The 81,829-nt window shown below is 47.7% G+C and carries 85 protein-coding genes, 1 tRNA gene and 1 pseudogene (1 of these 87 only partly in view); 32 read left to right on the forward strand and 55 right to left on the reverse strand.

Annotation, left to right across the window (positions count from 1 at the left end; all coding sequences use genetic code 11):
* A protein-coding gene (gene nifL, locus ACYQ1O_RS12990) for a nitrogen fixation negative regulator NifL (protein WP_459992248.1) crosses the window boundary here: on the reverse strand, nt 1-1,047 show its 5' portion. The gene continues 639 nt to the left of window position 1, outside the view; only the first 1,047 of its 1,686 coding nucleotides appear in the window; it begins with the start codon at nt 1,045-1,047; the stop codon falls past the left edge of the window.
* Nucleotides 1,048-1,382: 335 nt separating this feature from the next.
* Between nifL and rsxA the strand changes: the two genes are divergently transcribed.
* From rsxA to ACYQ1O_RS13025, 7 genes are all read left to right on the forward strand, one after another.
* Complete coding sequence (gene rsxA / locus ACYQ1O_RS12995) at nt 1,383-1,964, forward strand: electron transport complex subunit RsxA (protein WP_459992249.1); 582 nt, start codon at nt 1,383-1,385, stop codon at nt 1,962-1,964.
* 227 nt (nt 1,965-2,191) lie between these two features.
* Nucleotides 2,192-2,746 carry an RnfABCDGE type electron transport complex subunit B gene (locus tag ACYQ1O_RS13000; protein WP_459992251.1) on the forward strand — a complete coding sequence of 185 codons (555 nt, stop codon included), beginning with the start codon at nt 2,192-2,194 and terminating at the stop codon, nt 2,744-2,746.
* Entirely contained in the window at nt 2,740-4,233 is a 1,494-nt protein-coding gene (gene rsxC / locus ACYQ1O_RS13005) for an electron transport complex subunit RsxC (protein ID WP_459992253.1), read from the forward strand. Before ACYQ1O_RS13000 ends, rsxC begins: the two co-directional genes overlap by 7 nt.
* 114 nt (nt 4,234-4,347) lie before the next feature.
* The gene (locus ACYQ1O_RS13010; RefSeq protein WP_459992254.1) at nt 4,348-5,421 is read left to right on the forward strand and encodes an RnfABCDGE type electron transport complex subunit D; all 1,074 of its coding nucleotides are present in this window, start codon (nt 4,348-4,350) and stop codon (nt 5,419-5,421) included.
* Nucleotides 5,422-5,517: 96 nt separating this feature from the next.
* Nucleotides 5,518-6,219, forward strand: coding sequence for an electron transport complex subunit RsxG (gene rsxG / locus ACYQ1O_RS13015; RefSeq protein ID WP_459992256.1), 702 nt, complete (start codon nt 5,518-5,520; stop codon nt 6,217-6,219).
* 40 nt (nt 6,220-6,259) lie between these two features.
* Entirely contained in the window at nt 6,260-6,943 is a 684-nt protein-coding gene (locus ACYQ1O_RS13020; RefSeq protein ID WP_459992257.1) for an electron transport complex subunit E, read from the forward strand.
* Between the two features lie 124 nt (nt 6,944-7,067).
* Nucleotides 7,068-7,328, forward strand: a complete 261-nt coding sequence (locus tag ACYQ1O_RS13025; protein WP_459992258.1) for an RnfH family protein — start codon at nt 7,068-7,070, stop codon at nt 7,326-7,328.
* A gap of 179 nt (nt 7,329-7,507) precedes the next feature.
* Here the strand turns inward: ACYQ1O_RS13025 and ACYQ1O_RS13035 are convergent, their stop codons facing one another.
* From ACYQ1O_RS13035 to ACYQ1O_RS13045, 3 genes and pseudogenes are all read right to left on the reverse strand, one after another.
* Entirely contained in the window at nt 7,508-8,209 is a 702-nt protein-coding gene (locus ACYQ1O_RS13035; protein ID WP_459992259.1) for a retropepsin-like aspartic protease family protein, read from the reverse strand.
* Nucleotides 8,210-8,297: 88 nt separating this feature from the next.
* Nucleotides 8,298-8,672, reverse strand: coding sequence for an MAPEG family protein (locus ACYQ1O_RS13040; RefSeq protein WP_459992261.1), 375 nt, complete (start codon nt 8,670-8,672; stop codon nt 8,298-8,300).
* 229 nt (nt 8,673-8,901) lie between these two features.
* A pseudogene (locus ACYQ1O_RS13045) lies at nt 8,902-9,050 on the reverse strand (IS256 family transposase); the annotation flags it as partial.
* A 17-nt stretch (nt 9,051-9,067) separates the two neighbouring features.
* On the opposite strand from ACYQ1O_RS13045, the gene ACYQ1O_RS13050 reads away from it, so the two are divergent.
* Nucleotides 9,068-9,637 carry a tyrosine-type recombinase/integrase gene (locus ACYQ1O_RS13050; RefSeq protein WP_459992373.1) on the forward strand — a complete coding sequence of 190 codons (570 nt, stop codon included), beginning with the start codon at nt 9,068-9,070 and terminating at the stop codon, nt 9,635-9,637.
* Between the two features lie 135 nt (nt 9,638-9,772).
* Here ACYQ1O_RS13050 and ACYQ1O_RS13055 read toward each other — a convergent pair.
* From ACYQ1O_RS13055 to rpmE, 24 genes are all read right to left on the reverse strand, one after another.
* Nucleotides 9,773-9,848: transfer RNA gene (locus ACYQ1O_RS13055), tRNA-Lys, on the reverse strand.
* Between the two features lie 52 nt (nt 9,849-9,900).
* Nucleotides 9,901-10,578, reverse strand: a complete 678-nt coding sequence (gene queC / locus ACYQ1O_RS13060; protein WP_459992263.1) for a 7-cyano-7-deazaguanine synthase QueC — start codon at nt 10,576-10,578, stop codon at nt 9,901-9,903.
* A gap of 5 nt (nt 10,579-10,583) precedes the next feature.
* Nucleotides 10,584-11,228, reverse strand: a complete 645-nt coding sequence (queE, locus tag ACYQ1O_RS13065) for a 7-carboxy-7-deazaguanine synthase QueE (protein WP_459992264.1) — start codon at nt 11,226-11,228, stop codon at nt 10,584-10,586.
* The gene (gene ybgF, locus ACYQ1O_RS13070; protein WP_459992265.1) at nt 11,228-12,124 is read right to left on the reverse strand and encodes a tol-pal system protein YbgF; all 897 of its coding nucleotides are present in this window, start codon (nt 12,122-12,124) and stop codon (nt 11,228-11,230) included. Before ybgF ends, queE begins: the two co-directional genes overlap by 1 nt.
* The gene (gene pal / locus ACYQ1O_RS13075) at nt 12,125-12,721 is read right to left on the reverse strand and encodes a peptidoglycan-associated lipoprotein Pal (RefSeq protein ID WP_459992266.1); all 597 of its coding nucleotides are present in this window, start codon (nt 12,719-12,721) and stop codon (nt 12,125-12,127) included.
* Nucleotides 12,722-12,770: 49 nt separating this feature from the next.
* A complete protein-coding gene (gene tolB / locus ACYQ1O_RS13080) occupies nt 12,771-14,012 on the reverse strand; it encodes a Tol-Pal system beta propeller repeat protein TolB (protein WP_459992267.1) in 1,242 nt (413 codons plus the stop codon).
* A gap of 147 nt (nt 14,013-14,159) precedes the next feature.
* Complete coding sequence (tolA, locus tag ACYQ1O_RS13085; protein WP_459992268.1) at nt 14,160-15,731, reverse strand: cell envelope integrity protein TolA; 1,572 nt, start codon at nt 15,729-15,731, stop codon at nt 14,160-14,162.
* Nucleotides 15,732-15,734: 3 nt separating this feature from the next.
* Nucleotides 15,735-16,172: a protein TolR gene (tolR, locus tag ACYQ1O_RS13090; RefSeq protein WP_459992269.1), complete on the reverse strand. Its 438-nt coding sequence runs from the start codon at nt 16,170-16,172 to the stop codon at nt 15,735-15,737.
* Nucleotides 16,169-16,846 carry a protein TolQ gene (gene tolQ / locus ACYQ1O_RS13095; protein WP_459992270.1) on the reverse strand — a complete coding sequence of 226 codons (678 nt, stop codon included), beginning with the start codon at nt 16,844-16,846 and terminating at the stop codon, nt 16,169-16,171. Before tolQ ends, tolR begins: the two co-directional genes overlap by 4 nt.
* Nucleotides 16,836-17,240: a tol-pal system-associated acyl-CoA thioesterase gene (gene ybgC / locus ACYQ1O_RS13100; RefSeq protein WP_459992271.1), complete on the reverse strand. Its 405-nt coding sequence runs from the start codon at nt 17,238-17,240 to the stop codon at nt 16,836-16,838. The genes tolQ and ybgC overlap by 11 nt, the downstream gene beginning before the upstream one ends.
* A gap of 21 nt (nt 17,241-17,261) precedes the next feature.
* Nucleotides 17,262-18,293: a Holliday junction branch migration DNA helicase RuvB gene (gene ruvB / locus ACYQ1O_RS13105; protein ID WP_459992375.1), complete on the reverse strand. Its 1,032-nt coding sequence runs from the start codon at nt 18,291-18,293 to the stop codon at nt 17,262-17,264.
* A gap of 16 nt (nt 18,294-18,309) precedes the next feature.
* Complete coding sequence (ruvA, locus tag ACYQ1O_RS13110) at nt 18,310-18,903, reverse strand: Holliday junction branch migration protein RuvA (protein WP_459992272.1); 594 nt, start codon at nt 18,901-18,903, stop codon at nt 18,310-18,312.
* On the reverse strand, nt 18,900-19,397 hold the full coding sequence (ruvC, locus tag ACYQ1O_RS13115) for a crossover junction endodeoxyribonuclease RuvC (RefSeq protein WP_459992273.1): 498 nt from the start codon (nt 19,395-19,397) through the stop codon (nt 18,900-18,902). Before ruvC ends, ruvA begins: the two co-directional genes overlap by 4 nt.
* A 257-nt stretch (nt 19,398-19,654) precedes the next feature.
* Complete coding sequence (locus ACYQ1O_RS13120) at nt 19,655-20,110, reverse strand: DUF411 domain-containing protein (protein WP_459992275.1); 456 nt, start codon at nt 20,108-20,110, stop codon at nt 19,655-19,657.
* Nucleotides 20,111-20,125: 15 nt separating this feature from the next.
* Nucleotides 20,126-21,193: a uroporphyrinogen decarboxylase gene (hemE, locus tag ACYQ1O_RS13125; RefSeq protein WP_459992276.1), complete on the reverse strand. Its 1,068-nt coding sequence runs from the start codon at nt 21,191-21,193 to the stop codon at nt 20,126-20,128.
* 42 nt (nt 21,194-21,235) lie between these two features.
* Nucleotides 21,236-22,087, reverse strand: a complete 852-nt coding sequence (locus tag ACYQ1O_RS13130; protein ID WP_459992278.1) for a hypothetical protein — start codon at nt 22,085-22,087, stop codon at nt 21,236-21,238.
* Nucleotides 22,074-23,156, reverse strand: coding sequence for a 3-dehydroquinate synthase (aroB, locus tag ACYQ1O_RS13135; RefSeq protein ID WP_459992280.1), 1,083 nt, complete (start codon nt 23,154-23,156; stop codon nt 22,074-22,076). Before aroB ends, ACYQ1O_RS13130 begins: the two co-directional genes overlap by 14 nt.
* A 2-nt stretch (nt 23,157-23,158) precedes the next feature.
* Entirely contained in the window at nt 23,159-23,683 is a 525-nt protein-coding gene (gene aroK, locus ACYQ1O_RS13140; RefSeq protein WP_459992282.1) for a shikimate kinase AroK, read from the reverse strand.
* A gap of 155 nt (nt 23,684-23,838) precedes the next feature.
* The gene (locus ACYQ1O_RS13145; RefSeq protein ID WP_459992283.1) at nt 23,839-26,226 is read right to left on the reverse strand and encodes a type IV pilus secretin PilQ; all 2,388 of its coding nucleotides are present in this window, start codon (nt 26,224-26,226) and stop codon (nt 23,839-23,841) included.
* A 15-nt stretch (nt 26,227-26,241) separates the two neighbouring features.
* Nucleotides 26,242-26,796, reverse strand: a complete 555-nt coding sequence (locus ACYQ1O_RS13150) for a pilus assembly protein PilP (protein ID WP_459992284.1) — start codon at nt 26,794-26,796, stop codon at nt 26,242-26,244.
* A 5-nt stretch (nt 26,797-26,801) separates the two neighbouring features.
* A complete protein-coding gene (locus ACYQ1O_RS13155) occupies nt 26,802-27,488 on the reverse strand; it encodes a type IV pilus inner membrane component PilO (protein ID WP_459992286.1) in 687 nt (228 codons plus the stop codon).
* Nucleotides 27,488-28,072, reverse strand: coding sequence for a PilN domain-containing protein (locus tag ACYQ1O_RS13160; RefSeq protein ID WP_459992287.1), 585 nt, complete (start codon nt 28,070-28,072; stop codon nt 27,488-27,490). The genes ACYQ1O_RS13155 and ACYQ1O_RS13160 overlap by 1 nt, the downstream gene beginning before the upstream one ends.
* Nucleotides 28,072-29,133 carry a pilus assembly protein PilM gene (locus ACYQ1O_RS13165; RefSeq protein ID WP_459992289.1) on the reverse strand — a complete coding sequence of 354 codons (1,062 nt, stop codon included), beginning with the start codon at nt 29,131-29,133 and terminating at the stop codon, nt 28,072-28,074. Before ACYQ1O_RS13165 ends, ACYQ1O_RS13160 begins: the two co-directional genes overlap by 1 nt.
* A gap of 527 nt (nt 29,134-29,660) precedes the next feature.
* Nucleotides 29,661-29,861 carry a 50S ribosomal protein L31 gene (rpmE, locus tag ACYQ1O_RS13170; protein ID WP_088619118.1) on the reverse strand — a complete coding sequence of 67 codons (201 nt, stop codon included), beginning with the start codon at nt 29,859-29,861 and terminating at the stop codon, nt 29,661-29,663.
* Nucleotides 29,862-29,934: 73 nt separating this feature from the next.
* Here rpmE and ACYQ1O_RS13175 point away from each other — a divergent pair, with 73 nt between their 5' ends.
* Nucleotides 29,935-30,723 (forward strand): exodeoxyribonuclease III, encoded by a 789-nt coding sequence (locus tag ACYQ1O_RS13175; protein WP_459992291.1) that lies wholly within the window; start codon nt 29,935-29,937, stop codon nt 30,721-30,723.
* On the opposite strand, the gene ACYQ1O_RS13180 is transcribed toward ACYQ1O_RS13175, so the two are convergent.
* The gene (locus tag ACYQ1O_RS13180; protein WP_459992292.1) at nt 30,718-31,971 is read right to left on the reverse strand and encodes an AmpG family muropeptide MFS transporter; all 1,254 of its coding nucleotides are present in this window, start codon (nt 31,969-31,971) and stop codon (nt 30,718-30,720) included. The genes ACYQ1O_RS13175 and ACYQ1O_RS13180 overlap by 6 nt on opposite strands.
* A 73-nt stretch (nt 31,972-32,044) precedes the next feature.
* Nucleotides 32,045-33,352, reverse strand: a complete 1,308-nt coding sequence (gene nhaD / locus ACYQ1O_RS13185; RefSeq protein ID WP_459992294.1) for a sodium:proton antiporter NhaD — start codon at nt 33,350-33,352, stop codon at nt 32,045-32,047.
* A 205-nt stretch (nt 33,353-33,557) separates the two neighbouring features.
* Between nhaD and ACYQ1O_RS13190 the strand changes: the two genes are divergently transcribed.
* Nucleotides 33,558-35,210: a nitrite/sulfite reductase gene (locus tag ACYQ1O_RS13190; protein ID WP_459992296.1), complete on the forward strand. Its 1,653-nt coding sequence runs from the start codon at nt 33,558-33,560 to the stop codon at nt 35,208-35,210.
* The gene (locus ACYQ1O_RS13195; protein WP_459992297.1) at nt 35,197-35,652 is read left to right on the forward strand and encodes a DUF934 domain-containing protein; all 456 of its coding nucleotides are present in this window, start codon (nt 35,197-35,199) and stop codon (nt 35,650-35,652) included. Before ACYQ1O_RS13190 ends, ACYQ1O_RS13195 begins: the two co-directional genes overlap by 14 nt.
* A 104-nt stretch (nt 35,653-35,756) precedes the next feature.
* Here the strand turns inward: ACYQ1O_RS13195 and ACYQ1O_RS13200 are convergent, their stop codons facing one another.
* Nucleotides 35,757-37,073, reverse strand: a complete 1,317-nt coding sequence (locus tag ACYQ1O_RS13200) for a S41 family peptidase (protein WP_459992299.1) — start codon at nt 37,071-37,073, stop codon at nt 35,757-35,759.
* 68 nt (nt 37,074-37,141) lie between these two features.
* Nucleotides 37,142-38,272, reverse strand: a complete 1,131-nt coding sequence (locus ACYQ1O_RS13205) for a murein hydrolase activator EnvC family protein (RefSeq protein ID WP_459992300.1) — start codon at nt 38,270-38,272, stop codon at nt 37,142-37,144.
* Nucleotides 38,273-38,736: 464 nt separating this feature from the next.
* On the opposite strand from ACYQ1O_RS13205, the gene ACYQ1O_RS13210 reads away from it, so the two are divergent.
* Genes ACYQ1O_RS13210 through ACYQ1O_RS13225 form a run of 4 tightly spaced genes read left to right on the forward strand, consistent with a single transcriptional unit; the run spans nt 38,737 to nt 41,050 of the window.
* Nucleotides 38,737-39,051, forward strand: coding sequence for an ArsR/SmtB family transcription factor (locus ACYQ1O_RS13210; protein WP_459992302.1), 315 nt, complete (start codon nt 38,737-38,739; stop codon nt 39,049-39,051).
* A gap of 31 nt (nt 39,052-39,082) precedes the next feature.
* On the forward strand, nt 39,083-39,529 hold the full coding sequence (locus ACYQ1O_RS13215; protein WP_459992304.1) for a rhodanese-like domain-containing protein: 447 nt from the start codon (nt 39,083-39,085) through the stop codon (nt 39,527-39,529).
* A 42-nt stretch (nt 39,530-39,571) separates the two neighbouring features.
* A complete protein-coding gene (gene secB / locus ACYQ1O_RS13220) occupies nt 39,572-40,045 on the forward strand; it encodes a protein-export chaperone SecB (RefSeq protein WP_459992305.1) in 474 nt (157 codons plus the stop codon).
* Nucleotides 40,046-40,051: 6 nt separating this feature from the next.
* Nucleotides 40,052-41,050: an NAD(P)H-dependent glycerol-3-phosphate dehydrogenase gene (locus tag ACYQ1O_RS13225; protein ID WP_459992307.1), complete on the forward strand. Its 999-nt coding sequence runs from the start codon at nt 40,052-40,054 to the stop codon at nt 41,048-41,050.
* A 336-nt stretch (nt 41,051-41,386) separates the two neighbouring features.
* Here ACYQ1O_RS13225 and ACYQ1O_RS13230 read toward each other — a convergent pair whose 3' ends face one another.
* The 14 genes from ACYQ1O_RS13230 to ACYQ1O_RS13295 all read right to left on the reverse strand — a co-directional run bounded on the left by ACYQ1O_RS13230 (nt 41,387) and on the right by ACYQ1O_RS13295 (nt 62,883).
* Entirely contained in the window at nt 41,387-41,692 is a 306-nt protein-coding gene (locus ACYQ1O_RS13230; RefSeq protein WP_459992308.1) for an integration host factor subunit beta, read from the reverse strand.
* Nucleotides 41,693-41,761: 69 nt separating this feature from the next.
* Nucleotides 41,762-43,423 carry a 30S ribosomal protein S1 gene (gene rpsA / locus ACYQ1O_RS13235; protein WP_459992309.1) on the reverse strand — a complete coding sequence of 554 codons (1,662 nt, stop codon included), beginning with the start codon at nt 43,421-43,423 and terminating at the stop codon, nt 41,762-41,764.
* 106 nt (nt 43,424-43,529) lie between these two features.
* Nucleotides 43,530-44,186 carry a (d)CMP kinase gene (cmk, locus tag ACYQ1O_RS13240; RefSeq protein WP_459992311.1) on the reverse strand — a complete coding sequence of 219 codons (657 nt, stop codon included), beginning with the start codon at nt 44,184-44,186 and terminating at the stop codon, nt 43,530-43,532.
* Complete coding sequence (locus ACYQ1O_RS13245; RefSeq protein WP_459992312.1) at nt 44,186-46,384, reverse strand: bifunctional prephenate dehydrogenase/3-phosphoshikimate 1-carboxyvinyltransferase; 2,199 nt, start codon at nt 46,382-46,384, stop codon at nt 44,186-44,188. The genes cmk and ACYQ1O_RS13245 overlap by 1 nt, the downstream gene beginning before the upstream one ends.
* Nucleotides 46,377-47,477 carry a histidinol-phosphate transaminase gene (gene hisC / locus ACYQ1O_RS13250; RefSeq protein ID WP_459992314.1) on the reverse strand — a complete coding sequence of 367 codons (1,101 nt, stop codon included), beginning with the start codon at nt 47,475-47,477 and terminating at the stop codon, nt 46,377-46,379. The genes ACYQ1O_RS13245 and hisC overlap by 8 nt, the downstream gene beginning before the upstream one ends.
* 19 nt (nt 47,478-47,496) lie before the next feature.
* Entirely contained in the window at nt 47,497-48,582 is a 1,086-nt protein-coding gene (gene pheA, locus ACYQ1O_RS13255) for a prephenate dehydratase (protein WP_459992316.1), read from the reverse strand.
* A gap of 22 nt (nt 48,583-48,604) precedes the next feature.
* Complete coding sequence (serC, locus tag ACYQ1O_RS13260; protein WP_459992317.1) at nt 48,605-49,684, reverse strand: 3-phosphoserine/phosphohydroxythreonine transaminase; 1,080 nt, start codon at nt 49,682-49,684, stop codon at nt 48,605-48,607.
* A gap of 37 nt (nt 49,685-49,721) precedes the next feature.
* Entirely contained in the window at nt 49,722-52,364 is a 2,643-nt protein-coding gene (gyrA, locus tag ACYQ1O_RS13265; protein WP_459992319.1) for a DNA gyrase subunit A, read from the reverse strand.
* 230 nt (nt 52,365-52,594) lie between these two features.
* Nucleotides 52,595-53,398 carry a sulfotransferase family 2 domain-containing protein gene (locus tag ACYQ1O_RS13270; RefSeq protein ID WP_459992321.1) on the reverse strand — a complete coding sequence of 268 codons (804 nt, stop codon included), beginning with the start codon at nt 53,396-53,398 and terminating at the stop codon, nt 52,595-52,597.
* A 63-nt stretch (nt 53,399-53,461) separates the two neighbouring features.
* Nucleotides 53,462-54,991, reverse strand: a complete 1,530-nt coding sequence (locus ACYQ1O_RS13275; protein ID WP_459992323.1) for a complex I subunit 4 family protein — start codon at nt 54,989-54,991, stop codon at nt 53,462-53,464.
* A complete protein-coding gene (locus tag ACYQ1O_RS13280; RefSeq protein ID WP_459992325.1) occupies nt 54,988-56,556 on the reverse strand; it encodes a complex I subunit 4 family protein in 1,569 nt (522 codons plus the stop codon). Before ACYQ1O_RS13280 ends, ACYQ1O_RS13275 begins: the two co-directional genes overlap by 4 nt.
* Before the next feature lie 7 nt (nt 56,557-56,563).
* Entirely contained in the window at nt 56,564-58,129 is a 1,566-nt protein-coding gene (locus ACYQ1O_RS13285; RefSeq protein WP_459992327.1) for an NADH-quinone oxidoreductase subunit 5 family protein, read from the reverse strand.
* Nucleotides 58,126-61,392 carry a DUF2309 domain-containing protein gene (locus ACYQ1O_RS13290; RefSeq protein ID WP_459992329.1) on the reverse strand — a complete coding sequence of 1,089 codons (3,267 nt, stop codon included), beginning with the start codon at nt 61,390-61,392 and terminating at the stop codon, nt 58,126-58,128. The genes ACYQ1O_RS13285 and ACYQ1O_RS13290 overlap by 4 nt, the downstream gene beginning before the upstream one ends.
* Nucleotides 61,393-61,401: 9 nt before the next feature.
* Nucleotides 61,402-62,883 (reverse strand): complex I subunit 4 family protein, encoded by a 1,482-nt coding sequence (locus tag ACYQ1O_RS13295; RefSeq protein ID WP_459992331.1) that lies wholly within the window; start codon nt 62,881-62,883, stop codon nt 61,402-61,404.
* 244 nt (nt 62,884-63,127) lie between these two features.
* On the opposite strand from ACYQ1O_RS13295, the gene ACYQ1O_RS13300 reads away from it, so the two are divergent.
* The 4 genes from ACYQ1O_RS13300 to ACYQ1O_RS13315 all read left to right on the forward strand — a co-directional run bounded on the left by ACYQ1O_RS13300 (nt 63,128) and on the right by ACYQ1O_RS13315 (nt 66,951).
* Nucleotides 63,128-63,895: a hypothetical protein gene (locus ACYQ1O_RS13300; RefSeq protein ID WP_459992332.1), complete on the forward strand. Its 768-nt coding sequence runs from the start codon at nt 63,128-63,130 to the stop codon at nt 63,893-63,895.
* Nucleotides 63,896-64,163: 268 nt separating this feature from the next.
* Nucleotides 64,164-64,400 carry a FeoA family protein gene (locus tag ACYQ1O_RS13305; protein WP_459992334.1) on the forward strand — a complete coding sequence of 79 codons (237 nt, stop codon included), beginning with the start codon at nt 64,164-64,166 and terminating at the stop codon, nt 64,398-64,400.
* Entirely contained in the window at nt 64,397-66,724 is a 2,328-nt protein-coding gene (feoB, locus tag ACYQ1O_RS13310; RefSeq protein ID WP_459992336.1) for a Fe(2+) transporter permease subunit FeoB, read from the forward strand. The genes ACYQ1O_RS13305 and feoB overlap by 4 nt, the downstream gene beginning before the upstream one ends.
* Complete coding sequence (locus ACYQ1O_RS13315; protein ID WP_459992337.1) at nt 66,721-66,951, forward strand: FeoC-like transcriptional regulator; 231 nt, start codon at nt 66,721-66,723, stop codon at nt 66,949-66,951. Before feoB ends, ACYQ1O_RS13315 begins: the two co-directional genes overlap by 4 nt.
* Nucleotides 66,952-67,403: 452 nt before the next feature.
* On the opposite strand, the gene ACYQ1O_RS13320 is transcribed toward ACYQ1O_RS13315, so the two are convergent.
* From ACYQ1O_RS13320 to ACYQ1O_RS13340, 5 genes are all read right to left on the reverse strand, one after another.
* Complete coding sequence (locus ACYQ1O_RS13320; RefSeq protein ID WP_459992339.1) at nt 67,404-67,796, reverse strand: hypothetical protein; 393 nt, start codon at nt 67,794-67,796, stop codon at nt 67,404-67,406.
* Between the two features lie 102 nt (nt 67,797-67,898).
* Nucleotides 67,899-68,204 carry a Txe/YoeB family addiction module toxin gene (locus tag ACYQ1O_RS13325; protein WP_459992340.1) on the reverse strand — a complete coding sequence of 102 codons (306 nt, stop codon included), beginning with the start codon at nt 68,202-68,204 and terminating at the stop codon, nt 67,899-67,901.
* Nucleotides 68,167-68,454 carry a type II toxin-antitoxin system Phd/YefM family antitoxin gene (locus ACYQ1O_RS13330; protein WP_459992341.1) on the reverse strand — a complete coding sequence of 96 codons (288 nt, stop codon included), beginning with the start codon at nt 68,452-68,454 and terminating at the stop codon, nt 68,167-68,169. Before ACYQ1O_RS13330 ends, ACYQ1O_RS13325 begins: the two co-directional genes overlap by 38 nt.
* Nucleotides 68,455-69,271: 817 nt before the next feature.
* The gene (groL, locus tag ACYQ1O_RS13335) at nt 69,272-70,924 is read right to left on the reverse strand and encodes a chaperonin GroEL (RefSeq protein WP_459992343.1); all 1,653 of its coding nucleotides are present in this window, start codon (nt 70,922-70,924) and stop codon (nt 69,272-69,274) included.
* A gap of 56 nt (nt 70,925-70,980) precedes the next feature.
* The gene (locus ACYQ1O_RS13340) at nt 70,981-71,268 is read right to left on the reverse strand and encodes a co-chaperone GroES (protein WP_459992345.1); all 288 of its coding nucleotides are present in this window, start codon (nt 71,266-71,268) and stop codon (nt 70,981-70,983) included.
* Between the two features lie 141 nt (nt 71,269-71,409).
* Here ACYQ1O_RS13340 and ACYQ1O_RS13345 point away from each other — a divergent pair, with 141 nt between their 5' ends.
* Nucleotides 71,410-72,153, forward strand: a complete 744-nt coding sequence (locus ACYQ1O_RS13345; protein ID WP_459992377.1) for a HesA/MoeB/ThiF family protein — start codon at nt 71,410-71,412, stop codon at nt 72,151-72,153.
* A gap of 58 nt (nt 72,154-72,211) precedes the next feature.
* Here ACYQ1O_RS13345 and ACYQ1O_RS13350 read toward each other — a convergent pair whose 3' ends face one another.
* Nucleotides 72,212-72,391: a hypothetical protein gene (locus tag ACYQ1O_RS13350; RefSeq protein ID WP_459992346.1), complete on the reverse strand. Its 180-nt coding sequence runs from the start codon at nt 72,389-72,391 to the stop codon at nt 72,212-72,214.
* A gap of 319 nt (nt 72,392-72,710) precedes the next feature.
* On the opposite strand from ACYQ1O_RS13350, the gene pqqA reads away from it, so the two are divergent.
* From pqqA to pqqE, 5 genes are all read left to right on the forward strand, one after another.
* Entirely contained in the window at nt 72,711-72,785 is a 75-nt protein-coding gene (pqqA, locus tag ACYQ1O_RS13355) for a pyrroloquinoline quinone precursor peptide PqqA (RefSeq protein ID WP_083930472.1), read from the forward strand.
* A gap of 119 nt (nt 72,786-72,904) precedes the next feature.
* Nucleotides 72,905-73,816, forward strand: coding sequence for a pyrroloquinoline quinone biosynthesis protein PqqB (gene pqqB, locus ACYQ1O_RS13360; protein WP_459992348.1), 912 nt, complete (start codon nt 72,905-72,907; stop codon nt 73,814-73,816).
* Nucleotides 73,817-73,824: 8 nt separating this feature from the next.
* Entirely contained in the window at nt 73,825-74,553 is a 729-nt protein-coding gene (gene pqqC, locus ACYQ1O_RS13365; RefSeq protein WP_459992350.1) for a pyrroloquinoline-quinone synthase PqqC, read from the forward strand.
* Nucleotides 74,540-74,836 (forward strand): pyrroloquinoline quinone biosynthesis peptide chaperone PqqD, encoded by a 297-nt coding sequence (pqqD, locus tag ACYQ1O_RS13370; protein WP_459992352.1) that lies wholly within the window; start codon nt 74,540-74,542, stop codon nt 74,834-74,836. Before pqqC ends, pqqD begins: the two co-directional genes overlap by 14 nt.
* Complete coding sequence (gene pqqE, locus ACYQ1O_RS13375) at nt 74,817-75,947, forward strand: pyrroloquinoline quinone biosynthesis protein PqqE (RefSeq protein ID WP_459992353.1); 1,131 nt, start codon at nt 74,817-74,819, stop codon at nt 75,945-75,947. Before pqqD ends, pqqE begins: the two co-directional genes overlap by 20 nt.
* 152 nt (nt 75,948-76,099) lie before the next feature.
* On the opposite strand, the gene ACYQ1O_RS13380 is transcribed toward pqqE, so the two are convergent.
* Nucleotides 76,100-76,636 carry a hypothetical protein gene (locus ACYQ1O_RS13380; RefSeq protein ID WP_459992355.1) on the reverse strand — a complete coding sequence of 179 codons (537 nt, stop codon included), beginning with the start codon at nt 76,634-76,636 and terminating at the stop codon, nt 76,100-76,102.
* Between the two features lie 575 nt (nt 76,637-77,211).
* On the opposite strand from ACYQ1O_RS13380, the gene ACYQ1O_RS13385 reads away from it, so the two are divergent.
* On the forward strand, nt 77,212-77,334 hold the full coding sequence (locus ACYQ1O_RS13385; protein ID WP_459992356.1) for an SPASM domain-containing protein: 123 nt from the start codon (nt 77,212-77,214) through the stop codon (nt 77,332-77,334).
* Nucleotides 77,335-77,373: 39 nt separating this feature from the next.
* Here ACYQ1O_RS13385 and ACYQ1O_RS13390 read toward each other — a convergent pair whose 3' ends face one another.
* Complete coding sequence (locus tag ACYQ1O_RS13390) at nt 77,374-77,559, reverse strand: hypothetical protein (protein WP_459992357.1); 186 nt, start codon at nt 77,557-77,559, stop codon at nt 77,374-77,376.
* Between the two features lie 210 nt (nt 77,560-77,769).
* Between ACYQ1O_RS13390 and ACYQ1O_RS13395 the strand changes: the two genes are divergently transcribed.
* The 6 genes from ACYQ1O_RS13395 to ACYQ1O_RS13420 are packed head-to-tail and all read left to right on the forward strand — an operon-like array spanning nt 77,770 to nt 81,554.
* Complete coding sequence (locus ACYQ1O_RS13395; RefSeq protein WP_459992358.1) at nt 77,770-77,934, forward strand: DUF1674 domain-containing protein; 165 nt, start codon at nt 77,770-77,772, stop codon at nt 77,932-77,934.
* A gap of 23 nt (nt 77,935-77,957) precedes the next feature.
* Nucleotides 77,958-78,335 carry a succinate dehydrogenase, cytochrome b556 subunit gene (gene sdhC / locus ACYQ1O_RS13400; RefSeq protein WP_459992359.1) on the forward strand — a complete coding sequence of 126 codons (378 nt, stop codon included), beginning with the start codon at nt 77,958-77,960 and terminating at the stop codon, nt 78,333-78,335.
* A gap of 11 nt (nt 78,336-78,346) precedes the next feature.
* Entirely contained in the window at nt 78,347-78,727 is a 381-nt protein-coding gene (gene sdhD, locus ACYQ1O_RS13405) for a succinate dehydrogenase, hydrophobic membrane anchor protein (protein WP_459992361.1), read from the forward strand.
* 3 nt (nt 78,728-78,730) lie between these two features.
* Nucleotides 78,731-80,515 carry a succinate dehydrogenase flavoprotein subunit gene (gene sdhA / locus ACYQ1O_RS13410; RefSeq protein ID WP_459992363.1) on the forward strand — a complete coding sequence of 595 codons (1,785 nt, stop codon included), beginning with the start codon at nt 78,731-78,733 and terminating at the stop codon, nt 80,513-80,515.
* Nucleotides 80,515-81,300, forward strand: a complete 786-nt coding sequence (locus tag ACYQ1O_RS13415) for a succinate dehydrogenase iron-sulfur subunit (RefSeq protein WP_459992364.1) — start codon at nt 80,515-80,517, stop codon at nt 81,298-81,300. The genes sdhA and ACYQ1O_RS13415 overlap by 1 nt, the downstream gene beginning before the upstream one ends.
* Entirely contained in the window at nt 81,300-81,554 is a 255-nt protein-coding gene (locus tag ACYQ1O_RS13420) for an FAD assembly factor SdhE (RefSeq protein WP_459992365.1), read from the forward strand. Before ACYQ1O_RS13415 ends, ACYQ1O_RS13420 begins: the two co-directional genes overlap by 1 nt.
* A 73-nt stretch (nt 81,555-81,627) precedes the next feature.
* On the opposite strand, the gene ACYQ1O_RS13425 is transcribed toward ACYQ1O_RS13420, so the two are convergent.
* On the reverse strand, nt 81,628-81,829 hold a 202-nt coding region (locus ACYQ1O_RS13425), incomplete at its 5' end, for a hypothetical protein (RefSeq protein ID WP_459992366.1).

The raw sequence follows: 81,829 nt of genomic DNA on the forward strand, positions 1-81,829 counted from the left end.
CAGCAGGCCTGCGGTATTGGCGTCGTTTTTGTGTTTGAGGATTTGTTCCGCCGCCTTGATCTGGTTCATCGGCATGTGGATTTGGTGGATGGCACCCAACAGCGTTTCCCGAATGCCGCGCACCCGTTCATCTTCAGACATGATGGTTTTCAGGGTTTGGATGTGCAGCTCTTCCATTTGCCGCCGTTGCCGGGTGATGTCAGTGATGGTCAACACTAAATAGGGTTTGGCGGTGTTGTCGAAAAAGGCATCGGCGTGGGCTTCCTTTTCCTTAAACCAATTGCCCGCGCAAGAAAACCAACGCGCCCTGCGGCCTGGTTTGCCTTCGATGCGGAATTCGCGGTTGTTGAAACCTTGCTCGTGGCTTTGCAATTGCGCCCATTCTTCGCCCATTTCTTCCCGTAATAGCTGCAAAAAATAAGCGGCGGGTTCGCCTTTGTCGAGATCACTGACCAGTGTTTTGTAATTGTGGTTGTCGAGTATGACTTTATCTTCATCATCCACCACCACCATCGCCATGGGTGAAGAATTGATGACCGATTCAATCAATAACTTCTGGTTGATGACGCGCTGGTCGGCTTCGTGGGCTTGGGTGATGTCGCGGTGCATTCCGATGTAGTGGGTAATCGTACCTTCCTCGTCGAGCATCGGCGCGATAGTCAAATCGGCGATATAACGGCGGCCTTCCTTATGGCGATTGCACAGAGTGCCGCGCCAGACTTTTTTGTTGCGGATGGTATGCCATAAATCGTAATAGACGGCACGGGGCGTGCGCTTGTCGGACAATACCGATTCGTTCTCGCCCAAAATATCTTCCGGCTGATAACCCGTAACCTTAACAAACTCTTGATTAACGTAGAGGATTTTGGCTTTTTTGTCGGTAATGGAAATGGCGATAGGCACTTGCTCAACCGTTTCCACAAACAGGTGGTAAGGCATTGGGCCTTGTCCAAGCCCTGTGCCGCCAAAAACTGTAGGAGCCAGTTCATCCATCATAGTCACCATTGCGGTGTGTTCTTGTAAGAATTGCAGGGAAGATTTTTTCATATCACGGCCTGAGGAATGGGTGGGATCATCGCTATGTAATGGGCTATGCAAAATTAACGCCAGCGGCAAAATCCTCGTTACGTCGGCGAAAAATGCTGTATTGACGATGGTTTGCCGAAAGCAGGCGCGGAAAATCGCCCCTACATGCTAACGGCTTTGTCGATATTTTGTCGGGTTTCCTACAAAAACTTTTGCCGATTTAGCTTGGCTGTCTGATTCACCACAGCCCCAAGCGCCGCATTTTTGCCGCCAAGCCAGCACTGACGCGCTTTTGCCAATTGGCATAGTTACTGCTCAAGCCAAGCAAAGCCCTAGCCTTTGTCAGGAAAACAATCGTGAGTGAATATCTGTTGCTGTTACTAGGCACCGCCTTGGTCAACAACGTGGTGCTGGTGAAATTCCTCGGCCTTTGCCCGTTTATGGGGGTGTCGAAAAAGCTAGACTCGGCCTTAAGCATGGGGCTTGCCACCACCTTTGTACTGAGCTTGGCAGCAGCGACCAGTTGGCTATTGGAGCATTTCATCCTCGCGCCGTTGCATATCGAATTTTTACGCATCTTGGCGTTTATTTTGGTGATTGCCGCTGTCGTGCAGTTTACCGAAATGGTCGTGCATAAAACCTCACCCGTGCTGTACCAAATTTTAGGCATCTTCCTGCCGCTGATTACCACCAACTGCGCAGTGCTGGGTGTGGCTTTATTGAACGTGCAGGAAAAATACGGTTTTATGCAAAGCCTGATTTTTGGCTTTGGCTCGGCGGTAGGTTTTACTTTGGTAATGGTGCTATTTGCAGGCTTGCGTGAACGTTTGGCGTTAATGGCGGTGCCTGTTTTGTTTGCCGGAACACCGATAGCGTTTATCACTGCGGGGATATTGTCGCTGGCGTTTATGGGCTTTGCGGGGCTTTCTAGTAAATAAATTTGGAGTCCAAAACATGTTTTGGATTCCGTGCATAAAATCGTTCCCATGCTCCGGCGTGGGAACGATTAAACGATTAATAGGATGTGCTGAGGTACGAAGCGCATCGTTCGCGTGGCTCGACAGATGCGCCTCCTATCATCGGCACATCCTATAGGTCTGGATTGGTGGGCTTCCTTACGTCAGCCCATCCTACGAATTGAATAAACAAGGGCTGAGAAAAAACCATGTACGTTTTCTACGCAATCATCAGTTTGACCGGATTAGGCTTGTCATTAGGCTTGTTGCTGGGTATTGCCGGGAAATATCTCAAAGTAGAATCCAGTCCCATTGTCGATGAAATCGAAGCCCTGATGCCGGGTTCACAATGTGGACAATGCGGATTTCCGGGTTGCCGTCCGGCGGTGGAAGCCTTGGTGGAAGGCAAAGCCCCCGCGACTTTATGCCCACCCGGCGGCAGTGCCTTAGCCGAACAAATCGCTATGCTCTTAGGCTTGGATTTAGATTTAAAAGACGTGCAAGAACCTGAAGCCTTGGTCGCCCGCGTTAGCGAAGCCACCTGCACAGGCTGCACGCGCTGCTTTAAAGTTTGCCCCACCGATGCCATCGTCGGCGCACCCAAACAAATCCACGCCGTCGTTGCCGATGCTTGTATCGCCTGCAAACGTTGCGTGGAGGTCTGCCCGACCGAATGCCTGCAAATGCACCCGATTGAAGTCACTTTGCGGAATTGGCGTTGGGCAAAACCGCGCGTTCCGGTCGCGGAGGGGATGCCATGTTAAGTGTATTAGATTGGTTAAAACCGCCGCGCATCCGTGGCGGTGTCCATGCAGAAGAGCGCAAATCCAGCACCGCGACGCAAGCCATCGTCACTGATTTTCCTTTGCCGAAAAAACTGTACATACCGCTGCAACAACACGTTGGCAAACCCGCCGAGCCGTTGATCCGCGTTGGCGAAACGGTGTTGAAAGGCCAATTGCTCGCTTACAGCCAAGGCATGATTTCCGCGCCTGTCCACGCACCTAGTTCTGGCGTGATTGTCGATGTCAACGATTACCCCGCCCCCCATCCATCTGCTTTGCCCATTCGCATGATTGTGTTGGAAACCGATGGTAAAGATGAATGGGTAAAAACACCGGAAATGGGCGATCCGTTTCAACTGACTCCCGAAGATATTAGTTTGCGCGTTGGTGCGGCAGGTATTGTCGGTTTGGGCGGCGCGACTTTTCCAACCGCCGTTAAGCTGAACATGGGGCGTGAAAACCATATCGACACTTTGATTATCAACGGCGCGGAATGTGAACCCTACTTAAGCTGCGACGATAGGCAAATGCAGGAACGTAGCGAGCAGATTATCGACGGTGTGCGTTTGATGTTGCGTGGGATGGTCTCGTATCATGCCGTGGTGGCGATTGAAGACAACAAACCCAACGCCTTTTATGCGATGGCGGCAGCGGCGCGGCATTTCCCCGAAATCAACGTCATACAAATCCCCACCCGTTACCCAATGGGCTGGGATAGGCAGTTGATACGCTATGTCACAGGCCGCGAAGTCCCAGTCGGTTGCCGTTCGTCAGAAATTGGCGTGACCATCCACAACGTCGGCACGGCTTACGCAACCCATAATGCGATACGCCACGGTCAGCCGCTGGTCAGTCGTGTCATTACCGTATCTGGCGGTGCGGTCGGCAATCCAATGAATGTCGAAGTGCCATTGGGTACGCTAATTTCGGAAGTGTTCGCGTTCTGCGAGGTTGATTTGACGCAAATCGCCCGTATCGTCATGGGCGGGCCGATGATGGGCGATTCCTTGCCACACACGGGTTTGCCGACCGTGAAAGCGACCAGCGGTGTGTTGGCTTTGACGCAAAGCGAACTAAAAAGCACCGACGAACAGCCTTGCATACGTTGCGCCAGTTGCGTAACCGTGTGTCCGGCAGGTTTGCGGCCTTTGGATATGGCGAACAATATCAAAGCGAACCAACTCGATGCGGCAGTCGATATTGGCTTGAAAGATTGCATCAGTTGCGGCTGTTGCTCGTATATCTGTCCATCGAATATTCCGCTAGTGCAGTATTTCAAATATGCGTCCGGAGAAGTCGCGGCGCGGCAACAAGCACAGCATAAATCCGAACAGACCAAAAAATTGATGGAAGCTCGGCAAGTGCGTTTGGATAGGATCGCCGAACAACAGCGTTTGGAAGAGGAAGCACGGATTGCCGCGAAGAAAGAACGCGAGCGTTTGAAAGCGGAACAGGAGGTGGTATGACGATTAAACAGGCGTTGATATGGGGTAGGTGCGAATTCATTCGCATGTATTTTTGGGCTACTGTGCGGATAAATCCGCACCTACGCAATAGCCTCATGCCTGTTGAGGTATCAAATGATTAGCCACCACAAACCCGCCAGCGGCGCGCATGTCGGCGCGAATTTAAGCGTCAGCCAAATCATGTGGCGTGTGGTGTTGGCCTTAACACCCGCCACAGCCTTTGGCCTGTGGTTGTTCGGTTGGCCCGCGATATTTTTGTTCATCATCACCGTCACATCAGCCATTTTGTTTGAAGCGTTCTGCATACGCCTCAAAGGCCGCCCAACCAAGCCCGTCATTATGGACGGTTCGGCCTTGCTCACGGGCTGTTTGGTGGCGATCACCTTGCCGCCTTGGGCACCCTGGTGGATAGGCGTGGTCGGGTCGGGTATCGCCATCATTTTAGGCAAGCAAGTCTATGGCGGCTTGGGGCAAAACCTGTTCAATCCGGCAATGTTGGCGCGGGTGGCGCTGTTGATTTCTTTCCCGATTGAAATGACCACATGGGCGAATGTTTCACCGTTGTTTTTCGGTGATTCACCGGGGATTATTGAAGGTTTACATATCACTTTATCTGGTTTGCAAAACTTGGATGCTTACACAGGCGCGACCACGCTGGGCTATATCAAAACTGAATTCTCGCAACACCGCATCTTGCCGGAGATTCTGAAAGATTATTCGCCAACGCTGAATTTCATCGGCTGGACACGTGGCAGTTTGGGTGAAACGTCTTCGGTGTTGATGGGCTTGGGCGGCGTGTGGTTGATCCGGCAAAACATCATCCAATGGCAAATCCCCGTGTCTTTGCTGGGAACTGTGTTGCTGTTGTCCAGCGTGTTCTATTTATTGGATAGCGACCATTATGTCAGCCCGTTTTTGTACCTGAATTCCGGCGCGATTTTGTGCGTGGCATTTTTTATCGCCACCGATTACGTCACCTCGCCGAATACGCCAACGGGACAATTAGTGTTTGGCGCGGGCTGTGGCTTGTTGATTTTCGTTATCAGAACCTGGGGCGCGTATCCCGAAGGTGCGGGTTTTGCGGTGTTGTTGATGAATTCGGCAACCCCGTTGATTGATTATTACATCAAACCTCGGATTTATGGGCGTGACCGAAAAGGGAAACCGTTGGAAATTCCGAAACCGTAATTGTCGTAGGATGGGCTGACGTAAGGAAGCCCATCGAAATCTATAAACCAACGATGGGCTTCCCTTCGTTCAGCCCATCCTACTTTGATGTGTACCATGAAATTTGACAGTGAAACCATAAGATCCCAAGCAGCCAATTATCTGGACTGGCTAAAACGCTGGCTAGACCCTGCTAATCTCGCCAGATTGCGCCCAAAGTTGCAGTTCCAAACAGGCATTTTGGCAGGTTTCGCACTCATCGCCAGTGTCTTGCTCGGCGTGACCAATTGCAGCACCGAAGGCACTATCCAACAACGCTTGGCGGAAGATTTACAAAACTCCTTGGCGGAAGTTGTGCCAGCCGAATTGCATGATAACGATATGCTGCAAGACACACGCACCATTGCGTCTGCCGAATACAACATCGCCGCCGATGAAACCACCGTCTATCTCGCCAAAAAAGCTGGCCTAGTCACCGCCGTGTGTTTCAAATTCACCGCTCCTGATGGTTATTCCGGCGCAATTAATATGATTATGGGCGTTGACCGTGACGGTAATATTTTAGGCGTGCGGGTGTTAAGCCATAAAGAAACACCTGGCTTGGGCGATAAAATTGAAGTCGCCAAATCGAACTGGATTTTAGATTTTGTTGGCAAATCGCTGGAGAACTTAACGCCTGCACAATGGACAGTCAAAAAAGACGGCGGCGAGTTTGACCAGTTCGCAGGGGCGACGATTACGCCGCGCAAATCGGTGCAGGCGATTTATCGGGGCTTGCAGTTGTTTAAGGCGTATCAGGCAGAATTAATAAAGGAGTGAAAAAACATGTTTTTTCACTCCGACAACTAAGGAGTTAACCATGTTATCCGAAACCTACCGCAAAATCGCCGCCGATGGCATTTGGAACAATAACATCGTGTTTGGGCAAAACTTGGCCTTATGCCCTTTGCTTGCCGTGACAGGTACAGCGACCAACGGCTTGGGTATGGGCTTGGCGACCTTGGTGGTTATCACCGCCTCTAACGGTTTAATTTCCTTAGCTCGCCATTTAATCCCCAGCGAAATTCGCATCCCGATTTTTGTCTTGCTGATTGCCGCCCTGGTGACGCTGGTTGATATTCTGATGAACGCTTGGGCGCATGAACTTTATAAGGTATTGGGTTTGTTCATCGCTCTGATCGTCACCAACTGCGCATTACTGGGTCGTGCCGAAGCCTTTGCTTCCAAGCAACCTGTGAAAGAAGCCCTTTGGGATGGTTTTATGATGGGCATGGGTTTTTTGCTGGTGCTGGTGGCCTTGGGCGCGGCGCGGGAAATCAGCTCGGCAGGCACGTTGTTCGCCAATGCGTCGTTGTTACTAGGTGAATCGTTCCGTTTTTTGGAAGTGACGGTTATCCCGAATTACAAAGGCTTTCTGCTGATGGCTTTGCCGCCAGGTGGTTTTATCATGACCGGATTCTTGATTGTTGGTAAGCGGATGATTGACCAAAGCATGTCAAAGCGTAAATCCGCAATAGTTTTGGTACCAGTTTCGGTGGAATAGGGTAGAGACGTTGCAATGCAACGTCTCTACAGAAATGTAGGGTACGCTGCGCGTACCTTGTAAAAGCACACAATTTAAGCACCTAAAAGGTACGCGCAGCGTACCCTACATGAATAGAGGCCTTATGAACGTCGGTGTATGTTACGCAGAAGTGGACAGACAATTGTGGATGCGTTTGGAAGTGCCGGACGATAGCACGGTAGAACAAGCCATCCAGTTATCGGGGGTGTTGAAGCTGTACCCTGAAATTAATCTCGCCACCCAGAAAGTTGGGATTTTCGGCAAAATCGCCACCTTAGAAACCCCGGTAAAAGACGGTGACCGCGTGGAGATTTACCGCCCGATTACGGTTGATCCACAAACGGTGCAGCGGCGTAGGCGTTAATAGTTTGGTAGTGCTTAAGTTTCTAGTTCAATAGTGACCGCTACCAAATTCAAGACGAGATGACATTGGTATTGTATAAACATACCCATTTCTACAATACTGAACGGATACATTCAACGGTTGGTTCGATTTCACCCAATCAATATGAATCAATTTTTTAAAATAGGCTTAAATGATTGTCAATTGCTATAAACCGTCCGGCAATTCTCTCCTTTACCATCACAAACCACGTCTTTTTTCCAAGTGGGTTTCTGATTTTCGATGCCTTCCACTTGCACACTGCTGCCACTGATTGCCGTCAAAGTCATTTTATTGTTGCTTGTTTCAATCTTAAAATGCTTCAGTGTATTCATGCCCACCAGTACAACAGGCAAGGCATACCCAATATAAGCATTTACATCCTTTAGGACGATATTCCCAAACTGCATTCGTCTTATCTGTGTTTTTTGTACATTGGTATTACCATTGGCTGTCCAAATAGTATCCAGTTGACCTATTGGCAAACCAGCCTTTTGGGCAAATTCGAAAGGAATGGTTGTTGTGGTTGCCCCCGTATCAATAATACAAGGCATCAGAACGTTGTTGATATAGAAATTGCCCCTAAAATGCCCTTGTGCATCGGCATTGATGATTAAGCTGCCTGATCCGACAGTCACGTTATCGGGATTGGGCTTTAAGTCAGGAAAAAAAGTATTCGGATTCGGCGCTGGGTTTAACTTATCGTTCAGGGCTTTAACGATTTGCTTTTCAAGCGTATCAAGCTTTTCATAAGTTTTTGAAACGTAATAATAATCGAACAGATGCGCTGATAAATAAAGCGCATAAACGAAAATGGCCAACTTACCTAAGAAGGGAAAGGGATTTCTTCTGTTTCTCGACATAGCCTAACCAAAATGACACGGGAATAAACCCAGCTAGGTATAGCTACATTTAGCCTTTTTACAACGTAAAAATTCACAAATGTGATTGCTAACTTGCTTCCAACAAGACAACAACCCAAAGCCCTAGCGAGGCAAGAAAGTTGATGGTAAAAACCAAACCGCGAAGCCGGATGTTTGTTGTCAGGATTTGCACAAGACTATGGACAATGCGTCCGCCAATGAATAGCCAAGCGAGGATAACGGCAACAAAACTGTCCGAATGGCTTTGGATAAGCAGCATACAGCCTACATAAAAGGATACCGGCCACTCAAACTGGTTGGATAGGTTTGCGCTGATGCGGGGTTCAATTGTTGCCCAAGGATTGGAACCATCCGGGCGCTTTCCTATGCCCCAAATTTTAGGTGCGCGTGCAATGGTCAGCAACACGTAAAGAAACGCAGTCATTGCAACATGTATTGCCATTATAAGGATCAGCTGGTGCGTCATTTTTTCTCCGGTGTTGCAATGTACTGATTGAATAGCCCAACTTTAATCGAAAGAAGGGGCGCGGGATCGATTTAAAGGCGCGCAAAAAACATGCCCGCCTTTGTAGCTATCGAAAATTGGTACTATTTAAGTACGTTAAAAGAAGAATCACGAATATCAACCCCCATCTCGAACGAGGATGTCCTGAGTTTTGTGTAAACGGGGTTTAAAGCGTCCTATCTTCAAATAGGATGGTAAACCGATTTAAGGCAGCTTTCCACTCATGCACGGGCATCGTCCATTTCTTACTGATATTCATCAGTGCTAGATAGAATAATTTTGATAATGCCCATCACTTGGAAACGAACTGCGGTTCATTGAAGAATTTGGAGATGTTGGAGGTGTTGGCTTTTGATTTTCCCTTGCTTAACGTCCGCAAGCTGAAAGAAAAAAATACGGAATTGTCCTTTTTGACGAAAGACCAAATCCGTTTGCTTTATCGGCATATTGAGGATTCTACCAATCCCTCTTTAAGGCATGTCGTGGATATTTCTTTGGCGACCGGTGCGCGTTGGTCTGAGTGTGAAGGCTTGACGTTGGACAAGCTTCAGAACGGCGGTTTTTATTTTACCGACACCAAAAACGGTTCATCCCGTTTTGTGCCGGTTTCTGCGGATTTGTTTGGACGGGTTTATTATTTCTTGCGGTCTGGTGGGTTTGCATCTTGTTATGGTGCGTTCCGGTCAGCGGTCAAACGTTCCGGCATTGTTTTGCCTGATGGTCAGCTTGCCCATGTCCTGCGCCATAGCTTCGCCAGCCATTTTATGATGTCCGGCGGTAACATCCGTACCTTGCAACAAATTCTTGGGCATTCTTCCTTAAACGTGTCTATGCGTTACGCCCACTTTGCACCTGATTTTTTGGATCAGGCTGTTCGTTTCAATCCGCTTGAGAATCTTTGATTTTTCTAATCGTTTATTTGATATTGTGATCGAGCTTATTTTTTCAATCTGGAAAGAATGTGGAAACTTCGCTTTTTTGCCTGAATTTCAGGCAAAAAAAAAACCAGCTAAAAGCTGGTTTTTCAATCATTTATATGGTGGGTCGCATGCGATTCGAACGCATGACCATCGCATTAAAAGTGCGGTGCTCTACCGGCTGAGCTAGCGACCCCAACAAAGAAGACCTATTATAAACAATTTTATACAGGTTGCAACAGTTATTTTTAATTTTTTTGATAGTTTGTTGGATCAGTAATGCCGGCTTGATTAAAACCCGCTTTTCTTAAGCGGCAAGCATCACAAATACCACACGCACTACCCTGTTCATCGGCAGAGTAACACGATACGGTGTCTTGGTAATTAACGCCTAAATCGATACCTAGTTTGATTATTTCAGCCTTGCTAAGCGAAATTAATGGCGTATGGATAATAAACTCCTGACCTTCAACACCGGCTTTCGTTGCAAGGTTGGCGAGTGTTTGGAATGCTTGGATAAATTCTGGCCTGCAATCCGGGTAACCGGAATAATCGACGGCATTCACACCAATGAAAATGTCCGTCAATCCTAAAACTTCCGCCCATCCTAAGGCAAAAGACAAAAATAAGGTATTTCTGGCTGGCACATAAGTAACAGGAATTCCGGCTTGTAAGCTGTCAGGCACGGCAATGTGGCTGTCTGTTAATGCGGATCCGCCAATTGACCCTAAACCTAATTTAATGATTTTATGATCAATAACTTGGTAAGTGGCGGCAATGCGTGCGGCAGCCAGCAATTCGGCATCATGGCGCTGACCATAATCGAAACTGAGCGCGTAGCATTGGTAGCCTTGCTGCTGCGCCAACGCCAATGTGGTGACGGAATCCAAGCCGCCGGATAGGAGGATTATGGCTTTTTTGTCCATGTGGTTTATTTGCCTTGCGCATCATTCCAAAGCAGTTTGTGCAATTGGATTTGGAAGCGCACGTTTAAGTGGTCTTGGAGAATTTTTTCGGCGAGTTCGGTCGGGTTTTGCAAGCCCATCACTGGAGAAAACAGGATATGGCAACGCTGATCCAACTGGTATTCGTTTAAGATGGCTTTCGCCCACTCATAATCGGCCTGATCGCCAATGACGAATTTGACTTGGTCTTGGCTGGTCAGATGGGCAATATTTTGGTAAAGGTTTTTGTCCATTTCACCAGAACTGGGGGTTTTTAAGTCCATGACTTTCACCACCCGCGGATCAACCAACGAAACATTTAATGCACCGCTGGTTTCTAGCGAAACCTTGAAGCCTTCATCAACCAATGCCGTCATGAGTTCATGGCAACCTGGCTGGGCTAAAGGCTCGCCGCCGGTAACGGTGATGTATTGGCACTGGTGACGACGGACTTGCGCGACGATGTCAGCTACGGTCATCTTTTCGCCACCAGTGAAGGCATAGGCGGTATCGCAGTAAACACAACGCAAGGGACAACCTGTCAGCCTGATGAAGACAGTGGGTATGCCGACCGTGTTGGCTTCTCCTTGCAGCGAGTGGAAAATTTCAGTGATGCGTAATGTTGTCGCCATTAATTGCTTTGTGTATCTAATAACAACAATTTTTTAGCCGCTTTTTTGGCGGCGACGGTGTTGGGAAATTGGCTAGTGACTTTGTTGTAATATTCCCGTGCCTTGTCGTTATTTTTTTGGTCGGCTTCAAGTATGCCAAGCATTAACATAGCATCAGGGGCTTTGTCTGAATTGGGGTATTTGTCGATGACATCTTCAAAAGCCTTGTGGGCAGCAGCAGGATCTTTATTGATCCGATACGCTTCGCCTAACCAGTATTGGGCATTTGTCGCATATTTACCCGATGGATATTTTTGCAAGTAGCTTTGTAAAGAAGGGATCGCGTCGTTAACACGGTTGTTTCTGAGCAAATTGTAAACGTTTTGATATTCCTTTTTTTCCGCTTCAGAAGCAGGGGCAGACGGTTGCTTAGGCGCTGTCGCGGTAACAGGCTGTTGGGCACCGGCTGCAGCCAAGTTTTCTGGAGCATCTATCGGTTTGGCTTTTTGTTCAGCTGGGGCAACGGCAGGAACTGGCGCGGACGCTTCAGGTTCGGCTGCCGCTTCAGGCGCGGGTGTAGCAGCAGGCTCTGCCGTGGCGGCTGGCTTACCGCTTTCCAAAGTTTGCAGACGGTCGTCAAAATCACCGTACATGCTGGATTGCTGTTTTTTCAGCTCGGCGATTTGGTTGGCCTGCTCTTCCACTTTTCCGGTCAGTTGCTGGATTTCTGCCTGCATTTGCTCCATGCGCCCCATCAACTCAAATACGGTGTTGTTGGAGGGCGCAGCGGTAGCAGGTACTGCCATATTGGGTACAGCGTTTTCGGGATAGGCAGAATTGTCTATCACCGGCGGCAAAGCATAAGAGGCAGCGCTTGCCGCGCTAAACAGTAAAAATAAGGCAGTACGCTGTTTCATTTATTGGCCTTGATAGTTAATTTCAACACGGCGGTTTTGTTCCCAAGCGGCTTCGTCACTACCGAATGCCGCCGGTTTTTCTTCACCATAGCTGACGATATTGATTTGGCTATCGGATACGCCCTGCACTTTCATCATGTTGGCAACCGATTTGGCGCGTTGTTCACCCAAAGCAATATTGTATTCACGTGAACCGCGCTCATCGCCGTGGCCTTCCAAAACGATGTGCTGGTTAGGATTGGCGATCAGATATTGTGAGTGCGCAGCAATCACCGGTACAAAGTCTGGCAATACTTGGCTGCTGTCCAGCATGAAGTAGACTGTTCTTTTCGATAAGGGGTTGTTTGGATCGCTAAATTCTGGCCCTAAGTTGGCTGCACCGCCGTAACCACCGTTACTGCCATACATGCTGCCGCCCATTTCTGAGCCATTGACGCCGGAACCGTTGTTCAATCCACTGGTTGATGCGTCGCCAATACCGCTGGCACTTTGTTGGGTACCGTCCAATAAGCTGGCGTCTTTATCTTCTGTATCGCCACAAGCCGTCAACAAAGACGCAGACAAGGCGATTGCCAATAACGATTTGTTCAATTTCATGATCTTTTTCCAAAATAAGTGAAGGATTTGAATGTCGATTTGTTTTTAACTAGGGTGACCAAGCGGGTTCGCGTACTTCGCCGCTGTTAAATACCAACTTTTGTTGCATTTTACCATCAATCGATACCGCCGATAAGAAACCCGTTCCGCCTTTTTTAGAGGCGTATAAGATCATGCTGCCATTCGGCGCAAAGCTGGGCGACTCGTCGGACGGGCCGGATGTCAGCACACTAATAGAGCGGCTTGCCATATCCATTAGGCCAATGCGGTAACTATTGCCGTTGCCATGAACCATCGTCAAATATTTGCCATCAGGTGAAAAACTGCCGCGCGCATTGTACGAACCGCTAAATGTCAAACGCTTTTCAGCACCGCCTTGGCTAGAAATAAGGTACAGCTGGGGCTTACCGCCTTTGTCTGAAGTATAAACAATACTGCTGCCATCAGGCGACCAAGAGGGTTCGGTGTCAATAGAAAAACCTTTGGTCAACTTAAGTAAGGAACGCGAAGCCAAATTAAGTACGTAAATATCGGGGCTGCCGTCTTTTGATAAGGTTAAAGCCAAGCGTGTACCATCGGGCGACCAAGCCGGTGCGCCGTTGATGCCAGGGAATTCGGCGACTCGTTCACGCTGCCCATTCGCTAGCGTTTGTACGTAAATGGCGGCGGACTTACGCTCAAACGAAACATAAGCAATGCGTTTGCCATCATGCGACCAAGAAGGCGACATCAGCGGCTCGACAGACGAGGTAACGGTTTGAGGGTTAAAACCATCGGCGTCAGCCACTTGCAATTGATGGGCGTTATGACCGCTGCTAGTGATATAGGCAATGCGACCACTGAAAGCGCCTTTTTTGCCAGTCAGTTTCTCAAAAATCAAATCGCTGATGTGATGGGCTGTGCGGCGCAAATCGGCGGATGACGAGGCCATCCGGTAACCGAGCATTTGCCCGCTTTTATAAACATCCAATAATTGGAATTGCACATCGTATTGCGCACCATTACCAGTCACCTTCCCTACCACCATATAATTTTGGTTAGCCGCTTGCCAATCTTTAAAATTAACTTCTTGTAAAGTAGCGGGACGGGACGACATGGCGGTTTGATCCATCATTTTAAAATAACCGCTACGTTGCAGATCGGCATTAACGATGGCACTGATGTCAACGGGCGCACCGCCAGCCGCAAAAGGTACAACCGCTACCGGCAAGGCGCTTTCAGTGCCTTCGGTAATTTCGATGGTGAGCGCGGCATGAACGCCTTGCGTAAAAAAATAGCACAACGAAATCATTAAGAATTTGCTTAAAAAAGCCATATTTTTACCTTTTCTCTTAAAAAAGTTTTTGTTCGGACGCAAGCAGTTGAATCACTTGAATCAAATTGTATGAAATCCAGTACCCGCTGAGTGCCAGCAAAACTGATCCGGCATCCAGTTGCATCAACTTGGGTTAAACGTAAATTCCAGCCGTCTAAATTCTTTGGCAAGCTCTTTGTCGGTGGGCATTTTAAAAGGCGATGCCTTGTTGACCGCGTTGACCGCTGAATTATCAAACAATTCATCGCCACTGCTGGTCACAACCTGGACATCAACCACTGAGCCATCAGGTAATAAACGGACACGGAGTACACATTTTACGCCTTGCGCATCAGGCGGACGAATCCAACTCCGCTCCACTTTGCGCTTTAATTCTTTGGTAAGTTCCGCCAATTCTGATTTAGCCCGAGCCGCTGCTTCAGATTTTACTTTTTCGGCAGCAGCCTTAGCGGCAGCATCGGCTTTCGCTTTTTCTGCGGCCTCCGCTTTAGCCTTGGCTTCTGCCTCTGCTTTGGCTTTCGCGGCTGCTTCAGCTTTTGCCTCCGCCTTGGCTTTTTCTGCGGCTTCCGCTTTGGCCTTGGCTGCCGCCTCGGCTTTCTCGGCTTTGGCTTTTTCCGCCGCTTCGGCCTTGGCTTTCGCGGCAGCTTCCGCTTTCGCCTCCGCCTTGGCTTTTTCTGCGGCTTCCGCTTTGGCCTTGGCTGCCGCCTCGGCTTTCTCGGCTTTGGCTTTTTCCGCCGCTTCGGCCTTGGCTTTCGCGGCTGCTTCCGCTTTCGCCTCCGCCTTGGCCTTTTCTGCGGCTTCCGCTTTGGCTTTGGCTACCGCCTCGGCTTTTTCGGCTTTGGCTTTTTCCGCCGCTTCGGCCTTCGCCTCCGCCTTGGCTTTTTCTGCGGCTTCCGCTTTCGCCTCCGCCTTGGCCTTTTCTGCAGCTTCCGCTTTGGCCTTGGCTGCCGCCTCGGCTTTTTCGGCTTTGGCTTTTTCCGCCGCTTCGGCCTTGGCTTCCGCGGCAGCTTCCGCTTTTGCCTCCGACTTGGCTTTTTCTGCGGCTTCAGCCTTGGCTTTCGCAGCAGCTTCCGCTTTCGCCTCTGACTTGGCTTTTTCTGCGGCTTCCGCTTTGGCTTTGGCTGCCGCCTCGGCTTTTTCGGCTTTGGCTTTTTCCACCGCTTTGGCCTTGGCTTTCGCGGCAGCTTCCGCTTTCGCCTCCGCCTTGGCCTTTTCTGCAGCTTCCGCTTTGGCCTTGGCTGCCGCCTCGGCTTTCTCTGCTTTGGCTTTTTCCGCCGCTTCGGCCTTGGCTTTCGCGGCTGCTTCCGCTTTCGCCTCAGTTTTCTCGGCTTGGGCTTTTTCCGCAGCTTTGGCTTTCTCGGCGGCCTCGGCGTTCTCAGCTTCAAGTTTTTCTTGTTCGGCTTTTTCTATGGCGGCTTGTTCAGCTTGCTTTGCTGCTTCTTGCTGTTCTTTCTCTGCCTGCTCAGCCGCTAGCTTGGCTTGTTCTTCTGCTGCTTTCGCTTGTTTGACCATTTGTTCTTGCGCTTCAATTTCTTCGGCGTTGAACATGGTGGCATGGATGATTTCCGGCTCTGGCGGAGTGAGGTCGGCGCGTTTGGGCTTGATGAGGGCGCTGATGGCAAACAACGCCAACAAGCTAAGATGCAATGCTAAAGCCAGTAAAAAAGGCCGTGAATATCGAGTTTGACTAGCCATTGACTACTGGTCTTCTTCCGGTTTGGTCATTAGGCCTACAGTGGGTACACCGGCGTTTTTTAGGGCAGCCATTACCGTCACCACAGTGCCATAATCGACTGTTTTATCGGCGTTAATCAGCACTTGGGTTTTGGGTTTTTGTGCCAATACTTCGACAACACGCGGATTAATGGCATCCACTTGTACCGATTCATCTTCGCCATTGTCAATTTTAAGGAAATACTGACCATCGGCTTTAATGGAAACGATAATCGGGGGATTGCTTCCATCACCTTCGGATTCAACGGTTTTCGATTGTGCTTCGGGCAAATCGACATCCACGCCGGTTTGCAGCATGGGGGTGGTTATCATAAAAATAATCAGCAATACGAGGGTAACGTCAATGTACGGTACGACATTGATTTCCGCCATCGGCTTTCTGCGGCCATGTCTTCTGCTCATTTGCTGTGCGCCTGTCTTTGTAACAATACGACAAACTCTTCAACGAACAATTCGTAGCGTCCTGTGAGTTTATCCAATCGGGTTGAAAAGCGGTTGTAGGAGACAACCGCCGGAATCGCGGCAAACAAGCCAATAGCTGTGGCTATCAAGGCTTCGGCGATGCCGGGGGCCACTTGCGCCAATGTCGCCTGCTTAACACTGCCTAAGGACATAAACGAATTCATGATCCCCCAAACTGTGCCGAACAAACCAATGTAAGGGCTAATTGAACCCACCGTTGCCAAGAATGGGAGCTGTTCGTCCAAACGATCCAGTTCGCGCGATAATTCAATCCGCATGGCACGCTGTGCGCTTTCTACCTGCACCATTGGTTCGACGTTGCCGCTTTGGCGCATTCTGGAAAATTCTTTGTAACCCGCCAAGAAGATTTTTTCGATGCCTTCCGGTTCAAAATCTTTAGCCGCCAATTTGCGGTACAAATCAGATAGTGCCACGCCAGACCAAAATTGTTCTTCAAATTCGTCGGTGATTTCGATGGCGCGGTTGAGTTCTTTGCGCTTGGAAAAAATGAACGTCCACGAGGTGACGGAGCCGCCCAACAAAATAAGCATGACAAATTGGACGACAAAACTGGCTTCGGTAACTAAATGGAATATGGATAAATCAGTGTTCATTTTGTAACAGCTCTTGTAAATTTTCGGGAATGGCTTTGGGGCGCATCGTCTTGGCGTCAAGACAAGCAATGCGGACGAGGGCTTTGCATACTATAGCATCACCTCGGCTAATCATTTGTGCGAACGTCAGGCTGGCTTTTTTGGCTTCGGTAATTTCGCAATGCACCAGCAATTGTTCATTAAAGCGCGCCGGTGTCAGATAATCCGCTTGGACTGAGCGCACCACAAACAGCACGCCTTGCTCTGCCAACAATTGGTCTTGTTCGAAGCCTGCCGCGCGCAGCATTTCGGTTCTGGCGCGCTCAAAAAACTTGAGGTAATTGGCGTAATAGACCACACCTCCGGCATCGGTATCTTCATAGTAAACACGGATAGGCCAAGAAAATGCTTGCATGATTAACGGTGTTGGAGCTATTTAGTCAAATAAATCTTCAGAAACACCCAATTGCTTAGGTGGCTGCAAGCCAAAATGCACATAAGCATGGGGGGTGACAACACGTCCGCGTGGGGTGCGCATGATAAATCCTTGCTGCAGCAAGTACGGCTCCAAGACATCTTCTATCGTGCCGCGTTCTTCGCTAATTGCCGCCGCCAAGGTGTCCAATCCCACCGGGCCGCCGGCGAAATTGTCAATCATCGCCATCAAAAGTTTGCGGTCCAGCGCGTCGAAACCGTGATTATCAACACGCAACATGTCCAAAGCCTGAACGGCGATGGCATCGGTAATCACACCATTGCCTTTCACCTCGGCAAAATCACGCACCCGCCGCAACAAGCGGTTGGCGATACGCGGTGTGCCGCGTGAACGGCGGGCGATGGCATAGGCTCCGGCGTTTTCTATGCTGATACCCAAAACTTTTGCGGAACGGGTCACGATGCCCGCCAATTCGTCAATGGTATAAAACTCCAAGCGTTGTACGATGCCGAAACGGTCACGCAAGGGTGATGTCAGCAAGCCCGCCCGGGTTGTTGCGCCCACTAAGGTAAACGGTGGCAAATCCAGCTTGATGGAGCGGGCGGCAGGGCCTTCGCCGATCATCAGATCAAGTTGGTAATCTTCCATCGCCGGATACAAAATCTCTTCAACCGCCGGGCTTAATCGATGGATTTCATCAATAAACAAAACATCATGGGCTTCCAGATTGGTCAGCAAAGCCGCTAGATCGCCGGCCTTATCCAGCACCGGCCCTGAAGTTTGACGGATATGCACGCCCATTTCGGCGGCAATGATATTCGCCAAAGTGGTTTTGCCCAGCCCCGGCGGGCCGAAGATGAGGACGTGGTCAAGGGCTTCTTCACGGGCTAAAGCCGCTTGGATAAATATCTCCATTTGCGCACGCAATTCGGTTTGCCCGACATAGTCGACCAGCCGTTTGGGACGAATGGCACGGTCTTGGCGCTCTTCATCGACGTGGCTGCGGGCAGTGACTAATCGGTCGCTTTCTATCATTTACGCTGCCCTTTTATCTGACAGCACTTTGCAAAGCCAAACGGATAATATCCTCACAACTTTTATCATCCGCAATATTTTGTACCATTTTGGCGGCATCCAAGGGTTTATAACCTAACGAACATAAGGCGCTGATGGCTTCTTGCTTAGGGTTTGCTGAGACAGGCGCGGCAATTGCTGCAGTGCTAATAGTTGTTTCGCCTAACGATGGCAGGCTGTCACGCAGTTCAATCACTAAGCGTTCAGCGGTTTTTTTGCCGACGCCAGGCAAACGGACTAACGCCTGTGTATCGTTGTTATGGATACAGCGATGAAACTCTTCAGCGCTTTGCCCTGATAAAATCGTCAACGCTAATTTAGGGCCCACACCGTTTATTTTTATCAGTGTGCGGAACATCGTCCGGTCCGATTCACTGGCAAAACCGAACAAACTATGTGCATCTTCCCTGACCACCAAGTGCGTGTGTAGCAGAACTTCTGCGCCTAATAAGGGTAAATCGTAAAATGTGGTCATGGGCGCTTCCACTTCGTAACCCACACCTTGTACATCCAGCACCAATAAGGGCGGTGCCTTATGGACTAATTTACCGCGCAAGAAACCGATCATTGATTGACTGCTTTTTGTAAGCGCAAGGCAGTTTGCTGGTAATGGGCATGGCAAATCGCCAAACCCAAAGCATCACTGGCATCGGCAGACAATTCGCCTTGGCGGTTTAGCAAAATCTTCACCATATGCTGCACCTGCAATTTATCGGCACTGCCTTTGCCAACCAACGCCTGTTTGACTTGCCTGGGCGCGTATTCAAACACCGGCAATCCTTGGGTTTGCACCGCGCAAATAGCCGCTCCACGCGCTTGTCCTAGCTTAAGTGCCGAATCGGCATTTTTATGCATAAAAACCTGTTCGATTGCCAACGCTTGTGGCTGATACATTTCGACAATTTGCAGCACGCCGTCAAAAATTTGTTTAAGCCTGTCGGGAAAATAATCGGCTTTGATGTTGATGCAGCCGCTGGCGACATATCGGTACGCTGGAGCGGCGTAATCTATCACGCCGTAACCGGTCATTCGTGAGCCGGGATCGATGCCTAAAATTCTCATTTAATAGATATAAAGCGCTTGATAGGCAGGAGGTTTACCGTAGGTAACAACGGTGTTTTCAGTATTTTTTGTTTACCTTAGCGGTCATTTTTCCGGCAATAGTAAATCAATAGATACAATAAGATACCATCAACTTAGAGATTTTTCTTTAATTTTTTAAATGGACTAGGGAAAAAACAACTGCTGCTATCAATTTCTGACGAATTGGCTAAACAGAGGGCTTTTTTAGCCATGCACAGTTACCCATTTTGGCTTGCTTATTTACCCGAAAAAACATCAATATGCTGATTGCTATCAAAGCCCATGACCTGATAGTCATCCTTTTTACCGCCCATTTCCATACCTGGCGTACCCATCGGCATACCTGGCACGGCAATACCAGCAATCGCCGGCTTGTCTTTGAGCATTTTGCTGATTGCAGAAGCAGGCACATGCCCTTCGACGACATAGCCGTTAATAATAGCCGTATGGCAAGAAGCCAACTTATCTGGCACGTGATATTTATTTTTTATCAGTGGCATGTCTTCAACAACATGGTCTTCAACCAAGAAATGGTTGGCCTTTAAATGCTCGACCCATTTCGCGCAACAGCCGCAAGTCGGGCTACGGTATACCGTTGCACTAACAGATTGTGAAGTTTCGGGCGTTTGTGCGTACACAACACCCTGCACCAACAAAACGCCACTAACTATCAAAGACTTTAAGTTTTTCATGTTGAAACCCTCCATTTATGACGGGTGATAAGCTGGACTGTATTGATGCACGGCATCAACCATCGCTTTAACGTGTTCAGGGTTAATATCCGGCAGAATGCCATGTCCTAAATTGAACACGTGACCGCTACCGCTGCCGTAATGCTGCAAAATAGTTTTTACTTTTTCGGCAATGACTTCTGGATTGGCATATAGAGCGACAGGATCCATATTGCCTTGCAAGGCTACCTTATCCCCCACTCTTAGCCTAGCTTGATGGATGTTCGTTTGCCAATCCAAGCCTAAAGCGTCATACCCAGCATCAGCCATTTCTTCCAACCATAAGCCGCCACCTTTGGTAAATAAAATGGTAGGGATTTTTTGACCGTCAACTTCAGTTTTTAATAACGCACGCACCTGTTTGGCATAACGCAAGGAAAACTCGGCATAGTCTTCACTGGTTAACATGCCACCCCAAGTATCAAACAACATGACCGCTTGCGCACCGGCCATGATTTGGGCGTTTAAGTAATCGGCAACTGATCGGGCTAATTTATCCAGTAATACATGCATCAACTGAGGTTGTTCATACATTAATGCTTTTATTTTCTGGAAGCTTTTGCTGCTTCCGCCTTCGACCATATAAGTCGCCAAGGTCCATGGGCTACCCGAAAAACCAATTAAAGGTACGCTACCTTGCAGATTTTTCCGAATCAGGCGTACAGCATCCATGACATAACGTAATTCAACCTCAGGATCAGGAACCGCTAGTTTTTCAATATCTGCCGCATTTTTTAAAGGGCGGGCAAACTTGGGGCCTTCTCCTTCGGTAAAGCTTAAGCCCAAGCCCATGGCATCGGGAATAGTCAGAATGTCAGAAAACAAAATGGCGGCATCAAACGCAAACCGCCGTAGCGGCTGCAGGGTGACTTCGCAAGCCAGTTCGGGGTTCGTACATAAGCCCATAAAACTACCGGCTTGCTCCCTAATTTGCCGATATTCAGGCAAATACCGTCCAGCCTGCCGCATCATCCACACAGGAGTCCGGTCAACGGGTTGTTTTAATAACACTTTAAGAAACGTATCGTTAATTGGATTAGTCATTCGTTTTTATTAGTTTTATAAGTGATATAGCTAGCAGCTTATTTATTGATGACCGTCTTTCCCTTCAGGCGGACTGCTTGGCAACAGGAAGGCGGGCAGTGATAGTCGGCTAGGGAAGCTAAAATTCAGGCCATTATGTTTTTGGCTATACCATTGCAAGCCCAAAGCAATCGCTATCAAAATGACCAACGCCAACAATAATAACCATAATGACGTATCAACGCGCTTATGGCCTGCCACAGTAGGCAATTTAGCAATAATTTCGCCTGGGACACCGTTACTTTGCTGATAAATGGAGGCAATAAAACGCTCATTTATCTCATTGCCAGATAATCGTATCCACGGTTTAGCTGATAAGCCGCGTACAAAGTCGCCACACTGGTTCTCTGTCAGCGGTGGTATTTCTATTAAATAACAATCGTCTATGCGTTTATCGGTAAAACTTTTGACATATAGATCGTCGTGGCTTAGAAAAAACACCAAGCGGATATCCGCCGTTGGCAAGCCAGATTCCAATATTTGGTCTATCAATCCAGCCGGCAACCGCCCCGCATCTTCAAACAACACAACTTTTTTAAGCCGACTTTGTTTTGGTGATTGCGCTGTTTCTTCATTGATCTTATCTAAGACTTTATGCAAGTCCAACTGAAACTGACCAACAATAGAAAAAAATACCCACGTTTGGGCTTGCTGTTTCTGGAGATTTTTTACAATCCTTGATTTGCCAATACCCTCCGGACCACAAACAAGCAAGGATTGTTCAGAATTGGCGAGCAAATGTACAAACAACTGTTGTTTTTGAATCCTTTCTAAACCCGTCAGCGAATAATCATCTGTGTTATCAATTGACCCATTTAATTTCAGCTGATAATTGCCAAGGTCATTCTCTTCCATAGTTTTCTAACGTTTCAGTCAGCAAACAAAGGTCAACCCCCATTGGCAAAGTGGCTTCTCCAATGTGCTTAAGCAAGATCAGCCGGATTTGCCCATCGATATTTTTTTTGTCGACAGACATAAGCGAAACAAACCTTTCGGCATCCAACCCTTTAGGTGGTTTTACCGGCAAACGGGCTGCATTGAACAAAGCAATAATCCTGGCCACATCGGCATCGGATAACCAACCTTTTCTTCTCGACAAATCGGCAGCTTGGCAAGCGCCAATGGAGACTGCTTCTCCATGCAAATATTCGCCATACCCCATCCCTGTTTCAATGGCATGCCCAAAGGTATGCCCCAAGTTTAATGTAGCCCTTAGTCCTGTTTCGGTTTCATCTTCGGCAACAATTTGCGCTTTATTAAGACATGATTGCTCAATAGCATAAGCAAGGGCTTGTTTATCTCTTGCCATTAATTTTTCAATGTTGTCTTCTAACCACTTATAAAAAACAACATCCCGTATCAAACCGTATTTGATAACTTCTGCCAAACCTGCTGAAAATTGGCGGTCATCAAGTGTATCCAATACATCAGCATCTGCAATCACACATTGAGGCTGATAAAAAGCGCCTATCATGTTTTTACCCAATGCATGGTTCACACCTGTTTTTCCACCCACAGACGAGTCAACTTGAGCGAGCAAGGTTGTAGGTATTTGCAAAAATACAATTCCACGTTGGTAACATGCAGCGGCAAAGCCTCCCATATCACCAATCACACCACCACCTAAAGCAATTAAGGTAGCGTTTCGGCTAAATTTTTTTGCCAGTAACTTATCGAAAATCTCATTTAGCCATTCTAATGTTTTATATTGCTCGCCATCGGGCAATATAACCGTCTCAAGCACATAGCCTTCTAATCCTGCTATGAGTAACGGTAAATAAAGTTCTGCAACCGTAGTATTGGTTACTACTAAAACGTGTTTCGATTTGATATGTTGCTGCAGCAAATCCTTTTGCCCTAAAAGACCGCTACCTATATAAATAGGATAACTGCGAGTTCCTAATTCAACATTTAGCGTATTCATGTTTACTGTTTAAATTGCTGATAGGCTGACAAGATTTCATCAACGACTTGTTTACTCTGCATAATGCCGGTATCGACTTTAAAATCGGCACAGGAAAGATATAAAGGTTCCCTTTGGATAAACAATGTTTCTATGCGTTCTTTGGGATTTTCTGTTTTTAATAAAGGCCTTTGTGTGTCCCTTCGCGTACGTTCCAAAATCCTTTCCACGGAACATTGCAAATAAACGATAAACCCATTTTTTTTCAAAAGCGTACGGTTTTCTTCCCGTAAAATAGCACCGCCGCCTGTTGCCAGCACAATACCTTGCATTTCAGTTAGCTGCTTAATCATTTTTTCTTCGCGGTCGCGAAAACCATCTTCCCCTTCAAATTCAAAAATAGTCGGAATATCGACACCCGTCCTTTCTTCTATCGCCTTATCGCTGTCATAAAATGGCAGCTTAAGCGCTTTCGCCAATTGCCGCCCTATTGTTGTTTTTCCTGCTCCCATTAGGCCAACTAAATAGATGTTTTCTGTTTTCGCCATCTAAATTCCTCATATTAATTTGACCATATACATTGTCTTGTCATTAATTTTAGACAACGACATTTGCAGTAACTTTTTTTCAAACAGCCAAAAAGCCGAAAACCATTAAAAAGGGGGCATTATGCCCCCTTTCTTGTACTACAAAAAGTAGATTATTAATTCAATGCTTTGTTTCCTTCGATTTCTTTAATGATTTTTGGCGTCACAAAGATCAAAAGTTCTGTCTTATCATCTTGTTTATAAGGGCGGTTAAACAAAAATCCTATTCCAGGAATGTCAGCAAAGAAAGGCACTTTGCTGCTGTTATTTTTCTGGGTTCCTTCGAAAGCCCCACCCAATACAACAGTTTCACCATCTTCAACCTGCACACTGGTTCTTACTTCACGTTTTAAAATATCGCGGTCACCAGCGCTTGTAACAGGATCGCCCAAGTCATTTTTAGTAATGTATAAACCCATAATGATACTGCCTTCCGGCGTAATTTGCGGCAACACACCTAATTGAAGAACCGCATCAACAAAGACGGTTTGTGTACCATTTTGGCTGACCGTCAAGTAAGGAACTTGTCTTCCTGATTGAATAACAGCCAAACAGCGGTCAGATGTCATAACCCTTGGATTGGCAATGACTTCACCACGCCCCTCTTCTTGCAATGCACTTAATTCAAGGTTTAAAACGAAGTCGGCGCTTTTAACCAACGTCATACCTAATGCCCCATAGGGATTTGAAGCAATTGCGGAACTGGTACCTAAATCAACTAACGAATCATTCAAAGTACCAATATTGCCATTTTCATCAACTTGGGCATTGCCATTCCCTTTTGTACCTTGACCGCCAATACCGTAACTAGTGCCACCACCCGCGCTTCCTTGTTTTGCTGCGCCAAATTTAACACCTAACTCTCTTGCAAAATTATTGTTGGCAATTACAATCCGAGATTCGATCATAACCTGCCTAACAGGTATATCTAATTTTCTTATTAGTTTTTTAATCTCTTCAAGTCGCTTTGTTGTTTCCCTAACAATTAAGGTGTTGGTTCTTGAATCCACTACCGCCGAACCACGGCTAGATAGAAGTGTGAAACGCTCAGATTTTGAGCCATCCTCTTCTTGTTTCTCTTGTCTGCTTTGTATCCTAGACTCAATATTATTGTTTTGTTGGTTATTCTGACCACCACTTTGACTTGATCCTTGGCCACCACCACCCTGGCCACCCGAACTATTATTGGTACCTGTTGAATTAACATCCTTAGCAGTCACTTTCAAGCAACTCCCTACGGAACTTGCATCAAAACCATTAAGCAAGTTTCTGAAGTCTTCCGCTTTGGCGTAGTTGATTTTCAGATATTCAGTAATTAATGGATCCAACTGCTCCACAACGGCTTGAGTTTCTTTTTGCTTCTTTTTATATTCCTTAATTTTATCCAAAGGTGAAATTAAGGTTACGTTACCTGTTTCAAATTTACCCAGTTCTTTGGTCATCATGACAAAATCAAGCGCTTCATCCCAAGGCACATCATCCAACTTCAATGTGATAGTTCCCGTTACATCTTCGCCAGCCACCACGTTTTGTCCGGTAAATTCAGCCAAAATAGCAATCACACTACGAATTTCAATATCTTGGAAATTTAACGATAATCTTTCGCCGGTATACTTGGTTCGTGTCCTATCAAGTGCTTCTTTTTCTTCGTCGCTTAAAGGACGGAACTCAACTGTCAGCAAACCGTCTGATTGAACTAATGAATAATCGTAAAGCTTATTTTGCATAGAAACGGTCATTTTTGTACCGCTTCCAGTGGGTGTGGTATCTATGAATTTTACAGGTGTTGCAAATTCAGAAACATCCAATCGTTTAGCAAAATTTTGCGGCAACATGGTATTCATGAAGCTAATGACAACATTCCCTCCCTCTTCTTTCGTATTTACGATGGTATTAGGGTTGGCTAAATTAACCACTATGCGGCCTTCACCTTTATCTCCGCGCTTAAAATCAAATCCGCTAATTGCTTGTTGCGGTAATAACGCCGCGATTGCAGGATTGCCTTGTGCTTTAAACCCTGTCGGTTGTAAAGAAGGCTTAGGAGGGGCTGTTTTATTTGCAACAAAAGGAACCACTGAGGCCGCCCGAGTCAATGTCAACAATATTTTGTTGCCCATTATTTTTGTTTCATAAGGTGTCGACTCTAACAAATTGACAACGACCCTAACCCTATCCGCCGCTTCGGCAACATAGATATTTGTTGCTGCGCCTCTATTGACAGGAAACATTTTTTTATTCAGACCGTTTTTTACACCGGGAAAATCTAAAGCAATTCGTGCAGGGTTGTCAGTTTGAAATACTTTAGGACTAATAGCATTTCCGCTCATCTCAAGCTGAATCTGTAGCTTATCTCCAGGCAATGAGGTTGCATTGATAGATGAAAGCGATAAATCACCTGCGTTTGCAACATCAAGAAAAATGGCAAGAATAACGCTCAAGCCCATGTAAACAATTAGCGATCGCCAGATTTTATTGAACATAATGCCACCGTGTTTAATTTTCATTCTTTATCCTCAAAATCACTCTACCAACGCTAATGTTGTTTGTTGCTCGCGCCATGTACCCGGCCTATCAGGCACCATTTCCAATAATTCAATTTTATCTGGGCTAATGCGGATTATTTTTCCGAAGTTTTTACCCATATAATTGCCCGATTGAACGCGATGCACTGTATTGTCACTGGCTTTTATAAGCCCCCACAATACGGATTTCTTCGCTACCGTACCGACCATTTTTAAGCCATCTAAAGGAAAAGCTTCCAATTCTTCTTTACGCCTGGTTAAGTCGGGGCGTAATCCACCGCCAGTTACAGAAACGTTTGCATCCAAGACTTCTTCAGGATGGGTCATTGGTTTAAAAGGATCCCGCAAATCGTCTGATTTAAATACAAACGGTTCAATAACATTAATATCAGGCAAAGGAACTATTTGTCCTTTAGGGCGGGCTTTTACTTCACGGACGTATTGATTCAAATCTGTCAACTCATGATCGGCGCAACCTGCCAATATAACAACCAGAAATGTGCAGCAAGCTCTCAATGAGCCAACCAAGCAAGCATTATTTTTTGCTTTCATCTTTATCATTTCTGCTTACCTCCATTTGGCTTGACTCTTTTCTTGCTGTCATTAGTAGTGGCCGCTTTTGCAGGCTGACCCTCGTAGTAAGTTTTAACGGTTGCTTCCATAACCAAATCATCGTTTAGCAGATTTGTTTCCTCCTTACCCTTACTACCAAATCCAAACTTGGCATCGACTGGCTTCCCAATATTCACATCATGAACGGTAACAATCCTAGGTAGAGATGCAAGGCTGCTAATGAACAGCCCTAATTCCTCATATTTACCTACAACTTTTATAGAAATGGGGATTTCCGTATAAAAATCTTTATAAACAGCAGCACCAGGCTTAAATAGCTTGAAATCTAAGCCACTTGCCAGACCAGCCTGAGAGATATCAGTCAGTAAATTAGCTATTTCAGCTTCGGTAGGCATTTGCCTAACCATTTCAAACAGCTCAGTTTCAATTTGTACAAGCTGGTCTTTATAGTCTTGCAAATTAACAGCTTTATTTTGCTTCTTTTCAAAATCCTTTTTGAGGTCAATCTCTTTCTGTTCAATGCCTTTAAGCTTATCAAGTTGAGCGACCGTGTCGAAATAAATGCCTGCACCCAACACTGACCCGCTTATTATTAATACCATTGCAGCCTTAACTGGCAAAGGCCATGAACCCGAAGCGTTAATATCCCAATTAATTTCCGAAAGGTTCATTATTTACCTCCTTTGCGAGGCTCAACTTTCACCTCATCCTTACCTTGTTTTGTACGCAAGGCGAATTCATTGGCTTCATCTATAGGTGTTTTGTCTTTTTCAGAAATTTTTACTTGAGTCAAAACAGGAGAATGCATCCACTCAGAAGCTTCTATAGCCCTCATAAATGCAGAAACCCTAGCATTGGATTGAGTTTTACCTTCAAAAGTAATCTCATCGCCTTTTTGGATAATTTTTGTCAGGAACAAACCATCAGGAGCGGCTTTAGGGATTTCTTCAAAAAGATGCACAACTTCGGGTCTGCTTTTTTGTAATTTATAGATAAGGTCAATTTTCGCCAGCATCTTACTTTTCTTTTCTTCAATTGTCTTAATTTCGACAATTTTCTTATCCAGTTTGGCTATTTCACCTTCTAATAACTTGTTTCTGGATTCTTGATAAGACTGCAAGCCATCTATATAAAAATGAACAGTGGCAATAACAACGATAGCTACGCCAATTGAAACGATAATAGAGTTAAAAAAATCTTGCTTTTTTTGTTTACGCAGCTCTTCCCGCCAGGGGAGCAAGTTGATTTTTGCCATTAGTCAAAACTCCTCAACCCAAGACCACAAGCGATCATCATTGCTGGGGCATCATTACTTAATGTATGTGGCTTTACTTTGCTGGATAAGGTCATATTTGCAAACGGGTTTGCAACATAAACAGGCATTCCCATACTCTTTTCAACTAGCTGCTCTATACCTGCGATAGATGCACAACCGCCCGCCAAAATCATTCTATCAATGGTTCGGTTGGCACTTGATGAGTAGAAAAATTGTAAAGATCTTTGAATTTGCTGGACAATCGCTCTTTTAAAGGGATCAAGCACATCCACTGTGTAGTTATCGGGGAGACCACCGTGGCGTTTTGCTAACCCTGCCTCCTCGTAAGAAAGCCCGTACCTTCGTTGAATTTCTTCGGTTAACTGTTTGCCACCAAATGCCTGCTCACGCGTGTAAACGGTTCGGTAATCATGGAGTACATTTAGGCTGGTCATAGAAGCGCCAATATCCAAAATAGCGACTGTCTGACCTTCGGAAGAATCCGGAAATTGTTCGGCTAACAGGGAAAAAGCATTCTCCATTGCAAATGCCTCAACATCTACAATACGTGTTTTAAGGCCAGCCTTAGCTAAAGCTTCAACACGGTTCTCAACGTTTTCTTTTCTTGAAGCAGCCAACAACACATCAACCATCTCAGGATTGCTTTCATTGACACGCTGAACTTCAAAATCGAAATTGACTTCATCTAGTGAATAAGGCACATATTGATCCGCTTCGATCATAATCTGCTCTTCCATTTCATCTTCGGACAAGGAAGCATCCATAGTAATTATTTTGGTCATTACCGATGAACCAGCCACTGCTACCGTTGCTTCTTTAAGCTTGGTTCCAGATTGCCTTAAAGCCACTTTTACGGTTTCTGCAATGACATTGACATTAGAGATATTCTTATCAATTACAGCATCTTGCGGTAACGGTGCAACGGCATAACTCTCAACCCTATAGCGAGCCCCCGCCCTACTAAGCTCCAACAATTTCACGGCCGCTGTACTTATATCAATGCTAAGGACTGCGTTTTGCTTTTGATTAAACCATCTCATAACATACCTTTAATTTTGATCATTTAAGCGACCTGTTTTAAAACATCGATAAGCCGTCCTTCAAACCCACCAAAGCACCGGCAAAAGTATAGTAGTTTTTTAAAATGCGAGTGAATTATTTACTTGGATAATAGAAATTTTTATGATTCAGCGCACATCAGGGTGCTAAGCAGCAAGAACCTGCCTTCAAAAGCAGTTTTATTTTAAATTTACCAAATATGCGTACGAAAACAGAATCTACCAAAAAGTGATGCCATTTTACAAGTTAAAACAGCACAATAGAAAACTATTCTTTTAGTATAGATAAACTTATCCCTGTTAGCAGTTGATAATCAAGGAAAAAAACGTATAAAATCCGTTACGGACCCTATCTTAAAGAAAGACATGCAAAGAAGAAAGCAACAATTAGCTTAAAAGCCAATAAGCCGCTAAAAAAGACAAAATAACAAGGGGGATGTGCTGGCTTAGAATAACAACCCATAAGCCAGCCAGTAAGGCCAAAAAAGCTGAAATATCCGCTTTTAGCCTTATTTGCCGTATTTTTTACGGAATTTGTCCACACGACCAGCGGTATCAACAACACGTTGCTTACCGGTATAGAACGGATGGCAGGAAGAACAAACCTCGATCTGTAAATCTTTAGCGATCACAGATCCGGTCACGAAAGAATTACCACAACCACAAGTTACGGTAATTTGCTTATAATTTGGATGAATATCTGGTTTCATATCACTTTCACATTACCCGTATCGGGCTGCCTTATTATTGAAAAACTCCGTATAATACGGTTTTTATTACCAAATGGCAAATCCATCAATGCGCATCATTACCGTCAACACCAATGGCATCCGCTCTGCTGAAAAAAAAGGCTTTTTTGTTTGGCTGGCTCAACAAAATGCCGACGTGGTTTGCATACAAGAAACCAAGGCACAAATCCATCAGCTAAGTGGCGCCTTTCATCCACAAGGCTTTCATTGCTATTACCACGACGCCGAAAAAAAAGGCTACAGCGGCGTCGCTATTTACTGCAAAAAAAAACCGGATGCTGTTATAAGCGGTATTGGTTGGGCGGATTTTGATGCCGAAGGCCGTTACATCGAAGTTCAGTTTGGTAATTTAAGCGTAATTTCTTTGTATTTGCCCTCCGGCTCCTCTTCTGAGGAGCGCCAAGCGGTCAAATTTAATGCCATGGAACGCTTTTTACCCTACCTGCAATCCTGCGCCGACAATGGCAGGGACTATGTCATTTGCGGAGACTGGAATATCGCCCATAAAGAAATTGACTTAAAAAATTGGCGCAGCAACCAAAAGAATTCTGGATTCTTACCCGAGGAACGCGCATGGATAAGCGCATTGTTTGAATCCGGAAAATGGTTTGACGCCTTCCGTCTTGTCAACCAAGAAGCTGACCAATACACATGGTGGTCAAACCGAGGCCAAGCGTGGGCAAAAAATGTGGGCTGGCGAATTGATTACCAAATTATCAGCGCCTCCCTACAAGATAAAGTAGTGGCTGCGGAGATTTATAAAGACCAACGCTTTTCCGACCACGCACCACTCATTATGGATTACGCATTAGGCGGATTATGACCGCCAAGGCGCAACCTTAAACAACAGCAACATACCCGGCACCGCCGCCGCAAAGCACAATATGAAAAAATTCATCCACCCCATGGACTCGACCAAATAACCGGTTGCTGCATTGGCAAAAGTACGCGGAACCGCGGCAAGACTGGTAAATAAAGCAAACTGGGTGGCGGTATATAATGGATTGGTGTTATAAGCTATATACGCTACAAATGCAGCCGTTCCCAATCCCACCCCCAACGCTTCAACACCTATCACCACCGCCAGCCACAACAAACTATGCCCCACAAAGGCAAGCCAAGCAAAGCCTAAAATCGCCGCCATTTGTACCACCCCGAACACCCACAACGCACGATTAATGCCGAGCTTTAACATCCACACCCCACCTAACAGCCCACCGATAACACTAGGCCATAAACCCGCATTTTTAGCGATCAGGCCAATTTCTGATTTGCTAAACCCCATATCCAGATAAAACGGCGTCGCCAGCGAAGTAGCCATACTATCGCCGAGCTTATAAAAAAAGATAAACGCCAAGACCGTCAATGCTGACACCAAACCATTGCGGTTAATAAACTCCTGAAAGGGCTCTACAACGGCCGCCCGCAAATTTTTTGGCAAGCCATTTTGGTTACCTGGCTCCTTAACGGCAAACGTCATTACCAAGCCAGGCAACATAAATAAAGCTGTGATAAAAAACACGCTTTGCCAAGGCAAAAAATCAGCTAACACCAAAGATAACGAACCAGGTACCAAGCCGGCAATTTTATAAGCATTGACATGCACAGCATTTCCCAAGCCCAGTTCATTTTCAAGCAGCAATTCGCGCCGGTAAGCATCCAGAACAATATCTTGTGAAGCACTTAGAAACGCTACCAACAAAGCAAGCATTGCAACTAACCACAGATTGAGAGCAACCGGCATCAATCCAAACAAGGCCAAACACAACAACAAACATGCTTGCGTGACCACTAGCCACCCACGCCGACGCCCTAACGGCAAAGCATAGCGATCAAACAGCGGCGCCCAAATAAATTTCCAAGTAAAAGGTAGTTGGATTAAGGCAAACAAACCAATCGACTTAAGGTCAACCCCTTCTGAACGCAACCAAGCCGGCACTAAACTAATCAGCACATACAAGGGCAGCCCAGAGCTAAAACCTGTGAACACACAGATCAACATAGATTTAGTAAACAGATGCCGCCAAACAGAATCGTTGCCCGTCATAAGATCATGTAAAAACGTATTCATAAAAAAAGGCTGATGACAAACGCCATCAGCCTTGGATTTTATTCAGCCAAGCGGCAAAAACGCCCTAGCCTTATCAGCCATTAACCAAATAATGGGTGAAGATACTAGCGGCATAACCGGCAGCAATGGCTGGCGTCCATTTCAAATGGCTGAAGAACGTGTATTTGTGGTTGGATTGTCCCATCAAAGCCACACCAGCCGCAGAACCAACTGACAACAAAGAACCACCCACACCGGCAGTCAATGTCACCAACAACCATTGGTATAAATCCATATCCAAGCCCATGTTCAATACAGCGAACATAACAGGGATATTGTCAACGATAGCCGAGATCAAACCGACCATGATGTTGGCTGTGGTTGCGCCCAAGCCTTCGTACATCGCACCTGACAACAACTCCAAGTAACCGATGTAACCCAAGCCACCAACCGCAAAGACAACACCAAAGAAGAACAACAAAGTGTCCCATTCAGCATGCATAACGCGTTTGAAAATATCAAAGCCTTCTTCGCCTTCTGGTGTATGGTTTTTCTTAATGTAATAACCGTACAACATCAATACAGACAAACCAACCATCATACCCATGAAAGGAGGCAAATGCAGCGCTTGTTTAAAGCTAACCGCAGAACCGATAGTAAACAGGAACATCACACAGATTTGGATAGCGCCTGGCTTTAACACCACGGCTTCTTCACTGGTTTCTTTAGGCTGTTCATTTGGTACGGCAAAATACATCACCGCTGCAGGTACTGCGTAATTGACGACTGAAGGGATAAATAATTTAAAGAAGTCAAAAAACTCAGCATACTCAGCTTGCCAAACCATCAATGTGGTAATGTCACCGAATGGGCAGAACGCGCCACCGGCATTAGCAGCAATCACTAAGTTAACAAAACCGATACTGACAAATTTTTCGTTATCCGCACCCACGGCCAATACCACGGCACCGACCAACAAAGCCGCTGTCAGGTTGTCTGCAACAGAAGACAAGAAAAAGGTAATGATGCCAGTAATCAAAAAAAGCTGACGATAACCAAATTGCTTTCTCACCAACCAAGAGCGCAAAGCTTCAAATACGTTACGTTCAGCCATGCTGTTGATGTAAGTCATGGCAACCAACAAAAACAACATCAGCTCGGCATACTCTTTTAAGTCATGCTCAAATGCTTCGTGCATCTGTTCAGTAGGTACGCCTTTTTGCGACGCCAAAACAGATACGTGCGCCCAAATAATGCCTGCCGCCAAAATAACGGGCTTTGATTTACGCATATGCGTAAATTCTTCGGTCATTACAAAAGCATAGGCAATGATGAAAATCAGAACGGTGAAAATCCCCCTTTCTGTTCCCGTCATCTCGAGTGTTTCAAGCCCTTCGGCCATTGCTATTCCCGGCATCAGCACGGCCAATAACAACACAAACAAAAAACGAACCACAATATCCCCCTAAGGTTTTTATAGTAAAAAACAGTTACGCAAAAATTCAAAAGAACAATGGTATCCCAACTAATAAATTTTGTCATTTTAAGTAGCTGAGTATATGATTGGAAGTTGACTCTATTTGCCCAAAAGACACTAAAAACCAAATATGTATCAGTATAACCCCATAGACCAAACCCTTGTCGATCAAAGGGTCGCCCAATTCAGGCGGCAAACCGAACAATATTTAAAAGGTGAGCTGACCGACGACCAATTCCGCGCCTTACGTTTACGTAATGGCCTGTACGTACAAATCCACGCCCCCATGCTGCGGGTTGCCGTACCTTACGGCTTGCTTAGCAGCGAGCAATTGCGCAAATTGGCGCATATCGCCCGCACTTACGATAAAAGCTACTGTCACCTGACGACACGGCAAAATGTCCAATTCAATTGGCCTAAGTTAGAACAAGTGCCTGATATTTTGGCAGAATTGGCTACCGTGCAAATGCATGCCATTCAAACCAGCGGCAACTGCATGCGCAATACCACCTCTGACCACCTTGCCGGTGTCTGCGTGGACGAGCTTGAAGACCCGCGTCCGTACTGCGAAATCATCCGCCAATGGACCACACTGCATCCAGAATTTGACTACCTGCCCCGCAAATTTAAAATTGCCGTCAGCGGAGCCGCACATGACCGTGCCGCCACACAATTCCATGATATTGGCGTGCATTTGGTCAAAAACGACGCGGGCGAGATCGGCTTCAAAATCCTTGTGGGCGGCGGTTTAGGCCGTACCCCTGTCATTGGGCAAGTCATCCGCCCTTACTTGGAGAAAAAACATCTGCTGTCGTATCTGGAAGCCATCCTCAGGATTTACAACCTGTTCGGCAGACGCGACAACAAATATAAAGCGCGTATCAAAATTTTAGTCAAAGAAACTGGCTTGGAAACCTTCACCCAGATGGTCGAAGCGGAGTGGCTGCAAATTAAAGACGGCATGGAACTGAGCGACGAACGCATCGCCGAAATTCAAGGCCATTTTACGACCCCTGATTACGACACCGAAGCCGCCCAAGACACCAGCTTTGCCGAACAGCAACAGCAAAACGCTGACTTTGCCAAATGGTACCAATACAACACCACAGCCCATAAAGTGGCGGGTTATCGCGCCGTCTTCTTATCATTAAAAGCACCGGGCGTACCGCCAGGTGATATGACAGATGCACAACTGGATGCCGTTGCCAACTTAGCGGACACCTACAGCTTTGGGGAAATCCGCAGCACCCATCGGCAAAATCTAGTGTTTGCCGATGTCAAACAGGCCGACTTATTCGCCCTTTGGCAACAACTGGATGCCTTAAATTTGGCAACCCCCAATATCGGCACTGCCAATGACATCATCTGCTGCCCAGGCCTCGATTTTTGCTCACTGGCAAACGCCGGATCCATCGGCATCAGCAAAGAAATCAATGAAGCCTTAGATGATATGGATTACTTGCACGACATTGGCGATGTCAAAATTAATATCTCCGGCTGCATGAACGGCTGCGCACACCAAAGTGTCGGTCATATCGGCATTTTAGGTGTCGATAAAAAAGGTTCGGAATGGTATCAAATCACCTTAGGCGGCTCTTCCGAAAACGAAGCGGCGATTGGCGAACGCTTAGGGCCAGCGGTAGCAAAAGACGAAGTCACCCAAGCCATCACCACCATCCTCGACGTGTATGTCAAACAACGCTTGGATGAAGAATCATTTTTGGACATGGTAAAACGGGTTGGCATTGACCCATTTAAGGAGAAGGTTTATGCAGCTCATTAAAAACAAAACACTCATGGATGACCAATGGCAATTTGTCAGTGATGATGCAGAGCTGTGCAGCGGTGATATTTGCGTCAGCCTAGCACGATGGCTACAAGACAAAACTCAGCTGTTAAGCCACGACGGCAAATTAGGTGTAAGAATTGCTCCGGCTGATAACGTCGCCGATTTGGCGGATGACTTGTCGAGAATACAGCTGGTCGAGCTGGATTTCCCTGATTTTGCCGATGGACGTTTGTTTTCCCATGCTTGGCTGTTGCGGGGACGCTACGGTTATCAAGGCGAAGTGCGGGCTTGCGGGCATTTTATGCCAGACCAAGTATTTTACTTGTCACGCGTTGGGGTGGATGCGTTTAAACCGGATCAAGCTGAATACTTGCCTAAAGTACTGGAAAACCTGAACGACTTTAGCGTTCATTACCAAGCCTCCATTCAAAACTAAAACCCATAAAAAAACCCGAAATCTTAACCGTTCAAGATTTCGGGTTCCCGTCATCAGGCCTTTCAGGTTATAAAAACCTGGAAGGCCTTTTTGTATTGTATTGGCTATCTGACGATACTAATACCTTTCAGCAAATTCAACGCTTCATACAAAGCGTAATCTTTCATTTCCAATTTTTCTTTATCTTTTTCGTCACCCGCAACACCTGCTTGCTCGGCTTTTTGTTTGGCGTTTTCCAAGTGGCGAGACAAATCCGCCTCCTTAACCGGTTTAAAGTCTTGCTTATCAACCGACTCTAGCTTGACATGGCCCAAAGCAATATCGGGTTCGATACCTTCAGCTTGAATGGAGCGGCCTGATGGCGTGAAGTAACGGGCTGTGGTCAGTTTAACTGCAGCACCATTGCTGGTAGGCAATATAGTTTGCACAGAACCCTTACCAAACGACTTTTCGCCCATAATGACGGCACGTTTTTGGTCTTGTAACGCACCGGCAACAATTTCCGAAGCGGATGCCGAACCGGCATTAATCAATACCACCATCGGCGCGCCATCGAGCAAATCATCAGGGGCGGCATTGAAGCGCATTTCAGAATTTTCGATACGGCCTTCGGTGTAGACAATCAGGCCACTTTTAATAAACGCGTCACTGACTTCCACCGCCGCATTCAAAACGCCTCCTGGATTATTACGTAAATCCAGCACCAAGCCTTTTAAGTTGCCACCATTTTCCTTTTTCAGAGCCGCAAGCGATTCACGCAAGTTGTCGCCCGTACCTGATTGGAAGCTGCTAATGCGTAAATAGCCATAGCCTTTTTCCAACATTTTGCTCTTGACGCTTTTTACTTTAATGACGTCGCGAGTTAAGTTGAGCTTTAATGGCGCTTCTTCACCTTCACGCACGACCGTCAGTAAAATTTTGCTGCCAGGTTCACCGCGCATCATTTTGACGCCATCAGCTAGCGTCATGCCTTTTACGGGTTTGTCATCCAAACGCACAATCAAGTCACCGGTTTTGATGCCAGCACGTTGTGCAGGCGTATCGTCAATGGGGGAGACGACTTTAATAAAGCCGTTTTCCATGGTCACTTCAATTCCCAAGCCACCAAACTGCCCTGTCGTGCCTTCTTTTAGCTCTTGGTACTCTTCAGCCACCAAATAAGCGGAATGCGGGTCAAGGCCACTTAACATGCCGCGGATCGCGTCTTCCAACAATTTCTTATCGGACACAGGTTCGACATAATCGCGTTTGATACGCCCAAAAATTTCTGTAAATGTACGCAAATCTTCAAAAGGCAGCGTGTCGGTATCAGCAACCGGCGCATTGCTGTCTTTGTCTGCAAAGACACTACCACAGGTACCCATAAAAATACCCAGCATCATCCCTAAGAATAATATGACTATCGTTTTCTTTTTTTGCATGTGTCTTTAGACTCCAAATCCTCGGTTACTGACATTTACTTAGGCTGATTGTACCACCGGACGATGGTTTAATGCTTGCACCACGCCAAAGGGCTGACAGGCTTTTTGTCATGGCGAATTTCAAAATACAAGGCGGGCTGCCCCCGCCCCCCAGATTTCCCCACAGAAGCGATCACATCCCCTGCTCTCACGGACTCGCCTTCCTTTTTATAGAGTCCTTCATTAAACGCATATAAGGTCATAAAATCGCCTTCATGCTTGATAATGATGAGCCAACCAAAACCCTTTAGCCAATTGGAAAACACGACCTTACCCGCAGAAATGGCGTGGACTTCCGTACCTTCCCTTGCACTTATCGAGACCCCGTTGAGCGAACTGACAGGGCGTAATACCGCATTTTTTGCTTGCAAAGGCCAAGGCAACAAACCTTTGTAATTAGTCAATGAACCATTCAGCTGCAAATATTCTTCACTAATTTCCGGCAATTCGTCGCCTACGGGAGCGGCTTCTTGCTGCTCGGCTGCCAGCTTGTCCAAGCTGGGCAATGTCGCCAACAATTGCTTGATTTTTTCTTCATTCAACGCTTGTGGTTGGCCGAGCTCAGGGTTGCTTAACAGCTTGTCACGCTCCATTCTGAAGGTTTGCAGCGCCAATTGTTCAGATTGCCGCAGCTTCAGCTGCTCCGCCAATTGGTTAGCTTCAGCTTGCCTTTCAGCATCGCGCTGGTCTAATGCCTCAAGCCGCGATTGAATGCTCTGGAATTTTGCCAAACGTTTGTCACTAATAACTTTGTAATATCCCATCACCAGACCGGAATGGGCTAAGTCTTGCTTGTTAAAAAGCAACTTGACTTCTTGTTGCGCACCTAACAGATAGGCCGATCTGGCTTGATCCGCCAATTGTGCGCTTTCAATATCCAGCAAACGCTTGGTGGTATCAATCTCATGACGGATCTTCTCCATCTCGCGACGTATTTTGGCAATTTGCAGATTAATTTTTCTGAGTGATGCCAGCGTTTCGCCGTAACGTTTCTCGACATCCGCCAACAAGCGCTCCAACTCGCTACCTGGGTCTTCAGATTTATCGGCACCAAACCACGATGACAGAAAACCGTCCCGATTTTCTTCCTGAGAGCTTTCAGCCAAGGCATTGCCCAAGCTAAAGATGAATACAATACAAACAAGCCAGTGCTTTATCATTCACTTCAAACAGTTGGGACAAACGATTGGCGGAAATTTTCCAATGATTTAGCCATAGTTACAAGCGCCAATAGAAACAATACCCTGTCTATCAAACAGGCCTTGCTTAGCCTCTGCACACTATTAAAACCATTGTGGATCAGCACAACAAAGGGGATTGGTCGGTCTAACATGACGTGTTTTCTCTCGAAAGATGGCAAACTTAATTGTTAGGCAAGTTTTCTGAAAATATTTATGGCATGAACCAGCAATCCGTAATCCATTACCCAAACAGCGATAAAATCATGTATCATTTTGCGGGAAGTATGACGCATTTGTCATTAAGCAGGTCTCAAATTGCCCAATTAAATGGTCTTTATATTAATACACGTAAAAGGCTCGTGTATAAATAATTATCTTTTAAAGGGGCATTATGGGTAAAGAAGGGATTCTCCCGCAAAGGGTTAGCCAAAGTATAGAAATCTATGACCACAAAAGTACAAGCCAATCATTACGACGACCATGATATTAACCAAGCCGCCCGTTGCATAAAAGCCATGTCGCATCCTTTACGGCTGAAAATTTTATGCGTGCTTGGCAATAATGCCGTCAGCGTACAAGATATTGTCGAGCAAGTCGGCACCAGCCAAAGCAATATTTCGCAACATCTGTCGATTTTGCGGGAAAAAAATATCTTGGCAACCAAAAAAGAAGCCAACCGCGTTTACTATTCAATTGATGATGCCCGCATGCTCAAACTGATAGAAATGATGCGCGACGTTTTCTGTTCAAAACATTAACCAAACCACCTTCTGACAGACACATAATTTCATGGAACGTTACTTAGAATTTATCCTGAACCACTACATTTTGTGCTTGGCATTGGCTGTTGTCAGCTATTTGCTGGTACAAGAACTGATCGATACCGCACTGAAAAAATACGGCAAAGTTTCACCTTTGCTTGCAGTCACTAAAATGAACGAAGCGGATACAGTCGTCATTGATGTGCGCGAGCCTGAAGACTTTATCAAAGGCCATATTGAAGACGCCATCACCGTGCCACTCGGCGGCCTGAAAGAATATTTGCCTAAGCTTGAAGCTTACAAAAAATCCATTGCCTTAGTTGTTTGCCAGAACGGTATGCGTTCCGGAGCGGCAGCCAATATGCTCAACAAAGCCGGATTTGAAAACGTGCAAGTCATTACTGGCGGTATGGATGCTTGGGAAACCGAATACAAGTTACCCGTTAAAAAAAGTAATAAATATAAAGCAAAATAAACCTTCCACTCTTAAACTTAAACAAAAAACCACACCTTACTTATGGCCGAAGAAAACAACAACGTCGAAAAACAATTTTCCATCCAAAAGATTTACACCAAAGACTTATCTTTTGAAACACCCAATTCACCAGCAATTTTCTTGGAAAAATGGGAGCCTAGCGTTGATTTCAACTTGGCAACCAACGTCAATAGCTTAGATGCTTCACTTTTCGAGGTTGTACTAACAGTCACCATTACCGTTAAATGCAAAGAAACAGTGGCTTATTTAGTTGAAGTCGCCCAAGCAGGCATTTTCATACTCAACGGCTTTGAAGACGAAGAAATGGGGCCGATGCTCAGTTCGTTTTGCCCCAATATCCTCTTTCCCTATGCCCGTGAAGTGGTTTCCGATTTAGTTGTCAAAGGCGGCTTCCAACAACTGCTGTTAGCACCTGTCAACTTTGACGCTTTATATGCCCACCACTTACAACAATTGCAACAAGAGCAAGCGACTGGCAACCCGACCCTCAACTAAACCTTGATGGAAAAAAAACTGACCATCTTAGGGGCAGGCTCTTGGGGGACTGCCCTTGCCATTTTGGCTGCCCGTAACGGCTGCCAGACCATGCTCTGGGGCCATAATCCAGAGCATGTCCAAGCGCTCCAACAAACACGGGAAAACCGCCGCTATTTGTTGAGCCACGCATTTCCAAGCAACCTGCAAATAACAGACCAGCTATCTGAAGCCGGTGCCTTTAGTGACTTACTGCTAGTTTCCGTGCCAAGCCATGCCTTCAAAACCAGCTTACAACAAATAAAACCCTACCTAAATGATGGCTGCAAAATTGCTTGGGCCAGCAAAGGATTTAACCCTTCCGACGGCTGTTTATTGCATGAAATAGTCGCCGATTTATTTGGTGAAAAAACCCCCGCCGCTATCCTTTCTGGACCATCATTTGCCAAAGAAGTGGCAGCTGACTTACCCACCGCCATCACCATCGCATCCACACAGAATGAATTTGCTGCCGAACTGGCAGAGATTTTACATAGCAGCCGTTTCCGCACCTATACCAGCACCGATGTTATTGGCGTAGAAGTGGGTGGTGCGGTAAAAAACGTTTTGGCGATTGCAGCCGGAATTGCCGATGGCTTAGGTTTTGGTGCCAACACCCGGGCAGCACTTATTACCCGTGGTCTAAACGAAATCATCCGACTTGGCATTAAATTAGGTGGCAAACAGGAAACCTTCATGGGGCTAGCTGGTTTAGGTGATTTAGTTTTAACCTGCACAGACGACCAATCGCGTAACCGCCGCTTTGGCATCGCCTTAGGCAAAGGCGAAAACCGCGAGCAAGCCATGTTAAAAATCGGTCAGGAAATTGAAGGTTTTTCCGCCGCTAAAGAAACCTATTTGTTGGCACAAAAACTAGGATTGGAAATGCCCATTACTGAACAAACTTACAAAGTCCTTTACGAAGGCCTCGCGCCGCAAATTGCTGTAGAAAACCTATTGGCACGTAATTTAAAGGCCGAATCCTAAATCCCTTACCGATTAAAACCATAAGCTTTTTAATAGGCATTGAACTGGGAGCAATATTGCATCGCTTCCAAATACCATCTGACTCCACTGATCCGCTGCGCGCGAACACGCCTCTTAAAACGCTTGAAAAGCCTTACAAATAAATTCAAATCGTTTTTTTGCTAGCACCCGGCTTAGAAATAATTAAAGCCTGATAAGCGTTACACGCCCACCAAGCTTTAATTTTTTGGATATTTATCTGCAGAATGGTTAAAGACCATTTTAGCGAAGATAAAGCAGGGATATCACAGAATAAAAATTGATCGGAAAGCAGCCGTTTGCTAACGGCTATTGTGATTAATCGGTGATAGTGAATTTCTCACGTGATGCGTCAACGCGGTCACGTAATTCTTTACCCGGCTTAAAATGAGGAACGTATTTTTTTGATAACGCTACTGATTCACCCGTTTTAGGGTTACGACCCAAACGTGGTGGACGCAAGTGCAAAGAGAAACTTCCGAATCCGCGGATTTCGATGCGCTCGCCTGTAGACAAAGCTTGGTTCATTTTTTCGATAATGCACTTGACGGCAAGCTCTACATCTTTTATTGCCAGATGAGGCTGTTGCCTAGCCAAAATTTCAATTAATTCGGATTTTGTCACATTCTATCCTATGAAAAAGAAAAACTATCGGGTTGGGTGTTTTAAACACCCAACCCTCCATCAATAGATTTATTTTTCTATTTGTTTAAAGATGTCAGCAAAGGTTGGTGAACCTGATGGCTGCTGGGTGTGATCTTTAATAACATGGGCTTCTTCATCTTGCTCTTTAGCTTTGATAGACAAAGAGATAGTTTTGCTTTTCTTATCGACACCGATGAATTTAGCTTCTAAAGTGTCGCCTTCTTTCAACAACGTACGGGCATCTTCAACGCGATCACGTTGAATTTCTGAAGCGCGCAAATAGCCTTCAACATGATCCGCTAAAGTAATAACGGCACCTTTTGCGTCAACTTCTTTGATCGTTCCTTTTACTAAGCTACCTTTTTCATAAGTTGCCAAGAAATTTTGGAAAGGATCTTGGATCAATTGTTTGATACCCAAAGAGATGCGCTCACGTTCGGAATCAACAGCCAAGATAACTGTTTCCAGCTCGTCGCCTTTTTTGAAGTCACGAACCGATGCTTCGCCATCGTCAGCCCAAGAAATGTCTGACATATGGACAAGCCCATCAATGCCGCCTTCCAAGCCGATGAAGATACCAAAATCGGTGATCGATTTGATTTTTCCGGAGATTTTATCGCCTTTATTGTGGGTTGCTGCAAACTCATCCCAAGGGTTGGTTTTGCATTGTTTCATACCCAAAGAGATACGGCGGCGGTCTTCGTCGATTTCCAATACCATCACTTCAACGTCATCGCCCAATTGTACCAATTTCGATGGGTTGACGTTTTTGTTGGTCCAATCCATTTCTGAAACGTGAACCAAGCCTTCCACACCTTCTTCGATTTCCACGAAGCAGCCGTAGTCAGTCAAGTTGTTGACTTTACCGAATACGCGTGTACCGGCTGGGTAGCGGCGGGCAATGTTTTGCCATGGGTCTTCACCCATTTGTTTCATGCCTAAAGAAACGCGGTTTTTGTCTTTGTCGTATTTCAAGACGCGGACTTTAATTTCTTGACCGATTTCCACACACTCAGATGGGTGACGTACGCGTCTCCAAGCCATATCGGTGATGTGCAACAAGCCGTCGATGCCGCCCAAGTCAATGAATGCGCCGTAATCGGTAAGGTTTTTGACTACGCCGATCACTACTGCGCCTTCTTCTAGTGTTTTGAGCAATTCTTCGCGCTCTGCACTGTATTCTTTTTCAACTACAGCACGGCGTGACAACACCACGTTGTTGCGTTTTTGATCGATTTTAATAACTTTGAATTCAAGATCGCGATTTTCTAAGAAGGTTGTATCGCGGATGGGTCTGACATCAACCAATGAACCAGGCAAGAATGCACGCAATGCGCCAACAGCAACGGTGAAACCGCCACGGACTTTGCCGTTGATACGACCAATAATGGTAGCGTCTTTTTCGAAGGCGTTTTCCAACTCGGACCAGGCTTTGTTTTTCTTCGCTTTATCTCGGGAAAGGAGCGTAGCGCCTAAACCATCTTCAAACAAATCAAGGGCAACTTCAATTTCATCGCCAATGGAAACTTCCAATTCACCGTCGTTGTTCAGAAATTGCCATTTAGGGATAACACCTTCTGATTTGGAATGCGTACTGACGATAATCATGTCGTTTTCAATATCAACGACTGTTCCCATCAACATGGCGCCAGGGCGCATTTCAGTTTTGGTTAGACTTTCTTCAAATAATTCAGCAAAGCTTTCGCTCATTTTCTCTTTTCCCAAGCCTGTCGAAACACGAACAAGCCTTTTCATTATCAAAGTTAAAAAAACGCCGCGCCCAACTTGAACATCAAGGCGGCAGTAAAAAGTGGTTTTATTGGATTAAACTTAAAACTTCTGCAATGACCGCATCAACGTCCATTTCTGAAGAATCTAAAAAAACAGCATCACCTGCCATAGCCAATGGGGCGGTTGCCCTTTCGCTATCGCGGCGATCCCGTTCTTGTATGTCGTTCAATAAGCTTGGTAGATTAGCATCAATCCCTTTTTCTATCAACTGTTTATATCTTCTTTCCGCTCTTTTTTCGGCGCTGGCAGTCAAAAAAACTTTGTGCTGGGCATCAGGGAAAACCACCGTACCCATGTCACGTCCATCCGCAACCAAACCCGGCAAACTACGAAAATCTTGTTGCTTTTGCAACAACGCCGCCCTCACGGCTGGCAATACGGCGATGATGGAAGCGGCGTTGCCGGTAGTTTCTAAACCCAGTTGATCGGTGATGTCTTCACCATTGAGCGTAACCTGTAATTGGTCGCCACAAACAAAAGCCAAATGCATGGTTTGGGCAACCTCAACGATGGCTGGTTCGTCAGCCAAATCAACCGATTTTTTCAGCAAGGCTATCGCCAAAGAGCGGTATATCGAACCGCTATCAAGATAGTTCCATCCCAATTTTTTAGCCACCAAACGACTGACTGTGCCTTTTCCTGCCCCACAAGGGCCGTCGATGGTCAGAACAGGGGCTGACATTAACTTTCCTCGGCAACTAAATTTAAACCCAAATTAGTTGCAATGGATTTAAACTCTGGGAACGAGGTATTCACGTTGACACAATCCAATACGGTAATGGGCGCACTGGCTCTCAAACCCGCAATGGAGAACGACATGGCAATGCGATGGTCACCATGGGAAACCACTGTGCCACCGCCGATATTACCGCCACCTTGGATGACCATGCCATCAGGGGTTGGTTGTGCATCGACACCCAAAATTTGCAAACCGTCTGCCATCACCTGAATGCGGTCAGATTCTTTAACGCGCAACTCTTCGGCACCGCTTAAACGGGTTTGACCTTCGGCGCAAGCTGCTGCAACAAACAGCACCGGAAATTCATCAATCGCCAATGGCACCAATTCTTCGGGAATATCAATGCCTTTTAATGGGCTGTAAACCACTCGTAAATCAGCAACGGGCTCGCCACCAACGACACGCTCGTTCATGACTTCAATATGGGCACCCATCAGACGCAAAATATCTATGACGCCCGTACGGGTTGGGTTGATGCCCACGTGCTGCAAAGTGAGGTCCGAACCAGGCGCGATGGACGCACCCACCAAGAAAAAAGCGGCCGAAGAAATATCGCTAGGTACGTCAATATCGCAAGCCAGCAAGTTGCCATCGGCATTGATGCTGACTGTGCCGCCATCTTGTTTGACCGGATAAGAGAAGCCCGTCAACATGCGCTCGGTATGGTCACGGGTGGGCGCGGGTTCGGTAATGACGGTTTCACCTTGTGCGTACATACCTGCCAACATCAGACAAGATTTGACTTGTGCGCTGGCAATCGGCATTGGGTAATTGATACCTTGCATTTGTCCGGCTCTACCGGTGATGTACAGCGGTGCCGTGCCGTTTTCAGTGGTTTTGATGTCCGCACCCATTTGCGCAAGCGGATCGGTAACGCGTTTCATCGGCCTACCTGACAAGGATTTGTCGCCCGTTAATACGGAATTGAAAGGCTGGCCCGCCAATAAGCCGCTTAACAAACGCATAGAAGTGCCTGAATTGCCCAAATACAAATCGTTTTTGGGTGGTTTTAAACCGTGCTTGCCAACACCGTGAATAGTGACTTCGCCATTGACGGGCCCTTCAATCTCCACGCCCATATCGCGGAACGCCTGTAAGGTTGCCAACGCATCTTCAGCTTCAAGAAAGCCCTTTACATGGGTGACGCCTTCAGCGAGTGAACCCAGCATAATGGAGCGGTGCGACATGGATTTGTCACCCGGTACTCGGGCAACCCCTTTTAATTGACCACCGGGCTGGATATGGAATGTGCTTGATTTTGACATAGTACCTTCAAACTGTTGTAAAAAGCGTTGCCGGGCATTTCTGGCATACATGAATGTTGCAAAAAGCTGCTGGCGGTCTTCTTCAACCAGCATCCGTTGTATTTTATCCAATTCACACTGCAATTTTTCAATCAGCGGAACCAGTTCTTCTTTATTGGCCGAACAAATGTCCAGCCACATGGTCGGATCGCTGGAGGCAATCCGGGTAAAGTCTTTAAAACCACCTGCGGCATACTTAAAGATTTCTTCCTGCTCGTCACGATGGCCCAACATATCAACCAGCGCAAAGGCCAATACGTGCGGCAAATGGCTGGTGGCGGCAAATACACTGTCGTGATGCTTGACCTCCATCGTGGATACCACCGCCCCTATTTGCCGCCAAAACGCCTGCAAGACGCTGACAGCCTCTGGCTGCGTATGCGCCAAGGGTGTGATTATCAGGCGCTTGTTTTGGAACAAATCAGCTTTCGACGCTTCGACACCGCTTTGTTCAGCACCGGCAATGGGATGCGCAGGAACAAAATTGCCAGGCACTTCACCAAACACCTGTTGGGCGACCCTGACCACATTGCCCTTGGTGCTGCCAACATCGCTGTATACCGTATGTGCCGACCACAACGGCTTAAGTTCCGCAAGAATATTGCCGATTGCACCCACAGGTGTGGCGATTATCACTAAATCAGCTTCGTGAACCGCGCTTGCCAAATCCAAGAAGTATTCATCAATTACCGCTAAGGCTTTGGCGGCCTTGAGGTTTTTCTCGTCTTCAAGACGACCGTAACCGACAATACGCTGACATAAACCCGCTTGACGGGCAGCACGGGCAATCGAGCCACCAATCAGCCCGACACCAATGATACAGACTTGCTTAAGCATTCAAACAAGCAGCCAAGGCATCTAAAAAGAAAGTATTTTCGGCAGGCGTACCAATGCTGATGCGCAAATGGTTAGGCATTTCGTAATTGGCAACAGGCCTGACGATGACGCCTTTTTGCAGTAACGCTTCGTAAATGGGTAAACCCGCTTGACGTAAATCAACAGAGACAAAATTACCTGCCGACGGAATCCACTCCAAACCCAGCTGGGTAAAACCTTCGGTCAATTGGGCTAAGCCTTGACTGTTATTGCTGATGGTTTTTTGCAAATGCTCGGAGTCTGCCAATGCGGCTTCCGCCGCCAACAACGCCAAACTATTGTTGTTAAAAGGCTGGCGCACCCGGTTGAGAATGTCGGCAATTTCCGGACTAGAAAGACAATAACCCACGCGCAAACCCGCCAACCCGTATGCTTTAGAGAACGTTCGGGTGATGATTAAATTGGGGTATTTAGCCAGCCACGACAAAGAATCCACATCGCCAGCTTGGCTGACAAATTCAAAATACGCCTCATCCAACACGCACAAACAGGTTTCCGGCAAGGCTTTAATAAAGGCTTCGACACTGGCTTGGCTTAACAGCGTACCGGTCGGGTTGTTGGGGTTGGCAATAAACACAACGCGGGTTTTGGCATTGACATTCGCCAACATGGCATCCAAATCATGCCCGTAATTGACGGCAGGCGTTACCACCGCCGTTGCGCCAACCGCTTGTGTGACAATGGGGTAGACCGCAAAAGCGTGCTGGGAAAACACCACTTCCAAATCCGGCGTCAAAAATGCCCTGGCGATCAACTCCAAAATATCGTTGGAGCCATTGCCCAAAGTAATTTGGCTGCTGTCCAAAGCGTATTTTTTAGCCAGCGCTTGCTTTAAATTAAAGCCGTTACCGTCGGGGTATAACGCCAACTGCGGCAACGCGCCTTGTATAGCTTGCAAGGCCAGCGGGCTGGGGCCTAGAGGATTTTCATTGGATGCCAGCTTGATAATTTGGCTTAAGCCCAATTCGCGTTCCAATTCTTCAATCGGCTTGCCGGCTTTGTAAGGGACCAGTTTTTGTACGCCTTGGGCCGCTAAACTGAAAATATTTTCCATGTCTGTTTTTTTTCTGAATTTATAAAACCGCTTTCGGGTAGGAACCCAATAGCTTGAGCATATTGACGTTTTCTTGCACCATTGCCAACGCCTTCACAATTTCCGCATCTTCGCTATGGCCTTCAATATCAATAAAGAACACGTATTCCCACAAACCTTGGCGGGAGGGGCGCGACTCAATATTCATCATGCTAATACCGAATTGGGCAAACGGTTCAAGTATCTTATACAACGCACCGGTTTGGTTGCCGGTGGATACCACTAAAGAAGTTTTATCGTTGCCGGTAGGTGATGACGTTTGGTTGCCAATCACAATGAAGCGCGTGGTGTTATTGGCTTCATCTTCGATATTTTTTTCTAAAATCGGCAAGTTATAGACATCGGCGGCGATCGCTCCAGCAATGGCAACCGTTTGTTTATTCAGCGATGCCAAGCGCGCAGCTTCGGAATTGCTGCTGACGGCGGTCAGTTTGATGCCGGGCAAATGGGTGTCCAACCAGTGGCGGCATTGCGCCAATGATTGCTGATGGGAAAACACTTCGGTGACATCAGCCAAACTATCAACCAAACCCATCAGGTTTTGATGCACCCGAATTTCAACCTCGCCACAAATTTTTAACGGCGACAACAGGAAACGGTCCAAGGTATGGTTAATGACACCTTCTGTAGAATTTTCCACCGGCACCACCCCAAACTGGCAGTTTTCACGTTCCACTGCACTGAAGATATCGTTGATGGAAGCCATCGGCATCGATTTCACCGCATGACCAAAATGCTTAATGACCGCCTGCTGGGTAAATGTGCCTTCCGGCCCTAAAAAGGCCACATCCAAGGGTTTTTCCAAGGCCAGACACGCCGACATCAATTCCCTAAAAAAACGCACGGTGGCGTAATCGGACAAGGGGCCTGGATTTAAATCTTTAATGCGCCTTAATACCAAAGATTCGCGGTCAGGCCGATAAAAAGTCCCCTGCTCGCCCTGTGCGATTTTCGTTTTGGCAACTTCCAAGGCGCATTCGGCGCGCTTGTTGATAAGCTGCAAAATTTCTTTATCAATCGCGTCAATTTGTGCCCTTAATTCGGCAAGCGGGATGATGGATGACATGCGTGGCTCTGTAGTTAAATAATTAATGGGTTCTTTCAAACTCAGCCATAAAATCAATCAAGGCTTTCACACCTTCTTCGGGCATGGCATTGTAAATGCTGGCGCGCATACCGCCGACGGAACGGTGGCCTTTCAATTCAAACAAGCCATTGGCTTCAGCCGCAGCCAAGAAAGGCTTGTCAAGGCTTTCGTCCGCCAAAATAAACGGTACGTTCATGCGTGAGCGTGCCGAAACTTCAACCGGATTATGGTACAAAGAAGACTCGTCAATGGCGCTATACAACAAACCTGCCTTAGCAATATTGCGCTGCTCAATGGCCTTAACACCGCCCTGCCCTTGCAACCATTTCAACACCAAGCCCACCAGATACCAGTTGTAAGTGGCTGGCGTGTTAAGCATGGATTGGTTTTTGGCTTGTTCGGCATAGTTAAATACCGAAGGCGTGGTTTTTTGCGCGAAGCCGACCAAATCATCACGGACGATGACAACGGTTACGCCCGCAGGCCCCATATTTTTTTGCGTACCGGCGTAAATCAGGCCAAAACGGCTGACATCAATTTTGCGCGACAAAATATTGGACGACATATCCGACACCAACGGCAAACCCTGGCTATCCGGAATCTCACCAAATTCGACTCCGTGGATGGTTTCATTGCTGGTGTAATGCAGATAAGCCGCATCCTGATCGAGCTGCCATTCGTCTGGGTTAGGGATCGAAGTAAATTTGCTGGCTTCTGAGCTGGCGCTCACGACAACTTCACAATAAGCCGCCGCGTCTTTAATCGCTTTTTCCGACCACGCACCGGTTTTGATATAACAGGCTTTGGTCTTGTCTTTTAAAATGTTTTGAGGAATGAGCGAAAATTGCGCCGAGGCGCCACCTTGCAAAAACAGCACCTGATAATTTTCAGGCACCGCCAACAATTGGCGCAAATCACTTTCTAGCTCTTCAGCAATGATCGAGAAGTGTTTGCCACGATGGCTCATTTCCATCACCGACATACCGCTATCGCGCCACTCCAACAGTTCGCGTTGGGCTTGTTCTAGCACCGCTTCAGGAAATGCCGACGGACCGGCGCTAAAATTAAATACTCTCGACATGGCTGCTCTCTGGATGGCTGTTTTTTAAAAGCTAATTCTAGTTATTATCGGGTTCCGGCAAATCGACATCGCCGTTATTGGCACTGGCATCATCATTTTCGGCACTTTCTGCAACATCGTTGCCGCTGTCACCATCGATATCCTCGTCTTCACCCGCCAAACCTTCAATGCGGTCAACACCAATGACTTTTTCTTTTTTATCCAAGCGGATAATAGTGACACCTTGAGTATTTCTGCCAACCACCGAAATACCATCAACGCGGGTGCGCACCAAAGTGCCGCCATCGCTAATTAGCATGATTTCGTCGGTATCGTTGACCAGCACCGCACCCACGACAGCGCCATTGCGCTCGGAGGTTTGGATGGCGATCAAGCCTTGCCCGCCGCGTTTGTGGCAGGTAAATTCTTCCAACTTAGTGCGTTTGCCATAGCCATTTTCGGTAATGTTCAGCACCGTGCCTTCGGTGGAGATAATCAGCGAAATAATTTTTTCGCCTTCCTTAAGCTTCATGCCGCGAACGCCAGAAGCCGTCCGCCCCATCGAGCGCACATCTTCTTCGTTAAAACATACCGCCTTACCAGTGCTACTGAACAACAGCACATTTTGCTGCCCGTCCGTCACCGCCACGCCCACTAAGGTATCGCCTTCGCGCAAATCAATGGCGATTTTGCCGGTGGTGCGCTGGCGTTCGAATTCGTTCAAGGGCGTTTTCTTGACGGTTCCAGCCGACGTTGCCATAAACACAAATTTGTTATCGCTAAACTCGCGGATCGGCATCATGGCGTTGATTTTTTCGCCCTGCTCCAACGGCAACAAATTGACAAACGGCTTGCCGCGCGCGGCACGGGAAGCGACCGGCAATTGGTAAACCTTCAACCAATAGACTTTGCCCAACGATGAGAAACATAGGATGGTGTCGTGGGTATTGGCAACAATCAGTTTTTCGACGTAATCGGTTTCTTTGGTAGCCGTTGCCGACTTGCCGCGCCCGCCGCGCCGTTGCGCTTTGTAATCGGTCAGTGGCTGCGATTTGACATAACCTTCGTGCGACATAGTGACGACCATGTCTTCTTCGGTAATCAAATCACCATCGGACAAGTCCGAATGGCTTTGCATAATTTCGGTGCGGCGCGGATCGGCGTATTCGTCTTTAACAGCAACCAGCTCTTCACGGATGATTTCCATCAAACGGCTGTCGTTAGCCAAAATAAACAGATATTCGTCAATTTGCTCAAGCAATTGCCTGTATTCGTCAACCAGTTTGTCTTGTTCCAAACCAGTCAGGCGATGCAGACGCAAATCCAAAATGGCCTGGGCTTGTACTTCCGACAAGCGGTAGACGCTGCCTTGGATGCCGAACTCAAGCGCCAAACCTTCTGGTCTGGAGCGGTCGGCATCTGCACGTTCCAGCAAGCTGCCGACCAATCCGGCATTCCAAGTTCTGGCTAACAAGCCGTCTTTAGCCTGTTCGCGGTTGGGTGAGTTTTTAATCAGCTCGATCATGTCGTCGATATTCGCCAACGCCACCGCCAAACCTTCCAAAACATGCGCCCTGTCGCGGGCTTTGCGGAGCAAATAGACAGTGCGGCGCGTCACACAGACACGGCGGTGATCGATGAAAGCACTGAGAATTTCAATAAGGCTCATACAATGCGGACGACCATCCAACAAAGCCACCATATTGATGCCAAACACGGTTTGGAATTGGGTTTGTTTGTAAAGATTGTTCAGTACCACTTCCGGCACTTCACCACGGCGCAACTCAATCACCAAGCGCATGCCATCTTTGTCGGATTCGTCGCGGATTTCGGAAATGCCTTCCAGCTTGCCTTCTTTAACCAACTCAGCAATTTTGATCTGCAAACTGGCTTTGTTGACCTGATACGGCAGTTCGGTCGTGACAATGGCATGGCGGTTGCCGCCGCTTATTTCCTCGAAATGGCAACGGGCGCGCAGGTAAATTTTGCCGCGACCGGTGGTATAGGCATGGTAGATGCCCGAAGCGCCGTTAATGGAACCAGCGGTGGGGAAATCTGGGCCAGGCAAGTGTTGCATCAGCTCTTGAATGCTGATGTCCGGGTTGTCAATCATCGCCAAACAGGCGCTGACCACTTCCGTCAAATTGTGCGGAGGGATGTTGGTCGCCATACCCACAGCGATACCGGACGAACCATTGACCAATAAATTGGGTACGCGGGTTGGCAGTACGCGCGGCTCGGATTCGGATTCGTCGTAGTTGGGAATGAAATCGACGGTGTCTTTATCAAGGTCCGCCAACAATTCATGGGAGATTTTAGCCAGCCTAACTTCCGTGTAACGGTCTGCTGCTGGGGGGTCGCCATCGACCGAGCCAAAGTTGCCTTGCCCGTCAATCAGCATGTAGCGCATAGAGAATGGCTGTGCCATCCGCACCATGGTGTCGTAAATCGCCATATTGCCATGTGGGTGGTATTTACCCATGACATCCCCGACGATACGCGCGGATTTTTTATAGGGTTTGTTCCAATCGTTGCCGACTTCGTACATGCCGTACAAGACGCGTCTGTGTACGGGTTTTAAACCATCTCTCGCATCAGGCAAAGCTCGACCTACGATGACGCTCATGGCGTAATCCAGGTATGACTGCTTCATCTCGTCTTCGAGGTTAACAGCAATAATTTCTTTAGCGAAGTTTGACATGGCTCCCTAATTGATTTGAATGCCGCGTAATCCGCAACGACATGGATTTTCTATACAAATTACCCCATCCAACGGCTAATTCCTTAACCGTAGAGGATAGGATCAGAAGTGGATTTAGCCTGCCATTGTAACAAATTAATGAACTTTAGTCGAAGCGCTTAATTGTTTGCTGCAAGCTGCCGCAACTGCCGGGAATGATGCCAAGCCAGCAAAGCGATGCAGAACCCACATCAAACAAACATCAAGTGTTCATCACCAAAAAGTGACTGATAAAGACTAATGTCTTCGGCATAGTGTTTTTTGACAATGGCGACCAACTCTTCGGTATACAAAGAAGCAGGGTTCGGGCATTTGCCGGCACGCTTTAATTGCATGATATGGAAAGCCGAATGACCTGCGAATTGTCCAGGCTCGCCCAGGAGCGTAAACCCGCCAATGCCGTGTTTGGTCAGTTGGCGGGCATCAACGATGGGCAAGTTGATTTTGGCCTTTAACATTTCCGGTACTTGGGCAAAATTTTCCAAGCAAAAATAATCATCGTATTTTTCGTATACCAAAAAATCGACCTGAGGCCGCCAATGGATGTTGGCATCGCGGATCGTCTTTTTTTGCATCTGCCTGATAAAAAATGCAAAACTCATATCGCTGACTTCTTTCTGGCGGTTGGTTAGCTCATAAAGCTGCCACGCGTCGGGGTAATGCCCGACAATCTTATCCAAATAACAGCTCGCCAGACGTGCGAACGGGCAACGCAAAATCACAAAGGTATAAGCCGCCGTTAACGCACTGGCTAAGTCGGCGGTAAAAGTGTCGTTGTTTTGATGCACCCAATTGAAATCATGCTCGTCACGGATGCAACCATTGGCAATCGCCAAAGATACCCGCATCGTTGTGCAGGCGTTTTTAGGGATAAAACTATAAACCGCATTGGCTGAATAAATCCGCAAAGCATGGTTCATGGCAAAACCGTGGGCGGTATTTTTGTGTTTTAGGGATTTGTAACTGTCATCGGCATACTTAAATCGTCGATTCATGGCTGGACACCTTGTTGTGGAAAAAAAGCAAAACAAGCATAGCTGACATCTGTGATGCCGCCACTAGCGGCTATCAGCAACCTCTCCTTCCAATTTAGGTTGCGCCAGCAAACGCGTTAACCAAACAACAATCGATTTTTGGCTAACATGCAAAGCCGTATTCGGAAAAAAGCCTATTGCCAGCACCAACAGCATCGGCGTAACCAGCAATAATTTTTCGCGCCACACCAAATCATACAACTGGGCAATACGCGGGAGGCTTACGGGACCTAAAAATGCCCGGCGCGTGAATGACAAGAAGGAAGCTGCCGCCAAAACCGCCGCCACCAAGCCCATAATGCCCAAACTGGGATGTGCCTGCAAAGCGCCCACCAGCATCAGCAGTTCAGCAGGAAAACCGCTGGTGCCAGGCATACCAATACTGGCGACAGCCAACAGAAAATAACAGCAGGTCAGTTTCGGCATCACTTTTGCCAACCCGCCCAAATGCACCTGTTCGGTACTGCCTAACCGATGGTGCAAAAAACCGGCAATCAGCATCAGGCTTGCCGCCAGCACAGAAAAGTTGAGTAACTGCAGTAACGCCCCCTGCAAGCCTTGCATGTTTAAGGACGACACGCCGACCACCACCAACCCGACATGGCTAATGCTGGAATACGCCAACAAACTCCGCAAATTGGTTTGCCGCAAGGCGATGAGGGCGGCGTAGATTAACGTGATAGCCCCAAATATCCCTAACAGCCAACTGTATTCGACCGCCGCACTGGGAGCTAAAGGCATGGCAAACCGGATGATTCCGTAGACACCCAGCTTTAGCCCCATCAATAAAGCAGCAAGAAAACTGGGCGCTTCCATAGCCGCCGACGGTAACCAAGTATGAAATGGCGCAAGCGGGATTTTTACCGCAAAGCCCAGCAACAGCAGCAAAAACACCGCTGTTTGCAAAGTGTCGGGCAAAGCCGTCTCCAGCAATACCGGCAAGCTAAACGATAAATTGCTGCCGATGACAACACCCACGCTACTGGCATGATTGACCGCCAACAAGACAATGCCCAGCAATAGCGGCGCGCCCCCAAACAACATGAATAAGGTGTACTTGGTTGCCGCACTGCGGCGCAAGGAACCGATACCCCACAAGCCCATCAGGAAAAAAATCGGCGGCAAGGTCAGTTCCCAAAACAAAAAGAACAGCACTAAATCCAACGCCGAAAACACCCCCATGGTCATGCTTTCCAGCAATAACAACAAAGCCCACTGCAAACGCGGCAACTGCGCGTTATGCCAAGACGCACCCATCGCCAACAATGTTAGCAAGGCCGTCATCGGCAAAAACAACACGGAGATGCCATCTATCCCCAGTAGAAATTGGATATTTAAACTGGGTATCCAAACATGGCTTTCCACCAACTGGAAAGCCTCGTTGTCAGGATTAAAGACCCACACCGCCACAATCGCCAATAGCAACTCTGTCAATGCGAACGCCAACGCCAGTGTTTTTGCCAGCCGTGGATGCTGACATGCCGCCAGCACCAACATGCCCATCAACGGCAAAGCGATCAACACGCTTAGCAAGGGGAAATCTGCGTCGGTCATGGCGCCTCCTGTTCATCTTGATCCTCGACTGCAGGGGCAAGACTGTCTTTTGAGCCATGCACCGGATAGCCTTTTTCAATGGAAGACGCTTCTTGGTCAACAAAATTAAGCCACGGCGTGGTGTAAAAACCAGTACCAATCAGCAACAAGCATATCACCACGGCAATGATGCGCTCTTTAACCACTGGATGATGTGAGCTGCTATATGGTTGATGGGCGCGTTTGGGTGTCGCGATAAACACTTGCTGGAAAGCCCGCAATAAAAAGGCCGCAGCCAAAACGTTGCCCAGCAAAATGGCAATGGCGATCAACCAACCTTCTTCTTCAATCACCCCTTCAATCAGCAAATGCGCGGCATCGAAACCTGGCGTACCGGGCATAACCATCGTGCTCAATGCAGACACCATAAACAGCAAGGCAATCGTAGAATTAGTGTCGAACAAACCGCCCAAACGGGGAATAAAAGCAGTACGGGTGCGCTCGTAAATCAGCCCGACACTGAAAAACATACCTGCCGTTGCCAAACCATAAGCAATACACAACAACAAGCTGCCTTCCAAACCAAATTCGTTAAAACAAAACGCCCCTATCATCAACATACCGGTGTGGCTGATGACCGCAAAAGCCATTAAGCGGCGGATGTTGATTTGCATCAACGCCAACAAAGCCCCGTAAAAAATGCTGATCAGGCATAAAGCCATGACAAAACCCGCCCAGTTTTCGGCAACGCCCGGCAAAATCGGCAAAATAAAGCGGATGACGGCATAAATGCCCAGCTTAAGCCCCACCAGAAAAATCGCACCGCTGGCAACCGTACCCTGCTCCGCCAACAACGGCAGCCAACCATGGAACGGGAACAAAGGCATTCGGATGGCAAAACCAAACAGCAGCAAAATGAAGATCAGCACCTCATCGTGCAAATAAGCGTTATTCTCTTTAATGGTCAGCCAATCGAAGGTCAGGTCATGGTCTGATCCAACCAGGCCAAACGCCAAAAACAAGAAACCCGCCAAGGTCATCAGCAAGCCACTGCCCCAATATTGGATAAACAACGCCACCACCGAACGGCGCATTTGCCCAGTACCGGCATCCAGCGTCAGCACCACCACGGGCACTAATTCCAACACCGACCACAACCAGAATTGCATCATGTTCAACGCCGAAAACGCGCCGATCAGCACTGCTTCGTAACCTACCAGACAGGCGATAAAAACCTTGCCTTCAACATGACGGGTAATCAGCGTATAGACCAAAGCCAAAAACGCCAGCACTGCCGTCAGCGGGATAAACAAAATATTGGCACCATCCACACCGACACAATAACTCATGCCCGCAAACTGAAGACGCTCCAACAATTGGATGCCGGAATTGCCAGTATCAAACACCATCAGCAAATAAACGCTTAACACCACCGCCAAACCTGAGCCAACAAACGCAATCCGCAAAGCCGTCAGCATGGTTTTGCTCAGCAACACCGCCACCACCGTCAACAGCGGAATTGCCGTCAACGTCGACAACAACGGGAAGGCCGCCGTAGCGGACCATAAAGTTACTTGGGTTTCCATGCCAGCCTCAAAACGCCACCAAGAAGGTGATACAAACAAACAACACCAAATAGCGCGGACGCAAAATCAGCAATTCGAACTGGTTGGCGGCATAACCTAATTTTCTGCCCCAATGCACCGCATCCTTGCCGACACCCCGCAACACAAAACGGTCTTCAAACCAATGCATGACCGCCGCTGCCCACTGCATCAGCTTACCAGCCAAACCGCTGCCTTGGGCAAACTCATCGGCTTCGCTGGACAAATTCGCGCCAATACTGTCTTCTTCCTGTTGAGCAAGCGTCGCCAATGTGCGGATGGCAGGTTCCGGCGACCCCATAAAACGATCAACGATATGGGCATCAAAATAGCTTAAATCTTGCGCCAGCTGGCGTACCGGATTGACCAAAGCCCAATCGGTAATCGGATCCAACCAGAAGCGCTGCAGCGACGACGTAAACGCCCACGGCTGCTGCGCCAATGCGCCGGTAACAGGCTTATTGGGCCTGCCTGCCACATCATGCATTAACGAAGGCGCTGTTAAAAATTGCAAGCCGCGGACAATGGCATGGGCGCACAGATGCCAAGCCGCCAGCTGCCACCAGCCCAAGCCGCATTCCAAAAACATCAGACCTAACTGCCCGGAAGTGGCAAACACCAAGGAAGATTTCACATCGGTTTGGCTTAAGCCGACAATAAAACTGTACAAAGCCGTCAAGCCGCCCACAATGCCCAACACCGCCATGGCAAACGGCGATTGCTCAAAAATCGGCTGCAACAACCAAACCAGATAAACGCCTGCATGAACCATCACCGCGCCATAAAACACCACACTGGAAGGCGTCGGCCCCTCCATCGCCCTTGCCAGCCAAGGCGTAAACGGCAATTGCGCAGACTTGGCGAAAGCCGCCAAAGCAAAGCACAAGCTAATGCCGGTCGCCTGACCGATACTTAACTCATCCTTCGCGGCAAGCAAACGCGCCCAATTGATATTGTCCAACCATGCATAGCACAAGCTGATCCCAATCAGAAAACCAGCATCGCCGATACGGTTGGTAAGGAAGGCTCGGGTGGCGTTTACAACCGCCACCGGCTTGTCATACTGATAGCCAATCAGCAGATACGAACACAAGCCAGCGACTTCCCAGCCGGCAAAAGTACCGACAATATTGCCCGACAACACCAGCATTTGCATGGCGGCGGCAAACAGGCTAAGCACAAAAAAGAAGCGGTGGAAGCCTTTTTCGCGATGCATATAGTTGACGGCGAAACGGCCTGCCAACACCATCAGCAACGCAAACAAGGCAGACAACAGCACATTGAAACCGGTGCTGATGAAATTGATGCGGATGTCCAGCGTATCGCTGCCCAACCACTGCCCGACACTGAAATAACCGCTCGTTTTACCCAGCCAATCGGCAATCAGCAAAGCAAAAGCCATCAGGCATGACAAACTGGCGGCACCCACCGCCAGATCTGCCGTGACATTCTCGGACGGCTCGTCCGCCAGTTTTCCCAAACCGACGCCTGCGCCAATGATGAGCGCCGCACAAAGTGGCAAGAAAGGGATCATAATGACCAACGCATCCATCATAAAACCACCTGCATCATCGGCTGGTTAAGCAATTGGGGCGGCACCGGCTGGCTGTGTCCGGCATAACAAGCCAAAGAATTGGCGGAAACGGGCAGCTCGGTGGCTACCGGCAGCCACGGCGTAAAACCTTTGCCACGCTCAAAGACTGACAATTCGCCGGTGTCGGGATGGATCGCGCCCAAATGCACCCAACCACCGGCAATCAATTCCTGCAAGCCAGGTTGCTCGGCATAAATGCGTTCCAAAACCGTGGTTTTGGCTTCGACTATAATCTGCAAACGCATGGCTTCGTGGATTTCCACCATTTGTTTCGGCAAACCGGTGCGCAGGTCGCTGGACGCGCCTTCCATAACGGCAAAAAAACCGATGACGTTATGCGCCACTTTCGTGCCACAACCTAAGTGTTCGTTGTTGACGGTGGAAAAATAATATTCCAAGTTAATGCCCGAACCCACCGACCCGACCGCCAGCAAAATCGCTTCCAAAACCTGACCGTCGGCATCTTGGCTGGCATCGTACGAAATCAAAAACACCCGTCTGTCCAAAAAAGTCCCTTGCGTCACCGAACGCCGTCCGATGACCGCCGCCGCATTGGTGGCATGGCCCAATTCAGGACGGACTTGCGAAAAGTCCAGTGCGCGCTCTTCTATATGGAATAGCGCATCTTTTAATGAAGGGTTGCGCGGCGCGGAAGCCAAGCGTCGGCAACGCTCATGCGCCGACTGCTGGCGGATTTGCGCCAATTGCTGGTTTAAACCGCTGAACGCCGCCTGCTGTTGGGCGGGCAAATCTTGCAAATCGTACCAACTGATAGTTTCGTTACAGGTGTTGTGTTCTGCGCCGATAAACCAGGTATCGTCCGGAATAACGATGCCACGCGCGCTTAGCAATCCCCGCACCTGCGGACGGTTAGCCATCGCAGCAAAGACACGCGCATTAGGGCCGCCATGACGACCGCTGCACGCGCCACAATCGTAAGCGGCGCGGTGTGGATTGTTCAAACTGCTGGAACCGTGCCCCATCAGCACCACCAAGGGCGCAAAGCCATGGGTCAAACCGATAGTGCGCAAAAAACCGGCGACGCGATCAGCCTGTTCGCTATCGGTAAAACCACTTTGCGGATGGGAGGGCGTGGCAGAGCCATTGGCGACCTGCGCAGTCACTTGCACTTCAGAAGGCAGATCCGGCATCAAGCGCTTGGTGATGCTTGCCCGTAAGTCGTGCCAGTGTTTGGGTATCAGCGCTTTGCCAAGCAAGTTCAGCAAAACAAAAGGGGCAGCCATATTCATCAGCAATTGCGACAACAACACCTGCCGCCGCAAACCGTGGTGGTAAAAATCCGCCCATTGTTGGCTGATACACCATTGGGTGCGAAGACGGGCAAAACCCGCTTCCGCATCAGCACGGGGCGCTTCGTTAACTTGATGGACAGGTGTAACCACCACCGGACATAAAGCCGCCGGATAAGCATCTTGCCAACCTTGGTAATGCATCGCCACACCAAAAAAGCCCGCTGCGCCCAAGGTTTCAATGGCTGGATTCAATGCCTCCAAATGCCGCCGGAAGCTTTCTTCGCGCTCGTCCATGCAAAAGACGATTTGCGCTTCCGGCCTTTGCTCGCGGCTTGCCCAGCGACCGCGCCGGTGATTGGCACGTAAGACGTGGAACAGCTCTTCGCGGTAATGGCGTTCGTAAGCGGCCAACCATATTGGGCTGCGTTGGTTGCTGGTAAAGCCATCCAATACCGACAGCAACGCCTGCAAATCGGACTGCTCAAGCTGCGCGACCGTTGACGGCCCCAAGCCCAAATGCTGGCACAGGCGGAATAGTCGCCAGACGCTATTGCCGGTAGAGTGGCTGACTTGGCACTGCGCCAACGGGCTGGCAAGCCAAGTTTGGATCAGATCCGCCAGTTGCTGCCAATCGGCGCGGTTATTGCGTTCGGAACCGCTGCGGATAATCAGGGCTTCGGCTTTTTGCACCAAATATTCCGGCAGATTGCCTTGATATAAACGCTCGCGCACCAGCAATTCAGACAAGTTTTTGCTGAAGTAACCACGCAACGCATCAACATTGGCTTCAACTTTCCAAATGTCGCGGCAGACTTGGTTAAGCCAGAGCTTATCCAAAGTGAGGCGGATCGCCAAATAATCAGCCAGTTCCGGCACGATAGTACTATTGCTGCGGTAGTCAGGATGCTGTTGCCGCCAGTTTATCAAGCCCGACCAGCCTGGCAGCTCCAATGCCAAACGTTGCAAATAATTTTCCCAATTGGTTTTGGCAATACCCAGCTCGGTCAAATGATAGGCAATCGCCGCCAGCGCATCGTCGGGCAATTCATTGAGGGTCTGTTGCCAGTCGGGCAAGGCTTGCAAGAACAAGTTGGCATCGTAAGGCAAGGTCGCCCGCCAAGCGGCATAAACGCCACCTTGTTGGCTTGGCGGAAAATGCCAGGCCGCCACACCTTCGTCCATGCATGAGGCGAAAATGCGGATCAGCTGCGGTCGCACCGAATCTAAAATATCGATACCACTTAACGCTTGCACAAATCCGCGCAAGGTGGTGTCTGCCCCGACCCTATCCAACAAGGCTTGCAATTGCAAGCGCGCTTGTTGTTGGGTCAGTTCGTGAGCCGACGCACCTTGTTCGGCTTGCACCAACCAATCTTCGACCTGTTCGGGCGACAACTCCAACAAGGCTTCGCAATGCAATCCGGCATGCGCCAATCCTAAAGTAATGGAAATAATGTCCCACAAGGCGCTAACTGCTTCGCTTTCATCGCCTTCGCCCGCCAAAAAAACCTGCCGTACTTTTGGCGGCACATCGGTTTGTAGCTTGCTTAGTACTTGCTGCTCTTCTATCAGCCAATTGAGATGGCTGGTACTGACCGGATCAAAATCAAACAATAAGGCACATTGGTAAATCGCTTGTCGGTTAAGGTTTTTCTGAGCCAGTTCGCAAACGCTTTGCCCAGCCTGAAGATGCGGAAAAGTAGCAAAAGCGGCGTTTAAGTCGTCATCGGTGATGCGGCCTTGCCGGTAAAATGCGCGGAAGCTGTTGTCGGGAAGATAGGCGTTAATGTCGGTGGTACGTTCGGCTTCCGCCAAGGCTTGCTCAAATGGCAAATGTTGGTAGCCGTGTAATGTGTTGTGGTGAACGAAGTCCTGAATGGGTGCTTGCCCAGGCAAAAGATGGGCAAGATGGCTGATAGCCGCGCGGATGAGTTCGATACTGTCTTGGGATTTAAACGCCTTATTTCGCATGCCCGTTCCTTAAGGTGCTTTGGTAACACGCACTTGAATCAGTGTGCTAATTTGGCTAATGCTGGCGGCGGACAAATCAATAAGCGGCTTTGGATAAAGCCCCAAGCCAACAATCGCCAACACTAAACTACCGGCCGCCAGCCATTCGGGTGGAGTCAAGTCGTCCAACGTCTGCATAGCGGGCTTCACCGAGCCAGTAAACAGCAAATTGAGTGTCCGCAAGGCATAAGCGGCGCTGATAAGCACTCCGACAAGAAACACCCACACCAACCAACCCCATTGTTGATAACCGCCAATTAAGGTGTGCAGTTCGGCAATAAAACCCACAAAACCCGGCAAGCCCATCGCCGCCAGCAAGCTTAAAATCAACAGCAATGACAAACGCGGCACAACGCCAATCAAACCACCGTAATCTTGCACGTTGCGCGTGCGGGTGCGCTCGTAAAGGATGCCGACCAACAAAAACAGTGCGCCCGCAATCAAGCCGTGTGCGGACATCTGTAATACCGCGCCACTGATGCCCAGCTCGTTGAGGGTCGCAATGCCTAACAAGACCGTACCCATGTGGCTGATCGACGAATACGCCACCATTGCTTTCAAGTCGCTTTGCCGCCAAGCCAATAAGCCGCCGTAAATCATCCCGAACAAAGCTAGAAATACCAACAAAGGCTGTAAGGTTTGCGCCGCTTCCGGCAGCATAACAATCACGCGTATCAGCCCGTATGCGCCCATTTTCAGCAAGATGCCCGATAGCAAAATGCTAATGGCGCTCGGCGCTTCCACATGCGCCAACGGCAACCAACCGTGCAAAGGGAAGACCGGCATTTTTACGCCAAAACCCAGCAAAAAGCCCAGCAATACCAACACTTGTTCGTAGAGGGGCATGTCTTTTGCGGCTTGATGCATGGAGGTCATCAAGGAGCCGACATGTTGCAAATCATATTGGCTTATCGCCAATAGACTCATCAACATAAAGACCGAGCCACCCATCGTGTACAAAACAAAATTTAAGCTGGCAGCATGGCGACGCTTTCCGCCCCAACGGCCTATCAGGAAAAACAGCGGGATAAGGGTCACTTCCCAAAAGATATAGAACAACGCCCAATCTTGTGCCAAAAACACACCCAAGACGCCAAACTCCAAGAGCAATACACAGATATGGTAGCCTTTAACGCTGATTGTCAGTTTAAAGGAAGCCAGCAGCGCGGCGGAAGTCAGCAAGCTTGCCAACAACAACATTGGCATCGATAGGCCATCAACACCTAAGGCATAGGCGCTACCTAAATTAGGGTTAAGCGGAAAATATTCGCTAAACTGCAAGTCGCCATTATGTGGGTCATAAATACACATAACACCTACGCATAGCAACAATGTAAGACTGGTGAAAGCATTAGCCAAAAACCGGATAGCGGCAACAGATTGGCTGGGCGTTAACGCCAGCAGCAGCACACCCAATGCTGGAGTCCAAAGCAACAGACTAAGCATCCCCATAAGTTAAAGTCCTTAAAAATCTTGGTAAATGTGCCGCAAATGGCTGCAATTATACGGTTGCCAAACGATTTGGCAATGCTTGGCAAAATTCCTGGAGCGATTGGCAGACTGTCTTTAAGCCCGTGGGGTTAAAGCAATTTTTTGCCCAAAATAACCTAAAAATGGTAAGGTAAAGCTTTTTTATCGGCTCAACAAGTGCCATTAAGCCTTGAATCTGCCAACACTCTAACAGGAAAACGATAAAATGAAGCTAAAAAATACGGCGACTAAAAGCGCATTGAAACGGATCACACAAATCGGCTTGGTGTCCGGCTTATTGATGGCATCGGTTGCCAATGCCGAAATCAATCTGGCTTTATATGCAGGCCAATCGTTTATTGATAACGGCGACTTAAACCTAAAACAAGGCACTACTAACCTGACTTTTCACGACGTCAGCTGGAATGATAAATCATTTGAATCGCCCATTTTCTACGGCGCACGCATTGGCTACTGGTTTGACAGCGCACCCAACTGGGGTTTGTCGGTCGATTTTAGCCATATCAAAAACTACCTTGAATACGACAAAAACGCCCTCGTCACCGGCACCCGAGCCGACGGCAGCACCGCCAACGGCGTTGAACCGATCAGCAATTCCATTCAAGACTTCAATATGTCGCACGGTGTCAACACCTTAACCTTCAACGGACAGTACCGTTGGTTCCCAACAGGGCAACGTGACAACTCATTATTGGGCCGTATGCAAATTTATACTGGTCTAGGCGCAGGCTTCAGCATCCCGCACGTGGAAGCCATGATTAGCGGCGTACAGACCTACGAATACCAAGCAGGCGCAGGCCCAGTCGTTAACGGCATGTTGGGCTTCAATTATGACCTGGTCAGCTTCCTGTCGGGTTTCGCCGAATACAAACTGTCTTATGTTGATGTTGAAGACGACCTGACGGGCGGCGGCACCATCAACACCGAAACCGTCAACCATCAGCTGATTTTCGGTTTAGCCGCACACTTCTAAGTAAGGGCGGACAACAAAAAGCCCCAATTGCCAGCCTGCAATTGGGGCTTTTTTGTTTCTATCGCCTTTCCCATTCCATTAACCCATTGGTTTACCATTATTTTCAAATATGCCTCCTCACACGCAGTACTTGTCACCACTGGGTGAGCATTGTTTCAACAATAAAGCCTGAAATTTACCTTGTTTTAAACCGCCAGCACGGTATACTTTTTCTTAATGAGAATGATTATTGATAACTCGCTTTAGCAGACTAAACAAGGAAAAACATATGGCAACTCCTTTTAAAAATCTTGCTGTTGGTGACCTCGCCACTATCGTCGGTTTTGACCCCACCGGAAAAGCCTACCGAAAACGCCTGCTCGCTATGGGCCTGACACCCGGCACACAATTTAGCGTCACCCGTTTTGCGCCAATGGGCGATCCGGTAGAAATCAAATTGCGCGGTTTTTCATTAACCCTACGCAAGGATGAAGCCAGCATCCTCATGATTGAGAAACAGGCATGAAAACCGTTTTTACCGTTGGCGTAGTCGGCAACCCCAATTGCGGCAAAACCACCCTGTTCAACGCCCTTACCGGCTCAAAACAGCATGTCGGTAACTGGCCTGGGGTAACGGTTGAAAAGAAAACCGGACAATACGCCTACGCCAACAGTGTGGTTGATCTGGTCGATTTGCCCGGCACTTACTCGCTGGAATCATCAGACGACAGCGTCTCTCTTGATGAAAAAGTCGCCCGCGATTACGTTGCCAGCCGTGAAGCCGACTTAATCATCAACATCATCGACGCCTCCAATATCGAGCGCAACCTTTACCTGACCTCGCAATTGCTGGAAATGCGCGTACCGATGATCTTAGTCCTCAACATGATGGACGTGGTCAAACAGCGCGGCATCAAAATCGACAGCGACCACTTGGCGGCACAACTGGGTTGTCCGGTGGTCGCCATTTCCGCATCCCGCAAAAATGGCATTGATAATTTAAAACAGGCGATCAAAACCGCCGCCATCAGCCAACCGACACCCAACGCCCACATCCGCTACCCAGCCGCCGTAGAAACAGCCATTGACGAACTGTGCCACCACCTGGACCAAGCCGTCAGCCAACATCGTTGTGACCGCCGTTGGCTAGCCCTCCGATTGTTGGAAAACGACACCCTCGCCCAAGCGATGGCAGGACAAGCCATCAGCGGAGTGGTCGCGGAACTGCAAACGCAAGTCGAACACGCCACCGATGACGAAATCGACATTCTCGCCGCCGATGCCCGTTATGGCTTCGTCAACCAACTGACCCAAGCCTGCGTCTGCAAGCTGAACGAAGTCAGCCGCCATACCAGCGAAAAAATCGACAACATCGTCCTGAACCGTTTTTTAGGCATCCCGATATTTTTGCTGGTCATGTACGCCATGTTCATGTTCACCATCAACATCGGCAGTGCCTTTATCGACTTTTTTGACCAAGCCGTCGGTGCCATCATGGTCGATGCCTTAAGCCAAGTACTGACCGATTGGCAATGCCCAGCATGGCTGGTCGCGCTGCTGGCACAAGGCGTTGGCGGCGGCATCCAAGTGGTCGCCACTTTCATCCCTGTGGTAGGTTTTTTGTTTGTATTTTTATCGGCATTGGAAGATTCTGGCTACATGGCGCGTGCCGCCTTCGTGGTCGACCGCCTGATGCGCGTGATTGGCTTGCCGGGCAAATCGTTCGTGCCGATGATCGTCGGCTTTGGTTGCAACGTACCTGCCATTATGGCGACCCGCGTTTTGGAAAACCAACGCGACCGCATCCTCACCAACCTGATGAACCCGTTCATGTCCTGTGGTGCGCGCCTGCCTGTGTACGCGCTCTTTGCCGCCGCCTTTTTTCCGGTCGGTGGGCAAAATTTGGTGTTCGGGCTGTATTTGCTAGGCATAGGCGTTGCGTTAATGACTGGGCTTATCATGCGCCACACCTTGTTCAAAGGCGAAACGGCGGTCTTCATTATGGAATTGCCCACTTACCACCTGCCCACCCTCAGCGGCGTATTTATCCGCAGTTGGGATCGCTTAAAAGCCTTCTTGTTCGATGCCGGCAAAGTCATCGTACCGATGGTTTTGGTGCTTAACTTTTTGAATGCACTGGGAACAGACGGCAGCTTTGGGCAAGAAAACAGCGAAAAATCCGTGCTGAGCGCCATCGGTCGCAGCTTAACACCCGCGTTTGCGCCGATGGGCATCGAAAAAGACAATTGGCCTGCCACCGTTGGCATCTTCACCGGCGTCCTCGCCAAAGAAGCCGTCGTCGGCACATTGGATGCGCTGTACAGCCAACGAGCCGCCAGCCAAAACCCCAGCGAACCGGAAGTTTTCAACTTAAGCCAAGCCTTAACCGATGCTTGGCAAACCATCCCCGACAACCTGCAAAAAGTTGCCGACAACCTGCTTGATCCGCTAGGACTTAACATTGGTGAAGTCAACAACCTTGATGACGCCGCCAGCCAGCAAGAAGTACACACCGCCACTTATCTGGCGATGCGCCAAAGTTTTGACGGGCAAGCGGGCGCTTTCGCCTACTTGTTGTTTATCTTGCTATACGCACCTTGCGTCGCCGCAACCGCCGCCATTCTGCGGGAAACCAACCTTAACTGGACAATTTTTGTGGTGTTATGGACCACCGGCTTAGCCTTTATGACCGCCACGCTCTATTACCAAAGCGCAACCTATAGCGCCCACCCACAATATTCCACCTTATGGATTGGCGGCTTGGTCAGCGCGTTTTTAATGGTCTTGTTGGGTTTATGGCTATCCGGCAAACAACAAGCGCAAACAACCTTTGAAGGAGCAAACAAATGATCTTGTCAGACCTGCGGCAATATTTAAAACAACAACACCGCGTTGCCTTAAAAGATTTGGTCAACCACTTCAATGTCGATGCCGACGCCCTGCGCGGCATGTTGGGCAAATGGATCAGCAAAGGCAACGTCAGACGCCTAACCCCCGAAGGCAACTGCGGCACCAGCTGCTGCAAATGCGATCCGGCCTTGACCGAGCTTTACGAGTGGGTAGAAAAAGGCAACTGAAATATCCAACTTTGCGTTGGGGTTCGTTGCTCACACCAATCTACTGCCCGTCCATGCCAGTAAACAGGACAGAATGGCGGGCAAAAAAAAACCTGCTTGCAGACTGCAAGCAGGTTTTTTGTAAAGCCGGACACCGAAAAACCACCAAGTAATGGCTAACCGGCTATAGCCGATGCCTATACGCCTTTGCCAACAGGTCTAGGTCTGCCACCGTGGCTAGCTTCAACGCCTTTTCTACCGGCTTTTAAATTTGTTTTAACTTTCATGTGAATTCCTATTTTTTATTTACGCTTTGATTGGCTACGGCTGTATTGACGGTTTTTATCAGCTATTTCCGTTTTTTCTGCCAAGTACCGGGATTTTGTTGAGAAAGCCTTTTTCTTTACTCAAACGTTAATCACTCCAAAACAGCCAAACGTTCATTCTGGTAGCAATTATTTTAATCCGCCAAATTATGGCGCATCGCCCCAGCGGATATTGCCAATTTCCGGCTGCCCTTCCAAGACCGCCCGCAAAGCCATCAGCAAGGTTTCAGCCCGTTCAAGGCTGGGTTTGTTGCGCCCGAACCAGCTTTTGGGCTTTGCCTCAAGAATGCATTGCCATTGGTCAGCCGAGCCATCGCGATTGGTGCAGCGCAACCAGAATTCATCTTCAGATTCAGTGATATATTCGATAAACCAGCCCCAGTCTTCGGCAATCGGGTACGAGGTAAAAACACCCCGCTCCGCCAATTTTTTGGACAACCAAAAAGCAAGTTCCGCCCCATAACAATTCGGATTGGCTTGGGCATCATCAGGCAGATAAGGGCTGAATAGCGACGAATCGAATGTTACTTTTGAGTGCATGACTTTGCTCCTCTTCGTGGAATGCGCTTTATTTGATAATGAAATCAAAAGCCGTTTCGTAGATTGGAGTGAGCCACGAACCCCAACCGGGCTACGATCTTTTTATTTTTTCATGTAATGGTATCGGCAAGCCACCACATAAATTGCGCCATCTTCCGGCAAATAGACTAGACGATGTTCATGGGTGATGCGCCGCGACCAAAAACCTGCCAAATCGCCAGTCAATGGCTCTGGTTTGCCCGTGCCTTTGAACGGGTTTTTTAAGCATTCATCAAGCAAATTATTAATTTCATCGACAATTTTCGGGTCTTCTTTTTGCCAAAAAAGATAGTCTTCCCAGCCTTTATCTGTAAATGAAAGCTTGCCGATTTTAGCTTGCTGTTTGTTTTTGCTCTTTTGATTTTTCATTGCGGATAAGTTCTCGTGGTTGTGCCTTACCTGCTTTAAGTTGAGCAATAGACTCCATAAGATGGTTGGCATTAGCAGGTGAACTTAACAGATACATGGTTTCTTTCATGCTATTAAAATCATCTAATGACAACATCACAACGTGTTCACCATTAACACGACTGACTACTGTCGGTGTGTGGTCTTTGCAAACACTGTCCATCACTGCCTTTAAGCTGGCGCGAGCTTCGCTAAACGTTAATATGTTCATGATTATCTGATTCCCGTAGATTTAACTTAATGGCTAAATTGTACAGCATATTGTACATATAAATACAATAGTGTGGCTTGGGCGGGGGAATCGTTGTGGTTTTGCTAGTTCCCAAGCTCCGGCTTGGAAACTCAAGTTCGGGAAGCTCTAGCTTCGAGAACACTGGAAGCAGGAGCTTCCAATACTGCATTCCCAAGCGGGAGCTTGGGAATGCACACAATGGTAGGGTAGCCAGTACTTTTACACAGATTAGGAGTTAAGCCAGTTCAAAAAGTCTTTTAAATAGCTAAGAACTTGTGTCTGCATAACAAACAGAAACAAGTTTTTGATATGCAACATCCATTTAGGTTGGATATAGTTTAGTCTTACATATAGAAAGCACTGTGATTTATCAGACTGATGCCTCAAAGTAATAGTAGTAGTTTTATATCTATTGTTGGTTGCATTATCTTCTGTCATGTTAGACTCCAGTTTGTTGAGCCTAGTCTGTTATAGTTGTTAACATTCTCGGCACTATAGAAGGAGGAGCAACTACCTTTAGGAAAAAGTTATAAGTAAAGTAGTTGCTTTATTCTTAGTAGAGTTGTTATACTATGCTAACTTTAAGAAAGACTAGGTTTGTTAAGGTTTCGAGAAAAACGTTTAATAGCTCTGTCCATTAATAAAAAACAAAACCTGAATTCAGTTCGCGCTGATTCGGGTTTTTTATCGTCCAGAAGTTTGCAATATATCAAAAAAAGCCCCGATTGAATACACAACCGAGGCTTTTCATTTTCAAAGCAAAGCGCTTAAAGCCAAAGGCTTCAAGACAACATGATTACATCATGCCGCCCATACCACCCATTCCGCCCATACCACCCATGTCTGGCATACCGCCGCCAGCTTTGTCGTCGCTAGGTGCATCTGCGATCATGACTTCGGTAGTCAACATCAGGCCAGCAACAGACGCTGCGTTTTGCAGTGCAGTGCGGGTCACTTTCGCAGGATCAAGGATACCCATTTCGATCATGTCGCCGTAAACGCCAGTTGCGGCGTTGTAGCCGTAGCTGCCTGTGCCTTTTTTGACTTCGTTGAAGACAACAGATGGCTCGTCGCCAGCGTTAGCAACGATTTGACGCAGTGGCTCTTCCATAGCGCGACGCAGGATGTTTACGCCGACGGTTTGGTCGTGGTTTGCACCTTCCAAACCTTCCAGTGCAGACAAGGCACGAACCAGCGCAGTACCGCCGCCAGCAACCACGCCTTCTTCAACCGCAGCGCGGGTTGAATGCAGCGCGTCTTCTACGCGGGCTTTCTTTTCTTTCATTTCGATTTCAGTGGCTGCGCCAACTTTAATCACGGCAACACCGCCAGCCAATTTAGCCAGACGTTCTTGCAATTTTTCTTTGTCGTAGTCAGAAGTGGCGTCTTCAGCTTGGGCGCGGATTTGCGCAACGCGGCCTTTGATTTGGTCTTCTGAACCAGAACCGTCGATGATGGTGGTGTTTTCTTTGGTGATTTGGATTTTTTTCGCTGTACCTAATTGATCCAATTCGGCTTTTTCTAAAGTCAAACCCACTTCTTCAGAAATAACAGTACCACCAGTCAATACTGCGATGTCTTCCAACATGGCTTTACGACGGTCGCCGAAACCTGGGGCTTTAACCGCGCAGACTTTCAATATGCCGCGCATGGTGTTAACGACTAAAGTAGCTAAGGCTTCGCCTTCAACGTCTTCAGCGATAATCAATAATGGACGGCCTGATTTAGCAACGCCTTCCAAAATTGGTAACAATTCGCGGATGTTGGAGATTTTTTTGTCGTAAATCAAGATCATTGGGTCGTCGAGTTCGACGCTCATGTTTTCTTGTTTGTTGATGAAGTAAGGTGACAAGTAGCCACGGTCGAATTGCATACCTTCAACCACGTCTAAAGAGTTGTCCAAGCCTGAACCTTCTTCAACCGTGATAACACCTTCTTTACCGACTTTTTCCATCGCTTCAGCAATGATGTCGCCGACGGATGCGTCAGAGTTTGCAGAGATTGTGCCGACTTGGGCAATCGCTTTGTTGTCGGTGCAAGGAGTTGCAGAAGCAACAACGGCTTCAACGGCTTTAGTTACGGCTAAATCAATACCGCGTTTCAAGTCCATTGGGTTCATGCCAGCGGCAACCGCTTTCAAACCTTCGTTAACGATAGATTGTGCCAATACGGTTGCAGTAGTTGTTCCGTCGCCAGCCACGTCAGAAGTTTTTGAAGAAACTTCTTTAACCATTTGTGCGCCCATGTTTTCGAATTTGTCTTTCAATTCGATTTCTTTTGCGACTGATACGCCGTCTTTAGTAATGGTTGGTGCGCCAAAGCTTTTGTCTAAGATGGCGTTACGGCCTTTAGGGCCTAAAGTAACTTTTACTGCGTTTGCTAAGATGTTTACACCACGCGCCATACGGACACGTGCGTCATCACCAAATAATACGTCTTTTGCTGCCATTTTTTTTATCCTGAATTTGTTTGTTTTTTAATGATAAAGCGTGGGTTGGCTTAGGATTAACCTAAGATACCCATGATGTCTTCTTCACGCATTACGATGACTTCTTCACCGTCAACTTTCACTTCGTTGCCTGCGTATTTGCCGAACAATACTTTATCGCCGACTTTAACTTCCAACGCGCGGACAGTGCCGTTATCTAGTGGTTTGCCTGCGCCAACAGCCAAAACGATGCCTTGGCTTGGTTTTTCAACTGCAGAACTCGCCAATACGATGCCGCTAGCAGTAGTAGTTTCTTCTTCAACACGTTTGACAATCACTCTGTCGTGTAACGGACGGATGTTCATTTATATCTCCTAAAGATTAAAATAATGGTTTAAAAAAACTATTAGCACTCTCTACCAATGAGTGCTAATGATAATGAGCTTTTGCAGTCTGTCAAGTTCTTTGGCATCATCACTGGCATTGAGCCATCACCTATTTCTATTATGAACGACAACCAATTACTCCGTTACAGCCGCCAAATTATGCTGCCGCAATGCGACATCGCCGGTCAGCAAAAATTGCTTGCCGCCCATGTACTGATTATCGGCGCAGGCGGCTTAGGTTCGCCTGCTGCCATGTACCTTGCGGCGGCGGGTGTAGGATCGATAACGGTTTATGATGATGACGTGGTTGATTTATCCAATTTACAAAGGCAGATTGCCCATCACACCTCTGATATAGGGATGGATAAGGCAATTTCAACCCAGCAAACGCTAAATCAACTCAATCCGGAAGTCCGCGTCCATGCAGTCAAACAACGCTTGGAAGGTGAAACACTTGAAAATGAAGTAAAAAATGCCGATGTCGTGTTGGATTGCAGCGATAATTTCGCCACCCGCTTTGCCATTAATAAAGCGTGTGTCGCCCAACAAACGCCGCTGGTGTCGGGGGCAGCAATACGTTTTGAAGGCCAAGTGTCGGTATTTACGCCTGGAACCAACAACAGCCCGTGCTACAACTGCTTGTATCAAAGTGATGGTGAGGAATTGCAAAATTGCGCCACCAATGGCGTGATTGCACCGATTACCGGCATCGTCGGCAGTATGCAAGCCTTAGAGGCAATGAAGCTGATTATGGGGATAGGCACCACGCTGACGGGGCGGTTGCTGTTATTGGATGGCTTAACGATGGAATGGAATTGTTTAAAGCTTAAGAAAAATCCTCACTGCCCAACGTGCGGCAGTTAAGTTTAAAAGCGGGGCGGATCGCTAAAATCCAGCCAACCGACCCGCTTGTTTAAGCGCGTTATTTTTTTGCCAACAAGCCTTTGGCAAAGCTGATGGCATTTTCTGCCAAATCGTTAACGAAGGACGGGCTGTCGCCATGCGGCTCGGTCTCGCCAAACGGCGTGGCGTTTTTGCTCATATACTTATAAATAAAATAGCCAAGCGGCGCGAACGCCAAACCCGCTATCAGAAACATCATAATAAACAGTCCTACTACACCCATAAAATCCTCCTCAGTATTTTTTGTTTTAATTGTCTTACTAATTGCAGGTGAAATGGGATGATACTCTTTTCCAGGTTGAAAAACACGCTTAAAATTAACCGATTAGCCTGCTTATCGAAACCTGCAAGCGGCTAATTTGCTTATCTTTATTGATACTTTAAGGCCGTTTTTACAGCACAATTGCCATTCAGCCTTTGGCAACTGTTGCTTAATAAAAAACTTCATCGTATACTTCAAGGTAGCTTACTTGATCGAGCTAGCACACACTTAAAAAAAACCTCTCGAGGAGACGATTATGAAATGGGAAACACCAAGCTTTACTGATCTGCGTTTCGGTTTTGAAGTTACAATGTACATCTACAACCGTTAAGCAATACCCGATTTAATTATTGGGATCGCAAAAAAGGGGTTCTGACTGAACCCCTTTTTTTTGCCTGAAAACTGCTAATCCCGTATCATTTCAGCCCTTATCCACCTTAGGTTTGCTTCATGAAAATAAGAGTTTTAGGCTCCGCCGCTGGCGGTGGTTTTCCACAATGGAACTGCAACTGCCATAACTGCCATCGCATCCGCCACCAGCAAATGAATGGCAAAGCGCGGACGCAATCATCCATCGCAGTCAGCACGGACAACCGCAATTGGCTGTTGTTTAACACCTCGCCCGACATCCGCGCGCAGCTGGAAGCCTTCCCCGCCATCCAACCGCAAGAAGGCATCCGCGATACCGGCATTAAAGCCATTATGCTGATGGACAGCCAAATTGACCACACCACCGGTTTGCTGATGCTGCGGGAAGGCAAACCGCTGGATATTTACTGCTCTGACATGGTGAAAGACGATCTGACCAGCGGTTTCCCCGTGTTTAATATGTTGTCGCATTACTGCACCGTCAACCACCACGCCATCCCTATCGACGGCAGCAGCTTTACCGTACCCGGCATTGATGACATCCGCATTTACAGCCAAGCACTTAAAAGCAAAGCTCCGCCCTACTCGCCGCACCGCTACGATCCGCACGATGGCGATAATGTCGGCGTGATTATCGAACAAATTTCTACTGGCAAAAAAGCCTTCTATTCGCCAGGTTTGGGTGAAATTGAGCCTCACGTCATGGCAGCCATGCAAGCCGCCGATTGCGTGATGGTTGACGGCACATTTTGGACCGATGACGAAATGGTCACCCAAGGCATCAGCCATAAACGCGCACGCGACATCGGTCATTTGCCACAATCAGGCGAAGGCGGCATGATTGAAGTTCTAGGCACGATTGGCGAAAAACGCAAAATTTTGATTCACATCAATAACACCAACCCGATTTTGGACGAAGATTCCGCCGAATACGCCACTTTAACGGCGGCGGGCATTGAGGTCGCTTACGACGGTTTGGAAATTGATTTATAGGCACACACATGTCATCAGAAAACACGGCTTGGACACGCGAAGAATTTGAAGCCCAACTACGGGCCATGGAAAAGTACTACCACATTCATCACCCGTACCACACGCTGATGAACGAAGGCAAACTGAGCAAAGCGCAATTGCAAGGTTGGGTAGCGAACCGCTTCTATTACCAAGTTAGCATTCCCGTTAAAGATGCAAATATTTTGGCGAATTGCCCCGACCGCGAAACCCGCGCCAAATGGGTACAACGCATCCTTGACCACGATGGGCATCCTGGCGATCCAGGCGGCATTGAAGCGTGGATACAATTGGGCATTGCCGTTGGCCTGACCCGCGAAGACATCACCTCTCTCAAACACGTCTTGCCAGGCGTGCGTTTTGCCGTCGATGCCTACGTGAATTTTGCCCGCCGCGCCGAATGGCACGAAGCTGCCAGTTCATCATTGACCGAGCTGTTCGCGCCCAAAATCCACAAACAACGCTTGGACAATTGGCCGGAACATTATCCGTGGGTAGACCTCGAAGGTTATAGCTATTTCCGTAAACGCCTGACCGAAGCGCGCCGCGATGTCGAGCATGGCTTGGAGATTACGTTAAACTGGTACAAAACCCGCGAACAGCAAGAACGCATGGTGCAAATCCTAAAATTCAAGCTGGATGTGTTATGGACAATGGCGGATGCCATGTACATGGCTTATATCAATGATATGCCGCCGTATTTTAATGTTGACCAATAAACCCAATAAGACCATGGCCTTAGACCCCGATAAACCCATACGCTTTTCTTCCACGCACCGTTTGCAATGGGAAGAAGCCCAACAAAAAACCGTGATCCTTTACCCCGAAGGTATGGTTGAACTCAACCAAAGTTCAGCAGAAATCTTAAAATGCTGCGATGGCGTCCGTAACCTCGCACAAATCATCAACGCATTGGAAGAAAAATTCGCCACGTCCGGCCTTGCCAACGACATTACCGCATTCTTAGAGGTCGCCTTACAACATGGCTGGATTCAACAATAAGCAAAACCCTATTACCCCGCCACGCTGGTTATTGGCGGAGCTGACTTACGCCTGCCCGCTGCAATGCCCGTATTGTTCCAACCCCTTGGATTACGCCAATTACAAAAGCGAATTGAGTACCGATGATTGGAAACGGGTATTGACGCAAGCGCGGAAAATGGGCGCGGTGCAGCTAGGTTTTTCAGGCGGCGAGCCGTTGACGCGTCAGGATTTGCCGGAATTGGTCAGGCACGCCCGCGAGCTGGGCTATTATTCCAACCTGATTACTTCAGGCTACGGCATGGACGAAGCGAAAATCGTCCAACTAAAAGAAGCCGGACTGGATCATATCCAAGTTAGCATCCAAGCCAGCACGCAAGAATTGAACGACCATATCGCAGGAACCGCATCCTTTGAGCATAAGAAACAAGTCGCCCATTTGGTGAAAAAACACGGCTATCCGATGGTGTTGTGCGTGGTGATCCACCGCGAAAATATCCATCAGATGCCGGAAATTTTGGCGATGGCGGAGGAGTTAGGCGCGGATTATCTGGAACTGGCTAACACGCAATATTACGGTTGGGCACACGCCAACCGCGATTTGTTATTGCCGACCAAAGAACAGTTTGAACAAGCCGAAGCGCTTGCCCAAGCGTACAAAGAAAAAGTCGCCGGTAAAATGAAGATTTATTACGTCGTGCCGGATTTTTACGAAGACCGCCCGAAAGCGTGTATGAATGGTTGGGGAACCACATTTTTGACTATCGCACCGGACGGGGTTGCCCTGCCCTGCCATTCCGCACGGCAATTGCCGGGGTTGGATTGCCCGAATGTGAATGATTTCAGTGTCGAAGAAATTTGGCACGAGTCTAAAGCCTTCAATTTCTTCCGTGGTGATGACTGGATGAAAGAACCCTGTCGTAGTTGCGATGAAAAAGACAAAGATTTTGGCGGCTGCCATTGCCAAGCGTATTTATTGACTGGCGATATGTACAATGCCGATCCGGTGTGCAGCAAGTCATTCCAGCATGACGTCATCCAACAAGCGATTGACGCGGCCCAAGCGACAAGCCTTAGTACACAAGAAAAGCCTTTAATTTTCCGCAACAGCAAAAACTCTAAGTTATTTTAATGCTTAGTATACGGTGGCAATCGCGACTAAAGCCGCTCCCATACTGAGCGTTATGCACACCAGATTTTAACGATCAGCAAATTTTTGGCTAAAGTTTCACGCATAAAAAAGGGAGGCCGAAGCCTCCCTTTTTTTTCAAATGGCTAACGCAATTAAGCAGCCATTGAAGTTTTACCTTTACGACGTGATACGCCAACCAAGCCCATAAAAGCAGAACCGAACAACCATACGGCTGCAGGTACTGGCACAGGAGAGGTATTGAAAACGCTAAATGAAGAGTTAACACCACCAGATAATTTAGTTTTACCAGAAATCCAAATTTCATAAGTACCTGCAGCCAATGAAGCTACGGTAAATTGGCCACCAATGGCACCTGTCAAGGAGTTTATAGTGGTAGTGCCTGTGCTATCTTTTAAAGCAAAAGTGTAAACAGGTGAAGTTAAAAGATTAGTAAAAGGGGTGTTTGTAGTGGTAAGCAAAACATCTACTGTAGAAGACAAAACCAAGCTCCACTTGTAAGTAAATGATGTGTTAGCAGAAGTGATCGCGCCACCGCCAACGATGTCATTTGCATTAGCTGCGGACACGGTAGCGCCAGCAGTAATTGCAGAAAGGCTCAACGTGGCAGCACCTGCCTGAAACGAGCACATCAGTAAAGCAAAGCTAAAAGCCATTAAAATATTTTTCATTGTAAAACTCCGGAAATTACAAATAAGGTTGCAGTGTATGCGGTTAAGGTACTTTAAGAAAAACCTTCAAAACCAACAACAAAGCAATAAAAAAAACATTGCCATAAGCAATTTAAAACTATTCGGCATTTGGTTTGGCTTTTAAAATTAAGACAAACCGGAGCTATAGCGACAAGTTTGAGCAGACTTTTACTAGTACGAAACGATCAATCTCATTGCGTGATTGAGTATAGTAAATCAACTTTATTTTTCAAGGTAACCTATTACCAGACAGGATAAATTTTTTAATCGTTAAGGTATTTTTTGATATTACAACGAACCGAAAAAACCTCTTAAAGCAAGCTTTTCAATATGTTGCATATTATTGTTTTCTTATATGAACCAGTGAAATTATTTTTGTTGCCTATTATTGCCTTGCTGTTACTGTCTAATGATGCTGATCTTTACGCGCACAACCACCATCAGCTTTACAACATAGCTGGATACCATAAGCAAACCCACACCTCTGACCGCCGCACCGGGCGGGGCAGCCCTGCCATTCTCCACGACAATTGCCTGGTTTGGACTGCCCGAATGTGAATGATTTCAGTGTCGAAGAAATTTGGCACGCGTCTAAAGCCTTCAATTTCTTCCGTGGCGATGACTGGATGAAAGAACCAAAGACTTTGGCGGCTGCCATTGCCAAGCCTATTTATTGACGGAGAGATTTGTACAACGCCGATCCGGTGTGCAGCAAATCATTCCTGCATGACGTCATCCAACAGCTCATAGATGCCGCTAAAGCAGCTAGCCTTGCCATCCAAGAAAAACTGCTGATTTTCCGCAATAGCAAAAACCCCAAAAACTTTTAACGGCAAAACAGCAAGCCCACACTTTGCTGCCCTCAAAAAAATTTGCAACACCCATGTATCCAACGGATTCATGGGTATCGCTTCCAAACATACCTTAGCCTTTTCCATAGCAACGGAATAACAAGGGTTTAATACCTTTCGTGAAACAGCGCGCTAACTAAAAACCGCCAATAGCAAGACAATATATTTACCGAATAACCGTAAATAAGCTGATAAATAACCGTTAGTTTTAAACGGAAATAGTTTAGACTTATCAAACAGTAATGTTTACCCGTAAAAACCATGCAGCCAGAAAATAACGACAAAAACGGCACAGATTTGGTGCAAACACCCCCCATTAAACAACCCGATCCAACTCCCAATATTGAAGAACTAGGCGGCGTAACCGGTTTGGAGCCGACCCGTTATGGCGATTGGGAAAAAAATGGTCGTTGTGTTGATTTTTGATTAACGGACAATAGGACACAAACATGGCAACACACTCAAACCGCCCCACCTCGCCACACCTGCAAATCTACAAACTGCCTTTGACGGGCCTGATCTCCATCAGCCACCGCATTACGGGTGTCTTCCTGTCTTTAGGCTTGCTGATTTTTGTCTATATCACCTCTGCCCTAGCTGGTGGACCTGACGATTTTAAAGCCATGCAAGATTTTCTCGACAATGGCCTGTTGCAACTGGTGTATTTTGGTTTTGTCTACGCTTTGTTTTTCCATTTATGCCACGGTGTCCGCCATTTGATCTGGGATGCCGGCGAAACCTTTGCACTGGAAACCTTAAACCGCTATGCGATGATCGAACTGGCTGCATCATTGCTGCTCACTTTATTTACTTTAATCTTCGTCTAAACGAGGCTGTTATGGACTATAGATCACCTTTAGCGCGTGTCCGTGGGCTAGGTTCCGCCAAAGCCGGAACCCATCACTGGTGGATGCAGCGCGTCACCGCCGTGGCGCTTATCCCCCTGTCATTTTGGGCGATTGCCTTGCTGGACTTATGCATGAACTCATCGTACCAACAAAGCATTATCTGGCTCAGCCAACCGCTGAACAGTGTCTGTATCGTGGCTTGGATTTTGGCGGTTTTTTACCATTCCGCCTTGGGTTTGCAAGTGGTGATAGAAGACTACGTTGCCGCTGAAGGCGCAAAAATAATCGCCGTGTGGTCAGTCAACTTAGTTTTTCTGCTGTTGGCACTGGCAGCATTATTGGCGGTATTCCGCGTACTTTCGATAGGATAAGACATGACGACTGGATACAACATTATTGAACACGCCTACGATGTGGTGGTTGTCGGCGCAGGTGGCGCTGGGCTTCGCGCCACTTTTGGTATGGCAGAAAAAGGCCTGAAAACCGCTTGCCTGACCAAAGTTTTCCCTACCCGCAGCCACACCGTTGCCGCCCAAGGTGGCATCAGCGCCGCGTTAGGCAATATGGGCGAAGATGATTGGCGCTTCCACATGTACGACACCATTAAAGGTTCGGACTGGCTGGGCGATCAGGACGCGATTGAATACATGTGCCGCGAAGCGATTCCGGCAATTATCGAACTGGAACATTACGGCGTACCGTTCTCCAGAACCCCAGAAGGCAAAATCTACCAACGCGCCTTTGGCGGCATGTCCACGCATTACGGTAAAGCCCAAGCGCAACGCACCTGTGCCGCTGCCGACAAAACCGGTCATGCCATTTTGCACACCTTGTATCAACAAGCCTTAAAACATAACGCCGAATTCTTCGTTGAATACATCGCCTTGGATTTGATTATGCAAGACGGCGAATGCCGTGGCGTATTGGCGTGGTGCCTGGATGACGGCTCGTTGCATTTGTTCAAAGCCCATCAAACTGTTTTAGCAACCGGCGGTTATGGACGCAGCTATTTCTCCTGCACGTCGGCACATACTGTTACTGGCGATGGCAACGCCATGGTGCTACGCGCTGGCTTGCCCTTGCAAGATATGGAATTCGTGCAATTCCACCCAACTGGCATTTACGGTTCTGGTTGTTTGATTACCGAAGGTGTGCGTGGCGAAGGCGGTTATCTGACCAACTCCGAAGGCGAACGCTTTATGGAACGCTATGCACCATCAGCGAAAGATTTAGCGTCGCGCGACGTGGTCAGTCGCGCCATGACCATTGAAATCAACGAAGGCCGTGGCGTAGGCAAATTGAAAGACCATATTTACCTGCATATCGAACATCTTGATCCCGCCATCATCCACGAACGTTTGCCAGGCATTGCCGAAACCTCGCGCATTTTTGCCGGAGTTGATGTCACCAAACAACCGATCCCGGTGTTGCCTACCGTGCATTACAACATGGGCGGCATCCCAACCAACTACAAAGCCGAAGTGGTCACTTTGGACGGAGAGAATCCCGACAAAGTCGTGCCTGGTCTGATGGCAATAGGCGAAGCGGCTTGTGTTTCTGTGCATGGTGCCAACCGTTTGGGGTCAAACTCGCTGCTGGACTTGGTGGTGTTCGGGCGATCTGCCGCCATCCGTTGTGCCGAACTGGTCAAACCCAACAGTCCGCACAAACCACTCAACAAAAACGCTTGCGACCAAGCGCTAACGCGTTTCGACCAAATCCGCCACGCCCACGGCAGCCGCAGCACCGCAGAAATCCGTTTGGACATGCAGCGAGTCATGCAGACCAAGGCGGCAGTCTTTAGGACTGAGGCAACCTTAACTGAAGGCATCAAGGCCATGAATGAAATCGCCAGCTCTTTTTCTGATGTCGGTGTTAAAGACAAATCCTTAATTTGGAATACGGACTTAGTAGAAACCTTAGAATTGGACAATTTGCTGGCACAAGCGCAAGTCACCATCACCGCTGCCGGTAACCGCACCGAAAGCCGAGGTGGTCATGCTCGTGAAGATTACCCAGACCGCGATGATGGTAATTGGATGAAACATACACTGACTTGGCTGCGCGATGGCAAAGTCAGTATCGCGTACCGTCCTGTTCATATGTTCACACTTACCGATGAAGTTGATGTCATTCCACCCAAAGAGAGGGTCTACTAATGGCTGAATTTACGCTGCCCAAAAACTCGACCTTAACCCAAGGCCATACGTTTAAAGCACCTGCGGGTGCCAAAAATGTCCGCCGTTTTGAAATCTACCGTTGGGATCCTGATTCCGGTGAAAATCCTCGTATCGATATTTTCGAACTGGATATGGACGACTGTGGACCGATGGTATTGGATGCCATTTTAAAAATTAAAAACGACATCGACAGCAGCCTTACCTTCCGCCGCTCCTGTCGCGAAGGTGTATGCGGTTCGTGTTCCATGAACGTCAATGGCAAAAATACGCTAGCCTGCACCAAAGCCATCGACGCCTATCCCGATACCATCAAAATCTATCCGCTGCCGCATATGCAAGTCGTTAAAGATTTGGTGCCGGATATGACCCATTTCTACGCCCAATACGCGTCGATCAAACCGTGGATAGAAACCCAAACACCCGCACCTGCCGATTCTGAGCGCCTGCAAAGCAAAGAAGACCGCGCCAAATTGGACGGTTTGTATGAATGCGTACTCTGCGCCTGCTGCTCAACCAGCTGCCCTAGTTATTGGTGGAACAGCGAGCGTTATTTAGGCCCTGCTGTACTACTGCAAGCTTATCGTTGGTTAGTGGATAGTCGTGATGAAAACACCGGCGCGCGTTTAGATGAACTGGAAGACCCGTTCAAGCTTTACCGCTGCCACACAATTATGAACTGTACAGACACCTGTCCAAAAGGGTTGAACCCAGCCAAAGCCATTGCTGAAACCAAAAAGTTGTTGGTACAACGAAAGCTTGGCTAATGTCATCACTAGGACGCTTAAAATGGCAATGCCGGCGCGGTTGCAAAGAACTTGATTTGCTGCTTGAACATTATCTAAAGCATGTCTATTCATCGGCACAGCTGCAAGAGCAGCGGCTATTTATTGAACTACTAACATTGGAAGATAATGAGCTATTGCCTTTGCTGATGGGCGACTATGGCGATTACCCAGAACCGATAAAGCAATTGGCGGTCAAGATCAACCCGCCGGATTTACAAAGCTTTAATCCATAAAAGATTTTTATGTCGGCAAAAATCATGCGGTCGCTCATGCATATTGCATTCTGCTTATCTCTTTCCAATCCAACTAGGGGTTGAAATGAAACTGAAAAAGCCATCCAGAAAAGGGAAGGTTCAGCCAACCGGTTAAAGAGGCCGCCCACCCCCTTCTTTTGGGGTCGGGCGGTCTTTTTTGCCGGGTGCGAAACGCTGCCTTACCGATGGCGCTTTGGAAGCGAAACCCAGGCAAATTTCCCGGCATAAAAAAAGCCCCGATGTCGTGGAGACAC

It is taken from the genome of Methylosoma difficile, from assembly GCF_054657615.1.

What these genes read in the sequence shown, in the direction of transcription:
- ACYQ1O_RS13175 (WP_459992291.1), top strand. Translation starts at nt 29,935, where the DNA reads ATGGCAAATCCATCAATGCGCATCATTACCGTCAACACCAATGGCATC.
- ruvC (WP_459992273.1), bottom strand. Translation starts at nt 19,397, where the DNA reads ATGAGAATTTTAGGCATCGATCCCGGCTCACGAATGACCGGTTACGGC.
- ACYQ1O_RS13420 (WP_459992365.1), top strand. Translation starts at nt 81,300, where the DNA reads ATGTCATCACTAGGACGCTTAAAATGGCAATGCCGGCGCGGTTGCAAA.
- ACYQ1O_RS13225 (WP_459992307.1), top strand. Translation starts at nt 40,052, where the DNA reads ATGGAAAAAAAACTGACCATCTTAGGGGCAGGCTCTTGGGGGACTGCC.
- ACYQ1O_RS13150 (WP_459992284.1), bottom strand. Translation starts at nt 26,796, where the DNA reads ATGAAAGCAAAAAATAATGCTTGCTTGGTTGGCTCATTGAGAGCTTGC.
- ACYQ1O_RS13040 (WP_459992261.1), bottom strand. Translation starts at nt 8,672, where the DNA reads ATGGCAATACATGTTGCAATGACTGCGTTTCTTTACGTGTTGCTGACC.
- ACYQ1O_RS13000 (WP_459992251.1), top strand. Translation starts at nt 2,192, where the DNA reads ATGTACGTTTTCTACGCAATCATCAGTTTGACCGGATTAGGCTTGTCA.
- hemE (WP_459992276.1), bottom strand. Translation starts at nt 21,193, where the DNA reads ATGACTAATCCAATTAACGATACGTTTCTTAAAGTGTTATTAAAACAA.
- cmk (WP_459992311.1), bottom strand. Translation starts at nt 44,186, where the DNA reads ATGTCAGCCCCTGTTCTGACCATCGACGGCCCTTGTGGGGCAGGAAAA.
- ACYQ1O_RS13330 (WP_459992341.1), bottom strand. Translation starts at nt 68,454, where the DNA reads ATGAACATATTAACGTTTAGCGAAGCTCGCGCCAGCTTAAAGGCAGTG.
- ybgC (WP_459992271.1), bottom strand. Translation starts at nt 17,240, where the DNA reads ATGCAAGCATTTTCTTGGCCTATCCGTGTTTACTATGAAGATACCGAT.
- ACYQ1O_RS13275 (WP_459992323.1), bottom strand. Translation starts at nt 54,991, where the DNA reads ATGACCGACGCAGATTTCCCCTTGCTAAGCGTGTTGATCGCTTTGCCG.
- ACYQ1O_RS13320 (WP_459992339.1), bottom strand. Translation starts at nt 67,796, where the DNA reads ATGCACTCAAAAGTAACATTCGATTCGTCGCTATTCAGCCCTTATCTG.
- hisC (WP_459992314.1), bottom strand. Translation starts at nt 47,477, where the DNA reads ATGGAAAATATTTTCAGTTTAGCGGCCCAAGGCGTACAAAAACTGGTC.
- aroK (WP_459992282.1), bottom strand. Translation starts at nt 23,683, where the DNA reads ATGGCGAAAACAGAAAACATCTATTTAGTTGGCCTAATGGGAGCAGGA.
- gyrA (WP_459992319.1), bottom strand. Translation starts at nt 52,364, where the DNA reads ATGTCAAACTTCGCTAAAGAAATTATTGCTGTTAACCTCGAAGACGAG.
- rpsA (WP_459992309.1), bottom strand. Translation starts at nt 43,423, where the DNA reads ATGAGCGAAAGCTTTGCTGAATTATTTGAAGAAAGTCTAACCAAAACT.
- ACYQ1O_RS13415 (WP_459992364.1), top strand. Translation starts at nt 80,515, where the DNA reads ATGGCTGAATTTACGCTGCCCAAAAACTCGACCTTAACCCAAGGCCAT.
- ACYQ1O_RS13215 (WP_459992304.1), top strand. Translation starts at nt 39,083, where the DNA reads ATGGAACGTTACTTAGAATTTATCCTGAACCACTACATTTTGTGCTTG.
- aroB (WP_459992280.1), bottom strand. Translation starts at nt 23,156, where the DNA reads ATGAATACGCTAAATGTTGAATTAGGAACTCGCAGTTATCCTATTTAT.
- rpmE (WP_088619118.1), bottom strand. Translation starts at nt 29,861, where the DNA reads ATGAAACCAGATATTCATCCAAATTATAAGCAAATTACCGTAACTTGT.
- sdhA (WP_459992363.1), top strand. Translation starts at nt 78,731, where the DNA reads ATGACGACTGGATACAACATTATTGAACACGCCTACGATGTGGTGGTT.
- queC (WP_459992263.1), bottom strand. Translation starts at nt 10,578, where the DNA reads ATGGACAAAAAAGCCATAATCCTCCTATCCGGCGGCTTGGATTCCGTC.
- pal (WP_459992266.1), bottom strand. Translation starts at nt 12,721, where the DNA reads ATGAAATTGAACAAATCGTTATTGGCAATCGCCTTGTCTGCGTCTTTG.
- tolQ (WP_459992270.1), bottom strand. Translation starts at nt 16,846, where the DNA reads ATGAACACTGATTTATCCATATTCCATTTAGTTACCGAAGCCAGTTTT.
- ACYQ1O_RS13270 (WP_459992321.1), bottom strand. Translation starts at nt 53,398, where the DNA reads ATGAATCGACGATTTAAGTATGCCGATGACAGTTACAAATCCCTAAAA.
- pqqC (WP_459992350.1), top strand. Translation starts at nt 73,825, where the DNA reads ATGTCATCAGAAAACACGGCTTGGACACGCGAAGAATTTGAAGCCCAA.
- ACYQ1O_RS13300 (WP_459992332.1), top strand. Translation starts at nt 63,128, where the DNA reads ATGAAGCTAAAAAATACGGCGACTAAAAGCGCATTGAAACGGATCACA.
- ACYQ1O_RS13200 (WP_459992299.1), bottom strand. Translation starts at nt 37,073, where the DNA reads ATGCAAAAAAAGAAAACGATAGTCATATTATTCTTAGGGATGATGCTG.
- ACYQ1O_RS13340 (WP_459992345.1), bottom strand. Translation starts at nt 71,268, where the DNA reads ATGAACATCCGTCCGTTACACGACAGAGTGATTGTCAAACGTGTTGAA.
- groL (WP_459992343.1), bottom strand. Translation starts at nt 70,924, where the DNA reads ATGGCAGCAAAAGACGTATTATTTGGTGATGACGCACGTGTCCGTATG.
- ACYQ1O_RS13245 (WP_459992312.1), bottom strand. Translation starts at nt 46,384, where the DNA reads ATGCTTAAGCAAGTCTGTATCATTGGTGTCGGGCTGATTGGTGGCTCG.
- rsxG (WP_459992256.1), top strand. Translation starts at nt 5,518, where the DNA reads ATGAAATTTGACAGTGAAACCATAAGATCCCAAGCAGCCAATTATCTG.
- ACYQ1O_RS13280 (WP_459992325.1), bottom strand. Translation starts at nt 56,556, where the DNA reads ATGGAAACCCAAGTAACTTTATGGTCCGCTACGGCGGCCTTCCCGTTG.
- serC (WP_459992317.1), bottom strand. Translation starts at nt 49,684, where the DNA reads ATGTCGAGAGTATTTAATTTTAGCGCCGGTCCGTCGGCATTTCCTGAA.
- ACYQ1O_RS13195 (WP_459992297.1), top strand. Translation starts at nt 35,197, where the DNA reads ATGCAGCTCATTAAAAACAAAACACTCATGGATGACCAATGGCAATTT.
- ACYQ1O_RS13155 (WP_459992286.1), bottom strand. Translation starts at nt 27,488, where the DNA reads ATGAACCTTTCGGAAATTAATTGGGATATTAACGCTTCGGGTTCATGG.
- ACYQ1O_RS13305 (WP_459992334.1), top strand. Translation starts at nt 64,164, where the DNA reads ATGGCAACTCCTTTTAAAAATCTTGCTGTTGGTGACCTCGCCACTATC.
- ACYQ1O_RS13390 (WP_459992357.1), bottom strand. Translation starts at nt 77,559, where the DNA reads ATGAATCCGTTGGATACATGGGTGTTGCAAATTTTTTTGAGGGCAGCA.
- ACYQ1O_RS13050 (WP_459992373.1), top strand. Translation starts at nt 9,068, where the DNA reads ATGTTGGAGGTGTTGGCTTTTGATTTTCCCTTGCTTAACGTCCGCAAG.
- ACYQ1O_RS13180 (WP_459992292.1), bottom strand. Translation starts at nt 31,971, where the DNA reads ATGAATACGTTTTTACATGATCTTATGACGGGCAACGATTCTGTTTGG.
- ACYQ1O_RS13020 (WP_459992257.1), top strand. Translation starts at nt 6,260, where the DNA reads ATGTTATCCGAAACCTACCGCAAAATCGCCGCCGATGGCATTTGGAAC.
- sdhC (WP_459992359.1), top strand. Translation starts at nt 77,958, where the DNA reads ATGGCAACACACTCAAACCGCCCCACCTCGCCACACCTGCAAATCTAC.
- pqqD (WP_459992352.1), top strand. Translation starts at nt 74,540, where the DNA reads ATGTTGACCAATAAACCCAATAAGACCATGGCCTTAGACCCCGATAAA.
- ACYQ1O_RS13130 (WP_459992278.1), bottom strand. Translation starts at nt 22,087, where the DNA reads ATGGAAGAGAATGACCTTGGCAATTATCAGCTGAAATTAAATGGGTCA.
- tolR (WP_459992269.1), bottom strand. Translation starts at nt 16,172, where the DNA reads ATGAGCAGAAGACATGGCCGCAGAAAGCCGATGGCGGAAATCAATGTC.
- ACYQ1O_RS13380 (WP_459992355.1), bottom strand. Translation starts at nt 76,636, where the DNA reads ATGAAAAATATTTTAATGGCTTTTAGCTTTGCTTTACTGATGTGCTCG.
- ybgF (WP_459992265.1), bottom strand. Translation starts at nt 12,124, where the DNA reads ATGAAACAGCGTACTGCCTTATTTTTACTGTTTAGCGCGGCAAGCGCT.
- ACYQ1O_RS13325 (WP_459992340.1), bottom strand. Translation starts at nt 68,204, where the DNA reads ATGAAAAATCAAAAGAGCAAAAACAAACAGCAAGCTAAAATCGGCAAG.
- ACYQ1O_RS13165 (WP_459992289.1), bottom strand. Translation starts at nt 29,133, where the DNA reads ATGAGATGGTTTAATCAAAAGCAAAACGCAGTCCTTAGCATTGATATA.
- ACYQ1O_RS13285 (WP_459992327.1), bottom strand. Translation starts at nt 58,129, where the DNA reads ATGATGGATGCGTTGGTCATTATGATCCCTTTCTTGCCACTTTGTGCG.
- pqqE (WP_459992353.1), top strand. Translation starts at nt 74,817, where the DNA reads ATGGCTGGATTCAACAATAAGCAAAACCCTATTACCCCGCCACGCTGG.
- ruvA (WP_459992272.1), bottom strand. Translation starts at nt 18,903, where the DNA reads ATGATCGGTTTCTTGCGCGGTAAATTAGTCCATAAGGCACCGCCCTTA.
- ACYQ1O_RS13395 (WP_459992358.1), top strand. Translation starts at nt 77,770, where the DNA reads ATGCAGCCAGAAAATAACGACAAAAACGGCACAGATTTGGTGCAAACA.
- queE (WP_459992264.1), bottom strand. Translation starts at nt 11,228, where the DNA reads ATGGCGACAACATTACGCATCACTGAAATTTTCCACTCGCTGCAAGGA.
- feoB (WP_459992336.1), top strand. Translation starts at nt 64,397, where the DNA reads ATGAAAACCGTTTTTACCGTTGGCGTAGTCGGCAACCCCAATTGCGGC.
- secB (WP_459992305.1), top strand. Translation starts at nt 39,572, where the DNA reads ATGGCCGAAGAAAACAACAACGTCGAAAAACAATTTTCCATCCAAAAG.
- ACYQ1O_RS13025 (WP_459992258.1), top strand. Translation starts at nt 7,068, where the DNA reads ATGAACGTCGGTGTATGTTACGCAGAAGTGGACAGACAATTGTGGATG.
- nhaD (WP_459992294.1), bottom strand. Translation starts at nt 33,352, where the DNA reads ATGGCCGAAGGGCTTGAAACACTCGAGATGACGGGAACAGAAAGGGGG.
- ACYQ1O_RS13205 (WP_459992300.1), bottom strand. Translation starts at nt 38,272, where the DNA reads ATGATAAAGCACTGGCTTGTTTGTATTGTATTCATCTTTAGCTTGGGC.
- rsxC (WP_459992253.1), top strand. Translation starts at nt 2,740, where the DNA reads ATGTTAAGTGTATTAGATTGGTTAAAACCGCCGCGCATCCGTGGCGGT.
- pqqB (WP_459992348.1), top strand. Translation starts at nt 72,905, where the DNA reads ATGAAAATAAGAGTTTTAGGCTCCGCCGCTGGCGGTGGTTTTCCACAA.
- ACYQ1O_RS13120 (WP_459992275.1), bottom strand. Translation starts at nt 20,110, where the DNA reads ATGAAAAACTTAAAGTCTTTGATAGTTAGTGGCGTTTTGTTGGTGCAG.
- ACYQ1O_RS13315 (WP_459992337.1), top strand. Translation starts at nt 66,721, where the DNA reads ATGATCTTGTCAGACCTGCGGCAATATTTAAAACAACAACACCGCGTT.
- ACYQ1O_RS13160 (WP_459992287.1), bottom strand. Translation starts at nt 28,072, where the DNA reads ATGGCAAAAATCAACTTGCTCCCCTGGCGGGAAGAGCTGCGTAAACAA.
- ACYQ1O_RS13350 (WP_459992346.1), bottom strand. Translation starts at nt 72,391, where the DNA reads ATGATGTTTCTGATAGCGGGTTTGGCGTTCGCGCCGCTTGGCTATTTT.
- ACYQ1O_RS13210 (WP_459992302.1), top strand. Translation starts at nt 38,737, where the DNA reads ATGACCACAAAAGTACAAGCCAATCATTACGACGACCATGATATTAAC.
- sdhD (WP_459992361.1), top strand. Translation starts at nt 78,347, where the DNA reads ATGGACTATAGATCACCTTTAGCGCGTGTCCGTGGGCTAGGTTCCGCC.
- tolB (WP_459992267.1), bottom strand. Translation starts at nt 14,012, where the DNA reads ATGATTTCGTTGTGCTATTTTTTTACGCAAGGCGTTCATGCCGCGCTC.
- ACYQ1O_RS13145 (WP_459992283.1), bottom strand. Translation starts at nt 26,226, where the DNA reads ATGAAAATTAAACACGGTGGCATTATGTTCAATAAAATCTGGCGATCG.
- ACYQ1O_RS13295 (WP_459992331.1), bottom strand. Translation starts at nt 62,883, where the DNA reads ATGGGGATGCTTAGTCTGTTGCTTTGGACTCCAGCATTGGGTGTGCTG.
- ACYQ1O_RS13345 (WP_459992377.1), top strand. Translation starts at nt 71,410, where the DNA reads ATGAACGACAACCAATTACTCCGTTACAGCCGCCAAATTATGCTGCCG.
- ACYQ1O_RS13190 (WP_459992296.1), top strand. Translation starts at nt 33,558, where the DNA reads ATGTATCAGTATAACCCCATAGACCAAACCCTTGTCGATCAAAGGGTC.
- tolA (WP_459992268.1), bottom strand. Translation starts at nt 15,731, where the DNA reads ATGGCTAGTCAAACTCGATATTCACGGCCTTTTTTACTGGCTTTAGCA.
- pheA (WP_459992316.1), bottom strand. Translation starts at nt 48,582, where the DNA reads ATGTCATCCATCATCCCGCTTGCCGAATTAAGGGCACAAATTGACGCG.
- ACYQ1O_RS13010 (WP_459992254.1), top strand. Translation starts at nt 4,348, where the DNA reads ATGATTAGCCACCACAAACCCGCCAGCGGCGCGCATGTCGGCGCGAAT.
- ACYQ1O_RS13290 (WP_459992329.1), bottom strand. Translation starts at nt 61,392, where the DNA reads ATGCGAAATAAGGCGTTTAAATCCCAAGACAGTATCGAACTCATCCGC.
- ACYQ1O_RS13035 (WP_459992259.1), bottom strand. Translation starts at nt 8,209, where the DNA reads ATGTCGAGAAACAGAAGAAATCCCTTTCCCTTCTTAGGTAAGTTGGCC.